Consider the following 88,780-nt stretch of genomic DNA (forward strand, 5'->3'; position numbering starts at 1 on the left):
TGGCGAAAATCCAAAGAAAAACCTCAGCCAAAAGTCACACGCATAAGTTGAACGCCGACTTTTTCTGACCGTGGAAATTTACACATAATTTTGGACTTGATCTTGATATGTAGCATCCTTTATAAAATTTTGAACGCACTCTATTGCTTTCTTTATTTGTTGCTCGATAGGACCGTTTATAGTAATAGGTTTTCCTTCTAAATATTCTCTTTTGTATTCTGTATCTGTTGTTCTCAAACGATATACCTTTATGGCGCATCTTGTATCTAGTGATGCTTGTGGTTCCTCATCGAACAATAAGATACAACCTACATTAGGATGGTAAGAACCATTTTCGCTTCTTTGTACTAATTTCTGCTTTCTTAGAAACTTCTCTTCGCTGAGAGAAGTTTCAACTCTTTTCATATAATCAGATAGATATCTTGATGTGATGATATCGTCGATTTCTACTTCCTGAATAGAAACTTTTTCGTAATTGTAATGCCCTTTTGAATACGAGAGTTTTATAATTTTCTCACCTTTTATTTTTTTTGAACTGGCGTTCAAACGGATATAGCACTCTTCATTTGCTGTATAATGTACTCGTGGGCTTTTAGGAATCAGCAGATGTAAAACAAAACCATATTTTCCGAAATCAAGAAATTCGATATCGACATTTTCTACACTTGGTTTGGTTGTTTCCATTAAAGTTGAAATAATATCGTTAGCATCTTCGATGTTTTTAAAGCCAATGATTCTTTCTCCAGTAGATTTCTTATCCTCTATTCCTATATAAATCTCACCTCCGTCTGCATTTGCAAATGCAACAAAATGTTTTTGAAGATCAGATGGTTTTATGCGAATACTTTTTATTTCGTGGAAATGATCTTCTTGTAATTCAAGTAATTTCTTTTTTTCTTTGGATGTTATCTTTCGGATTTCCAATATTGAGTTCCACCTTTCATCAAAATCATCTTATAAAATTGATAATAGTGAACTGATCAATCATTAATTATATTATATTTAAAATTTGGATATTATTATGAAAATAATACCTGCCTTTTTTATATGGAGGTGGAAGGGATTTAATGCGTAATTTGATCATCATTTTCTTTTCTATTTTCGTTTTGGCAGGGTGTACAATGCATGAAGAATCAAAGAAAACCAATATCGTAAAAGTCGATGATCGAGCCTTTTTCATTTCAGATCAGCAATTTCCTGAAAGAGCATCGTTCTTTCGAAAAGCTTTCAGAGTAACGAAGACCGCTGCTTGTACGTTGGATCGTAAAAATGCAGGAGCCAGAAACAAAGAAGCGTTAAAGAGCTATCCACCAAAGGATGGATTTGATCGGGTGCAGTGGCCGCTTGCCATTTGCAGGGAAGGCGGGGCCGGCGCTTATGTTGAGTATATTGAGAGTGAAAAGAATGAACAGGTTGAGAAATGGTTACAAAAAGAGTTAAGTAAGTATCCTGATGGTACACCTCTTTTCTTTCACATAGGAGATCGTCCGAAGATGAATATCATAACAGATCAAAAGGAACGAAATTAGTATGAAGCACTCTTGCTTGAAATAAGTTTCCTTCAAACAATCCGTGCTTTAAATAGTAGGAAGATGAAGAAAAAATGAGCTTTTATCTGTCTGCTGATTTGTTTGAAGGTGATCATCCCGCATGGGATCAAGTTTTATGAGAACGAGGGCGGTTTAAATCCGAATTTAAACTGGGAGTGCTCTTGTTTCGATTAACGCAATTGCCGATACAACTGGGAGATATTCCTGAGAAGTGAATTGGGGTGTGGACAGACAGCAGCTTTGAAGTTGATTAAACCATAAAGCGAGCCTTCATGTTGAGCCTCGCTTTTTCTTTATGGTAAGATAAACCAACTGAGTTTGGAAAAGTGGAGTGATCTTTCCGTGAAAAAAGCCAACCGATTAATCAACGAAAAATCTCCTTACCTTCTGCAACACGCCTATAATCCTGTCGATTGGTATCCATGGGGACCGGAAGCATTTGAGAAGGCAAAACTGGAAGACAAACCGATTTTTCTTTCGATCGGCTACAGCACTTGCCATTGGTGCCATGTGATGGAACGCGAAAGTTTTGAAGATGAACAGGTTGCGAAGGTATTAAATGAAAATTTTGTTTCGATCAAGGTGGATCGTGAGGAGCGTCCGGATGTGGATCACATCTACATGACGGTGTGCCAGGCGATGACGGGACATGGCGGTTGGCCGCTGACGATCATTATGACGCCGGAGCAGAAGCCGTTTTTTGCCGGCACTTACTTTCCGAAAGAGAGCCGGTACGGACGGACGGGCCTGATTGAGCTGCTTGAACGGGTGGCACGGCTTTGGAAGTCGGAGCGCAAGCGGGCCGATGAGATGAGCGGCCGGGTCACGGAGGCGGTGCAAGCTTATCTTGCTCCCGATGAAGCAGGGGAGTGGGGCAAGGAATTGTTTGATTATGCTTTTGAACAATTTGCCAGTCAATTTGACGAGGTGTATGGCGGATTCGGGGATTCCCCGAAATTTCCGCGGCCGCACGATTTCCTCTTTTTGCTGCGGTATTGGCGGCAGACGGGTGAAAATGAAGCGTTGCGCATGGTGACGTCTTCACTTGCAGCGATGCGAAAAGGGGGTATTTTTGATCATCTCGGTTATGGATTTGCGCGCTATTCCGTTGACCGGGAATGGCTGGTTCCCCATTTTGAAAAAATGCTGTACGATCAGGCGCTCTTGGCGCTCGCTTACATAGAAGCGTTCCAGGCGACGGGTGAGAAAAGCCATGCGGAAGTGGCGAGCGAGATTTTTACTTATGTCCTGCGGGATATGACTTCCCCGGAAGGCGGTTTTTACTCGGCGGAAGATGCGGATTCCGAGGGAGTGGAAGGGAAATTTTATGTCTGGACTCCCGGGGAGATTCAGGAAGTGCTCGGACCGGAAGAAGGGGCGTTCTTTTGTGAAGTGTACGGAGTGACGGAAGAAGGGAATTTTGAACACGGTACATCGATTTTGAACCGGATTGGAGTTTCCCTGGAGGAGATGGCAAAACGACGCGGTTTGTCTGTGGAGGAGCTTAACCGGAAGCTGGCCGAACAGCGGGAAAAATTGTTTGCCGTCCGGGAGAAGCGGGTTCATCCGTACAAAGATGATAAAATCCTCACTTCCTGGAACGGGCTGATGATTGCGGCACTGGCCCGCGGCGGCCGGGTTTTGGGAGAGACGGAGTATACGGATGCGGCCGTGCGTGCGGTGGAGTTTATCTTTAACAATCTGACCCGGGAAGATGGCAGGTTGCTTGCCCGTTTTCGCGATGGAGAAGAGAAATACCCCGGTTATCTGGATGACTATGCTTTTTTGATTTGGGGTTTAATCGAGCTGTATGAGACGACATTCCAGGCAAACTATCTCACACGGGCCATTTATTTGACCAAAAAGATGATCGAGCTGTTTGGCGATGAGAAAAATGGCGGTTTTTATTTTTACGGAAAAGATGCGGAGACGCTTTTGGTCCGGCCCAAAGAGATTTATGACGGAGCGACACCTTCGGGCAATTCGGTGGCTGCTTACAATTTGATCCGGCTGGGAAAATTGACTTCGGACGAGCAGCTTTTGAAGGAGGCGGATCGCCAACTTCGTGCTTTTGCCAAGGCGATTGATTCCTCGCCGATTTCCCATTCCTTTTTCTTGATTGCCATGATGTTCGCCCAGGGGCCGAGCAAGGAGATCGTCATTTCCGGACGTCCCAATGATGTCGATACGAAGGAAATGATTCGGATGGTGCAGCGGGCTTATCTGCCGGAAGCGGTGATTGCACTGCAACCGCGGGGAGATTTGGCGACGACGATGAAAATTTTCATTCCCAATGTGAAGGAGAAAGAGCCGGCGCAAGCGGAAAAGCCTGCCGTTTACATCTGCGAGAATTATGCTTGCCAGGCGCCGATCAGGGAGATAAAAGAATTGAAAGAAGCGCTCAAATAATAAAAGGGACAATGAAGGGCACAACCGATCAAAAAGGTTGTGCTTTTTTCTGTTCCCTTCCCGGGATCATCTTGATGTGGAACTTTTTCTTTTGAGAGGCTTCGGTTTGGACGATTATATAAGTCGGCTGATACCCGTTTTTTTGGAAACGGAATTGATAACGGCCGGGAGGAACGTGCCATGCAAAACAGCCGTTTCGGTCTGTATAAACTGCAATGTCCGGGATCGGTCCGGCTGTTTTCCCGGCCGGTTCCGGAAAGACCAATACATGCTCCAGGGGAAAGCCATGATGATCGGTGACTTGACCGCTGATGGTGCTTTTGCCCTCATTGGCAAAGAGGGACGCGGAGAAGGGGAGGAGAAGAAGAAAAAGGAAAAAGAGAGTGTAACAAGCTGATGAATAGCGGGAAAATGTCATGGTTGGCCCAAACTCCTTTTGCCAAAAAGGTGTCCGCCAACATGAGAAAGCGCTTGGCGGACATCCTTCCTGTGTCGATTCAGGAGGCCGGAAAGCCCCTTTTTACTGTTGTCGCCATAGATTCAGGTTATTAAACACTTCCTGGGTGATCCTCGTTCCGCTATTATATCCGTTGTACCCGTAAACACCATTGGTATGGATCGCGATGGAGCATACCCCGCATCCCCGGGAATTTTCCTGATAGACCGGGGAACCGCTTTGTCCTCCATATGTATCGTTTGAATAATAGAGTTTGTACGCTGTGGATTTGCGAATCTGATCCCTGTCTTCCCATTGCGTGCCGTATTCTTTATCGCCGGGATAACCGCTAAGATTCTCGGGCGTTCCGTCCAGCGAACCGCTTTTCCAGCGATAACCGAACCAACCGGCTGAATCTCCGATATCCCAATTCAATTTGATCGCGCCATAATCGTAGGAGCCGTCTCCATCTTCCGTCCACCCGGTCACGGAATAGAACGTTCGGGCTTTGGCTGAGCCATAAGGAAGGTCGTTCCCGTTTCGGCCGGGGTACACATTGGCGAAACTGGCCCATTTATGTTTGTTTGGATCATATACACAATGTCCGGCGGTCACAACCGTATCCGGGCTGATCAGCCAACCGGTGCAGCCGCCGATATCGCTTTCAATTTTTACGATGGCACTGTAAGGATAGACGGAGGGATCCTGCACTTCGGTTCGTTCATCCTGTCCGATGACAGATTCCTCTCCCAAGTGTCCGGCAGATTGGTTCGATGTTCTTGAAGAAGATGGGGCGAATTCATGGATGCGTTTGTTCGTTCCCGGATGTCCTTTTACATAGGCTCCGTTTTGCGTCTGAATCACATCATCAGGCTGACCGAACACGGTGCGGTAAGAACCGTCACTGGAGACGGGGGTATGGGGGGAGTCATTGGCCGCAGACGCTTGTCGGATCGGAAGAACGCTTGTCAATGGAAGCAGGGTTAACCCCAGAAGCGCTGTTGCCATGATCGTTTGTCGCAAGCTGAATTTGTGTGACATGAGCAAATCTCCTTCCCAGTTTATGACTGTCACCGAATATTATAAATAAAACCAAAATTAGGGACAATTGGACATTCTTGTATAGACGGAGAAAATAACGGAAAAGTTGCATGTTGAAATAAAAACGAATTTGCATTGAATTATTTTTTATTTATGAATTAGTTTATTTTTCGTTTATTAAATACTGTTAAATCCAAATGATTTAACCCGAAGCTGCGGAACGCATGGATGAAAACGGGCAAGAAAATTTCTATTTTTGGACAAATTTATCGGCCTTTTTGCTTCTCCGGGCAAAGTTTCCGGTCAATCAGATGGTTCGCTCCCCTCTCCCAGTTTTTTCATCTCCGACATAGATGCCCGTTTTGAAAAACTCCTCCTGAGGGGATTTACTTTTAATGATTATCATATTATAATTATTATAAAAATGTTAACCTGAACAAACTTATTTGCAATCAATCAAAAACGAGAATCGTTTTCAATGGATGTGTGCGGCTCCGGCAAGCGGGGTCGCTTCGCTTGTTTTAAGGTAAATAAAAATGATCATTATTCTCAAAAGGCGGTGTGGCGAATATGCAAATGGAGGTCTTGCCGGATAAACGGCATGCAACAGTCTTCACTTGGCTTCATAATTGGGATTGGAAACGACATATGGAGATGATGGCTGCCGTAATTTGCGGTGTTTTGCTGTTCGTGGCCTGGTGGATGCAAAAAGAGAGATTGGGGCTGGCGCTTGCGTTGTTCATCGCTGCTTATGTGATCGGAGGATTTGCCAAAGCAAAAGAGGGGGCCGCCACCCTGATCCGGGAGAGAGAACTTGATGTAAATCTGCTCATGTTTGTGGCCGCGATCGGAGCAGCGGCAATCGGCTATTGGCTGGAAGGCGGCATGCTCATCTTTATTTTTGCGGTCAGCGGTGCCTTGGAGAGCTATACCTTGGCCAAAAGCGAAGGGGATCTGTCTTCGCTGATCAAACTGAAACCGGAACAGGCCCGCTTATGGACGGAGGATGGCGAAGAACACCTGGTGCCGGCAGGTCAATTGAAACAAGGGGATCTGATTCTGGTGAAACCCGGTGAACGGATCGCGGCGGACGGGATGATCAGAAAAGGAGTGTCATCGGTACATGAAGCGGCGATTACCGGCGAAGCGATGCCGGCAGAGAAAAAGGAAGGCAGCGAAGTGTATGCCGGGACGACCAATGGGGAAGGTTCCCTGATCATTGAAGTGACGAGGGCGGGGGATCAGAGTGTGGTCGCCCGGATGGTCCGGCTGATTGAACAGGCGCGTTCGGAAGTGCCGCCTGTGCAAACGAAGATTGAGCGAATCGAAAAAATCTATGTGAAGGCGGTATTGCTGCTGACTGGTTTGCTGATGCTTTTGCCCCCTGTTTTTTTTGACTGGTCGTGGAAAGAGAGCTTATACCGTGCGATGATTTTTCTGGTCGTCGCATCTCCCTGCGCCTTGGTCGCCTCCATTTTGCCTGCTCTGCTGGCGGCGATTTCAAACGGCGCGCGGCAAGGAATCCTGATCAAAAGCGGGAAGCAACTGACCAACCTGGCCGGCTTGAAGGTGATCGCTTTTGATAAAACGGGCACCTTTACGGCAGGACGTCCGCAAGTGACGGATATACGGCCTTTCGGAGAATGGTCGGAAACGGAACTGCTTCAGGCTGTCGCCTCGATTGAAGGGTTGTCCGAGCATCCGATCGCCCGGGCGTTTGCGGAATATGCAGCGGCCAACGGAGTGAAACCGGAAAAAGTGGAATCCTTAACGGCGCATCCCGGGAAAGGAATTGAAGCGGAGTATAAAGGGAGCCGTTGGTTTATCGGGAAACCGCGTGCATTTTCCGAGCAAAACCGGGAGGTCGGCGAAATCGTCCGAAAATGGGAGGATGAGGGGAAAACCGTTATTTTGGCGGCAAAGGACGGGGAGATAGCCGGTTGCTTCGCGCTGCGCGATCAGATTCGGCCGGAAGCGGCAGAGATGGTGCGCGAATTGAAAAAGCAGGGGATTCTCGTGGCCATGTTAACCGGCGATCAAAGGAAAACCGCAGAAGCGATCGCCGAAGAAGCGGGAGTTGATCTCGTCTTTGCCGATCTGCTGCCGGAAGAAAAAGTGCGGTTGGTCGAGGAGCTAAAAGAGACATACGGTGAGGTGGCGATGGTAGGGGACGGTGTCAATGATGCTCCTGCCCTCGCCCGTGCGGGAACCGGATTTGCCATGGGAGGAGAAGGGACGGATTTGGCTCTGGAAACGGCCGATGTCATCATGATGAAAGACGATCTCTTGAAAATCCCGTATTTGATCAGGATGGCGAAAAAGCTGAACCGCGTCGTAAAGCAAAACGTGATCTTTGCTTTATCGGTGATCGGTCTGCTGGTGGCGGCCAATTTCATCCATTGGATGAATCTGCCGTTTGGCGTGGTGGGGCATGAAGGAAGTACGATTTTGGTTATTTTAAATGGACTACGTTTGTTGAAGTGAACTACAATGAAAAGGGAGAAGCTGACCGAATCCGGCGTTTCTCCCTTTTTGCTGTCTTCAAAACTTTTAAAGAAAAAACGTTGGTTGTGATGGTTATCAATTTCGGCGGTAAAAGCGGATCAGTTCGGCATTTGGTTTTTCATTTGCCAGACTTATCTGAATCATGCGGACCAATTTAGCCCGCGACCGGTGTGCTGATTCAATCATCGCTTCCAACATGGCATCGGCGTCAAGCGCATACCAGTCAATCTCATAGCCTGTATTCAAACCCAGACAGCGAATGAACTCCCGCTGAGCCCGTCCGTTTCCCTCGCGAAAAGGGTGAAGCATGTTGATCTCCGCGAGATAATAGGCGGCCCGGTCGGAGAAACTTTCGGCATCCAGTCCAGTCAGATACCTCTCGGACCGGAGTTCGGCAAAGATTCGTTCTGCTTGGGGACGAAGGAAATAAGGCAAACAAAAAACGGTCGGAGGTTTTGAGATCGTTTCCGTCCGGAGTTGACCTGCCCACTCGTACACATCTTGAAAGAGATACCAATGGATCCGTTGCAGATGGAGTAGATCAAAATGGCCGAGGATCGGTGACTCCATCAACTGCACCAGGCGTTTGGAAGTCATCAATCTCTCCCAGACAGCGAGTTTCTTCTGATCACGCAGGCCTCGTTTATTTTTCAAGATCGTTGTACCGGGATAAAAGTAAGGAGATTCCTTCAATCTCTGGTACTATCCTTTCAGTGCAAGCTCCAGTGCCTTGCGGTCATATTCTTCTTCGGAGATTCGCCCTTCGCAGTAAGCGAGGAGTAGTTCTTGTTCAGGTTTGCTCAGATGAACGCCTTCATGTTTCAGTGTCCCAACGGCCCCCCGGAACTTCGCTTTTGGCGATATCTGCTTGGGAGAGTCGGTGATTTGGTTGGCAACGCCCATTTGAGTTGGCATCCTTTCCATTTTGAGGTTCACCTCTATTTTATCATTTGCGGCCGGGGACCAACAATGTTCAGCCGCCCCGTTTACGGCACGTTCCTATTATAGGTGGGAGGGGATGTCTCTTATACCCGGAAACACGATGCAAAAAAAAGGCACAGATCTTCGGATCTGCCAGCTTGTTGACAAAGTTACGAAACCAAGGACTGCCGGGGCCGGGTGTTTTTCCTTGCTCCCGTTTCTACTGTCGCAAAAGCCACTGCTGAAAAACACCCATGCCCTCCTCTGGCGTTGTTAACAGTTTTGCAGATCTTCCTGAACTGCGCGCAATCGGCGATGATGAACATATTACTTCAACTGATGGGATTTAAACGCGACCAATCTCCCTGTTGTATGGAAAATGCGGTGAGGTTTGGTCACGTGGCCGTGTTTCGTCAGCCAAGCATAGCCTTCCTTTTTGGCTTCTTCGTCCGTTTTCGCCTTGAGTGCTTCGTCGAATAACACTTCTCCCTTTTCATCATAAACGGTCATATGGTACACGACTGGCTCACCTCATCTTTTGTGTGAGTTGTGTGGCAAATCAAATTTATTATAGCATGTCAAAGTGAAGCATTCAGTTTGATCTGCGCCTGATCAAGCGCTTTTTTCAGATCTTTTCTCATTTCCCGCTCGACTTCGCTTTTCTTCTCATTTTCGGTTTGGGCGACGACACGAATCATCGCTTCAGTAGTGCTGATCGTTTCCACCCCCAGCACTGTCGGGCCGTTTACAATGCCGGCCATCTGCTGTTTGAGGCGGTTGCATTCCTGTTCCAGAACGGAAATGGCCCGGTCGAGGTCCGCATCTGCCGGGATGGGGAGATCGACCTGCGCCTGTTTAAACCCGCGTGAATGGTTGGTGAGCGATTTTACATCCCGGTTGAGGACAAAGTGAAGGTCCCCGTCACTGTCACGCAGTTTCAGCACGCGCAGACCGACATGCTCCACAGTGCCGGAATATCCGTTCACGGTAATTTCCTCGCCGACATGAACCTGATCTTCCATCAGCATAAAAAATCCGGTAACGATGTCGGCGACCAAATCTTTGGCCCCAAAGCCGATCGCCAGGCCCAGGACGCCGGCACTGGCCAAAATGGCAGAGATATCAATGCCGAATTCTTTGAGTACGGTAACCGCGGCAATAAAAAAGATTACATAGGTGGATACGTTGATCAACAAGCTTTGTATCGTTTTCAGGCGCTGCTGCGTTCCTTTGTTCAGCCGCTTGCTCTGATTGGTCAGGCGAATGATGATTTTGCGGATGACGGAAAGAGCGATCAGTGAGATGACAATAATGAAGATGCTTGCGAGCAGGGAATCGAAGATTTTGGTGAAATCGATGTGAATCCAATTGGATAAATCAGGCATAAAAAAGTTCTCCTCCTTGTTGCGCATTCGGATTGAACGGTCTATAATCCTCTTCATGATATTTTGATTGTAGAAAAAGGGAGGTGCTGAATCGATGGTCGAACGGTGGTCGATTGCACGGTTTCGCATATTGGTGCTGATCGTCTGTGTTGCCGGGATGACCCAGGGATTGCTCATTCCGCTCCTTACCACTTTACTTGACGAGCAGGGAATAAATCCGGCCGTCAACGGTTTGAGCGCAGCAGCTCTTTATATCGGAATGCTCATCGCTTCGCCGTTTGGGGCAAGGGTGGTGAAGCGGAAAGGATTGAAATGGACAATTTTGTTTGGTTTGTGCACAGTGGGTGGAGCGACCATTCTGTTTCCTCTCTCGTCCAATGTCTGGATTTGGAGTTTCCTGCGTCTTGTTGTCGGAGCAGGTGACAGCTTATTGCATTATGCGACCCAGCTGTGGATTACGACAACCGCTCCTGCCGTACAAAGGGGAAAACGGATTTCCCAGTACGGTTTTGCCTATGGGCTCGGTTTTGGCATCGGCCCTCTCGGCATGAATTTGCTTGTTTTTGGAAAGTTTATGCCGTTTTTGGCTGTCCTGGCCGTTTTGGGCATCTCTCTTTGCTTGTCGCTGCGTCTCGATAATGGAAGCCTGCCGGAGTCGGCAGAGGTTGCTTCCGGGAAAAGGCAGCGGAACGGGGCGCAATTGCGGCGAATTTATCTGACGGGTCTGGTTGCGCTGTGTCCTCCCGTTTTATACGGTTTTCTGGAAACGGCGCTGTCGGGAAACTTCCCGGTGATCGGTTTGAAAGAAGGTCTCTCCAAAGGATGGATCTCCATCCTGATCTCCGCCTTCGTCTGGGGGAGCTTGCTGTTGCAGGTACCGCTCGGAACGCTGGGAGACCGGATCGGCCGTAAACGAATCCTGATCGCGACCTGCTGTTTGGGTTCGCTCGGGATGTTTCTGATTCCTCTGTTGCTTTCAAATGTTATCTATCTGTTCATCGCTTTTACATTGATCGGAGGCTTCGTCGGTTCTCTGTTTTCCCTCGGCCTTGCTTATGCCACGGATCTTTTGGCTGCCGACGATTTGCCGGCAGCCAATGCGATTGCCGCCATGCATTTCAGTGTCGGCAGCATCCTCGGCCCCTATCTGGGCGGTTATCTGATCGAGTGGTTCGGGAGTCCGGCGTTGTTTTGGTTTATCGGCAGTTCGCTTTTGGTTTTTGTTCTGTTGGCGCTGCTGTATCCCGTCACGCATAAGCAGGAGGAAATCGTTCGGAAGAAAGCAGTCTAGAACGATTACGTCTGTTTCTGTTTAACTTCGCGCACCGGCAATTCATACTCGAAGCCGTCATGGGCGAGCAGCGTTTGCGGAAAGACGCTTCTGGCTTCTTCGAGCAATTCGGCACAATCTTCCTCTTGAAAGCGGGAACTGATATGATTTAGAATGAGACGTTTTGCTCCGGATTGTTTGGCCACTTCCGCCGCCTGGGTGCAGGTTGAATGAAAGAAAGAAAAAGCCAACTCTTCCTGTCCGGCCCGGTAGGTCGATTCATGGATGAGTATATCTGCATTGCCTGCGAGTTCGAATGCGGTCTTTGTGACGCGGGTATCACCGAGGATGGCGATGATTCTTCCCGGTACTGGCGGAGACAGGAACTCTTTGCCGTCGATGTGCCGCCCGTCCGGGAGCAAAACCGTTTTTCCTTCTTTCAATTCTTTGTAAACAGGACCGGGTGGAACGCCGATTTCCTTGAGGCGCTTGGCATCGAGCCGCCCGGGCTGTTCTTTTTCCATCAGCCGAAAGCCGAATGACGGGATGCCGTGATCCAATTTCTTGACCAGAATGGAGAACGCTCCTTCCGTAAACCGGCTGCCGTCGGCGATTTCCTCCACCTTCAGCGGATAGCGGAGGAATGTCCGGCTCGTTTTCAGAGAGATTTCAATGAATTCGGCCAATCCCGGGGGGCCGTATACGGTCAGCGGTGTTTCCGCTCCCTGAAAGGAACGGCTTCCTAGGACTCCAGGCAAGCCGTAGAGATGGTCCCCGTGCAGGTGGGTGATCCAGATGTGGCTTACCTTACTCAGCTTTACAGGTGAAACAAGTATTTGATGCTGGGTTGCCTCTCCGCAGTCAAACAGCCAGGTTTGTCCTCCGTATTCCGGCATGACCAGGGCGAGGGAAGAAACGTTGCGCATTCTGGAAGGAACCCCCGCGCCGGTACCGAGGAAATAGAAGATCATCCCTTTTGCATCCTTTCTTCATCAAGACCGCTTTCGGTCGCCTGTCTGTTCCGGTTAAAGTCCAGGACCCACCTGGCTGCTTCGGCTACGGAATGCACGATATGAGCCGCTTCTTTTTGCACAGCCGGGTCGGCACCAGCCATGGCAAAGCTGTGCGGAGTCATCCGGAGCATGGAGATATCGTTAAAGGAGTCACCGATGCAAGCGACTTCCTCAGCTTTCAGGCCCAACCTGTCGATTAATTTTTCAATGGCAGCACCTTTGGAAATCCCGTACGGCATGAAATCGATGCAATCTTTGTCGGAAATAAAGGTGTCCAATTGTCCGCGGTATTTGGTGTTAATGTGTTGTTCCAGTTTTTTGATGGTTTCGAGATCACCAAAAAAACAGAGTTTGCTTGGAAGGATCGAGTGACCGATTTGTTCCGGCACATGCGGATCTTCTTTCACCGGCATCTTCATGCGTTGTTCAATCGCCCGGATCTCCGGGGTTTTGGCCTTCACGAGCATGTCGTTTTCCTGATTGATGAAACAAGAAAGTCCGAACGGGAGTGCCTCCTGGTACAGTTGACGCGCGAGTTCACCGGGAAACACGGCGGAACTGAGCTTTTCATTTTCCGTCGTATAGAGAAAAGCGCCGTTTTGACTGATGCGGTGGGCATTGATGCCAATTTCTCCCGCGATGCGCGTCAGTTCTTTATCCATGCGGCCTGATGCGAGGCAGAGGATCACCCCTTCGCGCTCCAATGTCCGCAGGGCGGCCTGATCGGCTTCCGTAACGCGCTTTTCATGGTTAAGTAAGGTGTTGTCCAGATCGCTGACAAATAATCGAATCATGCTATACACTCTTTCTATGTCTTTTGTTCCACCGGTATCTCCCATAGCGTACCACAAAGTGTTTCATTTTTCATGATCCCGGATGACAGAGGGAAGATTCTTTTTCATCCATACATGGAAAATATTGAACAATCCGGAGATGAGACAGTTTAAGCCAACTCGGGAGGGTCATGGAGGAACCGGAAAGATAAGGGGATACCACGATCTGACCTGCAATAAACATTCACAGAAGGAGAAGACAAGCATTTATGATTATGGACAGCCTTTTTATCATCGGCTTGTTATTCATATTCCTTGTCATCGTTGTTTTGGTTTCGGTTTTCAGGCATTTTTCCCGGATGCCAAAACCTCTCTTCAAGGAGCCGGCCAACTTCCTTAAGCCAAAGTGCTGGAGCGATGAAGACGTTACTGTTGGCTGGGTCGGCCATTCGACGGTGCTGATTAATCTGTATGGCACCAAGATTCTGACCGATCCTGTTTTGGGGCGGCGCGTCGGCGTCCATCTGGGGATCCGGGACTGGACGATCGGTCCCAAACGGCATACGGGACCGGCTTTGTCCATTGAGGAGTTGGGACATGTCGATCTGATTCTGTTGTCTCATGCCCATATGGATCATTTTGATTTCCCGAGCTTGAAAAAATTGGCTCATTCCGGCACCAAGGTGGTTACGGCGTCAGGAACCGGACATTTATTGAAAAAGATGCCTTTTTCCGAGGTTTTAGAGCTGGGAGGAGAGGAAAGCATCGATTTTCGCGAATGGGGACTCACCATCACGGCGGTTCCGGTCAAGCACTGGGGGAACCGTTTTCCGTGGAATAAGAGTTACGGATACACGGGGTATTTGCTTGAAAAGAGGGAACAACGGATTTTTTATCCCGGTGATACCGCCTATACCCCGAATCTGTCCAAGCTGAAGGAAAAGGGGGAGATCGACCTGGCCCTGATGCCGATCGGCGCTTATTTCCCCGATTCGTTTCAGTGGGCGCACTGTACGCCGGAGCAAGCTTGGCAAATGTTTAAAGAGATCGGTGCAAAATGGCTGGCTCCGATCCACTGGAATACATTTGTCCTCTCCTATGAGCCGGTCGATGAACCGATCCGGCGCCTGAAGGAAGCAGCAGGGGAGGAAGCGGAACGGATTGTCTGGCAGGAACAGGGAGAAGTTTTTTGTTTGAGCAAAGCCGTCCGCTGATCCGGGTCATTTTGCCGTCGGGGAGAGAAGCTCCCTTTTGGCGATGGCTGCTTTTATGGCCATGTAGTCGACTTCTGGCGGCAGGGCGTCTTTGATCGGACGCAGTTTATGCGCACCCAGTTCCGCGATTTTTTGCATGATCAGCTTTTCCCAGCGCGGGGGAATAAAGTCGTCCCAGGAAAGATCCATTCCTTCCAGTCCGGCCCGGAGCAGATGATCTTCGACGGTGCTGCGGACAAGCCCCCTTTCCGCGGCGATTTCATCAATCGTTTTTCCCTGCACATACAAGTGATAGGTGACCAGGTGGCTCGGCTCTTTGTCAGAGGAGGCAGAGGCGGCCGGATCCGTTTCAGGAGAGAGATTATGTGTTTGCGCATATTGACGGATCGCTTCAAGAAAAGCGAGACCATATTTTTTGTATTTCCTCTCCCCGACACCGCTGATCGACCGGATCGCCTCTTCCGTCAGCGGCAGGCGGCGGCACATTTCTTTTAATGTGCTGTCGCCGAAAATCATATAAGGCGGCAACTGTTCCTGTTCGGACAGTGTTTTGCGAAGCTGGCGCAGTTCTTCAAACAACCCGTGGGAGCGTTTCGGTTCGGAATGGAGCGATTGATCATGATCCAGGCGGATTCTGACCGGTCTCATTCCTTTCAGGACTTCAATCGCTTTGTTAGTCAGTTTGGCGATGGGAAAGGACATTCCGCCTTCGTAAGCGAGGGAGATATACCCTTCCGCTGCCAACCGCTTGCATAAGCCGAGGATTTCCTTCTCCGTGTATTCACTCAGGATCCCGTAGGTGGACAGCTTGTGGAGATCCCACTCCATAACGCGTTTGCTTTTGGAACCGCGCAACACTTTGGAGATGATGGTGAGTCCGAAACGTTCCTGCATTCGCTTGATACAGGAGAAGATTTTTTGCGCCTCAATGGTGATATCGCTCAAGTCCCCCGCCTGATTCCGACAATTTCCGCACGTGCCGCAGGTGGTCGTCTCTTTTTCGCCAAAATAGGAGACGATCTCTTTTTGCAGGCATCCTCCGGCATGGCAGTAGTTGATCATCTTTTGCAGTTTGTTCAGCTCATAGGTTTTACGCTCCGGCGTCATGTCGCTGTGCGTGATCAGGTAGCGCTGGGTCGGGATGTCCTGCGGAGAGAAAAGGAGGATGCATTCGCTTTTCTCACCGTCCCTTCCGGCCCGTCCGGCTTCCTGATAGTAGCACTCCAAATTCCGGGGCATGTTGTAATGGATGACAAAGCGCACATTGGATTTGTCGATGCCCATTCCAAAAGCATTGGTGGCGATGATGGTCTGGATCTGGTCATAGGAAAACTGCTCTTGGGCGCGGTTTCGTTCTTCTTCACTCATTCCTCCGTGGTATTTGGCCACAGAAAAACCGGCTCCGGCGAGCAAGGCGTGAAGCTGGTCGGTTTCTTTTCGTGTGGCACAGTAGATGATCCCCGTTTTTCCCTCATTTTGCCGCAAATAGTTTTGGATGAATTCGCTTCTGTTCTCTTCATGTCTAACATAAAAAGAAAGGTTTTCCCGCCGCAATTTGGTTGAAAATATATGGGAAGGCGGAATTTTCATCAGGCTGGCAATATCCTCACGTACGTCGCTCGTCGCGGTCGCTGTGAGAGCGGCAATAATCGGGCGTCGCGGCAGCTTCAGGATCATGTCCGCCATGGAGCGGTAGCTTGGACGGAAATCGTGCCCCCACTGAGAGATGCAGTGAGCCTCATCAATGGTGACAAAGTAAATGGGCAAGCTTTCAAAAATCGTCTGGAAACGGTGGGAATCGAGACGCTCGGGAGCGAGATAGAGCAGCTTGTATTTCCCCTGTTTCAGCCGGATGATACGTTGGTCGATTTGCTCCGCGCTCAGGGAGCTGTTTATGTAAGTGGCCGGGATTCCCAGCTCTTTCAGTCCGTCAACTTGATCCTTCATCAGAGAGATCAAGGGGGAAACCACAAGGGTGATACCCGGAAACATCAACGCGGGAATCTGGTAGCAAATTGATTTGCCGCCACCGGTCGGCATGATGCCCATCGTGTTGTGCCCGGCCAGGATGCTTTCGATGATCTTTTTTTGTCCGCTGCGAAATGTGGGATAACCGAAGTATTTTTGCAGGAGCAGTTCCGCTTGCTCAAGTGACAAAGCGATTCACCCCCCAAAGTCCATGAAACTTGACTGTAATCTATTGTACACAATGGCAGGGGGCTTGGCAGGCAGGAATTTGCTTCTGTCGGCAAAGAGTGACAAGGGTAATAAATTTATTTAGAATGAATGAGGTATGTGGATAATCTGCGAAATGCAAATCAAAGCGCCTGACGATTGGAAAGAAGGTGTGAAGAACCATGCTTTTTATTGACAATCAAAATGTAACCGATCCGCGAATCAATCTCGCGATCGAGGAATACGCTTTGAAACATTTGGATATCGAAAATACGTACCTGCTCTTTTATATAAACGAACCATCGATTATTATCGGCAAACACCAGAACACCGTTGAAGAGATTCATGTCGATTATGTGCGGGAACACGGCATCCATGTGGTGCGACGTCTGTCCGGCGGCGGAGCGGTCTACCATGATCTGGGGAATTTGAACTTCAGCTTCATCACCAAGGACGATGGCAAAAGCTTTGCCAATTTCCGCAAGTTCACTGATCCTGTGATCCGGGCATTGCGGGAATTGGGATTGGATGCGGAATTGAGCGGCCGGAATGATATCCTGATCGAAGGCCGGAAAATATCGGGGAATGCACAATTTTCCAGCCGGGGACGCATGTTCAGCCATGGAACGCTGATGTTTGATGTCAACCTGGATCGCGTGGAAAAGGCGCTCCAGGTCAAAAAGGATAAAATAGAGTCAAAAGGGATTAAATCGGTGCGCAGCCGCGTCGCCAATATTACTGACTTTCTCAGACAGCCGATGACGATTTTGCAGTTTCGCTCCTATCTGTTGTCCCGCATTTTCGCCGGGCAGGATCCGATTCCCGAATATGTGTTGTCTGAAGCTGATTGGCGGGAAATTCACAGGATCGCAGACGAACGTTATAAAAATTGGGATTGGAACTTCGGGGAGTCTCCCGAGTTTAATGTGATGAGAAGCAAGCGGTTCCCCATCGGCTCGATCGATGTACGTCTGGATGTGGGGGAAAAAGGGATCATTAAAAACTGCAAGATTTACGGGGACTTTTTTGGGATCGGCGACGTTGCCGATATCGAGAAACGCCTCATCGGAAAACGGTATGATCGCGACGAGATCGAAGCGGCCCTTTCCGGTCTGGATGTGAAGCATTATTTCGGGGATATTACGAAGGAACAGTTTATCGATCTGCTTTACTGAACGAAGCGGGTTGAAGCAAAGGGAAAAGCTCGTACCGCGTTGTACGAGCTTTTCTTCCGTGATCAAATGATTCTCTTTAACAAAGAAGAGGGAGCATCCTGTTTGGCCAGCAGTTTTTGCAGTTTCGCTGCTTTGTATATCAGAATATGCTCCAAAACAAAATCCTGGTATCCTTTCAACAGCAATAAGTAGAGAACGCTGCGGTACAACTTTTGTTTCGGGGGTTGCAGCGGGTCGATGAGGATGAGGGAAACCTGCGTCCCTTGGTTGACTGTCAATGCAAATATTGAACCGAGAGAACTGTCTTTCCGGCGATATCGGTATTCCTCCAACTGATATTGATTGCGCGTTCCGGCAAATTTGACAACCTCCCGCGGGAGAAGCGGCAAATGTTGACGTTTTAACAGGTTGGCGGGGATGTATAGGTTGAGGCGATCGTTTTGTGAAGCATTAAAGCGGAGTACGGCTTTGTAGTTGGCGAGTGCGGGAATGAGTGAAATGCGTCCGATAAAGGTTTGGATGATTAAAGATCGATCGCTGATCTTGTAGCCGAACAGGATATCCTGGTCAATCAGGCCCCAGCCTTTGGGTGAAAGTTGAACCCGGCCCAGATGTAACAGTTGAATCATTCTTGAGCGCAAAAGATGTATGTCCGTGCATGGGCTGATCCGTTCATTCCAGCGGCGGAAAGCGTGAAAATCAAGGACGATTTGCAAATCTTTCGGCAATTGGCCCGGAATCCGCCCGCTTCGAGCTTTTTGCCTGGAAATCTGCCGAATCAGTGTCTCTTTGTCCAGTTGATCGTCAAAATGACGGCAGCATGTCCATTCGGTCACTTGAATCTCTTTGTTGACAAACGCCTTGTTATACAGAATCTGGTGAAAGCGGGGATGTTGTTTAAGCCGGTGAAGCAGTTCATCATGTTGATTGGAAGGGTGTAACATAGCGGTGTCATCCTTTCTCTGAAAATGATGACAAAACCGAACAGCCTTCTGGGTGAAATCCGGGATTACACGCTCCTCGAAAACAGTTCTGTATATTAATAGTAACATAATAAAAGTAATTTAGGTGAATGTTTTCATATAATTATAAAATTAGTTTCTGTTACTTATGTCAGAGGGGCACAGAAAAAAGCGCTTGGTTATTTGACCAAGCGCTTGCTTTTATCTTCTGAATTTTGGAATCATTTGACTTAATATTCATGCAAAATGCAAATTTATTAATCTAATTTTCCTCGCTTGGATGTTCTCTCCATTCTTTCAGGGTATCCTTGACAATTCGCTGTACCACCGCGGCCGGGTCCAATTGATGTTGCCGGGCAATCGCCTCCAATTGCTCAATTTCCTCTATGGTTAACCAGAAATGAAATGAGATAAAAGCATCTTCCACCAACTCTGACTGCTTCCGCCTGAAAAACACGTCTCAGCCCACCTTCCGTTTGCCGGCTAATGTTGTAATTACTGTTATATTTTGATATTTACATTCGTTTTCCTGTTAACGAAACGTGAAAGGATGGGGATTTGCTGCGGGAATTAACCGCATACTGAATGTGTCAGGGAAGAGCATCCTCAGGATGGTCATCTGCTTATTCAGCGAAAAAAACATGAAGATCTGAATTTGCTGAGGATTTCATCTTCGGGTTGGCTGGGAGGAGATGCCTTTTTCTTATTCAAATAAAATAGCATTTATGAAAGATATAAAAGTAGCCTTGACAAATATTCGAAAATTCTATTAAGATAAAAACAAACAAGCGCTTGTTTTTGAGATTGTCTTTGCAGAAGTTGGAGAGGAATTGGATGATGGCCAGAGTTGGACGGAGAGAAGAGATTTTAGCCATTGCCTGCCGGCTTTTCAGCCAAAAAGGGTATCATGGCACTACCATTCGCGATATTTCTGAGGCCTGCGGAATTCTGTCAGGCAGTTTATACGCTCATATCAATACCAAGGAAGATTTGCTGTTTGAGATTACAGACCGGGGGGCGGAAGCGTTTTTGGGCTCCCTTGAGCCGATTGTGAAGAGCGGGAAGACTGCCTCGCAAAAACTGCGGGAAGCGGTCAAGGCGCATATGCATGTGATCGAGGCAAATCTGGAAGCAGCCACCGTGTTTTTTCATGAATGGAAAGCGCTGACCGGTGACCGGTATGAGCAAATTCGAAAAAAGCGCGATAGTTATGAGCGCTTGTGGGCAGCCATTTTGGAAGAGGGGATCAAGTCCGGGGAATTTAAGCAATTGGATGAAAAATTGGCCCGTCTGCTCGTATTGTCGGTGGCCAACTGGACTTACCAATGGTATCGCCCGGGAGGGAAACTGAAGGCGGATGAGGTTGCCGACCGGTTTGTGGAGATGATTCTCATCGGCTTTCAGGCGTAAAAAAGGGGGAGAAAAAGGATGGATCACCGGACCGAGGAGTTCGTGGAGCGCATCCGCCGCGGCGGGAAGGTGGAAGCGACCGACTGGATGCCGGATGAATACAGAAAGCTGTTGATCAAACTGATCCATATGCATGCGGTGAGCGAGATCATGGGGGCGTATCCGGAAAAGGAATGGGTGCCAAAAGCACCGACGCTGCGGCGTAAACTGGCCATCATGGCCAAAGTCCAGGATGAAATGGGGCATGGCCAGTTGCTCCTGCGCGTGGTGGAAGATTTGGCTGCGCCCTTGGGCAAAACGCGTGAAGATCTCATAGCAGACATTTATACAGGGAAAGTGAAATTTCATAATGTTTTTCATATGGAAGCGCGTACCTGGGCGGATGCCGGGGTGATCGGGTGGCTTGTCGACGGAGCCGCGATCATCAACCAGGCGGCGTTGCTGGAAACTTCTTATGCGCCTTATGCCCGTGTGTTGAAGCGGATTTGTGCCGAGGAGAGCTTTCACATGCAGCACGGTGAAAATATTATTCTGGCATTGGCGATGGGAACGAAACAGCAACGGCAAATGCTACAAGAAGCACTCAATTACTGGTGGGAATCATTGCTCTTTTTCTTCGGGCCCAAAGAGGTGACCCCGGCAGCCGAACGCATGTTGTATTACCGGATACGCACGAAAACGAACGAGGAGCTTCGTCAGAAATTTTTGGACAAATACGTTCCGCGGATTCAATCGCTTGGCCTCACCATTCCCGATGAACAGCTCCGCTATGATCGTGAACGGAAGGCATGGGTTTACTCTGAACCGGATTGGGACAAGTTCGGCCGGATTGTCCGGGAGAACCGGGGGCCGAAATCCAGGGAAAGAATGGAGCTGAGGCGATCCGCACACGAGGAACAGCGCTGGGTGAGAGAAGCGATGGCCAGATCCCATTTGCCGGCGGGATAAGGAGGGCAGACAATGACTGAAAAAACTTGGCAGTATGAAGAGTATGAAGTTTTTCTCCGGCGCTCGCATCAAGAACCTCAAGTCCATGTGGGAAGTTTGCTGGCTCCTTCGCCCGATGTTGCACTGATTCTGGCGCGCGAGAATTTTATGCGCCGGGATCCGGCGGTCAGCATCTGGGTGGTTCCAAGTAAACAAGTGACCGAAGCGACCGGTGAGTCCGGTTTTTTGAGCAGGGAAATGGATCGCAAATATCGCGAGGTCGCCGGTTATACAGAGAATGGCCGCTTGTGGCGGATGTTCAAAGAGAAGGCGATTACCCTGGAAGAGATCGTGGCTTATGTCGAAGGGAGAAACCAGGAAAGTAAACGGGAAAGAAGGGCAGAACGGGGGTGAAAGCGGATGAAAATGGAACAGGACACAAGGATAACGGACGGGCAAAAGTTTGAAACGGCCCTGAAATACTGGCTCGCCTGTCTGGCAGATGATGAATTGACGCTCGGGCATCGTGATTCCGAATGGCTTGGGCTTTGCCCGGATATTGAAGGGGATGTGGCGTTCAGTTCGATTGCTCAGGATGAAGTGGGACATGCCGTCTTTTATTTTGACCTGCTTCATCAACTGGGGGAGGGGGATCCCGACCGGCTGGCGTTCAGCCGCGATCAGCACTTGCGCCGTAACGCGATTCTCCTGGAGCGGCCGAACGGGGATTGGGCTTACTCGATTCTGCGTCACTATTTTTATGACCTGTTTGATGATCTGAGGCTGCAGTCGATGGAAAGTTCCAGCTATGCTCCCCTCAGGCAGGGCACACAAAAAATCCGGCGGGAAGAGTACTATCATTTGTTGCATATGAAGACGTTGTTTTCCCGCTTGGGAAGTGCCGGCGGACAAGCAAGGGAGAGGATGGAAGAGGCGCTGCTGAAAGTGTGGCCGGATCTTGGGGATTTATTCGATTTTGGCCCTTATGAAAAAGAATTGTTGGAATTTGGCATCATTTCTCTCTCCGGCAGTGAAGTTCGCCGCCGCTGGGAAGAGCAGGTACGTGATGCGCTCTTATCAATCGGATTCGAATGGCCGGGAGAAATCCCCTCTTCCTCCAGAAGCGGCCGAAGGGGTGAACACAGTTCCGACCTGCAGCCCCTGCTGGACACGCTCTGTGAAGTGTATGCCATCGACTCCAACGCGAGATGGTGAGGCTGCAAGGGAGGGGAGAGCGTGACGGAGACGGAAGTTTGGGATGCGCTGAAAGAAGTGACGGACCCGGAGATTCCGACGGTGAGCGTTGTCGATATGGGGATGGTTAACCGGGTGAAGGTAAGCGATGGGACCGTCGAGGTGGAAATGCTGCCGACCTTTGTCGGATGCCCGGCGCTTGATCTCATTCGCAAGCAGGTGGAACAGCGGCTCTTGAAAGGCGGAATAGTGCGCGAAGTGCAAGTGACGTTTCTCTTTGACCCGCCGTGGACGAGTGACCGGATTACGGATGAGGGTAAGCAGAAACTGAAGCAGTTCGGGATCGCCCCGCCTGTGGAAGGCCCTGCTGAGCCCCCGCCTTGCCCCTATTGTGGACAGGCCGGTGCCGACGTGATCAATCTGTTCGGACCTACCGCCTGCCGTGTCATCTATTATTGCAAACGCTGTCATCAGCCGTTTGAAGGGATGAAAAAGGTGTGACGGGGGTGAGGGAGATGTTTCAATCCGAATTTGAGGCAATGGAGCGGACCGAACTGGAGCGGTTACAGGAGAAGCGTTTGCGTGAGATCGTGACCAGGGTTTATCATCATGTGCCGTTTTACCGGAAGCAGCTGGATGAGCGCAAACTTTCACCTGATTGTTTTCGCGGGCTGGACGATTTGCCCCGGTTGCCGTTTACCACCAAAAAGGATTTGCGTGACCATTACCCGGCGGGTTTATTCGCGGTCGGAATGGAGGAAGTGAAACGGCTCCACGCTTCATCCGGGACAAAGGGAAAACCGACGGTTGTCGGGTATACGAGGCGAGATCTGCAAAGTTGGGCCGATGTCTGTGCCAGGGCGATCGTCGCTGCCGGCGGGAAAGAGGGAGACATTTTTCATAATGCGTATGGCTACGGATTGTTTACGGGAGGACTGGGGCTGCATCAAGGTGCGGAACGACTGGGGCAAACCGTGATCCCGGCTTCGGGCGGCAATCGCCTGCGGCAGTTAAGCATGATTTGCGACCTCAAACCCCGGGGAATTGCGGGCACTCCTTCTTTCATCCTCAGTCTGGGCGAGACATTGGCGGAAATGGGAGAAGATCCCCGGGAAACTTCGCTCGAATACGGAATTTTCGGAGCGGAGCCGTGGTCGGAGGCGATGCGTGAAAAACTGGAAGACTTATGGGGCATTCATGCCGTCGATATTTACGGCCTGTCCGAACTGACCGGCCCGGGAGTGGCGATTGAATGCTGGCAAGCAAAAGATGGTTTGCATATCGCCGAAGATCATTTTCTGGTGGAGGTGATTGATCCGGAAACGGGAGAGAGAAAGCCGGACGGGGAGATCGGCGAGCTGGTGTTCACCAGCCTGACCAAGGAAGCAATTCCGCTTCTGCGCTACCGTACCGGGGATTTGGCGGCAGTCGTGCGGGAACCGTGCCGCTGCGGCCGGACCCATGCGCGGATGTCCCGGGTAAAAGGGCGCATTGACGATATGCTGATTATCCGCGGAGTCAATGTTTATCCGATGGAAATTGAACCCGTGCTCATGAGGAAGTCCCACCTTGCCCCGCATTATCAATTGATCATTGAAAAGAGAGGAAGGCTGGACGAGCTGACTGTTGAGGTGGAAGTGACGGAAGCTGTGTGGCAGCAGCTTGGACGAAATGCCGCTCACGAAAAATTAAAAGCGCTGACAAAAGAGCTTGCGTCCGAGATCAAGGATCTGCTGGGGCTTAGTATACTCGTAAAAATCCATGCGCCAAAATCCATTCCGCGCAGCGAAGGAAAAGCGGTTCGCATCATCGACCGCCGCATGACAGCCGGTTTATGAGCACATTGCATTACGCAAAAATAAGGGGAGGATGAGATCCATGGTGAAATTGGTTGCCTTGTACAAACAGCCGGAGGATAAACAAGCGTTTGATGACCACTATTTCAATATCCATCTGCCGCTTGCGGGCAAAATGCCGGGGCTGAAAAAAGTGACGGTTACCCGTTTCAGTGAGACCCCGATGGGAACGGAGGCTCCTTTTTACCTCAAAGCGGAAATGTTTTTTGACGATAAGGAAACCCTGATGCGGGCGATGGGATCGCCGGAAGGAAAAGCGGCCGCCAAAGATGTGATGTCGTTTGCCGGCAAATTGGTCACGATGATGATTGGTGAAGAGCTGGATGGCAATGAAAAGTGAAGGTCTGCGGATTCAGCGGCCGGCCGTGATCGGGGCCGGGACGATGGGAATGGGGATTGTCGAAGTTCTGGCCGGAAACGGATTTTCGGTTCAGGTGGTGGAACTGTCGCAAGACCTCTTTAATGATGCCCTGCAAAAGATGGACAAGCGCTTGCTCCGACGAGTGGAGAAGGGGAAGATGGCCGCGCGTGAGCGGGAGGAGATCCTCGGGCGGATTCGTTATGTACCGGCCATCAACAATCTGGATCAGGTGGATCTCGTGATTGAGGCCGTTGTCGAAAATCTCGCGGTGAAGCAGGAGGTCTTCAAGGATCTGGGTGCATGCACCTCCCCGGATACGATTCTGGCCTCCAATACTTCTTCTCTGTCGATTACGGGAATTGCCGCCAAAACGACCCGGCCGGAGCGGGTGCTCGGTCTTCATTTCTTCAATCCCGTGCCGCGGATGGCCTTGGTGGAAGTGGTCGCCGGCATGGCCACATCGCCCGCGTTGGTGGAAGCCGTGAGCGAATGGATCAGGACGCTGGGAAAAGAACCGGTCAAAGTGAAGGATGTGCCGGGATTTCTGGTCAATCGCGTGGCCCGGCCGTTTCATACGGAAGCGTACCGGATCGTGCAGGAAGGAACGGCCGGTAAAGCGCAGGTGGATCGCATCATCCGTTCGGCCGGATTTAAAATGGGCCCGTTTGAGCTTCAGGATTTGATCGGCATCGACATCAATTATGCCGCTTCCGTTTCCGTTTACGAAGGATATTTTCACGATCCCCGCTTCCGCCCGCATTTTGTCCAGCAGCGAATGGTGGAGAGCGGAGCGCTGGGGCGCAAAACCGGAAAGGGGCACTATTCGTATGAGTCGTAATATAGCGGTCTTGGGAAAAGGAAGCTTGTTCACCGCGGTTTGCCGTTTTTTGCGGGAACGCGGCTTTGCGCCTCTGACGCTGGAACAACTGGCGGATCACGATGTTTGTGCGGTTGTGGATGTGAACCCGGGAGTGGACGGGCAAAAGAGGCAGCAGTTGCAGCTGGCCGAAGCGCGGATTTCGCCGCAAACGCCGATCTACACCTCGACGCTCCACCGAACGGCGACCGAAATCGCTTCCTGGCTGTCCGTGCCGGAACGGGTCGTCGGCTTCTCACCTCTCGGACTGGAGCAGTTTCCCGTGCTGGAAGTCGCCTGCCCTCTGCAAGCGGAAGAGGTAAAAGGTTGGGATCAACATCTTCGGCTGGCGGAGTCCTGGGGCAAACAGGTGGAGCGGGTCGGTGATCAACCCGGCCTGGTCTTCCCGCGGATTCTTTCGCTCCTGGTTAATGAAGCTGCTTTTGCCTTGAGTGAAGGGATTTCCAGCAAAGAAGAGATCGATACGGCCATGAAAAAGGGAACCAACTTTCCTTTTGGCCCTTTGGAATGGGCGGATCGGGTCGGAATTGAGCAAATTGCCGCCGTGTTGGAGGGAATGCAGCGCGAATGGGGCGACGATCGCTACCGTCCTGCACCGTTGCTGAAGAAGATGATCTATGCTGGTTATGTGGGGATTGCGGCAGGAAGAGGTTTTTATCACTATCAGGATGCCAAGCTGGGAGGGTGAACGATGCGCGAAGTGGTGATTGTCGATGCCGTCCGCACGCCGATCGGCCGTTATCTCGGAAGTTTGAGCAGAACGCGTGCGGATGATCTGGCCGCCCATGTCATCAAGGCGCTGCTTGATCGCAATCCTGGTTTGCCCCCTTCACTGGTCGAAGATGTTCTGCTCGGATGTGCCAACCAGGCGGGAGAAGATAATCGAAATGTGGCGCGCATGGCTGCATTGCTTGCAGGTTTGCCGCTGGAGGCCGGCGGGGTCACCGTCAACCGTTTGTGCGGTTCCGGTCTGGAGGCGGTCAATCAGGCCGTGGCTGCGATCGCTTTTGGAGCCGGCGATGCCATGATTGCCGGCGGCGTGGAAAATATGAGCCGCGCCCCGTTGGTGATGCTGAAGCCGGAGACGGGGTTGGCCCGCGGGAATCAGACGCTTTTCGATACAACCCTCGGCTGGCGCTTTGTCAACCCGAAACTGGCGGCGATGTACGATCCGGTCAGCATGGGTGAGACAGCCGAAAATGTCGCTGAAAAATACGGGATCTCGCGGGAAGAACAAGACCGGTTTGCGCTCGTCAGCCAGCAAAAAGCCCGTGCGGCATGGGAAGAGGGCAAATTTGCCGATGAAATCGTCGCGATTGAGGTAACCGAACCGGGAGGGGCAACCGTCGCATTTGCGCGGGATGAGCATCCCCGGCCGCAAACGACATTGGAAAAATTATCGCAGTTACGCCCCGCTTTTCGCCAGGGGGGAACCGTGACGGCCGGAAATGCTTCCGGGATCAATGACGGTGCTTCCGCGCTTCTTTTAATGGCCCGGGACGTGGCGGAAAGGCTCGGTCTGAAACCGATGGCAAAGGTTGTCGCGTTTGCCGTCGAGGGAACCAATCCGCTTTATATGGGCATAGGCCCGGTCGGAGCCACCCGCAAAGTGCTGAAACGGGCGGGGATCAGCGTGTCCGATCTCGATTTGGTCGAGTTAAACGAAGCATTTGCCGCACAGTCCTTGGCTTGCATTTCTGAGTTGGGTCTTGATCCGGACAGGGTGAATGTAAACGGTGGAGCAATTGCCTTGGGCCACCCGCTCGGAGCCAGCGGTGCACGTATTTTGACGACGCTGGTGCATGAATTGGAAAAGCGGCAGGGACGGTTTGGACTGGCTACGATGTGCATTGGCGTCGGCCAGGGAATCGCCACCCTGATCGAACGGATTGACAGCTAAACCAAAAGGAGAGGATCAGGCATGTTAAAGGAAAAAGTAGCGCTTCTTAAGGAAAAATACGACCTGTTGATCGGCGGCGAACATGTGCCCAGTGAGTCGGGTGAATATTTTACCGTCTATAATCCCGCAAACGGAGAAGCGATTGCACAAGTGGCCAAAGCGACCCGCGCCGATGTGGACCGGGCGGTGCAATCCGCGCGCGATGCGCTTTCCAACAGCAAATGGGCACGCTGGCCCGCTTCCCGCCGCGGACAGATTTTAAACAAAATCGCGTCGATCATGCGGCAGCGCTTCAATGATTTGGTTGAACTCGAAGTGCTCAACAGCGGAAAAGCGTTGTCTGCCGCCAAAGGACAAGTGATGCAGGCCATTGAGGATTTTGAACTGTATGCCGGTGCGGTTACCACGATTCAGGGACATACAAAACCCGTTCCCAATGGTTTCTTTCACTATTCGGTGAAAGAGCCGGTCGGGGTTTGTGCGCAAATCGTTCCGTGGAACTATCCGCTTATGATGACGGCCTGGAAAGTGGCCCCGGCCCTGGCCGCAGGTTGTACCCTCATTTTGAAACCGGCCAGTTTAACCCCGCTCACTGCACTCGTACTCGCGGACATTTGCCATGAAGCGGGAGTTCCTGCCGGCGTGATCAATGTGATTACCGGGAGCGGCGCCGATGTCGGTTCCTACCTGGTCGAACACCCGGGAGTTGACAAAGTGGCCTTTACAGGGGAAACGACGACCGGGAAAGATATCATGGCCAAGGCTTCCGACACCTTGAAGCGCGTCACTCTGGAGCTCGGCGGGAAATCGCCGAATATCGTCTTTGCCGATGCTGATCTGGAAGCGGCGGTGAACGGCTCTGTCTACGGAATTTACTATAATACCGGCCAATCCTGCGAAGCTCGCTCCCGCCTGTTTGTTCACGAGGATATCTACGATGCCTTTATTGAGAAATTTGTGGAACAGACCAAAAAATTGAAATTGGGCGATCCGTTTAACGAAGAGACTCACGTCGGAGCAGTTATTTCCCAAGGGCAATGGGATACAATCGATTCATATGTCAAATTGGCGGAAAAAGAAGGCGCCCGGGTTCTCTATGGCGGGAAGCGTCCGGAAGGGGAGGAGTTTGCCAAAGGTTACTGGTATATGCCGACGGTGATCGTCGATGCAACCAATGACATGCGGGTGGCTCAAGAGGAGATTTTCGGTCCGGTTGTCGTTGTGATCAAGTTTAAAGATGAAAAAGAAGTGGTAAAGCTGGCAAACGAAACGATGTACGGTCTCGCTGCGGCCGTATGGACCCGTGACTTCGGACGGGCGCATCGGGTTGCCTCCCAGCTGAAAGCCGGTGTGGTGATGATCAATAATCCGTTCTCCGCTTTCCCGGGCCTGCCGTTTGGCGGTTACAAACAATCCGGGTTCGGCCGCGAACTGGCCATCGAATCGCTGGAATTGTATATGGAGACGAAAAGTGTCCTCTCCTATGTAGGGCCAAAACCGCTCAATCCGTTCGGTGTGTAGGAGGAGCGAGATGAAAGCAGGACTGTCGCCGGGATACCAGGAAGAGATTACGATTACCGTAACCGAAGATATGGTCGCCTCCTTCGGGGGACAGATGGTTCATCCCGTGTTATCCACGGTATCGCTTGTCTATTATATGGAATGGGCGGGGCGAAAGGTGATCTTGCCTTTTTTGCAGGAGGGTGAAGAAGGAGTGGGAGCGTACATTGAGGTAAAACACCGCGCTCCGGCCCCGATTGGCAAGCAAGTCACCATTACTGCCACCGTGAAAGAAGTGACGGAACAAAAAGTGGTCTGTGATGTGATCGCCAGGCATGACCGCGCCGTTGTCGGGGAAAGTGAGTTTGTGCAAATCATCCTGCCGAAGGATAAACTGAAGGAAAATATTGAACGGATGAAATAAAAACCGGGGGAGTGATGGTCCCCCGGTTTTTTCATTGAGAATAAAAATAACCATTCAACCCCAAGAGGATGAATGGTTGATGAAGAGGTTTGCTTGTCTTCTTTATAAATTTGGCCGGCAAGCTTCTGCTTCGCCTCTGTGAACACCGGCGTTGCTGGAAAAAGAACCGGTGCCTCTAACTTAGAAACCAAATCCGCCGGCGACGAAGACGAAAATGGTCGCAATCACCAGCAGGAAGATTAACAGCCTTCTCCAGCCAAATCCAAAACCATAACCATAACTCATATTTCTCACCTCCAGAAACAAATTCAATATATCTTATTTCACGGGTGAAACAGTGGAAGTGCGTTCTCCTATTTTTTATTGAAATTGGACTAGTATCTTTTTCAGTTTTTTGGGTGCTTTTGAGGATGAAGAGAATGAGCAGACATCTCAAACAAGTGTTGCCGGCAATGGGAAAATTAAGGCAAATTGCCCAGTTGCGATTTGGATAAACGGTCATATTATAATCGTGTATCCCAGCTTAACAAGGAGTGAAGCGTATGGAACGAATGAAACCTCCGGTTTATCCAATGATGCCGATGCCGATGCCCCCGATGTATCCGATCTTTCACCATCCCAAACATCACAAAAAACATCACTATCCCAAACATCATCATAAAATGATAGATTATCATCATTTGCACGAAGCCTATCACCACAGCAAATGTGCCACGAAGCTCTTGAAACATATGCTCGGCCATCATCATCACCGCCATCACTATCATGACTGGTGTCACTGGGACAGCTCTTCCAGCAGTTCGCATTGGATGGACAGCAGCTCCTCCGGCAGTTCCCACTGGATGGACAGCTGCTCCTGAACGAAAGGAGGTTGAGAAAAAATGTATTATGGATATCCTTATTACTCCCCATACACGATTTCGACGGCTCGACGTGAACACAAGAATGAAGACATGTCACAGATGATCACAAGACATATGAGCATCGCGGAGGAGATTCAAAGAAGGATCAGCAGCATCGATGAGAGGTTTGGCCGAATCGAAAAAATGATTCAGGAACGCTTAAAGTGACCGGAGCGGGCCGAATCAACTTCTGATTAACCCCTCCTGATTAATTATCATCACATTGGTTGGTCCGTTATGAAGGCGGAACCGTGGCGGGTTCTGCAAAATGCCTGATTCCTGAAACCCGCCGTGCCAACTTGACATAAAACACCCTTACTTGGTGGTGGAAGCGATCGAAGTAAGGGTGTCATTTTTTGGATTTGATCGCAAAAGGGTTCGGCAAACACGGCGATGAGCGGGAAACCGGCTTTCAGCAGGTACCGGAGAAAGGTGTTTTTTTGCCGAATATTGCGAATCTCGATTTTCGGTTGACACGGCAGTGGATCCTTCGTATAATGTTTTTTGTCGATAAGAAATATGAGGATATGCCGAAGTGGCGGAATTGGCAGACGCGCACGACTCAAAATCGTGTTCCCAAAAGGAGTGTGGGTTCGAGTCCCACCTTCGGCACCAGTAAAACCAGGGAGAACGATCCCTGGTTTTTAATTTTCATAAAAATTTTCTTGTTGACAACACGATTTCTCCATGTTAAATTATATCTTGTTTCTGAAAATGATTGTTTTTGTATTTTGCCGGGACGTGGCTCAGCTTGGTAGAGCACCTGGTTTGGGACCAGGGGGTCGCAGGTTCAAATCCTGTCGTCCCGACCATTTTCAATTCACCTATTCGCTTTTTAAATCCATATAACGGGATGTGGCTCAGCTTGGTAGAGCACCTGGTTTGGGACCAGGGGGTCGCAGGTTCAAATCCTGTCATCCCGACCACATAGATAAATGAAGGAGACCCGGCTCGGAGGTCTCCCAAAGGTTGTTGGCAATCAAGGTCAACAACCTTTTTTTGTTTGGATCGCCTTTTCGGAATCATCAACGAAACCAGCTTCCATCCAATGATGGATTGGTGTGTCAGCCTGATCAGTAGCCAAAAGAGTTCCGGAAACATGGTGTTATGAACGTTGGGCTATGTCACAACGATGTGCTTCCGGTTATTCTGCATGGAGGATTATTTTGGCTCCTTTTTGCATGTCCATTAGTGAATGGGAAATGATGGGGTAATCTCCCTTTTCCTTGACAACAAATTCGACGATTGCGCTCCCACCGGGGGGAATGGTCACGGTTTGTTGCCCATGGAGCATGTCAGCGGGGTTTCCGTTTAGGTAGACACGGTCGAAGACTGCACCGATGACATGAAAAGCTGAAAAATGATTGGGACCGGCATTCACAATTTCCAAACGGATTCGTTCCCCGTTTCTGGCTGCAAGAGGTTTTTGCATGCTGAAATCTTTTCCGTTAAACACAACAGCTTGCGGAGTTCCGTTTTGCAGGGAATTAGAATTTGATTCATCATACCATTCGCTCTGTATCAAGGTGAACGTGCGATCCACTTGATTATCTGTCGGGTAACCGGATTTCGGTTTTACGATAATCATTCCAAACATCCCGTTTGCCACATGTTCCAACACCGGTTCAGTGTCACAGTGATACATGAAAATTCCGGGTGTATCCGTTGTATAGACAAATTCGCCTGACTTATTCGGCAGTACATTGGCAAAGTTTTTGGAAGGTGAGGCATTGACAGCATGAAAATCGACAGAATGAGGCATATTGGGGTCCAGGTTTTTAAATGATATGTGAAGTGTATCCCCCTGATTTACCTTTAAAATTGGTCCCGGAACCGTTCCGTTAAATGTCCAGGCCTGATGAATTATACCTGGGGCGATTTTCAGTTTTGTAACCTGAGCGGTCATTTGGATATACACATTATGGCCTTTTCGATGAATAACAGGTTTGATCGGATGTGAATATTTTTCTGTTTTTTTCGCGTATCTTATTGTCTGGTTCGAAGGATTAGTCGGCTCTTCGGTATTTAATGGGAAAAAATATAGTAATAAAAGTGTCAGGACTGTTGCCACAACACCTAATGCCAAAATATATTTTTTTCGCATCTTTATTCCCTTCTTCAAACTGGTTTATCTCATTCGTGTATGTGAAATGATGATCATATTGCTTTAACATCAATTGTTTATTATTAATACATACTATATTCTAAGGAGGTTGAAATCATCTCATTGTGATACAAATCACATACTGAGTCAGGAAAAGGCTCCAGCACCTCCAGCACCAAACGTCAGGGGTGGCAAGACTTTATCCAGACGGATGTTCTTTCTCTCCGCTGCGTTTGGTGCTTTTGCTTGGCACTGTTTTGAAGAGAGATTGGTTGCAACAACCGGTGGGTACAGGTGTACATGAAAAAGGTTCTGATTAATTTGTCACTTTTAATATCCCAATGATTTTTTGGCTTCGGGTGAAATCTTTTCAGGAGTCCATGGTGGATCCCAAACAACTTCGACCTCAACGGATTGAATCGCCGGATGCAAACTCAATGCCGTTTTGACACCGTTCGAGAGCGTGTCATGAAGCGGGCAGCCAGGAGTAGTGAGGGTCATTTTGATAAACACCTGATTGTCCTTGATATCAACATCGTAGATTAATCCAAGGTCGACGACGTTAATCCCCAATTCCGGATCATACACATCTTTGAGCCGTTCAATAATCTCTTCTTTGGTTACATTCATTCTTGATACATCCCCAATCAGTTTTTAAATACCAATCCGATTAACAAGATATAAAACAGACTGAATAACAAAAACAGAATGAAACCCCCATTAAAAAGAAACGATGAAGAGACAGCCATTCCCAGTGTGGTTGCCAAAAATGAGCAAGCGACCCCGTTAAGTCCCCAACGCACACGTTTTTCATCAATCATCTGGTGAAGCAGGGGAACTTTTTCTTTCCCTACATGAGAGCCATATTTAAATGTCCACCATAAGAACGGTACGATTTTGGACAGGTATCCGATGATCGTGAAATAAACCCAACCCCATAAGCTGATCCAGATACTCATGATGAAGATTTCCTGCCCCGGAATGAAGAAAACAGCCCCGGCCAATAAGAGAAGATATAGAGCCATGAGGGTATTGATCTTTACGGTAAAGGTGACTCCGGCTCCCGGATTTTTTTTGATTCCGGATTGACGGATCTGATACGTGGCATAAACAAAGGACAGGAAAGCCAACGCGAGCAAAACGACAGGAAATCTCAGAAAGAGATTATCGAGGCCGCCCAATGCGCTCCCCGTTCCCAGAAGGATTGCGAGGTTAAGGAGAACCAAGGCGGTTTTTTGTGCTTTTACGGGGTAGTTGTGAGAAATGGAAAACATCGGTAATAACTTATAGGTGAATCCCATGATCAGGTTTCCAAACCATCCGACAGCACCAAGCCAAATATGGGTCAACAGCAGATGATTATGGTTCACTCCCAATTGTCCGTTTGCAAAATCATAGCCCATAAGCATTCCGGTAAATCCCGTCAACATCAAACTGATGGACGCACAAAGAACATGAATTGTAACCGTGTTCCATTGCTTTGCAGAAACCAGTGTGATGACAACATTTACGGCGAAGAGCAAGATTGAAAGGAAAAGTATTACGGCAAAACAGGCGATCCAATTCGGATTAAATCGTGAAAAACCGAGGATCAGCCCCAGATGGACGATCATAAACAAACAGTAGTGAATAAAACCCATCCATTTGCTAAAGAGCGATCGATTAACGACAACCGGAACCAGCTGATAGACTGCTCCCATTGCCACCATTGAGGACCAGCCGAGTACAAAAAGGTGCGTAAAGGCCCAGCCCGACGGATACCTGGGAGCCGTAAAATTTATATCGGAAAGTGATACAAGTGAAAGCAGGCAAAAGACGACCATTTCAAGAATACCCGTAATGATAAAGAGCAAAGGGAGCTTAAGAGATGATGCATGGCTCTGAGATTGCAGGTTTGCAGGACCGACAGTTGTATTCATAAAATGTTTCACTTCCCGTTGGAATGTGATTTGTAAATCGTAACTTCAGCAGAGCCATCATCTTTTTGATCGATTTTATAGGAATAGCCAAGACTATCCAATTCCTCCAGAAAATAAACGGGTACCCGATCATTCCATATTACAACCTGATCGCCCGGTTTGGCTTTTTCCAGTTGATTCAGCGTTCGAACCATGGGTTCTGGCGGAATCAGGCCGCGATTGTCAAGCCGGTGGATTTTTGGTTCCGGGTTGGTGCTGTCAGCAGAGATGTTTTCGTTGGCAGGAGATTCCCGTCCTTCTTTGTTCTTATAAAAAATGCAAATCCAATGATCTGCCTCTTTTTTTGTTGTTTCGCAGGCATATCCTTTTAATTTTAAAATGCGAATCAATGGAACCGGTTTAAAAGTTGTATGCAAAATCAGGCGATCTCCATCCTTTAGGGATTGAACAGCATCCATAATTTTTTTAAAGGGCTCTATTTTTTTTCTCAAGTCCTCGCGGACGTCCAGTTCGATGGATCGTAGTTCTTTCTGGTTCATTTCTCATTCCCCTCCTTTTGCCTATACTATAACGCAATGATTTGGGAAAATTTTGTGACCAAGATCACATCTGATTTTTTTCAGTGAAAGTGTTAAATATCACAGAAATTTTTTAGAAAGGTAATTTAAGATTGAATCAAAATTTATGAAAAGGAGTGAATGGAATGAGCGAAAGTTTTAAAGCAACAGTTGATGCCAGAGAATACCCGCCGCGGGACAAGCATCGTGTCATTTTTGAAACATTTGATGGTTTGAAATCAGGGGAGACAATGTTGTTATTGAATGATCATGACCCAAAACCCCTGTATTACCAATTTCAAATGGAAAGGCCGGACGGTTTTGGATGGGAATACTTGGAGGAAGGACCTGAGGTTTGGCGTGTAGCGATCAGCAAGAAAGGTTAATCAGTTCATCTGAAAAGGATATCCTTTTCAGATGAACTTTTTTTGGCTAGGTTCAAACTGTGGATTTTGTGTGAACAAACTTCTGTATGTGAAAATGATCACATATATACTCGTTTGCCGGGCTTATATTGGCTATAGAAACCTGGGAGTACGGGAGTAAAGTGATCAGGGAGATTTTCCGTTTGTGGGAGTTTTTTTAATGTATGACATTACCTGATTATTCAATGAGTTGGAGTGCGATCTTTTTATAGTTTGGGAGGGTTGAAACAATGCAAATGGTCAGGATCGAAGAAAATCATTCTGGAAAAATGAAGGTTTTAGATTTTAACAAAGGAGAGGTCATAAATATTCGGTTAAAATCAGGTGAAACCATTCCCCGTCATTATTTAAACTCTGATGCAATTATTTTTTTGATTCGCGGGGAGATCATGTTTAGTGTATATAATCAGCGGTTCAGGCTGAAACCGTGTTCATTGCTGCAATTAAGCCAATATGAAATTTATGAGATGGAAGCGATTTTTGATACGAGTTTGCTTGTGTTTAAAATTTAATTGTGAATGGGAATCCAAAGAGGATCGCTTAAATTTTCCGCCGGGAAATTCGCCCGATCGACCAGGCGGAAATATTCCCCTCTTGCAGACCAGTAGTGACGTGTACGGAATATTGATGAAAATTATAGAAAATTCATTCTTGTTGATAAACCATTCATCCAATGCCGTGGCTGGTAAATCCCCCCCCTTGAAGTCTGATCATAAAGTTGTGATCATCTTAAATTCGTTTTCATCCGGGGTGTGAAAATAAATCGACAGAGCATATGGATTGTTTGCTCATACGTAAATTGATTCAACGAGCCCCGATCACGGCCGTTTCCGCAAGATGTTTCAATCCTCTTACTAGAGGTGTATTCATTGATGCCCGCTCTCATTCTACCGGTTTTTGCCAATCAACAGCGTTTCAATCCTCTTGCTAGAGGTGTATTCATTGATGCCGAGCTTTGGGATAAAGCCTCCAGCGGCAAAAAGTTGTTTCAATCCTCTTGCTAGAGGTGTATTCATTGATGCGGCGTTCATGAGATCCTTTCTGATTATTGAGTTTGTACGTGATTTTCCGAACACCTTTCCGATTCATCCGGGTTTCGAACCGTTTTGACAGGATCTTCTCCATTCAAAAAGTCTGATTCCCCTTTGTTTTTGCGACCTTTGGCGTTTCCGAACATCCCTTGGATCTGTTTCGAAGCTTCCGGTGTTCGCAAATGATGGCAGGGATCTTCTTGCAGCACCTTACTGCTAATATAGCAAATGAGAAAACAAAAAAACAGAAAAGGGCAGAATTTTTCACTTTTTATTTTGAGATAACCGGTTCCGCTTGATCCAGGTGAGAACAATCCGGATACAAGTCTAAAGGAGACCCGGCAACAGGTCTCCTTTTCCATTCAGTTTGATGTTTGGGAAAGTGTTGGCAATAAATGATTTTGAATCAAATGCGCCACCGCGCTGTCGTTATTGGAAGGGAGGATCAGCCGCGCCTGGTTTTGCGCCTGCGGGTGGGCGTTTTTTACGGCGGCGGGCAAACCGGCAATCCGGAACATTGAAAGGTCATTTAAATGGTCCCCGACGGCCGCCGCCTGGCTTGGCGAAAGCCCGAGGGTTTTTAACACTTTCAGTAACGCATTCCCTTTGGAAGCTCCGGCTGGAAGAATTTCGAAATAATGATCCGCGGACAAAACGCAGTCGATCGGCAGATGGCTGTTCGCCCGGGACCATTGAACCAGTTCTTTCATCTCTTCCGTGTCTGCAACCGCGACCAATTTGACACAAACCACATCGTCGGGAAGAGAAGCGAAAGAGGGGAGCAGCTCAAGGGAAAAATCGGCATCGCTCCAGGCTTTGGTCAGTTCCCCGACCTGAGTGCCGTAGATTTTATCCGTACCGTAGACAAAAATATCAACCGATGAGGGCAATTTTTGCTCCAAATCCTTTAGAATAGATAGCATAAGCGAACGGGAGATCAAACAGACCGGATTCAATTGTCCGGTTGCCGGGTCGTAGATCATCGCTCCGTTATACAAAATGACGGGACAAGTCAGCTGCAACTGTTCGATGAATTTTATGCTTTCTTTGTAACTGCGCCCGGTAGCCAGTGTAAAGATCCCGCCATTTTCGCGGAACAGAGCAATGCTGTCTCTATTTTCAGCCGAGATTTCTTTCGAATCATTGAGAAGGGTGCCATCCAGATCAGATACGAGAAAGGGGTAAAACAATGATTTCATAAGTTCTGATCAACTCCTTTGCAATGCAAGTATAGCGAATTCGGATGAAGCGGGAGTTGAGGTTTTGTTCAATTATGGCAAAGTGATATGATTCCAAGAAGTATATCATAATTTTTCAGTTTCATATAGGGGAAAATTTGCTTAGGGGAAGAGTAGCATGGATTTACAAATGATCTTTCAACGGTATCGGAATTGCCGGATGTGTCCTTTACATACCCGCCGGACGCAAGTGGTAATCGGAGAGGGAAATCCCCATTCTCCGCTGATGATTGTCGGGGAAGGGCCCGGGGCGGATGAAGACCGGCAGGGGCGCCCCTTTGTCGGACGGGCCGGGCAGCTGTTAAATAAGATTTTGCAGGCGGCGGAGATTCCGCGGGAGGAAATTTATATCACCAACATTGTGAAATGCCGCCCGCCGGGCAACCGAACACCGCATGATGAGGAAATGGACACTTGTATTCAGATTTTGCGCCAGCAATTTCTGGTGATTCGCCCCAAAATCATTGTCACTTTGGGATCGGCGCCCACCCGTGCCCTCATCGATCCCAGGGCGCGCATCACCAGAGTCAGGGGGAAATGGGTGGAGAAAAAAGGGGTTCGCTTTATGCCCACCTTTCATCCGGCTTATCTGTTGCGCAATCCGGCTGCGAAACGGGAAGCATGGGAAGATTTCAAGCAGATTCGCGACGCGTACCGGATGGTGCTGACACAAGAGAGAGGAGGAGGGCCAGCCAGATGGAAAGATTGAGTCAGATTTTGACACGAATTGATGGAAAAGGATACAAGGCATATAAGGATATTCAGGGAGAATACCGCTTTGGGAAATTCACCCTGTTTATTGACCACGTTCAGGGGGATCCGTTCGCTTCGCCTTCGCGCATCCGGATCAGAGTATCGCAGCGGATCACGAAACACCGTCCGGAATGGCTGAAAAACGCCTTGCGGCAGACAGCGCTGGAAGACTGGTGGGTGCGAAAATGGGCGGAGCGCATCGGACGTTTTTCCCGCCGGACAACAGGGACGGGGAAAAGCGGGCTGATTGCGATTGACCGTCCGGGCCAGCAGATATTGAAACGCGCGGCCGCGGTGGTTACTGCTGATCATCTCGAGGTGCGCCTTTCCGTCGGGTTGCCGGCTCGGGGACGAACCGTGCTGGGAAAGCAGGCCCGGCAAATGCTTCTTGAGGATCTGCCGCAACTGGTGGATGAAACGTGTATCCTGCGGGAAGCGGATTTCCGCTCCATTGAAGCCAGAATGCAACTGGTCGACAACCAGCAGGCCATCCGGGAGGAGATGGACAGGAACGGCTGGGTTTCATTTGTGGCCGACGGTTCAATCCTGCCGCGAAAAAGCGGCATCAATGACCAGCCGCTCAGAGGCGAGTCGGTGATTCCGTTCAGAACCCCGCCTTCCTTTAAAGTGTCGATTGCCGTGCCGCATGGTGCCCCGATCACGGGGATGGCCATTCCGCGAGGGGTTACGTTGATTGTCGGGGGTGGTTATCATGGGAAGAGCACCCTCTTAAAAGCCATTGAACGGGGGGTTTATCACCATATCGAGGGAGACGGGCGGGAATATGTGCTCACCGTTCCCGATGCCGTCAAGATTCGCTCCGAAGACGGGCGGCGGGTGGAAAAAGTGAATATCTCCCCGTTTATCAGCCGGTTGCCTTTTGGGAGAGCGACGGAGCGTTTTTCTACAGACGATGCGAGCGGAAGCACTTCGCAGGCGGCCAATATCATGGAAAGTTTGGAGATGGGTTGCTCCTGCCTGTTGATGGATGAGGATACCAGTGCCACCAACTTCATGATTCGCGATGCCCGAATGCAGGCGTTGGTCAGCAAAGGAAAAGAGCCGATCACTCCCTTTATCGACAAAGTGCGCCAGCTGTATGAAGAAAAGGGAGTTTCGACGATTCTGGTCCTGGGTGGATCAGGTGATTACTTTGATGTCGCCGACCATGTGATCATGATGGATCACTATACCCCCTGTGATGTAACCGAAGAAGCAAAGGACATCGCCCGGTCTTATCAGCTTGCGCGTAAACGGGAAGGCGGGGAATCTTTTGGTGAGGTGACGCCCCGGTTTCCGCTGGCGGAAGGATTTGATGCCCATAAGGGAAGAAAGGAAAAAGCAGATGCCTTGGGTCTTGATACGATCCAGTTGGGAACCGGCCGCATTGATCTTTCTGCATTGGAACAATTGGTCGATCCCAGCCAGACGAGAGCGATCGCCCAGATCTTACGCGTGCTGGGAGAGAAAGCGGACGGGAGCAAAAGTTTGCGCGAACTGATTGATGAGGTGTTTGCCGAGTTGAAGCAACAGGGCTTTGATGCGATTTCCCCGTATCGACGCGGGCATCACCCGGGTGATTTGGCCTTGCCGCGCAAGCTGGAAGTGGCGGGTGCGGTCAATCGCTTGCGTTCGCTCGAAGTGAGAGGAGAATAGTGAATGGATGAAGTGATCGTGTATACCGACGGTGCGTGTTCGTACAATCCGGGCCCCGGTGGCTGGGCAGCCATTTTGTTGCATGGGTCGCGCCGCAAGGAAATTTCCGGCGGGGAACGGGAGACCACGAACAATCGCATGGAGCTGACAGCCGTGATCCGGGCCTTGGAAGCCCTGAAAAAACCGTGCCGGGTGAAGGTACACTCCGACAGTGCCTATATCGTCAATTGTTTCAAGCAAAAATGGCATGTTAAATGGCAAAAAAACGGCTGGGTGACCGCCAGTAAAAAGCCGGTCGAAAACAAAGACCTGTGGCAGCGGCTGCTCGAACTGATGAAACAGCACGAGGTTGAGTTTATTAAGGTGAAAGGGCACAGCGACGTGGAATTAAATAATCGTTGTGATGAATTGGCCCGGGCTGCTGTTCCCAGATGAGGGTATGCAAACCGACCGATTGGTGTTATGATGGAATGTTGGATGTTCGATCAAAAATAAGGAGGTGGTACAGGTGAGACCCGACCAATTGAAGCAAAAATTGATCGAAAAAGCCAGGGAGATCGGAATTGACAAGATCGGTTTTGCCAGCGCTGACCCCTTTGTTGAACTGAAGGAGCGGCTCAGGGAAAGCCGGGAAAAAGGTTATGCTTCCGGATTTGAAGAACCGGATTTGGAAAAGAGGGTATGCCCCGAACTCTCATTGCCCGAGGTCAAATCGCTGATCGCGATTGCGCTCGCCTACCCCTCCAAATTAAAAAATCCTCCCCATTCGGAACCGGGGGCATACCGCGGGATTTTTTGCCGGGCTTCCTGGGGGGAAGATTATCATGTCGTGCTGCGCGAGAAACTGATGCAACTGGAAGCTTATTTAAAAACGCTGGTGCCGGGTGTCCGGACGCAGGTTATGGTCGATACCGGCGCCCTGTCCGACCGCGCCGTCGCTGAACGGGCCGGAATCGGCTTTGTTGGCAAGAATACAGCGTTGATTACCGAGGAATTCGGTTCCTGGGTTTATCTGGGTGAGATGTTGACCGACGTTTACCTGCCGCCGGATGAGCCCGTTCTTGATGGGTGCGGTGATTGCACCCTTTGTATGGATGCCTGTCCGACGGGAGCGCTGGTCCAGCCGGGGCAGTTGAACGCCAAAAGTTGCATTGCTTATTTGACGCAAACCAAAGACTTGCTGCCCGATGCCTACCGGACAAAGCTGGGAAACCGATTGTACGGATGCGACACCTGTCAAACGGTCTGCCCCAAGAACCGCAAGCTGCATTTTGACCATCATGAAGCGTTCCGGCCGGATCCCGAGAAGGTAAAGCCGCTTTTAAAACCCCTTCTCACGATGAGCAATCGCCAGTTTAAGGAGAAATTCGGCCCGATGTCCGGTTCATGGCGGGGCAAAAAACCGATTCAACGGAACGCGATTATCGCCCTGGCTCATTTTAAAGACCGGACTGCGATTCCGGACCTGATTTCCCTTCTGCACGAGGATCCCCGCCCCGTCATTCGCGGCACTTCCGCCTGGGCTTTGGGGAGAATCGGAGGCGAGGAAGCCAGACAGGCATTGCTGAAGGCGAAACAGAAGGAACAGGAAGAAGAAGTATTGGCGGAAATTGATAAAGGATTGGACATGCTTGCGGAAGAATGCATCTGAAAGAAAAGCATGCGAAAAAGCGGCGTGATTTTGCCCCTTGAAGATGAAAGCTGCCCGTTTGCCGGGGCAGCTCTTTTTTTCTTAATAAAAGCCGCCCTCAATTGTGCGCAAAATCGGCGGGTTCAAAAAGGAGGGAGGATCGTTTTTCATCAATCATTGGATACAAAAGGATAGCGATGGATCAAAAACGAACTGATGATAAAGCAAGCAAATGCGAAAATGAAGTTGTATAATAATTGATTCCAATAGACAGATAGATGAAAAATACCATCCTGAAACATATCGAAAAATGACGGAAACATAACAGGGGAAAATTCTCTCAGGAAGATGCCTCGGAGAGATCCGACTCCCAGTATTAAAATGATTATTGTGATTATGATATGAAACGAAACTGAGTTTTTGAAAATCAAAGATGTCATTTGACTGAAAATGGAGATGGCGATCATGCCGGTAACAAGGATGAGAAAGATAAACATCATCAGGATGGGAGGGGCGAATTGCAATTTTAATGTCTTTAAATAAAACGATTGAGCAAAAGAGCTCCAACTTTTAGCTGCCGGGAAAAATAAAAAACCTACGATCAAATGGACAAACAAATACCATGTACAATACAGGATCACGATAATAGCAGTGGAAATGATCTTGGAACCCCACCACCCCTGACGCGACTTTTACGCGTAAGTACAAAAGTATCAAAGCCTCCTGTGACCCCCGTCAGATCGTACAGATAGAAAAAAATCGGAGAAATCATGCTGAACCATCCGATGAATTTCCATATGTGATCATGCGCAAAAAGCCCACCCGACGAGATCACCAAGTAGTCCCAGAGATTGGGGGATAACTGTGCTGCACTTGCAGTCACATGAAGAAAATTCACCTGTGCAAGAGCAAGAACGATAAATAAAACGGTTGTTATTAACAGATTTTTCAAACGAAGAACAAGTAACAAATTCAAGTGAATCAGTGTTTTCATACGATCCATCCTAAATTGATCGAGTTAAATTGATTCGTCTGAACAGTAATAATCCCAACAGGACTGAGAAAGTAAAAAGAAGAAAATGATATGTAAGTGACCAATGAGTCGTAAATCCAGGTGTGTTTACGATTAATTTATTTGGGTACTGAGATAAAAACATCATCTGAGAAGTTGGGAACCATTTCTCAATTTCCCTCATTTTTAACCAAGCAACATATGACAGGATATTCATAAATGCCCCTGTTCCCCAAGTGAACACAGTGTTTCGCAAAATCAATGAAACCATAAGCAAAAATGTTCCATAAGCGGTTAAACCAAAAATATATAAACATTCGATCATGATCAGTACAAATGATGGAGAAGTCTCCTCTGTAAACAGTGAATGGGAACTCCATGTAAAATCAAGCGGCAAACCTGAAAGCAAACCTGAGATCAGATATATAACAGTACATATCATTGTAAATAAAAAAGCACAGACAAATAAGACGCAGATTTTAGCCAGTAGCCAGGAGAGCCTGGATCTGGCACGTGTCAAAATTAATCCCGCATACCCATTGTTAAGATCACTCAGGATTAAATCCGCAACGAGAATCAGAAAAATGGAAGGAAGCATTACCATACAATTAAACTGTTGTGTCAATGCATTTATGATGTAATCCAGTACGTTCAGTGATTGAATTCCATTTCTGCGAGAGAAAAAAATGACAAAAGAAAAATGATCACAAACACAACTAACCAGCGCCATTTTCGACGATAAAACAGCTGCATAAGCTCAAATGTAATCATTTTCAACCTCTCTTACATCGACAGTTTTTACTCCGATCTCTGTTAAAAATGACATCATCTCATCCCGATTTTTCCATTTTCCTTTGCATATGCCGGCAGGATAACCGTCTACTCTTTCCGTGATTTGCAATAATAAACCTTGTTGATAAATATGTTCCAAATCACTCAGATTGTTTGTGATAATCAGCCAACTTTTATCACGCTGCTCCCTGACCGGATGCAAGGTGCCGTTTTGTATCATAAAAACCCGGTCACAATATCTGTTTATTTCTTCTTTATTGTGCGATACCATCATTACAGCTGCTCCCTGCTCCACCTGCTCTTTCATAATCCCGGAAAAAAGAATCTTTCCCTCTTGATCCAAACCGTTGGTGGGCTCGTCAAACAACAAAATATTCGGCTTTTCCATTATAGCCTGTGCAATACCCAGTCGTTGGCGCATTCCCAATGAATAAGACTTAACGGGTTTTCGGTTGTCAGGATCCAAACCCACTCGTTTAATGGCTTCTCTTACGGCTTGCTCATTTATTTTTTGCTGTATATCGGCCAGTATTGTTAAATTCTTCAGACCGGAAAGTTGTGGCAGGAAAGCAGGGGATTCGATCAGTGCTCCAACAGATGCGGGTAATTCACCGATCAAACCAAGGCGAACCGCTCTGCCTGACACCCGAACTTCTCCCCTGTCAGGATATATCAACCCTGTAACCAATCGTAACAGAGTGGTTTTCCCGCAACCATTTGGACCAACGATCCCCACTACTTCACCGGAAGCAACGGTTAAGTTGATATCATTTAACACTTGTTTGTTCCCCAGTTTTTTAGATACTTTAGTGAACTCTACCAAATTGTTGATTTTATCCATTGTAAACCCTCGCTTTAAAGTTTCTGGCAAAGAAAAAGTAGGTTAACGTGTAAAATACAATGGATAAGACAATCCAAATGAAAGGAATTTCAAGTGTACGATAACTGAAATGATTCAATATGTACGCTCCGACTAAGTCGAGGGGGGCATATCGGGTTAAATTTATAGAATAAAGAACGAAATGTAATAAGATGAATAACAGCCAGGGAGTCGCAACAACGATGTAAATGTTTTTGACTGTTGTGGAAACGAAAACCGATACCATTGAGATGAATACGGCTGACAGGGCACTGTTGAAAATGATCAGCAAGATATAGAGAAACGGATGGTCGATAAACAAAGATCCGGCATATTTTGGGATGAATGAACTGTGGATTTTATTGATATCGCTTATATTTGGAAATTGTATTGCAGCCAAAACGAAACAAAACAGTTCTGATATGAATACAAATACAAAACTGACAACAGATGCAGAAACCATTTTTCCCACAATGTAAGTTTTGTAAGAAGTTCTCATAAGCACATATTGTATAAAGCCTGACTTCTTATCCCATGCCAGCGAATCACCGGCAGCCAAAGAAACGATCAGCGCAAATACCAAAGGCAATAAACCTGAGGCTCCATTACCGTGTGCATATAAAAAAGCGAAGTAAAAATTATGATTTGCCGTTACGGGTACAAGCGGTCCAGGACGGTATGCTTCAAAACCTTGAATAAAAAAAGCCGACATGATTAAAAAAGCCACTAATGCCTGCCGGCGAAAGAACGCCCGCCTTATTTCCATTTTTGTGATTTTTGTTAACAAATCGGCCCCTCCTTTCCCAAAAAAACAAGAAGAATAAGAGAGTGTGTTTACGACTCTCCCATTCTTATAAGAATAATGGTGGCTTTGTGTATCAAGATGAGAGACCCTGTTATTAATTTTTGCTTCAGCATTTAGAATCCTTCATATTTTTGATTATTAATCGAATAATTTTTTGATGATGGTCAATATTTGATTATTGTGATTTTCTGTCGCATGCCATCTTTACATATTTTCTTCGGAACGTGGATTAAATCGAGCAGCCCTTGTTGAAGGGGGCAAAAAATCCGTAATTATCCCACAAATCCCGGCTATCCGATCAATATTATTTTTTCATTTTTCGTAAAGGAAAAATTTTTGTATCGATTCCTTGTGTGTATGAATGTTATTGTAATATAATATTATATCTTTCCTTCTGGATAACGAGCTTCATTTCCTCAAAAGGGAGTGTGATGCTTCTTCCTTGCATGGCAGTATTCTTCAGTTTTCGGAAGTGTGGCGGGGCTGTCATTCGTGTGGTTCCCGCATTATTGGCATTTAAAGCTGAAGCGGTCTTAACCACGACTGGTTAAGGTGGCTGGGAGTCCGCAGCAGTGCCGAAATGGGTTAAAATATTTTTGAAACCTTTTCTCTTTTTTTTCGTCTGTTTTATAGGAGATCTGCTGCGAGGCAATGTTGGTTGAAATAGAAGCATTTTGGCAAACAAAACAGTCTTGTTGCAATCCTTCCAATATGATGCAATTTTATTCGCCATATTACATGTTATGGTGTTGGTAAGGAGGGTTTTCATTCAGTTCGTTATTTGTGATAAAATTTTTGCAATCCCAAGTAGGAGGGTATTTTCGATGGCTTCCGGATCACAGGTCATAGCATGGAGCCAGATGGAAAGTCCGGTCGGACCACTGACTCTTGTGGCCAGCCATCATGGGTTGTGCCACCTCGATTTTGCCAAAAAAAGCGCCCCGACAGTTGGAATTCAGATCTGGTTGAATCAATGGTTTAACCATTACCGTTTGGAACGGAATGAGCAAGCCTTATTGCCGTACATGCAACAATTGAACGAATATTTTAATAAACAGCGGCGGGAGTTTGATATTCCGCTCGACCTGCACGGTACGGCATTTCAAAAGTTGGTATGGAGATACCTTCGGACGATTCCATATGGTGAAGTGCGCTCATATAAAGATGTGGCACTGGGGATCGGAGCACCTAAAGCCGTGCGCGCCGTAGGAGGGGCAAACAATAAAAATCCCATTTCGATCATTATTCCCTGCCACCGCGTGATCGGATCCAACGGATCGCTGGTCGGTTACGGCGGCGGGCTTCATATTAAAGAATATCTGTTAACACTTGAAGGCTGGTTAAAACCGAAAGAGGAATCATAAGGAAAGATGGCGGATCAGGAACATCCGCCTTTTTTAGTGAGTGGCATTGCCGGTCAGCTGTACCCCCGCTCCTTTCTTTTTTGCTTCACTCATCCTCGTGAGACCGGGCGGAGGGAAAAGTATACCTTTTCTGACATTTTTCATACAGTGTGGTATAAAAGGAAAGGAGTTTTCGCTTTATGAGCAGCAGTGGAGAAAATTGGATGGAGGCCGGCATTCGCGCGTACAATCCGCTGGCGGCAGTGCAATATGCCAGCACTTATTGGAATGGAGCAAACCGCGCTTATCGTTTTTTTCATGACGATTGTACCAACTTCATCTCGCAGTGCCTGCATGCCGGAGGGCTGCCGATGGTTTTTTCGTCCAAATCAGGCCGGGAATGGTGGTACCGCCGGGGAGCAAAGGGGCACTCCTGGAGTTACAGTTGGACCGTAGCCCATGCGTTTCACCATATGTTGCAGGCAGGCGGGCCGACGGGTCGTTGCCGCAGATTGAGCAGTCCGGCTGAACTTCGGCTCGGGGATGTGATCTGCTACGATTTTGAAGGGGACGGGCGCTGGAATCACAATACGATTGTGACCGGATTTGACGCTGCCGGGCAACCGCTGGTCACGGCCCATACGTATAACTGCCACAACCGGCGCTGGGAATATTACGATTCCGTTGCGTATACCCCGAGGATTCGCTATGATTTTTTTCACATCAGTTGAAGCCCGGTTTGCCATTTGGGTAAAATAAAAGAGATGTTTCGAGAATGGAAGGGATGAAGGCACGTGCCATTTCACATTGTACTCGTTGAACCGGAGATTCCGCAAAATACGGGGAATATTGCACGCACGTGTTCAGTGACGGGAGTCAAGTTGCATCTGGTTCATCCGCTCGGCTTTAAAATTGACGATACCAAATTGAAGCGCGCGGGTCTGGATTATTGGCATGAACTGGATATTGAGCATCACGATTCATTTGCCCAGTTGCAAGCAAAATATCCGGCCGGGCGCTTTTTTTGTGCCACGACGAAGGCAAGCCGCGCACATACCGATTTTCAGTACGAAGAAGGCGACTTTTTTGTGTTTGGCAAGGAAACCAAAGGACTCCCGCCGGAAATACTGAACCGGCATCGTGAAACATTGATTCGGATCCCGATGCGGCCGTCGACCCGCTCGCTCAACCTCTCCAATTCGGTGGCGATCGTGGTTTATGAGGCGCTTCGGCAATTGAATTTCCCCGGGCTTTCCTGAATGAAAACCAGCATCTTTTTTGTGACAGGACCCGGGGACGAAAGGATTTAATCTATTTGGGACGTCGTGGTTCCGCATGGACCAGCGCACGCTGAATGGCTTTTGGCCGCCAGGGCTTGAAATCATTTGCAGAGAGTGGGGGAAGGCATGATAAAAGCCTGTTTATTCGATCTGGATGGAACTCTTTTGCCGCTTGATACCGAAGCTTTTGTAAAAGTATATTTGCAAGCCTTGGCCCCTTATGTAGCCCATGTCGTTCCGCCGGACAAGCTGGTTCCGATCATCTGGAAAGCGACGGGGGCGATGATTGAAAACGACCAGGCTGACCTGACCAACGAAGAAGTATTCACCCGGGCTTTTTTGCAGCTGTCAGGACTTGAAAAAGAGGAAATTTGGCCTTTGTTTGACCGCTTCTATAAAGAAGAATTTCCGAAGCTGGAGAAACATGCGGAAAAAAGTGCCCTTGCCCGCCAGGTGGTCCAGGCTGCTCTTGACCGGGGATATCAGGTGGCGGTTGCGACCAACCCCGTTTTTCCGAGAGAGGCGATTTATGAGCGGTTGCGTTGGGCGAGATTGGACGATCTTCCTTTTGCCACGGTAACCGTTTATGAAGAAACGCATTTTTGCAAGCCGCATCCCGGTTATTACAGGGAAGTGGCCGGACGGTTGGGCGTGTCGCCGGAAGAGTGCGTGATGATCGGCAATGACATGCAGGAGGATATGGTGGCCTCCGTTGTGGGCATGCACATCTTTTTCCTGAAAGAATACCGGATTGACCGTGGGCGCCCGTCCTACGACTTTGATCAGGAGGGAACCATGGAAGATTTGTTCCAATCCATTTGCAAGGGGACGGGTGTTTTTCAAAAGGAACATCCGGTAAAAAAATAAAAACAGTCTCGAAAAAACCTTGGATTTTTGCCAAGGTTTTTCTATCTTTTTCCTTTGAAATTTGATAAAATAGAAGTAACAACTTTCTATTTGTAGCATATACATGATATAAAATATCGCCTTACTCTTTCCTATTTCAGTAATCTATAGTCACTAGGGGATACTGACGAGGCAGGTATAAAATCAGAAAAGTCTAACTCAGGGTTTGTCTTTCACTGAAGGAGAGGAGGCTTTCCATGGATATTCTCAAACGGATTGCCGAGTACCGCGATCGCGAGAAAAAGCTGATGTGGGAAGGAACCTTCGCCGACTACCTGGACATCGTGAAGAAGAACCCCCGTGTGGCTCAAACCGCTCATTCCAGAGTTTATGATATGATTGCGAAAGCAGGCATTGAGACAGATGCCCAAGGAAATAAAAAGTACTTGTTTTTCAGCAAGGAGCTGTTCGGGCTGGATCACGCCATCGAACGACTGGTGGAAGAGTATTTTCATTCAGCAGCGCGGCGCTTGGATGTGCGCAAACGCATTTTGCTTCTGATGGGTCCTGTCAGCGGCGGGAAGTCGACGATTGTGACGATGCTGAAAAAAGGGCTGGAGGAATACTCGCGCACGGATGAAGGGGCCTTGTACGCGATCAAAGGCTGCCCGATGCATGAAGAGCCGCTGAACCTGATCCCGCGCGAACTTCGTCCTGAGTTTGAAAAAGAATTCGGAGTGCGGATTGAAGGAAACCTCTGCCCCTATTGCCGCTTCCGTTTGCAAGAGGAATACGGGGGCCGGATCGAGGATATGGCCGTGTACCGCGTCCTGCTCTCAGAAGATGAGCGCATCGGGATCGGTACATTCAGCCCGTCTGACCCGAAATCTCAGGATATTGCCGACTTGACGGGAAGCATCGACTTCTCCACCATCACCGACTACGGTTCGGAGTCCGATCCGCGGGCTTACCGTTTTGACGGTGAGTTGAACAAGGCGAACAGGGGTCTGATGGAGTTCCAGGAAATGCTCAAATGTGATGAGAAATTTCTCTGGAATTTGCTTTCCCTCACACAGGAAGGCAATTTCAAAGCAGGCCGTTTTGCCTTGATCTCGGCCGATGAAGTGATCATTGCCCATACCAATGAGTCGGAGTACAAAGCATTTATCGCCAACAAGAAAAATGAAGCTCTGCAATCACGGATTATCGTGATGCCGATTCCATACAATTTGAGTGTAACAGAAGAAGAGAAAATTTACAAAAAATTGATCGGACAAAGCGACCTCGCCCATATTCACATCGCTCCCCACTCGCTGCGAACCGCCGCCATTTTTTCCGTCCTGACCCGGCTGAAAGAATCGAAAAAACAAGGTGTCGACCTGCTGAAGAAAATGCGCCTGTACGATGGTGAAGCAGTTGAAGGCGCCAATGACATCGATTTGGATGAATTGCGCAATGAGCACCTGGACGAAGGGATGTCCGGAATCGATCCCCGCTATGTGATCAACCGGATCTCCAGCGCCCTGATCAAAACGGATGCCGATTTTATCAACGCACTTGATATCCTTCGTTCCCTCAAGGAAGGATTGGACCAACATCCTTCGATCACTCCCGAGCAACGAGAAAAATACCTCCACTTTATTTCCATCGCCCGCAAAGAATACGATGAAATCGCCAAAAAAGAAGTACAAAAAGCATTTGTCTACTCTTATGAAGAATCGGCCAAAGTCCTGATGGATAACTATCTGGACAATGTGGAAGCTTACTGCAACTGGCAAAAAATCCGCGATCCCATCACCGGTGAAGAGCTGGAGCCGGATGAAAAACTGATGCGCTCGATCGAAGAGCAGATCGGCATCTCGGAAAATGCGAAAAAGGCGTTCCGGGAAGAGATATTAATCCGCATTTCCGCGTATGCCCGCAAAGGCAAACGCTTCGATTACAATACCCATCCCCGCCTGAGGGAAGCGATTCAGAAGAAACTGTTTGCCGATTTGAAAGATGTCGTCAAAATCACCACCTCAACCAAAACGCCGGATGAAAACCAGTTGAAAAAAATCAATGAAGTGATTGCCAGACTGGTGGAAGAATACGGCTACACACCCGCCAGCGCCAATGAGCTGCTGCGTTATGTCGGGAGCTTGCTCAATCGCTAAGCCCGCACTTCGGTGCGATTCTAAATGGGAGGTGAAAGAACATGAAGCACCCCCTGTTTATCGTCTCGGAAGAAGACTGGTCCCTGCACCGCAAGGGCTATGAAGACCAGATGCGGCACCAGGAAAAGGTGAAGGAAGCGATCCGCAAAAATTTGCCCGATTTGGTCGGCGAGGAAAGTATCATCATGTCGGATGGGCAGCAAATCATCAAAATCCCGATTCGCTCGATGGAAGAATACCGTTTTCGCTATAACTACGACAAGGGAAAACACGTTGGCCAAGGGGACGGCAACAGCAAAGTGGGCGACGTGCTCGGCCAAGATCCGACAGATGGCAAACCGGGCCCGGGGAAAGGCCAGGGAGCAGGTGATCAGGCCGGAATTGATTACTACGAAGCGGAAATTTCCATCGCCGAACTGGAAGGGATTCTCTTCTCCGAGCTGGAGCTCCCGCACATGGAACGGAAAGAACAGGTCGACATGACCGTTGAAGATATTCGCTTCAATGATGTACGGAAGAAAGGCTTGATGGGCAATATCGACAAAAAGAGAACGCTGCTGGAAGCGATCAAGCGCAATGCGCTCAATGGAAAGAAGAAGAAAGTGCAAATTTCCGTCGATGACTTGCGGTTTAAAACATGGGAAGAGATCGTGACCCCGCACTCCAACGCCGTGGTCATCGCAATGATGGATACCAGCGGTTCGATGGGAATCTTTGAAAAGTACATTGCACGCAGCTTCTTCTTTTGGATGGTTCGCTTTCTCAGAACCAAATACCAACATGTCGAAATCGTCTTCATCGCCCATCATACCGAAGCCAAGGAAGTAAGCGAAGAATCTTTTTTCACCAAAGGGGAAAGCGGCGGAACCATCTGTTCCTCCGCCTATCGGAAAGCATTGGAAATCATTGATACCCGTTATTCACCTGACCGCTACAACATTTATCCTTTTCACTTCTCCGATGGCGACAACCTCAGTTCCGACAATGAGCGCTGTGTCGAACTGGTTAAGGAAATCCTCAAACGTGCCAATATGTTCGGCTACGGTGAAGTAAATCAGTACAACCGGCATTCCACGCTGATGACAGCCTACCGCCACATCAAAGAACCGCGTTTTTCCCACTTTGTGATCAGAGAAAAAAGCCAGGTGTATGATGCTTTGAAGCATTTTTTCGGGAAGAAAGAGGTCCATTAATGCAAAAAGCCAACCGCCTTCTCCGGCAGTCTCGGAGAGGCGGTTTTTTTTATTCTTCCCATTATCGGGGGTTTTCCCGCAAATACCGGACCGGAACGAATTCCGTCAGCCAGACGCCATTGGCCGATTGGAAAAACGTATACCCATCCCGATGCATTTCCCGGGACAGAATCTGAAGGACTACCGGGGTTCCGTGTCTTTTTCCGACCCGGCGGGCTGTGACGGGATCCGGGGACAGATGGACATGATGACGATTTCCCTTGAGTAATCCTTTTTTGCGGATGGAGGGGAGAAAGCGAAGAGCTGTTCCGTGAAAGAGCAGGTCCGGCGGTTTTACCGGATCCAAATTCAGGTCAATCGCGACGGAATGGCCTTGATTCGCCCGGATTTTTTGCCTGTCTTCACTGAAGGCGAAGCGCTGTTTGTCATTGGTTCGGACGATCTGTTCCAGAGTCTCGCGGTCCAATGGCACTCCGTGTTTCCGGCAAGCGTGGATGAGTTCCTCCACGTTTACCCATCCGTTCGGATCCAGTTGAATCCCGATGAGATCAGGCCGATGCCGCAACACTTTGCTGAGGAATTTGCTTGATTTGATAGATTCCGCCCGCATAAAATCCACTCCTGTTAAATGGGTAAGATTCCGCTGATATCCCATGACTTTATCATGTTATATTATTCTTAAACTTCCGGTCAAAACCCTGATCACAAGGAGTGGCATTATGCCTGCTTACAACAAACTGGTGCGTGATTTGATTCCCCGGGTCATTGAACATGCCGGAAAGAAGTGCAGGACCCGTGTTTTGGATGAGAAAGAATACAAAGCGGAATTACAAAAAAAATTGCGCGAAGAGGTTAATGAATACTTAAGCAGCCGCAATGATCAAGAAGCATTGGAAGAGCTGGCCGACGTGCTGGAGATTTTGCATGCGCTGACGGAATCCCATGGTTTTGCAATCAAAGATCTGGAAGATTTGCGCCGAAGGAAAGCGGAGGAAAGAGGACGGTTTAAGCAAAAAATCTTTCTGATCGATGTGGAGGATTAAAACAGGAAACGAAAAGGGAGATCGGACGGATTGCGTTTGTGTCTGATCAGGTGTTGCCCGCTTTTTCTCTTCAGGGAAAAGAGCGGGCAATTTTATCTTTACTAATGGCGTAAATCGGAGTAATATACGATTAATTCTATATTAAGCGCTGAATCTGTACAGAGCGGGGGAACCGAAAAAGCAACGATTTGCTTTAGGGGTGAATCCCGGGTGTTTCCCGGGTAGGGTCACTCTCATGACCCGAATCCGTCAGCTAACCTCGTAAGCGTTATGGGAGGGAAACGGTATGTGATAAACCACGGAAGGAGTTTCTCTTTTTTGTGGTTTTTTCTATTGCTTCATTTATGAAAAGCGGCTGTCTTGATTAACCGCGCACAGAGCGAATCGGAACTTCGGAGAAGGCGGCAAGAGCTGCGGACACATAGTTTTTGATGTCCTGTCAATATTATGCAATAAATACCACCGGTTACCGGGAACACTATTTACTGTTGCATGATTCACCAGTTTTTCAGGTTTTGGAGGAATCATATGTTCAGCAAAATCAAACGCATTCTGATTGGAAGACCATTGAGGTCGAATGAGTTGCACAGCCAGAAATTAAACAATTTGAAAGCATTGGCCACTCTCTCTTCTGATGCGCTCTCTTCTGTGGCCTACGGCCCGGAGCAAATTCTCATCGTCCTTGCTACGGTCGGTGCATTGGCCTTTTGGTATTCCCTGCCCATCGCGGTGGGCGTGCTCATATTATTGGTGGCCTTGATCTTATCCTATCGCCAGATCATTTATGCCTACCCTCAGGGCGGCGGGTCTTATATGGTGGCGAAGGAAAATCTGGAGATGAATATTGGCCTTGTTGCGGGCGGGTCATTGTTGATCGACTATATCCTGACCGTCGCGGTGAGCGTTTCGGCCGGGACGGATGCGATTACCTCCGCCTTTCCGGTGGTGCATCCCCATAAAGTGGGGATCGCGGTCTGCATTGTGGTCGTGATCACGATTTTGAATTTGCGGGGACTGACCGAATCAGCTTCCATTTTGGCCTATCCCGTCTATTTGTTCGTATTTGCCCTGGCTATGCTGATTGTTGTCGGCTTGTATCAGGTATTGACAGGGGCAGCCCCGGCTCATGTGCATGCGAGCATCGGAACACCGGTGGTGGGGATCAGCCTGTTTCTCCTCCTGAAGGCTTTTTCTTCAGGATGTTCTGCGTTGACGGGGGTTGAAGCCATTTCCAACGCGATTCCCAACTTTAAAGAACCCGCTCCCAAAAATGCGGCCTTTACCTTGGTGATCATGGGACTTATTTTAGCGTCCCTTTTTTCCGGCATTGTCTTTTTGGCCTATTGGTATGGGATCGCACCCTCAGCAAAGGAGACGGTGCTTTCTCAACTGGGACGGGCTGTCTTTGGTCGGAATGGCTTCTATTATTTCATTCAGGCGACCACCGCGCTGATCTTGGTGCTGGCGGCCAATACCGGGTTTTCGGCCTTCCCGTTACTCGCATACAGCCTGGCCAAGGATAAATTTATGCCGCGAGCCTTTACCGTAAGGGGAGACCGCCTTGGCTATTCCAACGGAATCGTTACCCTGGGTCTGGCCTCGATTATCTTGATTATCGTTTTTCAGGGAAATACAGAAAATCTGATTCCTCTGTATGCGGTAGGGGTATTTATCCCGTTTACGCTGTCACAAACCGGGATGATTCTGAAGTGGGTCAGGTCAAAGCCGAAAGGCTGGATCGGCAAATTGGCGGCCAACCTTGCCGGGGCCCTGATTTGTTTTCTGATTTTGATCATCTTTTTTATCACCAAATTTCAGCATGTATGGATGAGTCTTGTTTTCATTCCGATCTGTGTGTTTATTTTCCATAAAATTCATCAGCACTATGTCGCGGTCGGCGATCAGCTGCGCGTCGACTTGTCACATAAGCTGAGCGAGATCAAAACGGCCGGCAACGTGGTGATCGTGCCGGTTGCCGGGATAACGAAAGTGGTGGAGCAATCCCTCGTTTATGCCAAATCGTTGTCCGATAACGTGGTTGCTGTCTATATCGGATCAAGCCCGGAAGCCATCGATCGCATGGAAAGAGAATGGGCCGAATGGCAGACGGGAGTCAGACTGGTGACGTTGCATTCCTTATACCGCAGTGTATTAACGCCGCTGAGTGAATTTATCGATATGGTGAAAGCGAAAGCGGACAAAAAAGGAGCCAGGGTGACTGTGGTCATGCCCCAATTTATCACCAAGAAGTGGTGGCACGGGATTCTGCACAATCAGTCGGGATTTCTCATCATGGCCTATCTGTTGCGCATGCGCGATGTGATTGTCACGATCGTTCCATACCAGTTGCAAAAATAAATGTTTACTTCGGGGAGCCCGTCTTTTGGGGGCTCCTTTTTTGATGGCAGGCATCCTTCACAAGGCTGTTCCTCGTCGATGGATCAGGACCAGTCCGAAAACAATCAAAAGCATCCCCGAAAAAGCAAGGAGAGAGAGCGGATCATGAAAGATCAGATAATCGAAAAGCGCCGTGACCGGGGGGACACCGTAAAACAGGCTGGTGACATTGGTCAGATTCCCTTTTTGGATCAAGAAGTACAGCATCATGGAAGCACCGACAGAGATCACCAACGACATCCACGATAAACTGAGGAGAAACACGGGACTCCAGTGAACCTGCCATCCCCCGAAAAAAGGAAGCAAGAGAAGAATCACCAGCAACCCTCCGGAATATTGAATTGCCATGTTTACCGGCTGACTCAGTTTGATCCGTTTTTGCATAAACGTTCCGGCCGTAATGCAACCGAGGCACAACAGGGCGCTTGCCAGTCCGGATAACGGAAAGTGCGGAGCGGAAATGTGATCGGCCACCACGAGAACGAGACCGCTTAATCCCAAAAACAGACCTGACCATTGGCCATATCTGATTTTTGTGGCAGCAAAAAAGGCTGTGATGATCGGCTGGGCCCCCAGGATGATGGCCAGGATCCCCGGGGCCAGATGATTATTCAGCGCAATAAAGTAGAAGATTTGATACCCGGCTTGCAGCAACAGGCCGGTGAGTATGACATATCCCCATTCCTTGCCGGATTTGGGATAAGGGGATCGGGCAGACAGGCAGATGATCCAAAGCACAGCTGTTGAAATGAGGAAACGGAGAAAGACAAAGGTAAAGGGATTGGCGTACTGCAATCCCAATTTGACAAAGATCGCCCCGCTGCTCCACGTTAAAACAAAGGCGGCGGGAATGAGGGAACTCCATTTGTTTATTTGCTGCGGGGCTTTTGGCAGAAACCGGGTTTCTTTGTTCATGCTGTTTCACCTCTCTCTGGAAACAAAAATATTCATTATCATGAAAATTTTAATTATAGCAAACCACTCTCCTGCCTTCAGGTGAAGGATGCCTTGTTTGGATTGCAATGTTGTTTCAGTCGCCTGCATCACTTTCAACAAATTTTCAGTTTCCCTTCAGTATGGATTCAGTTAGGGCTAAGATAATAGAAGCGGAATGACTTCGGTGAAGGTGGTGGATGTAAGATGCACCAGATAAGGGGAATCAGAATATTGGCAGTCGATGATGAGCCGAATATCCTGCAATTTTTGGAGCTCGGCCTGCAAAATGAGGGATTCGAGGTGAGGACGGCCCAAGACGGTATGGAAGCCCTGAACCTCATGAAGCAGTTCCAGCCGCATGTGGTCATCCTGGATGTCATGATGCCCGGGATCGACGGCTTTGAATTATGCCGCATGTTGAAAAAAATGCAGAATGTGGCGGTGATCATGCTCACTGCCAAGGATGAAGTGGATGACAGGGTGAAGGGCCTCACGCTCGGAGCGGATGATTACATGGTGAAACCGTTCAGCTTTGAGGAGTTGTTGGCGCGGATCCATGCCCGGCTCCGCAATCAGTTCCCCGATCTGTTCGGAGAAGTGGTGATCGGGCCGTTTCAGATTGCAGACCGCCGCAAAGAAATCAGGTTCAGGGACCGGGTGTTGGAACTTTCCCCGACGGAGTATGCACTGCTTAAATTTTTGGTTCTCAATCATGGGCTGGTTTTAAGCAAAACGATGATTTTGGAAAAGGTATGGGGTTATGACTTCCAGGGAGATGAAAATATCGTTGAGGTTTATATCCGTTCATTGCGGGCCAAATTGAACGATAAAAATCATGAATTGATCCGGACCTTGCGTGGCTCAGGATATCGGGTTGATCTTTCATGAATCGGAAACTGCGGGATGGCTTACGCACCATTTTTGCCTTTGATTCGCTTAAGATTCAACTCCTGTCCAGGTCATTGCTCGTCCTGGCCGGCTTGCTTATGCTGATCGGGCTTTTTCAGTATGTTTTTATGCAAGGGGTGATCTACAAAAACAAGGCGACCAGCATGCAGAGCCAAATTCTCGCCATTCCCCGCTTTGCCTGGGAGCAACTCGTTACAAACCCCGGCAGTCTGGACATAAATCCGGGAGACGACTTGCATCGCCCGTATTTTCTCATCCCTGACGTCAGTCTGGCTTTTGTTGATATGCAGGGGAATTTCCAGTTTGTCTCCATCAGTCCCGAAAGCGCCGCTCCTCCGAAGTTGGCTGCCGAGCAGTATCTGGATGCGCTGCGCAATGATCCGGAGGCGGATTATCAGGTAACAGCCGGCCCGGACGGGGTGGAGCAATTGCTGGTTCTGCAGCCGATTGTTTCGCATGACCGGGTGCTCGGAGTAGTTCAGGCAAGTACGCCAACCGGCCCGCTCAAGGAGCTGCTGATCCGGCAACTGTTCACCTTTTTGAGCCTCTCCCTCGCAGCGATGCTGGTGGGGTTGCTTGGATTTATGCCTGTGCTCAAACGCACGTTGGTTCCTTTGTTCAATATGGTGAACATAGCCGAACAGATCGATGCGGGCAATTTGGCCAAACGCTTTCCCGCCCGGCAAGGGCAGATGGAGATCGACCGACTGGCGGAATCCTTCAATGGCATGCTGGAGCGGCTGGAGGCTTCTTTTGCGGCAGAAAGGGAAACGAAAGAACAGATGCGCCGCTTTATCGCGGATGCTTCCCATGAACTTCGCACTCCGTTAACCTCGATACACGGTTTTTTGGAAGTGCTGCTGCGCGGTGCGGCCAACAACCCGGAGCAGCTGGACAAAGCCCTGAAAAGCATGCACAGTGAATCGGCACGCCTCAATAAATTGGTTCACGATCTTCTGCTCCTGGCCAAGCTGGATCGGACGCCTCATATGGAGCTTGCAGAAGGATGCCTGGATGCCATGTTGCGGGAGATGGAACCGCAGCTGCACATTCTGGCCGGGAACCGGAGCCTCTGCCTGTCCGTCGAACCCGATCAGAAATGCAAATACGATGCGGATAAAATGAAGCAGGTGATTTTAAATCTGTTTCAAAATGCAGTGCAGCATACCGATCCTGAAACAGGCCACATTCAAATTTCCCTGTCAGGTGAGAAGAATGAAGTCAAATTGTCCGTCCGGGATAATGGCCCGGGGATCGACGAACAGCATCTGCCCCATGTATTTGACCGATTTTACCGTATTGACACGTCCAGGGCCCGCAAACACGGCGGAGCAGGTCTGGGTCTTTCCATCACCAAATCCATTGTTGATGCGCATGGCGGAACCATTCATGTGGACAGCAAGGTGGGAGAAGGAAGCACCTTCACGGTTTGGCTTCCCAAACGTTGACGGCATTCAACCGGCGAATTCAGCTGGATTGAATGCTTTTTTTTATGAAAAATTGCTCCGTTTCCCTCTGCCGTTGTGCCTTTTCAGCAAACATTCAGCCAATTCTCAAGCAATATTCAGTTACCCTTAAGCGTCAATTCAGCCAGAGCAGATAAGATAGCAGAGAAATGAAGACAGCGCATGATATCAAACAAAGAGGAGTGAATTCGCAACCATGACAGGACAAACGAAGCAGAGGCTGCGGATCGATGGGCTCTTGATCGTGATTGCCCTGCTGGCTGCTTTTTTGAACATTTTCGATATTTGGAAGGATAAATACGCGAATGCTTACTACACCGCTGCAGTCACCAGCATGCTTCAGAGCTTTCACAATTTCTTCTACGCTTCTTTTGATCCCGGCGGCTACGTGACGGTTGACAAACCGCCGGTCGTGTTCTGGATTCAGACGATGTTCGCTGCTGTTTTCGGGGTTCACGGCTGGAGCGTGATTTTGCCGCAGGCTTTGGCGGGTGTCGGCTCCGTCCTGATGATGTACATACTGGTCAAACCGTCATTCGGAAAAACAGCGGCCCGGCTCGCCAGCCTGGTCATGGCCTGCACACCGGTCGCGGCAGCGATCAGCCGGAGCAATAATATTGACAGCATGCTGGTGTTTGCCCTGCTTCTGGCCACCTGGATGTTGTTCAAAGGAATGCGACGGCAAAAGATTTCCTGGATTTTGGGCGCATTTGCCATGATCGGTGTCGGCTTCAACATGAAGATGCTGGAAGCCTATATGGTCGTACCGGCTATTTATCTCTTTTATCTCCTCGCTTTTAAGAGCGGATGGAAAAAGAAACTGACGGTGTTGGCCGCAGCAACGGTACTTATGGCCGCTGTTTCCCTCTCTTGGGCGGTCGTGGTCGATTCCATTCCAGCGGATCAACGGCCCTATATCGGCAGCAGCCAAACCAATTCCGTGCTGGAGCTCGCTTTCGGATATAACGGAATGAGCCGACTCACAGGAATGCACGGGGGAGGCAAGGGTGCCAGCGGCAAGAGCTGGATGAACGGAGAGCATTTGCGCCAGGCACAGGGGAACGGACGAAACATGGCGGGCGATCAGCATACGGCTCCGAACGGGAAACGGATGCCGGGACCGTTCGGAATGTCCAATGGCAAACCGGGCCAAATGCCCCGATTCGGGATCTGGCGGCATGTTCGGCACCGGGCAACCGGGTCCGCTCCGCCTGTTTCAAAGCGAACTTTCCGGGCAAATCAGCTGGCTCCTGCCCTTTGTCGCCTTTGCCTCAGCAGGTCTGCTTGCCGGTGTTCGCCGTAAAAAGCCGCTTACGGATCAGCAACAAGAAACATTATTCTGGCTCGGCTGGTTGCTTCCGGTGATGGCGTTTTTCAGTGTGGCCGGTTTTTTCCATCAATACTATCTGGTCATGCTGGCTCCGCCGATCGCGGCCCTTACCGGAACGGGCTGGGTGGCGCTGTGGCGGCAATATCGGAACAAGGAGGAATGGAAACGCTGGCTGCTGCCTTCAGGGATTTTGGCGACGACCGCGTTTGAACTGGTGGTGCTTCACCCGTACCAGCAGCAGATTGGTGTCGGCTGGTCGATCGGCATCGGAGCGGCCGGCATCGGCTTGTCACTGGTCTTGTTCGTTGCCGCCAGGGAGAAATGGATCCCCGTCGTGGCCCTTGCCGGCATGCTCGTGCTGCTGGTGGCCCCTTTGTACTGGGCAGCGACTCCGATCATTTACGGTGAAAACAGCATGATTCCGGAGGCCGGACCGGTGCAGCGGGGCTTTGGTCCGGGAATGGCAATGGGGAAACGCTTTGCCAATCCGCAGATGTCTGCCAATCAAGAATCGCGCGAATCTCACCCGTTCTCCTCAGGAAGGACAAGGGGAGGACGCGAGACGCAAATCAACTCCAAATTGCTGCAATATGTGACCAGTCACAATACGGGTGAAAAGTATCTGTTTGCCACGACCAATGCGATGTCAGCCGCCCCGTATATCATCGAAACGGGCAAACCTGTGATGGCGATGGGTGGATTTTCGGGTTCCGACCCGATTCTCACTGTCTCCAAACTGGAAGAGATGGTGAAAACCAAAGAAGTGAAGTTTTTCCTGATTCCTTCCCAAGACGGTTTCAGGGGATTTGGGGACGGCAATGAAAGCAACCGGGTATTCGAGTGGATCCGGGCGCACGGCAAGGAAGTGCCCAAGTCCGAGTGGCAGCCGGACTCATCTCCCGATCACGGATTCCCCATGCACTTTGGCGGCGGGGAAACATTATACGAAATTGAGCAATAAGTAAGGAGGGCCGAACATGAATGAAGCGATTCGCTATTCCATCATCATTCCGGTCTACAATGAAGAAGCCGTTATCCATGAAACGCACCGCCGGCTCACGCAGGTGATGGAATCGCTAGCCGAACCGTATGAATTGCTGTTTGTCAACGATGGGAGCCAGGATCGCACAGAGGAAATCATCACGGAATTAAAAGAGGCTGATCCTCATGTCAAGCTGTTGGATTTCTCGCGCAACTTCGGCCATCAGATCGCAATCACGGCAGGGATGGATCATGCCCTCGGCGATGCGATCGTGATTATTGATGCCGATTTGCAAGATCCGCCCGAACTGATTCCGCAAATGATCGAGAAATGGAAGGAAGGGTATGAAGTCGTCTATGCCAAGCGCTCAAAACGCAAAGGGGAGACGCTGTTCAAAAAGTGGACGGCGGCTCTTTTTTACCGGACGCTCCGCGCGTTGACCGAGGTAAACATTCCGCTCGATACGGGCGACTTCCGCCTGATCGACAGGAAAGTGGCAGAGGCTATGAAGGGCATCCGCGAGAAGAACCGCTTTGTCCGTGGTCTGGTCAGCTGGGTGGGTTTCCGGCAGACAGCGATTGAGTACGTGCGGGATGAGCGGTTTGCCGGGGAAACGAAATACCCGTTGAAGAAAATGTTGCGGTTCTCGATGGACGGGATCACCTCCTTCTCTTATAAACCGCTGAAACTGGCTACATATCTCGGTTTTTTCATTTCCTTCGCCAGATTTCTCTATCTGTTGGTCTCGCTCGGGGAAAGATTGTTCACGACGAGCACGGTTGCCGGGTGGACGTCGCTGATCGCCTGCGTGCTGCTCCTCAACGGGGTGATTCTGATCATTTTGGGGATTCTCGGCGAGTATGTCGGCAGAATCTATGATGAAACAAAGAACCGTCCCCTCTATATCCTCCGCAACAGGCCGAATGTGGAACAGAGAGAGCAGCAAGAGGTGAAGCAGGGTGTTCGCCCATAAGAAGGAGGCTGTTTTGCTCTTTCGCTTCTGCGCTGTCGGGATGGCCAATACGGCCGTCGATTTCGGCGTCTTCTGCCTGCTGACACTGGGCGGGATGCCGTTCCTTCCCGCTCAGGCATTCTCCTATACGGCCGGGATTGCCAACAGTTTTATCTTGAACCGGAAATGGACGTTTCGCATCAGGCGCAAGACGAACACCCCGGAGTTGATGAAGTTTCTTTTGGTAAACGGTTTTTCACTGCTGGTGTCATCCGGCCTGCTTTATCTCTTGCGCGATGTCAATCATCTTTCGCTTTGGATTGCCAAGCTGGCAGCCACCGGGGGCGGAATGGCGGTCAACTTTATCGGAAGCCGCCTCTGGGTGTTTTCAGGAACCAAAACCAAGGGGAGTGAAGTTTCATGAGGGTAAGGAAAGCAGTCATCCCGGCGGCGGGACTGGGTACGCGATTTCTTCCGGCGACGAAAGCCCAGCCAAAGGAAATGCTGCCGATTGTCGATAAACCCGCCATTCAATATATCGTCGAAGAAGCAGTCCAATCGGGGATTGAAAGCATCATCATCGTTACAGGGAGAAACAAGCGGTCGATTGAGGATCATTTTGACCGTTCCGTGGAGCTGGAACAGACCCTCCGGGACAAAGGGAAAACGGATCTCCTGCAGGAGCTGAAGCAGATTTCTAACATGGCGGCCATTCATTATATCCGGCAAAAGGTGCCGTTGGGGCTGGGGCATGCCATCTTGTGCGCTGAGCAGTTTATCGGGGATGAGCCGTTTGCGGTTCTCCTGGGGGATGACATGATGGTCTCGGAAAAGCCGGCCCTAAAGCAGCTGATCGATGTGTTTGCCGAAGCGGAAACCGAAGTGGTCGGGGTGCAATCGGTGCCGTCGTCAGAAGTGCATAAATATGGCATTATCGATGCCCGCAAACAAAGAGGCAGCGTCTATGAGGTTCGCGATTTGGTCGAAAAACCTTCCCTTCATGAAGCGCCTTCCCGCATGGCGATTATGGGACGTTATATCTTGAAGCCCGCCATCTTCCCGATCTTGCGGACGGTCGGCAGGGGGGCCGGAAATGAAATCCAGTTGACCGATGCCCTGCGGGTAATCTGCAAAAAGAAGCCGATCCTCGCCCGGGAACTGAAGGGAAGCCGCTATGATATCGGAGACAAATTGGGTTACCTGAAAGCCGGCATTGAGATCGGTTTGCGGCGGAAGGAAATTGGCCGGCATGATCAAGTGGAATGGGCTGGCACTTGCCAATGTCTGGACGATCGAGTCGTTTGTGCTGGTTTGGCTGGCTTTGAGGGAAAAAGTGAAGCAAGCTTTTTATTTTGGAACGGCGCTCTACGGGATTGCGGCCTTGCTGCTCCTCGGCTGGACAGCTGAAATCTTGTCATTGCATCATTGGATTCCGGTGTGGAACCGGGAAACATTTTCTTATTTCCTGTGGGCCGGGATGGTCACATTTCAGGCCTGTCAGATCAGAAAAAGCCGCACCCCCGGATGGGAGCCCTGGTTTGAAATTTTTTATACCGGCAGCGCCATTATGCTGTTCTTCTGGCTGTCGATCGAAATCAACATTTATTTTGACAGATCTGCCCGGACAGGGTTCTGGGAATTGAACCGCTATTTTGTCTTATATATGATCTGGGCATTATACAGTTTGCTCGTTCATGAAACCGGGCTGAGACAGCGGGTGCGCGTGTTGGTCCCCGTCTCCTAGGGCATGATGTTTCTCGCGCTCGTCTCCGTCGCCGTCTGGGGAATGGCGGATCAGCCGCTCTCTTCCTTTGTTCCTGTTTTCAATATGCGTTTTCTCGCCTTTCTGGTTGAGATCGGTTGCGTCATTCTCATGCTGTGGCGCGGCAGGAAGGCTGAACCGCTCCCATCCTTGAAGTGGGCTCCGGTTTTGTTGCTGGGAGCGCTCCTGGTTTTGCTGTTTGAAATCGTCACATTGGAAGTGGGAGGGACATCAGACTATTTTGCGCCGGCGTTTGGTGATTATACCCGGGCCCAATGGTACAAGGGATTTTTTATCTCCCTCAGCTGGATTGGATACAGTCTTTTGTGCGTGTGGCTCGGCAGGAGTTTCCGGCAGAAACTGATTTTGTTTTTCGCCTGGGGAAGTCTTGGTTTGGGCGTGTTGTCGGTCATGTTTCAAGGGCTGTTTTTGCCGGCGCGGATCAATTGGATGCCGGTGATAAACATTCGTTTTGCGGCCTTGTTCATCTCCGCCGCCTGTCTGTATTTGTACCAATCGAAAGGGAAGGCTTTGGAGGCCAAACGAATCTGGGTGCTTCTCGCGCGGATCCTGTTGGTCGTACTTTTGTTTGAATTAATTACGGTTGAAATCAGCGGCATTTTTGCGCACTGTTTGTGGGAGCTCAACACCGGCAATCCGGTTTTGCAACATCAAATCGAGAATCAGAAGCAGCTCGCGCTGTCCATTTCCTGGATCTTTTATTCGCTTCTGTTGATGCTGACCGGGATTTGGCGAAAATGGGCCTGGCTGCGCTGGTCGGCCATCAGCCTGTTCGGGCTTTCCATCCTGAAAATCTTTTTGTTTGATCTCTCCTCGATTGAGACGCTGTACCGCATTGTCTCGTTTATGGCGCTCGGCGTCATTCTGCTTGCTGTTTCTTATCTCTATCAGCGGTACAGGGAACGGTTTTAGCACTTCACGACCCGGCCCGGCGATTTTGCGGCAGCCTTTGCGACGCGGAACCGCAAGTAAAAGAGAAACACCGGAATCCGGCGGGCTCCTTTTGCGGGTTTAACCACTGAGCGAGAAGAAAAATACAGCTCTTCTCGCTCTTTTCCGCATGTGCGTTGTGTCGGGGCAGTGAAGCTTGGGGTGACTTACAGATCATCAATGTTTATGTGCGGGGATCATACCGGTCGCAGCGCACGTAACCGCGGAAAGTCCGTTCCAAATCTTTTCCGAGCCGAAAAAGCAGCTCTTCCTGCCCGGTTGCTGTAATCAGTTGCACAGCGAGCGGCATTCCGTTTTCATCCTCACCGACGGGAAGAGTTAGCGACGGTAAGCCAAATGTATTGGCATAGGTAATGAAAGGGAGGAATTTTCGGAATGTTCGTCGTACAGAAAAAATCTCGCGATATTGTTGACCGTGAGCGGGTGCGGTGGAATGGTAAACAGGCAGGATCAGCACGCGGGATTGCAGATAGTTTTGCACCGTGGTTTTGGCGATGGAAAACGCTCCCATAAACCTCCGCCAAGTGGATGCCGTTGGTTTAAACAAACGTGATGCGATCAGGGCCCAGGTGAGATAAGGGTGCAGGCGGTGCGGCAAACCCGCTTTTGCTTTGAGCCATTCGGTCGCCACGTGGCGCATCCGCATTTCCAAGATTTCCCCAATCAAATATTTGCTACCGTCGACGGACATGATCCATTGCCACCACTGCGCCGATTCTGCCAGATAAGGAGGCGGGTCGTGATCGACGGATACGTTATTTTTTAGATGTGCCGCCATGTTTTCCAGACAGGCAACAGTCGCTTTTTGCATCGGGAAAGCAGCGGGTAACACGGGGATGATGACGGAAAAGCGGGACGAGGCTGCGGGCACGTGCCGGCCGGAGAGAATCTCATGAATCAGCTTGGCATCATCGACTGATTTGGCCAATGCTCCGACTCCCAGCATACTTTGCTGGACAGGGTGGGAAATCGGTGGGAAAATTCCTTCATGAGGCACTTGACCGAAACCTGACTTGAAACCGACGACACCATTAAAATGGGCCGGAAATCGAATCGAACCGCCTATGTCCGCCCCGATTCCGACGGCGGCTCCCCCGACTGCGATCAGGGCACCTTCACCGCCGCTCGAGCCACCCGCGCTGCAGGAGGGATTCCAGGGGTTGTTGGTGCGTCCGAATACGAGATTATCCGTTTCCTGGCAAAAACAGAGGGAAGGCGTATTTGTTTTGCAGAGGATAATGGCTCCTTCGCGTTTGAGGCGGCGGATGATTTCCGCATCTTCTTTGTCGATGATCCGGGTGCGTGCAGAGAGGCCGCCGGTCGTTTTTGTGCCTTTAACATGAAAGCATTCTTTGACACTGACGGGGACACCGAACAATCTGCCTTCTTTCGGGCGGGAAGCCATCTGCTCGGCTTCAGCCAGCGCATCTGCAAACCTCTCTTCAGTCACTGCATTGATTACGGGATGAGTGGCACGGATTTGATTGATATAAGCTTCGGCCGCTTCCTTGGGAGTGAGTTGGTTTGCTTTGATCTTCGCAGACAGGCTCGTTGCATCCAGATCCAAAATGGAGTTCAAATTGTTGCCCCCTTTGTTTCGCGATGGTTTTTTGCTATTATTATAACATTGAAAGCCAGAGGAAATTTCCGTTTTATTTTGAATAAACAGGGTATTCAGAAGGGAAGACGCACCTTTTTGTCGAATATTATTACGATTACTAACAATACTTATATAAGAATCGTAGAAGGAAATGAGGAGGAGCCAGATTGAACCATCAGGTGTTGGTTACGCATGAAATCGACCGGCAGATGCTGGAGCGATTGCAAACTGAAGCTGAGCTTGACATCGTGTCAAACAAAGCAGCATGGACACAGGAGGAGATCATTCAGCGGCTGCAAGGGAAGGATGCGCTCCTTTGCACCGTAACCGACCCGATTGGGGAAAAAGTGATCGAAGCTTGTCCACGGCTTCAAATCATCAGCAACTACGGGGTGGGTTACAATCATATTGATCTTGAAGCGGCCAGCAAAAGAGGTATTGTCGTAACCAATACGCCGGATGTTTTGACTGAGGCCACTGCCGATCTCACGTGGGCGCTGTTGCTCGATGTTGCGCGGAGAGTTACCGAAGGGGACCGCCTGGTTCGCCAGGGACGTTGGCGGGGTTGGGAGCCGTCGTTTATGCAAGGAACCGAAGTCACCGGAAAAACGCTCGGCATCATCGGCATGGGGCGAATCGGCCGGGCAGTCGCGCGACGGGCCAGGGGCTTCGCCATGAATATTCTTTATTATTCACGCACGCGTCTGCCTCTTGCAATCGAGAGGGAGTTGGGGTTACAATTTGCCAATATCGATTCTTTGCTGGCGGAATCCGATTTTGTTTCCTTGCATACGCCGTATACCCCGGCCACTCATCATCTGATCGGGGCAAGGGAACTCGGGCAGATGAAAGAATCGGCATTTCTCATCAATACGGCGCGCGGTGCAGTCGTCGATGAACAGGTACTGATCCGTGCGTTGTAGGAGAAGAAAATAGCCGGCGCGGCGTTGGACGTGTATGAACGTGAACCGTTGGTTCCCAACGAGCTCATCCGGCTGGACAATGTTGTGCTCGCCCCTCATCTTGGCAGCGCCACGAAAGAGACGCGAAGAGCGATGGCTGAGCTTGCGGTGCAAAATCTAGCAGATTACTTTGCAGGGAAAAAGCCAAGGTATTTGGTTAATGAAGAAGTATGGGAAATGAGATCCCGGCGTCTTCAGGGAAAATAAAAGGTGTGGAAAATTTTCCGAATGCCTTGGACGAAACAAGCAAATGTGCTAATATATTCAGCAGCTTGATTTTTGGCTTAACCCTTTTGCCGGATCGGGCAAAAACGGGTGACTGCGCGAGGAAAGTGTTGTGTAATCGCTTACAACGCGGGATGAAAAAGCCGTGCCGGCGGCGGAAATTCCTGCCGTCCAAAGCGGTCTGTTGTCGATTGAAGGAGGTAAATTACATGTCGCAAAATAATAAAGAGGTTTTGTTAACGGAAGAAGGACTGGAGAAATTAAAGCAGGAATTGGAACATCTCAAAACGACGAAACGTCATGAAGTGGCACAACGCTTGAAAGAGGCGATCGCCCAGGGTGATTTAAGCGAAAACTCCGAGTACGATGCAGCAAAAGAAGAGCAGGCGTTTATTGAATCCCGGATTATTACGCTGGAAAATATGATTCGCAATGCGAAAATCATCGGTTCCAATTTGGATAAAAATGTTGTGAGCGTCGGTTCAAAAGTGACCATTCAGGAACTTCCCGACGGCGATCGGGAAACATATACGATTGTTGGAAGCGCTGAATCGAATCCGTCCGAATTTAAAATTTCAAACGAATCGCCGATTGGAAAAGAATTGATCGGGCGTCGTGTCGATGATGTCGTTCATGTTGCGACACCTTCCGGTACCATACAATTTAAAATCATCGAAATCGATTAAGCCTTGATTTAACCCTTTGTCCCTTGCCGGCAAAGGGTTTTTTATGTGGTACCGGGTTTTGGTCCGCTCTGGTTCCGGATGCCCTGCTTCCATCCCGGCCTTGCTTAAGTCTCTTTTCCGGTGATGCTCTATCCCGGCCGGTTTTTTATTTCTGCATGATTTTTCCTCTTTTCCGGCAAACTACAATGGAATCCAAATGTTTTTCCGGGAAAGGTGTGGCCGATGGTTAAAAGACGAGTGGTAGTAACGGGATATGGCTGTTTAACGCCGCTGGGAAAAGATCCGGATACTTTTTGGGCAAACCTGGTCGCCGGAAAAAGCGGGGCAGGCCCGATTACCCGATTCGATCCGTGCGATTTTCCCACGAAGATTGCTGCGGAGATCCACGACTATGATCCGGAGGATTACCTTGATGCCAAAGATGCCCGGAGGATGGATTTATTTTCCCAATATGCGGTGATTGCCGCCAAACAGGCTTTTCACCGTGCACAATTACATGAGGATAAATGGGATGCGGAGCGCGTTGGCGTGATGGTCGGTTCGGGCAGCGGCGGATTGGCGATGATTCAGCAGGAATACAGAAGAATATTGGAAAAGGGACCCAATCGTCTCAGCCCTTACCTGGCTCCATCGATGCTCTCCAACATGGCTAGCGGCGAAATTGCCATCGCGCTGGGAGCACGGGGACCGTCTGCTGCTGTGGTGACTGCCTGTGCCACCGGGAGCAGTTGCATCGGGGAGGCGATGCGAGCCATCCAGTATGGGGAGGCGGATATTGTTCTGGCCGGAGGAACGGAAGCACCGATCACGCCTCTCGGTTTGGCCGCTTTTTCCAAAATTCGCGCACTCTCCAGGAAAAATGAAGAACCGGCCAAGGCTTCGAGGCCTTTTGATCGCAACCGCGACGGTTTTGTGGCTGGCGAAGGGGCAGGGGTGCTTGTTTTGGAAGAGTTGGAGCATGCTTTGCGCAGGAATGTGCCGATTTTGGCCGAACTGATAGGGTATGGGGTGACCACCGATGCCTATCACATCACGTCACCGCGGGCGGACGGAGAAGGGGCGGCCGGAGCGATGCGTTTGGCTTTAAGAGATGCGGGTCTCTCTCCCGGTCAAATCGATTATATCAATGCGCATGGAACGGGAACCCGGCTGAATGACTGGATTGAAACGCAGGCGATCAAGCAGGTGTTCGCGGATGACGCCGGGCGTGTTCCTGTAAGTTCGATCAAATCGATGACCGGTCATATGTTGGGGGCGGGAGGAGCGGTTGAGATGATCGCTTCGGTTCAGACCCTGAATACCGGCCTGATTCCTCCGACAATTAACTGGGAGGAACCGGATGAGGGGGCCGATCTCGATTATGTGCCCAATGTGGCCAGACGAAAAGAATGCCGTTATGTCATGAGCAATTCATTTGGTTTTGGCGGGCACAATGTGAGTTTGATTGTGAAGAAATGGGAGTGAACAACGAAGAAGCTCATCGCGGAATCCAGTTGTGCCGGTGAGCTTCTCCTGCAAAGCTATTTATAAATGATATGAGGTTTGACACTGCGCAAAAAAGCTTCCACCCTGGCGATATCCTCAAGCTGAACGTTAAACTTGCGCAGGGAGCTGTTCAAGTGCTTGATCGCGATTTCGTACTCTTCGGATGTGATGTTCAATCCGGCATGGGATTGGCGAAGGGTGCTGCCTTCGTACCGTTTGGGCCCGCCAAGGGCAAAACTCATAAAGTAAGTAATTTGATGACGCCGAAGCGCTTCCATATTAACTCCGATAAAGTGGTGATTCACCCGGTCATCCTGGATCATGCGGTTGTAAAATTCATTGATCACCGCGGCAATCGTTTGTTCTCCGCCCAGTCTCTCATACAAAGTGCTTTTCGTGCTTTTTAACATAAGCAACCTCCCGTTCAAGGGTGAAAGTTTGCAAATAAACAAAAGATTGTAGCAAATATGTTCATAAGATAATCGGATAAAAAGAACAGAAAAAGGCCTAAAACTTCGGGAAAACCCCGAAAAATATAGTAGGAAAAACGAGTTGATTTTACGTTTCTATATTATAGCATCAAAAAAAAGTGTATGCTATTTCTTCTCTTTGTGCAATAAATTTTATTTCTAAATCATACGTAAAGAAGGTGTCCCATGTAAGACATGGGACGTGAACAACAAATATTTTTCTATTCTTGTTCGGGGATTCCTGCCTGACTATAACTTTCTTGAATCGCACTGATCACATGACGGGTGGGTTCATCGGCGTAAAACTCATTGGAAAATTCGACGTCGTCTCTGATTTCCTCTGCTGCTTCCGGCAATTTTTTTTGTTTAATCACTTTTTTCCTTGCCATTTTTTTCACCTCCATCATCATCTCTCTTTAACGTGTCTTGTTTTAACTGAAATATACGAAGAAAAGGAAGGCGGGAACAGGCACATGGCTGGTTGGCTCTATTTACATTTCGATCCTGAAATTGGAAATGGAGCGGATTTGCCCGGCGGAACGGAATGGGCTATTTCCGATACGGTTTATATTGATCCCGGATTGAGCCGGATGGGTTTGAACATGCAGGAAAATCGGATGACATTTGACCGCTTTGTGCGTGCCTGCTTGCCGGACCGCGGGCAGCGGCTGATGTCACCGTCCGAGCAGCAATGGGTCGTGCTGGAAGCGGTGCAGCGGGCAAATATGGACCATCCCTTGACCGCTCTTGCGACGGTTTTGAGCGAACCGGGAGGCGGTGTCAGCATGATCGAGCAGGTGATCGGCGAATTAAAGCGATCCGGGGTCAGCCCGGTCAGGCTGAAGCGATTGTGGGAAAAGCACGAACCGAAATATCGGGAGTTGGCCGCCATTTATGAAAAATATCAGGAGCTGCTTTGGGAAGGGAACTTGTGGGATCATGAAGAGCCGTATATGGAATTGATGCGCTCATTCCAGCGGGAACCGGAATCCGTTTCGCTTCCCGGCCGCCTGGTTTTGCGGCATTTTTATGAGCTGAATCGTTTGCAGGAACTCCTGTTGGGCCAGTTGGTCACACAAGTGGAGATTCATGTGCATCTGATTGTTCCGAAAGGGCGGGAGAGGCTGGGCAGATTGGTGAAACCGCTGATTGAGCGACTCACCTGCAGAGGGTTCCGGATCGCCGGAGAAATCGGATCCGGCAGCGGGAGAGTCCGCCGTGATTCGCTCAGGCATTTGGCAGAACACGTTTTCGACGACGATCCGCCGGTTTTTCCTCATTCGGATGGTCTGGAAGTGATTGCCGCACCGGGAATGGAAGCGGAGGTGGAAATGGTTGTCGCCCGCTTGAAACAATGGCTGTTGTCAGAGAAAAACCACTTGGACGATGCGGTGATCTTGACATCAGACCGGGAGGCGTACGCCCCGCTTCTTCATCAAAAGCTGGATGAAGCCGGGATTCCCGTCCGCACGGAAGAAAGGCATTTCCTGAGTTCGCATCCCCTTTTACAAATGATTCATGCTGTTTTTTCGGCACGGGATGACGGCGGAAAAAAGGTGGAAGAGCTTCTGTACTCTCCTTTTTTGCCGGTGTCTGAAGAAAATGGCTTAAAGTGCGATGCTTGGATGGAAGCGATACCGAAATCGCAGACATGGGCGGAGTGGGGAAAATGGTTTCTTGAATGGATCAGGCCCTTGAAACGGGTTGACCGTTGGCGCGAACTGATTGCCGAAAAGGAACTTTCCTGGCTCGCTGCCTATGAAATGAAGGGATGGCATGCCCTCTACCGAATGACGGGGGATCGCGGGAGCAATGGAAAAGCGGGTTTGGAGCGCCGGCGCTTTAAATCACCTGGTGGAATGCCGCTTTCAGTTTCTGGCGATCCGATTGTGGAAGGCAGCGGAAAAGGAAGCACCGCAGCGGGGTTTATCCTGGCGGGAAGAAGGGGAACGGATTCATGAGATCTTATGCCGTTTCTTTCATGAATATCGCCGGGGACGATGGACGTTTGCGGATGAAGAAAGGGCGCTGGCCCGTCTGGAACAACTGGCGGATGAGGTGTTGCGCGATGAAGAAAGGGAGCGGGATCCCTTTTACCTCATGATCGACAAATTCCGGATCAAGCAGAAACTGCTTTCCATCTGGAAACATGAAAAAGAATGGCGCCGTAAAACCGGATTTTATGCGGCTCCCGCCCATCTGGAACTATCGTTTGGATTGCCGGTTTGCAAGGAGGATGTGGAGACGGGGCGGCTTGATCCCGCTTCGCGTCCGGAGCCGGTCACGCTGGTGCTCGGCGGGAAAAGAAAAGTGCGGTTGCAGGGGAAAATGGATCGGATCGACCGCGATGAAGAAGGATATTATGCCATTTACGACTACAAAACGGGAACGGTTCCGACAATCGAACAGATCGGCCAAGGCAGAAGTTTGCAACTTCCCCTTTATTTATGGGTTTATCAGCAAGGATTCGGGCAAGATCCCGCTTTGGCGATCGGCAGCGCTTATTATGTGAAAGGAAACGGAGGAAACGCGGCGGCAAACCAGCGAAATAAAGGGTTATGGCGCAAAGAGGAAACCGGACGCGTCGGGTTGAATCCGAGAAAATCCCTCGATCCGGATGACTGGCGGAAAACGGAAGAGAATATTCAGCGCTTGATCGACCAGTCATTAAGCAAAGCGGAACAAGGGGATTTTGCCGTCTCGCCCACCTGGGATTGTCCCCGTTTTTGTCCGGCGCGCCATATTTGCCGCGTCGATGCGTGGATTCTTTCAAAAAAGCGGGGAACGCGCTGAAAAATGGAGGACGGGAAACGGATGAACAAGTCGATTCATTTGACGGAGGAGCAAAAGCGGGCAGTGGATACCCTGCATGAAAACAGCATTGTCTATGCGGGGGCAGGATCGGGAAAAACGCGGGTGTTAACGGAACGGTATTTGAAGATTTTGGAACACAGCCGGCTTGATCCGGATGCCTTGGAGAGAATTGTTGCCATCACGTTTACGGACAAAGCGGCGGCGGAGATGAAAGAGAGAATACGCACAGGGATCAAGGTGAAGCGGGTGGAAGCGCTGGCGAGGGGGGAGCGGGAAAAGGCGAACGGATGGCGGAGACTTTTGGCCGAGCTCAGCCGGGCGCGCATTTCGACGATCCACTCCTTCTGCCACAGCCTGCTGAAACGTTATCCGCTTGAGGCCGGTCTTTCCCCTGACTTTGATGTATTGGACGAAGCGGTGAGCCGGGCGTTGATGCTCGACGCGGCTGAAGAGGCGATCAGGGACGGATTTGCCGCATATGGGGAGAAAAATGGCATGCTGCGCCATTGGCTGGTCGCGCTCGGCATCGAAGAAGCAAAGAGGCTGCTGGCCGGTGCATTGGAGCGGCTTTTCCAGTACGGCTGGACAGTGAAGCGGCTGAGAGAGATAACCATCCGGCATCTGGACGCTTGCCGGACTCAATTGGAAAAGAAGAGGCGGGAGCAGCTGCCGCTTTGGGAACAGTCCTTTTTGGAAGCGGCGGAATATTTGCGCGGTTTGCGCGGGAGCAAACGAGCGGAAGCTTTTCGCCGGGCCTGTCCGGATCTGCCAGGGGAATGGCAGCAAAGGAATACGGTCTCCGAACGCCTGAAACTGCTTCAGGGAATCGAAGCCAGCATAAAAGTGAACTGGAGCAAAGCGCCGGAAACGGCGGCAGCGCTAAAAACTTGCAGGGAGATGCACAGGGAACTGGTGTCTCTATATTCCGGGATGCTGCATCTGGACGAAGAAGAGACCTGGCTTCGTCTCTTCTGTCGTTTGCTGGAACAGGCGCAGATCCGATACCAGGAAGGGAAAGCAAAAAGAGGCGGAGTGGATCATGATGAATTGCAGTGGCGCCTGTGTGAATGCCTGGAGAGAAATCCGGCGGTGCGCGCCGAAGTGCAGGCAGGGATCAGCTATCTTTTGATCGATGAGTTTCAGGATACCAATGAATTGCAAAAGCGGCTGATCGATCTGATCACCAAAGATGACCGGGGAGAAGTAACCCCGGGGAAATGGTTTGTCGTCGGTGATCCGAAGCAGTCGATTTACCGCTTTCGCGGCGCCGATGTTTTTCTGTTCCAGCAAATCAGGGCAGAGACGGAATCGCATTCGCACGGGAAGGTACATGTCCTTTCCGACAATTTTCGCTCTCACCCCGAACTCATCTCGATGGTTAATTTTGTGTTTGGACGGATCATGAATCAGGATCAAGGATCTCCCAACTGTTTTCAGCCGCTGCGGGCCAAACGGGAGGCCGAAGGTTCCGGAGGGGCAGTGGAGTGGCTCAGGGTCTCGGAAAAGGAGGAACTTCCTCCCGGTCTGACTGAGCGGGAGGCCGAAGCGAATCTGGTCGCGAGCCGGATCAAACAAATGATCACTGAAGAAAACAGCGCCCGACCTGCTGAAATTGCCATTCTGCTGCGAACGATGACCCATGTAAAAACGTGGGAGCAAGCGCTGAGGTGGATGGATATTCCCTGTTATGTAGTGAAGGGAAGGGGATTTTTTGACCAGCAAGAAGTGAAGGATATCCTTTCTCTACTGCAGCTTCTGATCCATCCGGAGGATCATCATGCTTGGGCGGTCGTTTTGCGCTCTCCTTTTTGCGGAGTGTCCGATGCGACCATCACGCGGATTGCCCTGATGCAATCATGGGAAGGAACCATTTTTGATTGGAGTCGAATGGCCGGACTGGATGAAGGTGAGAGGCTGAAACTCTTCAATTTTGGCAGTTTCCTCGAACGGATGACAAAAATGGCCGGATCTGTGCGCGTTGCCGATCTGCTGGAATTGCTGGTCCGGGAAAGCGGATATCTCACTGTCATGTGGGCAACGGAGAGCGGGCAGCAGGTGGCAGCCAACCTGAAAAAACTGAGCGAACAGGCACGCAGGCTGGAAGGATTTGCTGCTTTTTCCATTCCGTCTTATCTCGATTGGATGCGGAGGCTGGCGGACGAACAGGCGCGCGAAACTGAAGCGGCCATTGAGCCTGAACATGGTGACAGCGTGAAAATCATGACCGTCCATCAGGCAAAAGGGCTGGAGTTCCCGGTTGTTTTCTTGCCTGATTTGCATTCCGCACCGCACGTGCGTTTTCCGGAATGCTGGGTGGATGAAAAGGCCGGCCTGGTCTCCTTGCTGTGGGATGAGAACGGGGTGAAATGTGAACCGGCGCGTTATCAGGAAGCGAAGGAAAAAAACCGGAAGATGGAATGGGAAGAATCGGTGCGCCTTTTGTACGTGGCCATGACCAGGGCGGAGCGGCGCCTTGTTTTGAGCGGCTCGTTGAAAGCATCCAAAGAGGCGGGATCGACGAAATGGAGCGAGTGGATCATCGGCGCGCTCGGTCTGGAGGGGCTTGACTCGGAGCGGGGAGAATGGCGATTTTCCCCGGATTGTTGCCCGCTGCGCCTGGTGGAGATTGATGCGGGAATAAAGGAAGAGCGGGAAAAGAGATCAGCCTTGGACATGATGCTCGCGGGGGAATTTGACTTTTCCCGGTCATCCGTCAGGGAGGAACCGGAACTTTTGCTTCTGAAAAAAGAAAGATGGGACGGAAGGGACGGGCTGGAGATCAGTGTGACTGAGTGGAAAAACCTGTTCAATTGCCCGCGCCGCCACTGGTTCGCGAAGGTCATGGGAGTCCCCGACCTGAGAGAACCGGCTTCGCCGGAGACCGGATCATCCAGAGCGCCGTCTGGTCTGCCGGCAACAAAGCGGGGCAGCATCGTTCACCGGATAATCGAGCTTTTATCCGATCCGAACAGAGGGCGGCTGTCCTGGGAAGAAACGTTCCAAACGGTATGGGAAGAGCACGGGATTCCGGACGCCGACCGGCAGAGGGTGATGGAGGAGATCAAGCCTGATCTGACCTCTTTTCTTCACAGCCGTTTTTACACAGAGAGGAGAAGCGGCTCTTTTTCCATGACAGAGACGGAGTTTACTCTGGAAGAAGGCGGACTTCGCCTGCATGGCGTGATTGACGCTGTCTGGAGACGCCCGGATGGCAGCCTGGAAATCGTCGATTACAAAACGGATCGCACTCCTGCCGGGGAGTTGGAGCAAATTGCGCAGGAGTACTTGCCGCAGCTGAAACTGTATGTTTGGGCATGCAGGCGCAAATGGGGGTTCTCCCCTGAGTGGGCCACGCTCTATTTTCTTTCACCGAACCGGGAGTTCACGTGGCAAGTGACGGAGGAGTGGGAGAGGAGCACGGCTTCCGAGATCCGCCAAAGCATGGACTGGTTGCGCGCGGGAAAAGAAAACATCCTCCCGGCCAAACCGGGCAGACATTGCCGTTATTGTCCCTGCCAATGGTTATGTGATGAAGCGGAAGGGGGAAATAGTCGTCTTCAGCAGGGATGATTCTTAATAATTTTTCATATATTTCATTTGCAGCAAGTGAAACTTTACTCTAATATGTTGATGTAGTTATTTCAAATAATTAAGGAGAGAGGAAATCAAGTGGAAGGGTTTCAAGAAGGATTTATGACCTTTATCATGGGATTTTCTCATGTGTTTATGGTTTCTGTCATCGTTTGGATGATTGGGTTGCTTGTTTTGCTGTTCAAAGAGATGTTCAACACGGCTGATTTCAATATTCGCGATTATTTATATAAAGTCTGGAAGTTGTTGCTCTCCTCGTTTGAGTGGACTGCGTATCTGGGGGTGGTGGTGGCCCCGGTCATCATGCTGGTGACCAAAGATTATGCCAAGTACGGCATGATGACAATCGCTGCCATCATATTATCGGTCATATACCTCTATATTCGCAAGCAGACGGGAGGCTTTAAAAAGCTCAACTTTCGTCAGTAACCCTGCCCGCCGGTTGGTTGTCAGCCGGCTTTTTCTTTTTTCCGTGCCATTGCTTCCAGAAAGCCTCTCTTTACTTTCCCAAAGGCTTGGGAGATAATAATAGGAAAATTATTTTCAGGGTGACGGAAGTGAGAAAAACATGCCGACTGAACAAATGCCGATCGAGCAACTTCTGAATATATCAGCTGACTATTTGACGCATGAGGAAGTCAACCAGTTGGAGAGGGCATATCGGTTTGCGGAACAGGCCCATCGCGGGCAATACCGCAAATCCGGCGAACCTTATATTCATCATCCGGTGCAAGTCGCGGAAATTCTGGCCAACTTGAAAATGGATGTCACGACATTGATTGCGGCTCTCCTGCACGATGTGGTGGAAGATACCGGTGTGACCCTGGAACAGGTGGAAGCGGAATTTGGCATGGCGGTTCGTCAGTTGGTGGATGGTGTGACCAAACTGAAAAAGCGGATGCGATTCAAATCCAATGAAGAGCACCAGGCGGAAAATCACCGCAAAATGTTTGTGGCGATGGCACAGGATATTCGCGTGATTATCATTAAGTTGGCCGACCGCCTCCATAATATGCGAACCCTTAAATACATGCCGGAACACAAACAAAGACAAAAATCGAAGGAAACATTGGAAATTTTCGCCCCCCTGGCCCACCGCCTGGGCATATCCAAGATCAAGTGGGAGTTGGAAGATATCTCTCTCCGCTACCTCAATCCGCAACAGTATTATCGAATCGTCAACCTGATGAAGAAAAAACGGGCCGAACGGGAGAAATACCTGGATGAGATCATCCACACGCTAAAAGAACGGCTCCGGGATAATGTCAATGTGCTGGATATATCGGGACGGCCCAAGCACATTTACAGCATTTACCGCAAGATGGTATCGCAAAACAAGGAATTTAATGAGATTTATGATCTGATGGCCGTCCGCGTCATCGTGGAATCGATCCGCGATTGTTACGCTGTTCTCGGCATTATTCACACGATCTGGAAGCCGATGCCCGGCAGGTTTAAAGATTATGTCGCCATGCCGAAGGCAAATATGTACCAGTCCCTTCACACCACGGTGATCGGACCCAAAGGCGAGCCGATCGAAGTGCAGATCCGGACGATGGAGATGCACCGTACCGCGGAATACGGGATTGCCGCCCATTGGGCTTATAAAGAAGGAACGACGGTTGAAAACAGCAAATTTGAGGAAAAGCTGAAATGGTTCCGCGAGATGATGGAACTGCAACAGGAAACGCGGGATGCCCAGGAGTTTGTGGAAAGCCTCAAAATGGACTGGTTTTCCGATTCGGTGTTTGTATTTACACCGAAGGGAGATGTGATTGAGCTGCCGGTCGGTTCCGTGCCTTTGGATTTTGCTTACCGCATTCATACGGAAATCGGAAATACTTGTATCGGGGCCAAAGTGAACGGAAAGATCGTGCCGCTCGATTATCAGCTAAAAACGGGCGATATTGTGGAAATCCTCACTTCCAAGCACAGTTACGGACCTAGTCAGGATTGGCTGAATATCGTAAAATCTTCCCATGCGCGGAGCAAAATCCGCAACTGGTTTAAAAAACAACGCCGGGAAGAAAGCATCGCCAAAGGCCGGGAGATGGTGGAGGCGCTTCTGCGCAAGCATGATTTCGACGTATCCGAAGTGCTGACGACGGAGCGGATCGAAGAAGTGACGAGCAAATTCAATTTCCATGAAGCGGATGATCTCTTTGCCGCCGTCGGTTATGGCGGAATTTCCACGGCCCAGGTGGTTCATCGTTTGACTGATGGATTGAAAGAGCAAAAACCGGTCGTGCTGCCGGAGGTCAAATCCCTTCCGCGCCATCATCGCAAGGTGGATCACGGTGTCAGGGTAAAAGGTGTTGACAATCTGTTGATTCGTTTGTCGCGATGTTGCAATCCGGTTCCGGGCGATGATATTGACGGGTATGTCACCCAAGGGCGCGGGGTTACCGTCCACCACTCGGATTGCCCCAATTTGAAGTCGGTACCGGAAGAGCGGCGTATCGCAGTGGAATGGGACAGCAACACGTCACATCAATATCCGGTTGATATAGAGGTAACCGGTTTTGACCGGCAAGGGCTGCTCAACGATGTCCTGCAAGTGGTCAATAATGCCAATACCCAGCTTTCCGCGGTCAGCGCCAAAACCAATCGCCGCGGAATCGCTTCCATTCATATTCGGATCGGGATTCAAAATATCAATCACCTGCAATCGGTCGTTGAACGCGTCAAACGGGTACGGGATATTTACAGTGTCAGACGGATCATACAGTAAGGGGAAGGTAAGATGAGAATCGTTCTGCAGCGGGTAAAAGAAGCGAGCGTCACGGTGAATAACGAGTGTACAGGTGCGGTCGGTCACGGGCTTCTTTTGCTCGTCGGTTTTACCCAGGGGGATACCGAAGAGGATTTGCGCTATCTCGCGGATAAAGTAGTAAATCTGCGCATCTTTGAAGATGAGACAGGCAAAATGAATCACTCTCTCCTCGATGTCGGGGGGAGCATTTTGTCTGTTTCCCAATTTACCCTGTATGGCGATTGCCGCAAAGGCCGCCGCCCCAATTTTATGGATGCGGCAAAACCAGACCTGGCTGAACCGCTTTACCGGCGGTTTAACGAAATTCTGCGTGAGTACGGGGTAAAAGTGGAAACGGGAATTTTTGGCGCCATGATGGAAGTGTCACTGGTAAACGATGGTCCTGTCACGCTCTTATTGGAAAGTAAAAAAACGGGATAATCAGTGCAGGCTGACGACAAACTTAAATAGTAGGGGATTGGTGTTTTTCACCAGCGGCTTTTGTGGCGAAAGAACCGGGAGCAAAAAGCATCAGGATCCGATGGGCTTCTGTCTTGGGACTTTGTTTTGGATTCGCCTCTGTAAAAAGATGTGTTTTGTTCGGGCAAAACGGGAATGAAAACTCCGTCAGGGGGGCGGATGAGGCCCTGACCACCCATTTGGAACGACGGGAGGTCAGGGGAACACCGCAACCCGGCCCGCAACAAAACTCAAGAAACGGCAACCCTTTGGGTGGTGTCCGGTTTTCCGGAAGGACGGAGGGAGTTGCCAAGAACTGCCCAAAAGAGTATCATTCCTTATTACATAGGAAGTAGAACCATAAGGGGGAACCAACCTTGAAAAATATCGAACAACTGGCGATTAATACTATTCGCATGCTGTCAATCGATCAAGTGGAAAAAGCCAATTCAGGCCACCCCGGATTGCCGATGGGCGCCGCGCCGATGGCCTATGAATTATGGGCAAAACACATGAACCACAATCCGGCGAATCCCAACTGGTTTAATCGTGACCGCTTCGTTTTGTCAGCAGGGCACGGTTCTGCTTTACTATACAGCTTGTTGCATTTGTTTGGCTATCCTTTGTCCATGGATGATCTTAAAAGTTTCCGCCAATGGGGCAGCCTGACACCGGGACATCCGGAAGTAAAACATACACCTGGGGTGGAAGCGACGACAGGGCCGCTCGGACAGGGGATTTCCATGGCGGTCGGCATGGCGATGGCCGAAGCGCATCTCGCCGCGAAATTTAACCGCGAGGGATTGGACGTCATCGACCATTATACTTATGTTCTTTGCAGCGACGGGGATCTGATGGAAGGCGTATCCGCCGAAGCCAGTTCGCTCGCCGGACACCTTCGTCTGGGAAAACTGATCGCTCTGTACGACTCCAATGACATTTCCCTGGACGGCGAATTGGCTCATTCCTTTACGGAAAGTGTACAAAAACGGTATGAATCTTACGGATGGCAATACCTGCGCGTGGAAGACGGCAATGACATCGAAGCGATCGGACGGGCGATTGAAGAGGCAAAACAAGAGCCGAACCGCCCGACCCTGATCGAGATCCGTACTGTGATCGGTTACGGCAGCCCGAACCGTGCCGGCACCTCGGAAGCGCATGGGAAGCCGCTTGGGCAGGAAGAAGTTGCCGGCGTAAGAAAAGCGTACAACTGGCCTTCCGAAGAGCCGTTCCATGTTCCGGCCGAAGTGCGGCAACACTTTGCCGATATTCAGTCCCGTTTGGCTGAAAAAGAGGGAGCATGGCAGGATTTGATGAAGCAGTATGAAGAGCGCTATCCGGATCTGGCCAGAGAATTGCACCGGGCCATTCGCGGTGAATTGCCGGAAGGATGGGAGCAAAGCCTGCCGAAGTTCAACACCGGCGATAAACCGATAGCCACACGGGCGGCGTCCGGAGCGGTTTTGCAGGCTCTGGCAAAAAGCGTTCCGGCGCTGGTTGGCGGATCAGCTGACCTCGCTTCGTCCAATAACACCTTGATGAAAGAGGAAGGCACATTCCACGCTGAAGATTACAGCGGCCGGAATATCTGGTTCGGTGTGCGTGAGCACGGAATGGGGGCAGCCCTCAACGGAATGCTGCTGCACGGTGGTGTGCGCGCATACGGCGGAACGTTCCTCGTGTTCTCCGATTATTTGCGTCCGGCGATTCGTTTGGCCGCTCTTTCCAAACTGCCGGCTGTCTATGTCTTCACCCATGACAGCATTGCCGTGGGCGAAGATGGCCCGACTCACGAACCGATCGAACAGGTTCCGTCGCTGCGCCTGATCCCGGGATTGCGAGTGATTCGTCCGGCGGACGCCAACGAAACGGCTGCTGCTTGGCAATACGCCCTCTCCCAGACGGAACATCCGGTCGTTCTGGCACTGACTCGGCAAAATCTCCCCATTTTGCCCGGTACCGTAGGCAAGGATAAAGAGATCATCGAGAAAGGCGCTTATGTCGTATCCGAAGCGCAAGGCGGACAGCCTCAAGCGATCATCATCGCCACCGGATCAGAAGTCAGCCTGGCGGTGGAGGCTCAGGCCAAACTGCAGGAAAAAGGCATTGCGGTGCGGGTTGTCAGCATGCCTTGCCGCGAGCAGTTTGAGGCGCAACCGAAAGAGTATCGCGATTCGATCCTGCCGCCGTCCGTCAGGGCCCGTGTCGCCGTGGAAGCAGCGCATCCGGCCGGCTGGGATCGCTATGTCGGTGATCAGGGAAGCGTGATCGGCATTGATCATTTCGGCGCATCGGCACCAGGCGGATTGGTTATGGAGAAATTCGGCTTTAACGTGGACAATGTGGTAAAACATGTCGAAGAAGTCTTGAAGGGTTAAAAAGACCTCTGTCACTTCTGACATGATCTCCTTAAAGTGGTTAGAGAAAAAACTGTGAAATTACTTTAAGGGGTGCGGAAGTATCAATTGATTTTGCTGTCATTTGCCCAAGAAACGAATTTAGTTTGCACTTGGTGACAGCAACGCTGTTGTATCTGGAAAGATAAGCAAGAAAATAAATCAACCGACTCCTTGTTCGTTAAGGAGTCGGTTGATTTGTATCTAAATATGTCTAAACGTACAATTTTTATAAAAATTTCTCAATATTCATTAACCAGAGGAGAAATTTTATGAAAAGGATTTTGATCTTTGGGTCTAGCGGAACTGTAAGCAAAGCATTAATCAATCAATTGTCATTATTTGGTAACTATATTATTTATGGCACATATAATAAAAACCTCCCTATCCTTCCAAAAGAGAAGTGTTTTCAACTTGAAATTGGAGATCTAGACAAGCTCGATCAAATATTAGAAGATGTAAAGCCTGATATTACGTTTCTTGCACTAAGAGGCGATTTTGAAAAGCAATTAATCTTTCACTGCAGAGTGGCAGAATACCAAAAAGAGCAGGGAGGGCTGATGTACTTTTGTTCTACAACCAATGTCTTTGATGGTTCAATTGACAAACCTCATTATGAAGATGATGAAACTGTTGCAGAAAGTTCATATGGACAATATAAATGGAATTGTGAAAAAGAGCTGAAAGAAATCTTGTCTGATCGAGTGGGGATTTTACGTATTTCTGAAGTATGGGGCAAGAACTCGCCAAGAATGACCAGTCTATTGGAGCAATTGGCTAAAAATCAGGGAATATCAATATATAGTAATTTGTATATGAATCGTACTACAGACATTGTATTAGCCAAGCAAATCGTCTATCTGATGAATAAGGGGATGACCGGAACCTACGGCTCTGGGTTATCGGAATTTTAAATTAGAAGAGATCAATCTACCTGCAGATTCTTATTTTGCAGTTTTGGCAAAAAATCTAACTATTAAAGAAATTATTAATTACCTCGCTTCAGATTAACCAAGAGAAAATGTTGATGTTATGAACAATGATCATGAGAAGCTTCACTAAATCGTTTGTGATCAAGAACGAGCCCGGAATATGCAGATAATAATGTATATCGAACTTCTGGCGGATGACGGCGAATTTCACTTATTTTTCCGAAGCATAACGTAATCGGTACTTTCTCAACTTTTTTGCTGGGACTTGTTAAACAGGTCGTAAGGGAGTTTCAACATACTTAGCTCTTTAAGCTTTTGAATTTCAAGCAGAAGACTTACTCTTCCTTCGAGGGAATTTCATTGGGGGAAGCTGGCATTTAACTGAAAGAACTTAAACAAAATTGCAAAATAAGAGCGGATTCAGCTGAAATTGAATAGGCTGACGCCAGTAAAACGGACATCAGCTTTTACCATAACCGGGTGATTTTTTCGTGTCTACTTTTTGGCTGAGATCAGGGCCGGATGCTGTTTGTCGGCATCCGCTCTCCGTGGCAGAGATTTTTTGAGGTCTGATCCCGGCCGGATTCGGGTATGCTATATAAAAATAATGGCATGAAAGTGGGAACGACTCATGTGGCGAATCCAAAAGGAAGACCGAAACCGGGATCAAATGAACTTGCAGGGAACGGCCGACATTGCGGACAAGTCATACCTTCCCCTTGATTCATGGGAATGGAAGGGCTTTGTCTTCGAGCCCGGCCCGTTTGACAAGAACAAATGGAAAAAGCGGTGAAGCAATTGTTCAACCGAGATATTTGGCGGCGGAGACGGCGACAAGTACCCATCCGGCAATAAATGACACACCGCCGATCGGGGTGATTGCCCCCAGAATTTTCACATTGGACAACACCAAAGCATACAGGCTTCCCGAGAAGAAAACGATTCCCGCAAACAGCAGCCATCCGGCCACAGTGAGCAGAGTCGCATTTCCGTTCGTTTTGGCCAGCATCAGACCGACTGCAATCAGTGCCAGGCCGTGGATGATGTGATAATGTGCGCCTGTGTTCCATATCTGCATCATCTTTTCGCTCACTTTTCCTTCCAGACCGTGTGCGCCAAACGCTCCCAGGGCGATGGCCAGTGCCATGTTGATGCTGCCGAGCATGATCATCAGTTTCATCAGTTGTGCCTCCTTCATTTTAATTCGGACAGGTTTTGTTTAAACTATACCACATGTCAAGCGTCTCTCCTGAGAGAACAGACCTGGACAATCGTGAAATCTTAATGACATGTTAAAAATTCCTTGACAAACGAGGGGCGGGTCTTTAAAATGAGTAAACAAATCCGCTAAATGACTTATATTCTTGCCTGTGAAGGGAAAAGTACCCGATTGACGGACAACTAGAGAGGAGAACTCATGGGCTGAAAGGTTCTCTTTGTTACGAATCGGCGAAAGACACCTGGAGGTTCTAACCGAACACCGCTCAAGCGGTCAGTAGACTTAGACGTCATCCTGGCGATAACGGGAATCGAGTGGGAAATCGGCTTTGTGTCGTTTTCCAACTAGGGTGGCACCACGGGAATCGTTAACCAATCTCTCGTCCCTGACAAACAGAGGTCAGTGGCGGGAGATTTTTTAATTTGTGGAACGAACCGAAAAGGAGGGTTTGCCATGAAATTCAAAGCTTCGGCGAAATACCAAATTCCCCGCGGCACCGATGACCTGATGCCTGGTGAGGTGGAGATTTGGCAATGGGCAGAAGCGAAAGCGCGGGAAATCTGCCGTTTGTATGACTACAAGGAGATTCGCACCCCGATTTTTGAATACACGGAACTGTTTCAGCGCGGTGTGGGCGAAGCGACCGATATTGTGGAAAAAGAAATGTATTCGTTTCAGGACCGGGGCAAACGGGACGTTTCATTGAGACCGGAAGGAACAGCGGGGGTTGTACGTTCATTTGTCGAAAAGAAGATTTTTGCCGAACCGCAGCCAACCAAATGGTATTACATGGGACCGATGTTTCGCTATGAAAATCCGCAGGCGGGAAGGCGGCGCCAGTTTCATCAATTTGGCGTTGAGGTTTTCGGCAGCTCCGACCCTGCCCTCGATGCGGAAGTGATTTCGCTGGGGATTCATTTTTTTGAGTCGCTCGGTTTAAAAGGAGTCCGGGCGGAGATCAACAGCGTTGGTGATCCGGAAGTCCGGGCCGTATACCGGGAAAAGTTGATTGAATACTTTGAGCCGTACAAAGCGGAATTGTCGACGGAAGCACAAGGGCGGCTCTATAAAAATCCGCTGCGCATTCTCGACAGCAAAGATCCGAAAACGAAAGAGATCGCCCAAGGGGCGCCATCGATTCTCGATCACTTGAATGAACCTTCCCGGAAGCATTTTGAGCAGCTGAAACAATACCTGGATATGCTTGGCGTCGAGTACGTCATTAATGACCGCCTCGTGCGCGGACTCGATTATTATACACATACCGCTTTTGAATTTATGGTCGATATTCCCGGCGCGCAGGCTTCCACCATCGGAGGCGGCGGCCGCTACAACGGTTTGGTCGAAGAATTTGGCGGGCCGGAGATGCCGGGCGTCGGCTTTGGCATCGGCCTGGAACGGGTGATGCTGGCGATCGGGGAGCAGAAAGTGGATGTTCCGGTCAAAACGGGACTGGACTGCTATCTGGTTACTCTCGGCGATGAAGCGAAGCTCTACGGGGCGAAACTGCTGAACGAGATGCGCCATGCCGGCCTGACTGCCGATCGTGATTACCTTGACCGCAAGCTGAAAGCGCAATTTAAGGCAGCCGACCGCTTGCAGGCACGCTTTGTGGCGATCCTGGGTGATGAGGAATTGAAGCAGGGACAGATCAACGTCAAGCAGTTGGCTACAGGCGAACAGGAAACGGTCAAACTGGAAGAACTCATACCATACCTGAAAGAGAGAAGTTGAGGAGGGAACAGCATGGATAGCGTCTTTCGTACACATCAGGCCCGGGAATGCACCAAGGAAAAAATCGGCGAGAGAGTCACCCTGAATGGTTGGGTGCAGAAGAGGCGGGATCTTGGAGGCTTGATTTTTCTGGATCTGCGTGATCGCTCCGGCGTTGTGCAAATCGTATTTCAGCCGGAAGTTTCACCGGAAGCTGCGCGTTTGGCAGATCAGTTGCGAAGCGAATATGTGGTCTCCATCACCGGGACGATTGCGGCCCGCGATCCGGAAAATGTGAATCCGAAAATGGAGACCGGCGACATTGAAATCATCGGGGAAGAAGTGCATATTTTTAATCCGGCCAAAACACCGCCGTTCCCGATTCGTGACAACAGCGACGTGGAAGAAGCGGTTCGCCTCAAATACCGCTATATCGACCTGCGACGCCCGAAAATGCAGGAGACCATGCTGATCCGCCACCGTGCGATGCAGTCGGTGCGCCGTTTCCTGGATGAGCGGGGCTTTATCGAACTGGAAACCCCGATGCTGACGCGCAGCACGCCGGAAGGAGCGCGTGATTATCTCGTTCCCAGCCGGGTACACGAAGGTTCGTTTTACGCATTGCCCCAATCACCGCAACTGTTTAAGCAATTATTCATGGTGGCGGGGATGGAGCGCTATTTTCAATTTGCCCGCTGTTTCCGCGACGAGGATCTTCGCGCGGACAGGCAGCCGGAATTTACCCAGATCGACATTGAAACGTCATTTATTCCGCCGGAAACCTTCCTGGCGATGATGGAAGAGATGGTTGCGACATTGTTTAAGGAGACGATCGGAGTCGATGTGCCCGTTCCGTTCCCGCGCATGTCCTACCGGGAAGCGATTGAGCGATTCGGGTCGGATAAACCGGACCTGCGTTTCGGAATGGAACTGGTGGATTTGTCCGATGAGCTGCGCGATTCCTCCTTCAAGGTGTTCAGCGGTACCATCCAAAACGGCGGCCAGGTAAAGGCGGTCAATGTAAAGGGATGTGCCGGCTGGAGCCGCAAGGAAGTGGATCAGTGGGGGAAAACAGCTGAATCGTTGGGCGCAAAGGGATTGGCCTGGCTGTCCTTTAAAGAGGAAGGGGTCAAAGGTTCTGTAGCCAAGTTCCTCACACCGGAAGAGATCGATGCGATTGCTGGCAAAACCAAAGCGGAAACAGGCGACCTGTTATTCTTCGTCGCCGACCGTCCGCAGACAGTGGCAAACGTCTTGGGCGAACTGCGTTTGCGCCTTGGAAAAGCATTGAACCTCATTCCCGAAAATGAATATAAATTCGTCTGGATCACCGAGTTTCCGCTGCTGGAGTATTCGGAGGAAGACGGGCGCTACTATGCGATGCACCACCCGTTTACGATGCCGCTCGAGGAAGATATTCCGCTTCTGGATACAGACCCGGGCAAAGTGCGGGCGCAGGCGTATGACATGGTGCTGAACGGTTACGAAATCGGCGGGGGAAGCCAACGAATCTACCGGCGCGAAGTACAGGAGAAAATGTTTAAGGCGCTGGGCATTACAAATGAGGAAGCAAAAGAAAAATTCGGTTTTCTGCTTGAAGCGTTTGAGTATGGCGCTCCGCCGCACGGAGGAATTGCCTTCGGCTTTGACCGCATCGTGATGCTGCTTGCCGGGCGGAGCAATTTGCGCGAGTGCATCGCTTTCCCGAAAACGGCAAGTGCAACCTGCCTGCTGACAGAGGCCCCGAGCCCCGTCGATGAAAAGCAGCTGGAGGAATTGCACATTAAAATCAGACAACCGCAAAAATAGAATTTCCTGTAAAAAGTGGGGGATAGCTTGATCTCCTTTTAAATATCTGGTAACATATAATCACAAAATGAGTCCTGCGATGTGCGTGTCCGCCGGGATGTTTTGAGCCAACACCCGAACGAAAGGGAGTCTGCGTCATTTGAGCTAACAGAAGCCGCCTTCAGAGCGGAACTGTGAACTCAGGTGCAGGACACCCACCTGCGAGAGCAGGTTCAAAACGAACGGAGCACGGCATAACGGGGCTCCTTTTTTTTGCATGAGAATGAACGACACCTCGGATTCAATGCAATCCGGGGTTTTTTATTTTGTTCCGGGCTTTTTGTCATATTCACGCCTCCGCCCCCGGCAAACGTATGATAACATGTCAATAGGGACTGATTTTTAAATAGAATAATTTTTCTCCGACAGGGAAAGGTTAAAATGGACATTCATACGAGGAAGGCGAGTTTAATGATCATCGGTGTGGACATTGACGGAACAATCAAAGATACGCAACGAGCGGCTGTTGAGGTGCATAACCGGGTCTTGAAGCGGAATGTGCGCGTTGAGGATGTGAAGGAATTTTATCTGGACAAGGCGTATGGGCTGACGCCAAAAGAAGCGTCCAAATTATGGAGGAAGCTGGAAGAAGAGATTTACACGCTGGGCCTTCCTTTAAAGAACGCGGCGGAAGTGTTGAACCGCCTGGCGCAAAACGGGCACACCATTTATTTCATCACCGCCCGTCCAGGGATGAAAAACATTCGGAAAGTGACGGAAGATTGGCTGAAAAAGCACGGCTTCCCATTCAACGGGAAAAACCTAATCATGGGGGCGCAAGATAAAGCAAAAGAGGCAAAAAAAGTGCAGGTTGACCTCTTCTTTGAAGATGCACCCAATCATCTGCTCAATCTGGTGAAAAACAAGATTCCCACAGTGATTGTCGATGCCGTTTATAACCGCGATTTCCCTTATTCTTTGCCGCGGATTACCGACTGGCGGCAGGTGTATGAACTGGTTGAAAAAGGAGTGTAATTCGGACACCTTAAGGAAAGAGGTGTCCATTATTTTTATTTAAATTATTCAAAAGATTATTTATATAAAGTATAATATAACCTGGTAAATTGTCGACAGTCGACAAAGGAGCATTCCTGTAA

Annotated in this window: 83 protein-coding genes, 3 tRNA genes, 1 other RNA gene, 2 pseudogenes and 1 riboswitch; of the genes and pseudogenes, 62 read left to right on the top strand and 27 right to left on the bottom strand. The window is 49.6% G+C overall.

Annotated elements, in window-relative coordinates; all coding sequences use genetic code 11:
* Nucleotides 1-78 precede the first annotated feature (78 nt).
* Nucleotides 79-924 (bottom strand): AlbA family DNA-binding domain-containing protein, encoded by an 846-nt coding sequence (locus JG50_RS0109160; protein ID WP_052154151.1) that lies wholly within the window; start codon nucleotides 922-924, stop codon nucleotides 79-81.
* 143 nt (nucleotides 925-1,067) lie between these two features.
* Here JG50_RS0109160 and JG50_RS18805 point away from each other — a divergent pair, with 143 nt between their 5' ends.
* Both JG50_RS18805 and JG50_RS0109170 read left to right on the top strand, forming a co-directional pair.
* Entirely contained in the window at nucleotides 1,068-1,529 is a 462-nt protein-coding gene (locus JG50_RS18805; protein ID WP_052154152.1) for a hypothetical protein, read from the top strand.
* A gap of 363 nt (nucleotides 1,530-1,892) precedes the next feature.
* Nucleotides 1,893-3,959 carry a thioredoxin domain-containing protein gene (locus JG50_RS0109170; protein ID WP_081943811.1) on the top strand — a complete coding sequence of 689 codons (2,067 nt, stop codon included), beginning with the start codon at nucleotides 1,893-1,895 and terminating at the stop codon, nucleotides 3,957-3,959.
* Nucleotides 3,960-3,987: 28 nt separating this feature from the next.
* On the opposite strand, the gene JG50_RS21065 is transcribed toward JG50_RS0109170, so the two are convergent.
* Complete coding sequence (locus JG50_RS21065; RefSeq protein WP_370589200.1) at nucleotides 3,988-4,224, bottom strand: carboxypeptidase-like regulatory domain-containing protein; 237 nt, start codon at nucleotides 4,222-4,224, stop codon at nucleotides 3,988-3,990.
* Nucleotides 4,225-4,479: 255 nt separating this feature from the next.
* On the bottom strand, nucleotides 4,480-5,436 hold the full coding sequence (locus JG50_RS0109180) for a trypsin-like serine peptidase (RefSeq protein WP_033100837.1): 957 nt from the start codon (nucleotides 5,434-5,436) through the stop codon (nucleotides 4,480-4,482).
* A 570-nt stretch (nucleotides 5,437-6,006) separates the two neighbouring features.
* On the opposite strand from JG50_RS0109180, the gene JG50_RS0109185 reads away from it, so the two are divergent.
* Nucleotides 6,007-7,920: a heavy metal translocating P-type ATPase gene (locus JG50_RS0109185; RefSeq protein ID WP_033100838.1), complete on the top strand. Its 1,914-nt coding sequence runs from the start codon at nucleotides 6,007-6,009 to the stop codon at nucleotides 7,918-7,920.
* A 96-nt stretch (nucleotides 7,921-8,016) separates the two neighbouring features.
* Here JG50_RS0109185 and JG50_RS0109190 read toward each other — a convergent pair whose 3' ends face one another.
* The 4 genes from JG50_RS0109190 to JG50_RS0109210 all read right to left on the bottom strand — a co-directional run bounded on the left by JG50_RS0109190 (nucleotide 8,017) and on the right by JG50_RS0109210 (nucleotide 10,247).
* Nucleotides 8,017-8,538, bottom strand: a complete 522-nt coding sequence (locus JG50_RS0109190; RefSeq protein ID WP_152568533.1) for a Fic/DOC family protein — start codon at nucleotides 8,536-8,538, stop codon at nucleotides 8,017-8,019.
* A 105-nt stretch (nucleotides 8,539-8,643) separates the two neighbouring features.
* Complete coding sequence (locus tag JG50_RS0109195) at nucleotides 8,644-8,865, bottom strand: hypothetical protein (protein ID WP_033100840.1); 222 nt, start codon at nucleotides 8,863-8,865, stop codon at nucleotides 8,644-8,646.
* A gap of 324 nt (nucleotides 8,866-9,189) precedes the next feature.
* Nucleotides 9,190-9,372 (bottom strand): YhzD family protein, encoded by a 183-nt coding sequence (locus tag JG50_RS0109205; protein WP_232330858.1) that lies wholly within the window; start codon nucleotides 9,370-9,372, stop codon nucleotides 9,190-9,192.
* Between the two features lie 68 nt (nucleotides 9,373-9,440).
* The gene (locus tag JG50_RS0109210; protein ID WP_033100843.1) at nucleotides 9,441-10,247 is read right to left on the bottom strand and encodes a mechanosensitive ion channel family protein; all 807 of its coding nucleotides are present in this window, start codon (nucleotides 10,245-10,247) and stop codon (nucleotides 9,441-9,443) included.
* 94 nt (nucleotides 10,248-10,341) lie between these two features.
* Between JG50_RS0109210 and JG50_RS0109215 the strand changes: the two genes are divergently transcribed.
* A complete protein-coding gene (locus tag JG50_RS0109215; RefSeq protein ID WP_081943813.1) occupies nucleotides 10,342-11,538 on the top strand; it encodes an MFS transporter in 1,197 nt (398 codons plus the stop codon).
* 5 nt (nucleotides 11,539-11,543) lie between these two features.
* Here the strand turns inward: JG50_RS0109215 and rnz are convergent, their stop codons facing one another.
* The gene (rnz, locus tag JG50_RS0109220; RefSeq protein WP_033100844.1) at nucleotides 11,544-12,488 is read right to left on the bottom strand and encodes a ribonuclease Z; all 945 of its coding nucleotides are present in this window, start codon (nucleotides 12,486-12,488) and stop codon (nucleotides 11,544-11,546) included.
* The gene (locus tag JG50_RS0109225) at nucleotides 12,485-13,324 is read right to left on the bottom strand and encodes a Cof-type HAD-IIB family hydrolase (protein WP_033100845.1); all 840 of its coding nucleotides are present in this window, start codon (nucleotides 13,322-13,324) and stop codon (nucleotides 12,485-12,487) included. The genes rnz and JG50_RS0109225 overlap by 4 nt, the downstream gene beginning before the upstream one ends.
* Before the next feature lie 248 nt (nucleotides 13,325-13,572).
* On the opposite strand from JG50_RS0109225, the gene JG50_RS0109230 reads away from it, so the two are divergent.
* Nucleotides 13,573-14,517 (top strand): MBL fold metallo-hydrolase, encoded by a 945-nt coding sequence (locus tag JG50_RS0109230; RefSeq protein WP_152568534.1) that lies wholly within the window; start codon nucleotides 13,573-13,575, stop codon nucleotides 14,515-14,517.
* Between the two features lie 6 nt (nucleotides 14,518-14,523).
* On the opposite strand, the gene recQ is transcribed toward JG50_RS0109230, so the two are convergent.
* A complete protein-coding gene (gene recQ, locus JG50_RS0109235; RefSeq protein ID WP_033100846.1) occupies nucleotides 14,524-16,674 on the bottom strand; it encodes a DNA helicase RecQ in 2,151 nt (716 codons plus the stop codon).
* A gap of 200 nt (nucleotides 16,675-16,874) precedes the next feature.
* Here recQ and JG50_RS0109240 point away from each other — a divergent pair, with 200 nt between their 5' ends.
* Nucleotides 16,875-17,867, top strand: a complete 993-nt coding sequence (locus tag JG50_RS0109240; protein WP_033100847.1) for a lipoate--protein ligase — start codon at nucleotides 16,875-16,877, stop codon at nucleotides 17,865-17,867.
* 62 nt (nucleotides 17,868-17,929) lie between these two features.
* On the opposite strand, the gene JG50_RS0109245 is transcribed toward JG50_RS0109240, so the two are convergent.
* Both JG50_RS0109245 and JG50_RS0109250 read right to left on the bottom strand, forming a co-directional pair.
* Nucleotides 17,930-18,811: a hypothetical protein gene (locus tag JG50_RS0109245; protein ID WP_033100848.1), complete on the bottom strand. Its 882-nt coding sequence runs from the start codon at nucleotides 18,809-18,811 to the stop codon at nucleotides 17,930-17,932.
* 280 nt (nucleotides 18,812-19,091) lie between these two features.
* Entirely contained in the window at nucleotides 19,092-19,286 is a 195-nt protein-coding gene (locus tag JG50_RS0109250) for a hypothetical protein (protein WP_033100849.1), read from the bottom strand.
* Between the two features lie 377 nt (nucleotides 19,287-19,663).
* Between JG50_RS0109250 and JG50_RS0109255 the strand changes: the two genes are divergently transcribed.
* The 17 genes from JG50_RS0109255 to JG50_RS0109340 all read left to right on the top strand — a co-directional run bounded on the left by JG50_RS0109255 (nucleotide 19,664) and on the right by JG50_RS0109340 (nucleotide 31,106).
* Nucleotides 19,664-20,239, top strand: a complete 576-nt coding sequence (locus JG50_RS0109255; RefSeq protein ID WP_232336327.1) for a TetR/AcrR family transcriptional regulator — start codon at nucleotides 19,664-19,666, stop codon at nucleotides 20,237-20,239.
* A gap of 18 nt (nucleotides 20,240-20,257) precedes the next feature.
* Complete coding sequence (gene paaA, locus JG50_RS0109260; RefSeq protein ID WP_033100850.1) at nucleotides 20,258-21,187, top strand: 1,2-phenylacetyl-CoA epoxidase subunit PaaA; 930 nt, start codon at nucleotides 20,258-20,260, stop codon at nucleotides 21,185-21,187.
* A gap of 12 nt (nucleotides 21,188-21,199) precedes the next feature.
* Entirely contained in the window at nucleotides 21,200-21,580 is a 381-nt protein-coding gene (locus tag JG50_RS0109265) for a hypothetical protein (RefSeq protein WP_052154153.1), read from the top strand.
* 6 nt (nucleotides 21,581-21,586) lie between these two features.
* Complete coding sequence (gene paaC / locus JG50_RS0109270; RefSeq protein ID WP_052154154.1) at nucleotides 21,587-22,381, top strand: 1,2-phenylacetyl-CoA epoxidase subunit PaaC; 795 nt, start codon at nucleotides 21,587-21,589, stop codon at nucleotides 22,379-22,381.
* Between the two features lie 21 nt (nucleotides 22,382-22,402).
* Nucleotides 22,403-22,861 (top strand): 1,2-phenylacetyl-CoA epoxidase subunit PaaD, encoded by a 459-nt coding sequence (gene paaD, locus JG50_RS0109275; RefSeq protein ID WP_033100851.1) that lies wholly within the window; start codon nucleotides 22,403-22,405, stop codon nucleotides 22,859-22,861.
* 14 nt (nucleotides 22,862-22,875) lie between these two features.
* The gene (locus JG50_RS0109280) at nucleotides 22,876-24,198 is read left to right on the top strand and encodes a phenylacetate--CoA ligase family protein (RefSeq protein WP_033100852.1); all 1,323 of its coding nucleotides are present in this window, start codon (nucleotides 22,876-22,878) and stop codon (nucleotides 24,196-24,198) included.
* Nucleotides 24,199-24,238: 40 nt separating this feature from the next.
* Complete coding sequence (locus JG50_RS0109285; protein ID WP_033100853.1) at nucleotides 24,239-24,556, top strand: EthD family reductase; 318 nt, start codon at nucleotides 24,239-24,241, stop codon at nucleotides 24,554-24,556.
* Nucleotides 24,540-25,415 carry a 3-hydroxyacyl-CoA dehydrogenase family protein gene (locus tag JG50_RS0109290; protein ID WP_033100854.1) on the top strand — a complete coding sequence of 292 codons (876 nt, stop codon included), beginning with the start codon at nucleotides 24,540-24,542 and terminating at the stop codon, nucleotides 25,413-25,415. Before JG50_RS0109285 ends, JG50_RS0109290 begins: the two co-directional genes overlap by 17 nt.
* Nucleotides 25,405-26,142, top strand: a complete 738-nt coding sequence (locus JG50_RS0109295; protein WP_033100855.1) for a 3-hydroxyacyl-CoA dehydrogenase family protein — start codon at nucleotides 25,405-25,407, stop codon at nucleotides 26,140-26,142. Before JG50_RS0109290 ends, JG50_RS0109295 begins: the two co-directional genes overlap by 11 nt.
* A 3-nt stretch (nucleotides 26,143-26,145) precedes the next feature.
* The gene (locus JG50_RS0109300; protein ID WP_033100856.1) at nucleotides 26,146-27,354 is read left to right on the top strand and encodes a thiolase family protein; all 1,209 of its coding nucleotides are present in this window, start codon (nucleotides 26,146-26,148) and stop codon (nucleotides 27,352-27,354) included.
* 21 nt (nucleotides 27,355-27,375) lie between these two features.
* Nucleotides 27,376-28,875: an aldehyde dehydrogenase family protein gene (locus tag JG50_RS0109305; RefSeq protein ID WP_033100857.1), complete on the top strand. Its 1,500-nt coding sequence runs from the start codon at nucleotides 27,376-27,378 to the stop codon at nucleotides 28,873-28,875.
* 10 nt (nucleotides 28,876-28,885) lie between these two features.
* Nucleotides 28,886-29,278: a thioesterase family protein gene (locus JG50_RS0109310; RefSeq protein ID WP_033100858.1), complete on the top strand. Its 393-nt coding sequence runs from the start codon at nucleotides 28,886-28,888 to the stop codon at nucleotides 29,276-29,278.
* 542 nt (nucleotides 29,279-29,820) lie between these two features.
* Nucleotides 29,821-30,138 carry a hypothetical protein gene (locus JG50_RS0109315; protein WP_033100859.1) on the top strand — a complete coding sequence of 106 codons (318 nt, stop codon included), beginning with the start codon at nucleotides 29,821-29,823 and terminating at the stop codon, nucleotides 30,136-30,138.
* Between the two features lie 21 nt (nucleotides 30,139-30,159).
* A complete protein-coding gene (locus tag JG50_RS0109320; RefSeq protein WP_033100860.1) occupies nucleotides 30,160-30,348 on the top strand; it encodes a hypothetical protein in 189 nt (62 codons plus the stop codon).
* 361 nt (nucleotides 30,349-30,709) lie between these two features.
* Nucleotides 30,710-30,795, top strand: a tRNA-Leu gene (locus JG50_RS0109330).
* A gap of 120 nt (nucleotides 30,796-30,915) precedes the next feature.
* Nucleotides 30,916-30,992: transfer RNA gene (locus tag JG50_RS0109335), tRNA-Pro, on the top strand.
* 37 nt (nucleotides 30,993-31,029) lie between these two features.
* A tRNA-Pro gene (locus JG50_RS0109340) sits at nucleotides 31,030-31,106 on the top strand.
* A gap of 218 nt (nucleotides 31,107-31,324) precedes the next feature.
* Here JG50_RS0109340 and JG50_RS0109345 read toward each other — a convergent pair.
* From JG50_RS0109345 to JG50_RS0109360, 4 genes are all read right to left on the bottom strand, one after another.
* Nucleotides 31,325-32,086 (bottom strand): multicopper oxidase domain-containing protein, encoded by a 762-nt coding sequence (locus JG50_RS0109345; protein ID WP_160173836.1) that lies wholly within the window; start codon nucleotides 32,084-32,086, stop codon nucleotides 31,325-31,327.
* A 528-nt stretch (nucleotides 32,087-32,614) separates the two neighbouring features.
* A complete protein-coding gene (locus tag JG50_RS0109350; protein WP_033100862.1) occupies nucleotides 32,615-32,914 on the bottom strand; it encodes a metal-sulfur cluster assembly factor in 300 nt (99 codons plus the stop codon).
* 17 nt (nucleotides 32,915-32,931) lie between these two features.
* Entirely contained in the window at nucleotides 32,932-33,993 is a 1,062-nt protein-coding gene (locus tag JG50_RS0109355; protein ID WP_160173837.1) for a hypothetical protein, read from the bottom strand.
* A gap of 218 nt (nucleotides 33,994-34,211) precedes the next feature.
* On the bottom strand, nucleotides 34,212-34,742 hold the full coding sequence (locus JG50_RS0109360) for a DUF2249 domain-containing protein (RefSeq protein WP_033100863.1): 531 nt from the start codon (nucleotides 34,740-34,742) through the stop codon (nucleotides 34,212-34,214).
* Between the two features lie 164 nt (nucleotides 34,743-34,906).
* Between JG50_RS0109360 and JG50_RS0109365 the strand changes: the two genes are divergently transcribed.
* Nucleotides 34,907-35,146, top strand: coding sequence for a DUF2249 domain-containing protein (locus JG50_RS0109365; RefSeq protein WP_033100864.1), 240 nt, complete (start codon nucleotides 34,907-34,909; stop codon nucleotides 35,144-35,146).
* Between the two features lie 269 nt (nucleotides 35,147-35,415).
* Nucleotides 35,416-35,697 carry a hypothetical protein gene (locus JG50_RS0109370; RefSeq protein WP_033100865.1) on the top strand — a complete coding sequence of 94 codons (282 nt, stop codon included), beginning with the start codon at nucleotides 35,416-35,418 and terminating at the stop codon, nucleotides 35,695-35,697.
* An 881-nt stretch (nucleotides 35,698-36,578) separates the two neighbouring features.
* Here JG50_RS0109370 and JG50_RS0109375 read toward each other — a convergent pair.
* Nucleotides 36,579-37,415 (bottom strand): Cof-type HAD-IIB family hydrolase, encoded by an 837-nt coding sequence (locus JG50_RS0109375; protein ID WP_033100866.1) that lies wholly within the window; start codon nucleotides 37,413-37,415, stop codon nucleotides 36,579-36,581.
* Nucleotides 37,416-37,572: 157 nt separating this feature from the next.
* Here JG50_RS0109375 and JG50_RS0109380 point away from each other — a divergent pair, with 157 nt between their 5' ends.
* The 4 genes from JG50_RS0109380 (at nucleotide 37,573) to queG (ending at nucleotide 41,514) form a co-directional block, all read left to right on the top strand.
* Entirely contained in the window at nucleotides 37,573-38,163 is a 591-nt protein-coding gene (locus tag JG50_RS0109380) for a uracil-DNA glycosylase (protein ID WP_033100867.1), read from the top strand.
* A complete protein-coding gene (locus JG50_RS0109385; RefSeq protein ID WP_033100868.1) occupies nucleotides 38,151-39,863 on the top strand; it encodes an ABC-ATPase domain-containing protein in 1,713 nt (570 codons plus the stop codon). Before JG50_RS0109380 ends, JG50_RS0109385 begins: the two co-directional genes overlap by 13 nt.
* Before the next feature lie 3 nt (nucleotides 39,864-39,866).
* Nucleotides 39,867-40,298: a ribonuclease HI gene (gene rnhA / locus JG50_RS0109390; RefSeq protein ID WP_033100869.1), complete on the top strand. Its 432-nt coding sequence runs from the start codon at nucleotides 39,867-39,869 to the stop codon at nucleotides 40,296-40,298.
* Between the two features lie 73 nt (nucleotides 40,299-40,371).
* On the top strand, nucleotides 40,372-41,514 hold the full coding sequence (queG, locus tag JG50_RS0109395) for a tRNA epoxyqueuosine(34) reductase QueG (RefSeq protein WP_152568535.1): 1,143 nt from the start codon (nucleotides 40,372-40,374) through the stop codon (nucleotides 41,512-41,514).
* Nucleotides 41,515-42,130: 616 nt separating this feature from the next.
* On the opposite strand, the gene JG50_RS0109405 is transcribed toward queG, so the two are convergent.
* The 4 genes from JG50_RS0109405 to JG50_RS0109415 are packed head-to-tail and all read right to left on the bottom strand — an operon-like array spanning nucleotide 42,131 to nucleotide 44,943.
* Nucleotides 42,131-42,487: a hypothetical protein gene (locus tag JG50_RS0109405; protein ID WP_033100872.1), complete on the bottom strand. Its 357-nt coding sequence runs from the start codon at nucleotides 42,485-42,487 to the stop codon at nucleotides 42,131-42,133.
* A gap of 10 nt (nucleotides 42,488-42,497) precedes the next feature.
* Nucleotides 42,498-43,235 carry a DUF2705 family protein gene (locus JG50_RS21070; RefSeq protein ID WP_152568536.1) on the bottom strand — a complete coding sequence of 246 codons (738 nt, stop codon included), beginning with the start codon at nucleotides 43,233-43,235 and terminating at the stop codon, nucleotides 42,498-42,500.
* A gap of 27 nt (nucleotides 43,236-43,262) precedes the next feature.
* Complete coding sequence (locus tag JG50_RS0109410; protein WP_052154157.1) at nucleotides 43,263-44,138, bottom strand: ABC transporter ATP-binding protein; 876 nt, start codon at nucleotides 44,136-44,138, stop codon at nucleotides 43,263-43,265.
* A complete protein-coding gene (locus JG50_RS0109415) occupies nucleotides 44,131-44,943 on the bottom strand; it encodes a hypothetical protein (RefSeq protein ID WP_033100873.1) in 813 nt (270 codons plus the stop codon). Before JG50_RS0109415 ends, JG50_RS0109410 begins: the two co-directional genes overlap by 8 nt.
* A gap of 842 nt (nucleotides 44,944-45,785) precedes the next feature.
* On the opposite strand from JG50_RS0109415, the gene JG50_RS0109420 reads away from it, so the two are divergent.
* The 6 genes from JG50_RS0109420 (at nucleotide 45,786) to yhbH (ending at nucleotide 51,779) form a co-directional block, all read left to right on the top strand.
* A complete protein-coding gene (locus tag JG50_RS0109420; protein WP_033100874.1) occupies nucleotides 45,786-46,325 on the top strand; it encodes a methylated-DNA--[protein]-cysteine S-methyltransferase in 540 nt (179 codons plus the stop codon).
* A gap of 179 nt (nucleotides 46,326-46,504) precedes the next feature.
* Nucleotides 46,505-47,035, top strand: coding sequence for an amidase domain-containing protein (locus JG50_RS0109425; RefSeq protein WP_052154158.1), 531 nt, complete (start codon nucleotides 46,505-46,507; stop codon nucleotides 47,033-47,035).
* A 63-nt stretch (nucleotides 47,036-47,098) separates the two neighbouring features.
* A complete protein-coding gene (gene trmL, locus JG50_RS0109430; RefSeq protein WP_033100875.1) occupies nucleotides 47,099-47,563 on the top strand; it encodes a tRNA (uridine(34)/cytosine(34)/5-carboxymethylaminomethyluridine(34)-2'-O)-methyltransferase TrmL in 465 nt (154 codons plus the stop codon).
* 147 nt (nucleotides 47,564-47,710) lie between these two features.
* A complete protein-coding gene (locus JG50_RS0109435) occupies nucleotides 47,711-48,451 on the top strand; it encodes an HAD family hydrolase (protein WP_033100876.1) in 741 nt (246 codons plus the stop codon).
* A 236-nt stretch (nucleotides 48,452-48,687) separates the two neighbouring features.
* The gene (locus JG50_RS0109440) at nucleotides 48,688-50,586 is read left to right on the top strand and encodes a PrkA family serine protein kinase (RefSeq protein ID WP_033100877.1); all 1,899 of its coding nucleotides are present in this window, start codon (nucleotides 48,688-48,690) and stop codon (nucleotides 50,584-50,586) included.
* 41 nt (nucleotides 50,587-50,627) lie between these two features.
* Nucleotides 50,628-51,779: a sporulation protein YhbH gene (yhbH, locus tag JG50_RS0109445; RefSeq protein WP_033100878.1), complete on the top strand. Its 1,152-nt coding sequence runs from the start codon at nucleotides 50,628-50,630 to the stop codon at nucleotides 51,777-51,779.
* A 61-nt stretch (nucleotides 51,780-51,840) separates the two neighbouring features.
* On the opposite strand, the gene JG50_RS0109450 is transcribed toward yhbH, so the two are convergent.
* Nucleotides 51,841-52,389, bottom strand: a complete 549-nt coding sequence (locus JG50_RS0109450) for an RNA 2'-phosphotransferase (RefSeq protein WP_181735422.1) — start codon at nucleotides 52,387-52,389, stop codon at nucleotides 51,841-51,843.
* A 109-nt stretch (nucleotides 52,390-52,498) separates the two neighbouring features.
* Here JG50_RS0109450 and JG50_RS0109455 point away from each other — a divergent pair, with 109 nt between their 5' ends.
* Nucleotides 52,499-52,822, top strand: a complete 324-nt coding sequence (locus JG50_RS0109455) for a nucleoside triphosphate pyrophosphohydrolase (protein ID WP_033100879.1) — start codon at nucleotides 52,499-52,501, stop codon at nucleotides 52,820-52,822.
* 136 nt (nucleotides 52,823-52,958) lie between these two features.
* Nucleotides 52,959-53,105, top strand: a riboswitch (cyclic di-AMP (ydaO/yuaA leader).
* A 245-nt stretch (nucleotides 53,106-53,350) separates the two neighbouring features.
* Complete coding sequence (locus JG50_RS0109460; RefSeq protein WP_033100880.1) at nucleotides 53,351-55,180, top strand: APC family permease; 1,830 nt, start codon at nucleotides 53,351-53,353, stop codon at nucleotides 55,178-55,180.
* 57 nt (nucleotides 55,181-55,237) lie between these two features.
* On the opposite strand, the gene JG50_RS0109465 is transcribed toward JG50_RS0109460, so the two are convergent.
* Nucleotides 55,238-56,134: a DMT family transporter gene (locus JG50_RS0109465; protein ID WP_052154159.1), complete on the bottom strand. Its 897-nt coding sequence runs from the start codon at nucleotides 56,132-56,134 to the stop codon at nucleotides 55,238-55,240.
* A 225-nt stretch (nucleotides 56,135-56,359) separates the two neighbouring features.
* Here JG50_RS0109465 and JG50_RS0109470 point away from each other — a divergent pair, with 225 nt between their 5' ends.
* From JG50_RS0109470 to JG50_RS0109505, 9 genes and pseudogenes are all read left to right on the top strand, one after another.
* Nucleotides 56,360-57,043 (top strand): response regulator transcription factor, encoded by a 684-nt coding sequence (locus JG50_RS0109470; protein WP_033100881.1) that lies wholly within the window; start codon nucleotides 56,360-56,362, stop codon nucleotides 57,041-57,043.
* Nucleotides 57,040-58,512 (top strand): sensor histidine kinase, encoded by a 1,473-nt coding sequence (locus JG50_RS0109475; protein WP_033100882.1) that lies wholly within the window; start codon nucleotides 57,040-57,042, stop codon nucleotides 58,510-58,512. The genes JG50_RS0109470 and JG50_RS0109475 overlap by 4 nt, the downstream gene beginning before the upstream one ends.
* Before the next feature lie 214 nt (nucleotides 58,513-58,726).
* Nucleotides 58,727-59,833, top strand: coding sequence for an ArnT family glycosyltransferase (locus JG50_RS21075; protein WP_374057982.1), 1,107 nt, complete (start codon nucleotides 58,727-58,729; stop codon nucleotides 59,831-59,833).
* A 520-nt stretch (nucleotides 59,834-60,353) separates the two neighbouring features.
* Entirely contained in the window at nucleotides 60,354-60,821 is a 468-nt protein-coding gene (locus JG50_RS21175; protein WP_456119697.1) for a mannosyltransferase YkcB-related protein, read from the top strand.
* Nucleotides 60,822-60,837: 16 nt separating this feature from the next.
* The gene (locus tag JG50_RS0109485) at nucleotides 60,838-61,815 is read left to right on the top strand and encodes a glycosyltransferase family 2 protein (protein ID WP_033100883.1); all 978 of its coding nucleotides are present in this window, start codon (nucleotides 60,838-60,840) and stop codon (nucleotides 61,813-61,815) included.
* A complete protein-coding gene (locus tag JG50_RS0109490; RefSeq protein ID WP_033100884.1) occupies nucleotides 61,802-62,218 on the top strand; it encodes a GtrA family protein in 417 nt (138 codons plus the stop codon). Before JG50_RS0109485 ends, JG50_RS0109490 begins: the two co-directional genes overlap by 14 nt.
* Nucleotides 62,215-63,036: pseudogene (galU, locus tag JG50_RS0109495) on the top strand (UTP--glucose-1-phosphate uridylyltransferase GalU); the annotation flags it as partial. The gene JG50_RS0109490 and the pseudogene galU, both read left to right, overlap by 4 nt.
* A gap of 91 nt (nucleotides 63,037-63,127) precedes the next feature.
* The gene (locus tag JG50_RS0109500) at nucleotides 63,128-63,538 is read left to right on the top strand and encodes a hypothetical protein (RefSeq protein WP_152568537.1); all 411 of its coding nucleotides are present in this window, start codon (nucleotides 63,128-63,130) and stop codon (nucleotides 63,536-63,538) included.
* Between the two features lie 3 nt (nucleotides 63,539-63,541).
* Nucleotides 63,542-64,489 (top strand): DUF2339 domain-containing protein, encoded by a 948-nt coding sequence (locus JG50_RS0109505; RefSeq protein ID WP_081943817.1) that lies wholly within the window; start codon nucleotides 63,542-63,544, stop codon nucleotides 64,487-64,489.
* Between the two features lie 202 nt (nucleotides 64,490-64,691).
* Here the strand turns inward: JG50_RS0109505 and JG50_RS0109510 are convergent, their stop codons facing one another.
* Nucleotides 64,692-66,107: an amidase gene (locus tag JG50_RS0109510; RefSeq protein WP_033100887.1), complete on the bottom strand. Its 1,416-nt coding sequence runs from the start codon at nucleotides 66,105-66,107 to the stop codon at nucleotides 64,692-64,694.
* Between the two features lie 200 nt (nucleotides 66,108-66,307).
* Here JG50_RS0109510 and JG50_RS18190 point away from each other — a divergent pair.
* The 3 genes and pseudogenes from JG50_RS18190 to fabF all read left to right on the top strand — a co-directional run bounded on the left by JG50_RS18190 (nucleotide 66,308) and on the right by fabF (nucleotide 69,465).
* Nucleotides 66,308-67,297: pseudogene (locus JG50_RS18190) on the top strand (2-hydroxyacid dehydrogenase).
* 227 nt (nucleotides 67,298-67,524) lie between these two features.
* On the top strand, nucleotides 67,525-68,001 hold the full coding sequence (greA, locus tag JG50_RS0109520; RefSeq protein ID WP_033100888.1) for a transcription elongation factor GreA: 477 nt from the start codon (nucleotides 67,525-67,527) through the stop codon (nucleotides 67,999-68,001).
* Between the two features lie 222 nt (nucleotides 68,002-68,223).
* On the top strand, nucleotides 68,224-69,465 hold the full coding sequence (gene fabF / locus JG50_RS0109525; protein ID WP_033100889.1) for a beta-ketoacyl-ACP synthase II: 1,242 nt from the start codon (nucleotides 68,224-68,226) through the stop codon (nucleotides 69,463-69,465).
* 56 nt (nucleotides 69,466-69,521) lie between these two features.
* Here fabF and JG50_RS0109530 read toward each other — a convergent pair whose 3' ends face one another.
* Nucleotides 69,522-69,896: a group I truncated hemoglobin gene (locus tag JG50_RS0109530; RefSeq protein WP_033100890.1), complete on the bottom strand. Its 375-nt coding sequence runs from the start codon at nucleotides 69,894-69,896 to the stop codon at nucleotides 69,522-69,524.
* A gap of 281 nt (nucleotides 69,897-70,177) precedes the next feature.
* Nucleotides 70,178-70,345, bottom strand: a complete 168-nt coding sequence (locus JG50_RS20055; protein ID WP_160173838.1) for a hypothetical protein — start codon at nucleotides 70,343-70,345, stop codon at nucleotides 70,178-70,180.
* Between the two features lie 84 nt (nucleotides 70,346-70,429).
* Here JG50_RS20055 and JG50_RS20665 point away from each other — a divergent pair, with 84 nt between their 5' ends.
* The 9 genes from JG50_RS20665 (at nucleotide 70,430) to JG50_RS20060 (ending at nucleotide 83,696) form a co-directional block, all read left to right on the top strand.
* Nucleotides 70,430-71,917, top strand: a complete 1,488-nt coding sequence (locus JG50_RS20665; RefSeq protein WP_033100892.1) for a PD-(D/E)XK nuclease family protein — start codon at nucleotides 70,430-70,432, stop codon at nucleotides 71,915-71,917.
* Nucleotides 71,844-72,749 carry a PD-(D/E)XK nuclease family protein gene (locus JG50_RS0109545; protein ID WP_033100893.1) on the top strand — a complete coding sequence of 302 codons (906 nt, stop codon included), beginning with the start codon at nucleotides 71,844-71,846 and terminating at the stop codon, nucleotides 72,747-72,749. Before JG50_RS20665 ends, JG50_RS0109545 begins: the two co-directional genes overlap by 74 nt.
* A gap of 21 nt (nucleotides 72,750-72,770) precedes the next feature.
* Complete coding sequence (locus JG50_RS0109550) at nucleotides 72,771-76,340, top strand: UvrD-helicase domain-containing protein (protein ID WP_033100894.1); 3,570 nt, start codon at nucleotides 72,771-72,773, stop codon at nucleotides 76,338-76,340.
* A 99-nt stretch (nucleotides 76,341-76,439) separates the two neighbouring features.
* Nucleotides 76,440-76,790 (top strand): hypothetical protein, encoded by a 351-nt coding sequence (locus JG50_RS0109555; RefSeq protein WP_033100895.1) that lies wholly within the window; start codon nucleotides 76,440-76,442, stop codon nucleotides 76,788-76,790.
* Between the two features lie 139 nt (nucleotides 76,791-76,929).
* Nucleotides 76,930-79,092 (top strand): RelA/SpoT family protein, encoded by a 2,163-nt coding sequence (locus tag JG50_RS0109560; protein ID WP_033100896.1) that lies wholly within the window; start codon nucleotides 76,930-76,932, stop codon nucleotides 79,090-79,092.
* 12 nt (nucleotides 79,093-79,104) lie between these two features.
* On the top strand, nucleotides 79,105-79,554 hold the full coding sequence (gene dtd / locus JG50_RS0109565; protein ID WP_033100897.1) for a D-aminoacyl-tRNA deacylase: 450 nt from the start codon (nucleotides 79,105-79,107) through the stop codon (nucleotides 79,552-79,554).
* Between the two features lie 395 nt (nucleotides 79,555-79,949).
* A complete protein-coding gene (gene tkt, locus JG50_RS0109575; RefSeq protein WP_033100899.1) occupies nucleotides 79,950-81,953 on the top strand; it encodes a transketolase in 2,004 nt (667 codons plus the stop codon).
* A 290-nt stretch (nucleotides 81,954-82,243) separates the two neighbouring features.
* On the top strand, nucleotides 82,244-82,885 hold the full coding sequence (locus JG50_RS18195; RefSeq protein ID WP_052154160.1) for a sugar nucleotide-binding protein: 642 nt from the start codon (nucleotides 82,244-82,246) through the stop codon (nucleotides 82,883-82,885).
* Nucleotides 82,886-83,534: 649 nt separating this feature from the next.
* Nucleotides 83,535-83,696, top strand: coding sequence for a hypothetical protein (locus JG50_RS20060; RefSeq protein ID WP_160173839.1), 162 nt, complete (start codon nucleotides 83,535-83,537; stop codon nucleotides 83,694-83,696).
* Between the two features lie 9 nt (nucleotides 83,697-83,705).
* On the opposite strand, the gene JG50_RS0109585 is transcribed toward JG50_RS20060, so the two are convergent.
* Nucleotides 83,706-84,083 (bottom strand): DUF423 domain-containing protein, encoded by a 378-nt coding sequence (locus JG50_RS0109585; protein ID WP_033100900.1) that lies wholly within the window; start codon nucleotides 84,081-84,083, stop codon nucleotides 83,706-83,708.
* Between the two features lie 492 nt (nucleotides 84,084-84,575).
* Between JG50_RS0109585 and hisS the strand changes: the two genes are divergently transcribed.
* The 4 genes from hisS to JG50_RS0109600 all read left to right on the top strand — a co-directional run bounded on the left by hisS (nucleotide 84,576) and on the right by JG50_RS0109600 (nucleotide 88,658).
* On the top strand, nucleotides 84,576-85,856 hold the full coding sequence (gene hisS, locus JG50_RS0109590) for a histidine--tRNA ligase (protein ID WP_033100901.1): 1,281 nt from the start codon (nucleotides 84,576-84,578) through the stop codon (nucleotides 85,854-85,856).
* A gap of 12 nt (nucleotides 85,857-85,868) precedes the next feature.
* A complete protein-coding gene (gene aspS / locus JG50_RS0109595) occupies nucleotides 85,869-87,644 on the top strand; it encodes an aspartate--tRNA ligase (protein WP_033100902.1) in 1,776 nt (591 codons plus the stop codon).
* A gap of 68 nt (nucleotides 87,645-87,712) precedes the next feature.
* Nucleotides 87,713-87,891, top strand: a non-coding RNA gene (ssrS, locus tag JG50_RS19325) — 6S RNA.
* A 203-nt stretch (nucleotides 87,892-88,094) separates the two neighbouring features.
* Complete coding sequence (locus JG50_RS0109600; protein WP_033100903.1) at nucleotides 88,095-88,658, top strand: 5' nucleotidase, NT5C type; 564 nt, start codon at nucleotides 88,095-88,097, stop codon at nucleotides 88,656-88,658.
* Nucleotides 88,659-88,780 lie beyond the last annotated feature (122 nt).

It is taken from the genome of Thermoactinomyces daqus (genome assembly GCF_000763315.1).
In the GTDB taxonomy this organism is placed as follows: Bacteria; Bacillota; Bacilli; order Thermoactinomycetales; family Thermoactinomycetaceae; genus Thermoactinomyces_A; species Thermoactinomyces_A daqus.

What these genes read in the sequence shown, in the direction of transcription:
- JG50_RS18805 (WP_052154152.1), top strand. Translation starts at nt 1,068, where the DNA reads ATGCGTAATTTGATCATCATTTTCTTTTCTATTTTCGTTTTGGCAGGG.
- JG50_RS0109180 (WP_033100837.1), bottom strand. Translation starts at nt 5,436, where the DNA reads ATGTCACACAAATTCAGCTTGCGACAAACGATCATGGCAACAGCGCTT.
- JG50_RS0109185 (WP_033100838.1), top strand. Translation starts at nt 6,007, where the DNA reads ATGCAAATGGAGGTCTTGCCGGATAAACGGCATGCAACAGTCTTCACT.
- JG50_RS0109190 (WP_152568533.1), bottom strand. Translation starts at nt 8,538, where the DNA reads ATGACTTCCAAACGCCTGGTGCAGTTGATGGAGTCACCGATCCTCGGC.
- JG50_RS0109195 (WP_033100840.1), bottom strand. Translation starts at nt 8,865, where the DNA reads ATGGAAAGGATGCCAACTCAAATGGGCGTTGCCAACCAAATCACCGAC.
- JG50_RS0109205 (WP_232330858.1), bottom strand. Translation starts at nt 9,372, where the DNA reads ATGACCGTTTATGATGAAAAGGGAGAAGTGTTATTCGACGAAGCACTC.
- JG50_RS0109210 (WP_033100843.1), bottom strand. Translation starts at nt 10,247, where the DNA reads ATGCCTGATTTATCCAATTGGATTCACATCGATTTCACCAAAATCTTC.
- JG50_RS0109215 (WP_081943813.1), top strand. Translation starts at nt 10,342, where the DNA reads ATGGTCGAACGGTGGTCGATTGCACGGTTTCGCATATTGGTGCTGATC.
- rnz (WP_033100844.1), bottom strand. Translation starts at nt 12,488, where the DNA reads ATGATCTTCTATTTCCTCGGTACCGGCGCGGGGGTTCCTTCCAGAATG.
- JG50_RS0109225 (WP_033100845.1), bottom strand. Translation starts at nt 13,324, where the DNA reads ATGATTCGATTATTTGTCAGCGATCTGGACAACACCTTACTTAACCAT.
- JG50_RS0109230 (WP_152568534.1), top strand. Translation starts at nt 13,573, where the DNA reads ATGATTATGGACAGCCTTTTTATCATCGGCTTGTTATTCATATTCCTT.
- JG50_RS0109240 (WP_033100847.1), top strand. Translation starts at nt 16,875, where the DNA reads ATGCTTTTTATTGACAATCAAAATGTAACCGATCCGCGAATCAATCTC.
- JG50_RS0109245 (WP_033100848.1), bottom strand. Translation starts at nt 18,811, where the DNA reads ATGTTACACCCTTCCAATCAACATGATGAACTGCTTCACCGGCTTAAA.
- JG50_RS0109255 (WP_232336327.1), top strand. Translation starts at nt 19,664, where the DNA reads ATGATGGCCAGAGTTGGACGGAGAGAAGAGATTTTAGCCATTGCCTGC.
- paaA (WP_033100850.1), top strand. Translation starts at nt 20,258, where the DNA reads ATGGATCACCGGACCGAGGAGTTCGTGGAGCGCATCCGCCGCGGCGGG.
- JG50_RS0109265 (WP_052154153.1), top strand. Translation starts at nt 21,200, where the DNA reads ATGACTGAAAAAACTTGGCAGTATGAAGAGTATGAAGTTTTTCTCCGG.
- paaC (WP_052154154.1), top strand. Translation starts at nt 21,587, where the DNA reads ATGAAAATGGAACAGGACACAAGGATAACGGACGGGCAAAAGTTTGAA.
- JG50_RS0109280 (WP_033100852.1), top strand. Translation starts at nt 22,876, where the DNA reads ATGTTTCAATCCGAATTTGAGGCAATGGAGCGGACCGAACTGGAGCGG.
- JG50_RS0109285 (WP_033100853.1), top strand. Translation starts at nt 24,239, where the DNA reads ATGGTGAAATTGGTTGCCTTGTACAAACAGCCGGAGGATAAACAAGCG.
- JG50_RS0109290 (WP_033100854.1), top strand. Translation starts at nt 24,540, where the DNA reads ATGGCAATGAAAAGTGAAGGTCTGCGGATTCAGCGGCCGGCCGTGATC.
- JG50_RS0109295 (WP_033100855.1), top strand. Translation starts at nt 25,405, where the DNA reads ATGAGTCGTAATATAGCGGTCTTGGGAAAAGGAAGCTTGTTCACCGCG.
- JG50_RS0109300 (WP_033100856.1), top strand. Translation starts at nt 26,146, where the DNA reads ATGCGCGAAGTGGTGATTGTCGATGCCGTCCGCACGCCGATCGGCCGT.
- JG50_RS0109305 (WP_033100857.1), top strand. Translation starts at nt 27,376, where the DNA reads ATGTTAAAGGAAAAAGTAGCGCTTCTTAAGGAAAAATACGACCTGTTG.
- JG50_RS0109310 (WP_033100858.1), top strand. Translation starts at nt 28,886, where the DNA reads ATGAAAGCAGGACTGTCGCCGGGATACCAGGAAGAGATTACGATTACC.
- JG50_RS0109315 (WP_033100859.1), top strand. Translation starts at nt 29,821, where the DNA reads ATGGAACGAATGAAACCTCCGGTTTATCCAATGATGCCGATGCCGATG.
- JG50_RS0109320 (WP_033100860.1), top strand. Translation starts at nt 30,160, where the DNA reads ATGTATTATGGATATCCTTATTACTCCCCATACACGATTTCGACGGCT.
- JG50_RS0109345 (WP_160173836.1), bottom strand. Translation starts at nt 32,086, where the DNA reads ATGACCGCTCAGGTTACAAAACTGAAAATCGCCCCAGGTATAATTCAT.
- JG50_RS0109350 (WP_033100862.1), bottom strand. Translation starts at nt 32,914, where the DNA reads ATGAATGTAACCAAAGAAGAGATTATTGAACGGCTCAAAGATGTGTAT.
- JG50_RS0109355 (WP_160173837.1), bottom strand. Translation starts at nt 33,993, where the DNA reads ATGGTGGCAATGGGAGCAGTCTATCAGCTGGTTCCGGTTGTCGTTAAT.
- JG50_RS0109360 (WP_033100863.1), bottom strand. Translation starts at nt 34,742, where the DNA reads ATGAACCAGAAAGAACTACGATCCATCGAACTGGACGTCCGCGAGGAC.
- JG50_RS0109365 (WP_033100864.1), top strand. Translation starts at nt 34,907, where the DNA reads ATGAGCGAAAGTTTTAAAGCAACAGTTGATGCCAGAGAATACCCGCCG.
- JG50_RS0109370 (WP_033100865.1), top strand. Translation starts at nt 35,416, where the DNA reads ATGCAAATGGTCAGGATCGAAGAAAATCATTCTGGAAAAATGAAGGTT.
- JG50_RS0109375 (WP_033100866.1), bottom strand. Translation starts at nt 37,415, where the DNA reads ATGAAATCATTGTTTTACCCCTTTCTCGTATCTGATCTGGATGGCACC.
- JG50_RS0109380 (WP_033100867.1), top strand. Translation starts at nt 37,573, where the DNA reads ATGGATTTACAAATGATCTTTCAACGGTATCGGAATTGCCGGATGTGT.
- JG50_RS0109385 (WP_033100868.1), top strand. Translation starts at nt 38,151, where the DNA reads ATGGAAAGATTGAGTCAGATTTTGACACGAATTGATGGAAAAGGATAC.
- rnhA (WP_033100869.1), top strand. Translation starts at nt 39,867, where the DNA reads ATGGATGAAGTGATCGTGTATACCGACGGTGCGTGTTCGTACAATCCG.
- JG50_RS0109405 (WP_033100872.1), bottom strand. Translation starts at nt 42,487, where the DNA reads ATGAAAACACTGATTCACTTGAATTTGTTACTTGTTCTTCGTTTGAAA.
- JG50_RS21070 (WP_152568536.1), bottom strand. Translation starts at nt 43,235, where the DNA reads ATGGCGCTGGTTAGTTGTGTTTGTGATCATTTTTCTTTTGTCATTTTT.
- JG50_RS0109410 (WP_052154157.1), bottom strand. Translation starts at nt 44,138, where the DNA reads ATGGATAAAATCAACAATTTGGTAGAGTTCACTAAAGTATCTAAAAAA.
- JG50_RS0109420 (WP_033100874.1), top strand. Translation starts at nt 45,786, where the DNA reads ATGGCTTCCGGATCACAGGTCATAGCATGGAGCCAGATGGAAAGTCCG.
- JG50_RS0109425 (WP_052154158.1), top strand. Translation starts at nt 46,505, where the DNA reads ATGAGCAGCAGTGGAGAAAATTGGATGGAGGCCGGCATTCGCGCGTAC.
- JG50_RS0109435 (WP_033100876.1), top strand. Translation starts at nt 47,711, where the DNA reads ATGATAAAAGCCTGTTTATTCGATCTGGATGGAACTCTTTTGCCGCTT.
- JG50_RS0109440 (WP_033100877.1), top strand. Translation starts at nt 48,688, where the DNA reads ATGGATATTCTCAAACGGATTGCCGAGTACCGCGATCGCGAGAAAAAG.
- yhbH (WP_033100878.1), top strand. Translation starts at nt 50,628, where the DNA reads ATGAAGCACCCCCTGTTTATCGTCTCGGAAGAAGACTGGTCCCTGCAC.
- JG50_RS0109450 (WP_181735422.1), bottom strand. Translation starts at nt 52,389, where the DNA reads ATGCGGGCGGAATCTATCAAATCAAGCAAATTCCTCAGCAAAGTGTTG.
- JG50_RS0109455 (WP_033100879.1), top strand. Translation starts at nt 52,499, where the DNA reads ATGCCTGCTTACAACAAACTGGTGCGTGATTTGATTCCCCGGGTCATT.
- JG50_RS0109460 (WP_033100880.1), top strand. Translation starts at nt 53,351, where the DNA reads ATGTTCAGCAAAATCAAACGCATTCTGATTGGAAGACCATTGAGGTCG.
- JG50_RS0109465 (WP_052154159.1), bottom strand. Translation starts at nt 56,134, where the DNA reads ATGAACAAAGAAACCCGGTTTCTGCCAAAAGCCCCGCAGCAAATAAAC.
- JG50_RS0109470 (WP_033100881.1), top strand. Translation starts at nt 56,360, where the DNA reads ATGCACCAGATAAGGGGAATCAGAATATTGGCAGTCGATGATGAGCCG.
- JG50_RS0109475 (WP_033100882.1), top strand. Translation starts at nt 57,040, where the DNA reads ATGAATCGGAAACTGCGGGATGGCTTACGCACCATTTTTGCCTTTGAT.
- JG50_RS21075 (WP_374057982.1), top strand. Translation starts at nt 58,727, where the DNA reads ATGACAGGACAAACGAAGCAGAGGCTGCGGATCGATGGGCTCTTGATC.
- JG50_RS21175 (WP_456119697.1), top strand. Translation starts at nt 60,354, where the DNA reads ATGTCTGCCAATCAAGAATCGCGCGAATCTCACCCGTTCTCCTCAGGA.
- JG50_RS0109485 (WP_033100883.1), top strand. Translation starts at nt 60,838, where the DNA reads ATGAATGAAGCGATTCGCTATTCCATCATCATTCCGGTCTACAATGAA.
- JG50_RS0109505 (WP_081943817.1), top strand. Translation starts at nt 63,542, where the DNA reads ATGATGTTTCTCGCGCTCGTCTCCGTCGCCGTCTGGGGAATGGCGGAT.
- greA (WP_033100888.1), top strand. Translation starts at nt 67,525, where the DNA reads ATGTCGCAAAATAATAAAGAGGTTTTGTTAACGGAAGAAGGACTGGAG.
- fabF (WP_033100889.1), top strand. Translation starts at nt 68,224, where the DNA reads ATGGTTAAAAGACGAGTGGTAGTAACGGGATATGGCTGTTTAACGCCG.
- JG50_RS0109530 (WP_033100890.1), bottom strand. Translation starts at nt 69,896, where the DNA reads ATGTTAAAAAGCACGAAAAGCACTTTGTATGAGAGACTGGGCGGAGAA.
- JG50_RS20055 (WP_160173838.1), bottom strand. Translation starts at nt 70,345, where the DNA reads ATGGCAAGGAAAAAAGTGATTAAACAAAAAAAATTGCCGGAAGCAGCA.
- JG50_RS20665 (WP_033100892.1), top strand. Translation starts at nt 70,430, where the DNA reads ATGGCTGGTTGGCTCTATTTACATTTCGATCCTGAAATTGGAAATGGA.
- JG50_RS0109550 (WP_033100894.1), top strand. Translation starts at nt 72,771, where the DNA reads ATGAACAAGTCGATTCATTTGACGGAGGAGCAAAAGCGGGCAGTGGAT.
- JG50_RS0109560 (WP_033100896.1), top strand. Translation starts at nt 76,930, where the DNA reads ATGCCGACTGAACAAATGCCGATCGAGCAACTTCTGAATATATCAGCT.
- dtd (WP_033100897.1), top strand. Translation starts at nt 79,105, where the DNA reads ATGAGAATCGTTCTGCAGCGGGTAAAAGAAGCGAGCGTCACGGTGAAT.
- JG50_RS18195 (WP_052154160.1), top strand. Translation starts at nt 82,244, where the DNA reads ATGAAAAGGATTTTGATCTTTGGGTCTAGCGGAACTGTAAGCAAAGCA.
- JG50_RS20060 (WP_160173839.1), top strand. Translation starts at nt 83,535, where the DNA reads ATGTGGCGAATCCAAAAGGAAGACCGAAACCGGGATCAAATGAACTTG.
- JG50_RS0109585 (WP_033100900.1), bottom strand. Translation starts at nt 84,083, where the DNA reads ATGAAACTGATGATCATGCTCGGCAGCATCAACATGGCACTGGCCATC.
- hisS (WP_033100901.1), top strand. Translation starts at nt 84,576, where the DNA reads ATGAAATTCAAAGCTTCGGCGAAATACCAAATTCCCCGCGGCACCGAT.
- aspS (WP_033100902.1), top strand. Translation starts at nt 85,869, where the DNA reads ATGGATAGCGTCTTTCGTACACATCAGGCCCGGGAATGCACCAAGGAA.
- JG50_RS0109600 (WP_033100903.1), top strand. Translation starts at nt 88,095, where the DNA reads ATGATCATCGGTGTGGACATTGACGGAACAATCAAAGATACGCAACGA.